This is a genomic window from Providencia sp. PROV269 (assembly GCF_028477785.1).
In the GTDB taxonomy this organism is placed as follows: domain Bacteria; phylum Pseudomonadota; class Gammaproteobacteria; order Enterobacterales; family Enterobacteriaceae; genus Providencia; species Providencia rettgeri.
In genome coordinates this window covers 1-115,343 of the sequence record NZ_JAMPLV010000005.1, presented here as the reverse complement: position 1 = coordinate 115,343, position 115,343 = coordinate 1, and the positions used below count along the sequence as shown (strand labels likewise).

Annotated in this window: 109 protein-coding genes, 1 tRNA gene and 2 pseudogenes; 63 read left to right on the top strand and 49 right to left on the bottom strand. The window is 39.4% G+C overall.

Annotated features, from left to right (window positions below):
• Positions 1–447: 447 nt before the first annotated feature.
• Complete coding sequence (gene araD / locus PR683_RS08530) at positions 448–1,146, top strand: L-ribulose-5-phosphate 4-epimerase (protein ID WP_004907879.1); 699 nt, start codon at positions 448–450, stop codon at positions 1,144–1,146.
• Positions 1,147–1,340: 194 nt separating this feature from the next.
• Here the strand turns inward: araD and PR683_RS08525 are convergent, their stop codons facing one another.
• The 7 genes from PR683_RS08525 to PR683_RS08495 form a co-directional block, all read right to left on the bottom strand.
• Entirely contained in the window at positions 1,341–2,384 is a 1,044-nt protein-coding gene (locus PR683_RS08525) for a tyrosine-protein phosphatase (RefSeq protein ID WP_196719641.1), read from the bottom strand.
• A gap of 13 nt (positions 2,385–2,397) precedes the next feature.
• Positions 2,398–3,228 carry a PTS system mannose/fructose/sorbose family transporter subunit IID gene (locus PR683_RS08520; RefSeq protein WP_004907883.1) on the bottom strand — a complete coding sequence of 277 codons (831 nt, stop codon included), beginning with the start codon at positions 3,226–3,228 and terminating at the stop codon, positions 2,398–2,400.
• The gene (locus tag PR683_RS08515; protein WP_004907885.1) at positions 3,225–4,016 is read right to left on the bottom strand and encodes a PTS mannose/fructose/sorbose/N-acetylgalactosamine transporter subunit IIC; all 792 of its coding nucleotides are present in this window, start codon (positions 4,014–4,016) and stop codon (positions 3,225–3,227) included. Before PR683_RS08515 ends, PR683_RS08520 begins: the two co-directional genes overlap by 4 nt.
• Before the next feature lie 46 nt (positions 4,017–4,062).
• On the bottom strand, positions 4,063–4,536 hold the full coding sequence (locus PR683_RS08510) for a PTS system mannose/fructose/N-acetylgalactosamine-transporter subunit IIB (protein ID WP_109912664.1): 474 nt from the start codon (positions 4,534–4,536) through the stop codon (positions 4,063–4,065).
• Positions 4,537–4,545: 9 nt separating this feature from the next.
• Positions 4,546–4,977, bottom strand: a complete 432-nt coding sequence (locus PR683_RS08505) for a PTS sugar transporter subunit IIA (RefSeq protein WP_004907889.1) — start codon at positions 4,975–4,977, stop codon at positions 4,546–4,548.
• A 187-nt stretch (positions 4,978–5,164) separates the two neighbouring features.
• A complete protein-coding gene (locus PR683_RS08500; RefSeq protein ID WP_109912662.1) occupies positions 5,165–6,016 on the bottom strand; it encodes a MurR/RpiR family transcriptional regulator in 852 nt (283 codons plus the stop codon).
• Positions 6,017–6,239: 223 nt separating this feature from the next.
• Entirely contained in the window at positions 6,240–7,733 is a 1,494-nt protein-coding gene (locus PR683_RS08495) for a UxaA family hydrolase (protein ID WP_004907892.1), read from the bottom strand.
• A gap of 237 nt (positions 7,734–7,970) precedes the next feature.
• Between PR683_RS08495 and exuR the strand changes: the two genes are divergently transcribed.
• On the top strand, positions 7,971–8,732 hold the full coding sequence (gene exuR, locus PR683_RS08490; protein ID WP_004907894.1) for a transcriptional regulator ExuR: 762 nt from the start codon (positions 7,971–7,973) through the stop codon (positions 8,730–8,732).
• Here the strand turns inward: exuR and PR683_RS08485 are convergent, their stop codons facing one another.
• The 3 genes from PR683_RS08485 to PR683_RS08475 all read right to left on the bottom strand — a co-directional run bounded on the left by PR683_RS08485 (position 8,733) and on the right by PR683_RS08475 (position 12,305).
• The gene (locus PR683_RS08485) at positions 8,733–9,467 is read right to left on the bottom strand and encodes a Crp/Fnr family transcriptional regulator (RefSeq protein WP_004907896.1); all 735 of its coding nucleotides are present in this window, start codon (positions 9,465–9,467) and stop codon (positions 8,733–8,735) included. It lies immediately after the preceding gene.
• 165 nt (positions 9,468–9,632) lie between these two features.
• Entirely contained in the window at positions 9,633–10,943 is a 1,311-nt protein-coding gene (locus PR683_RS08480) for an MFS transporter (RefSeq protein WP_042851501.1), read from the bottom strand.
• 249 nt (positions 10,944–11,192) lie between these two features.
• Positions 11,193–12,305 carry a mandelate racemase/muconate lactonizing enzyme family protein gene (locus PR683_RS08475; protein WP_004907900.1) on the bottom strand — a complete coding sequence of 371 codons (1,113 nt, stop codon included), beginning with the start codon at positions 12,303–12,305 and terminating at the stop codon, positions 11,193–11,195.
• Between the two features lie 328 nt (positions 12,306–12,633).
• Here PR683_RS08475 and PR683_RS08470 point away from each other — a divergent pair, with 328 nt between their 5' ends.
• Complete coding sequence (locus tag PR683_RS08470; protein ID WP_196719642.1) at positions 12,634–13,953, top strand: polysaccharide deacetylase family protein; 1,320 nt, start codon at positions 12,634–12,636, stop codon at positions 13,951–13,953.
• Positions 13,954–13,987: 34 nt separating this feature from the next.
• Here PR683_RS08470 and PR683_RS08465 read toward each other — a convergent pair whose 3' ends face one another.
• From PR683_RS08465 to PR683_RS08425, 9 genes are all read right to left on the bottom strand, one after another.
• Positions 13,988–15,091: a fatty acid desaturase family protein gene (locus PR683_RS08465; RefSeq protein WP_004907904.1), complete on the bottom strand. Its 1,104-nt coding sequence runs from the start codon at positions 15,089–15,091 to the stop codon at positions 13,988–13,990.
• Entirely contained in the window at positions 15,081–16,205 is a 1,125-nt protein-coding gene (locus PR683_RS08460; protein ID WP_109912659.1) for a sterol desaturase family protein, read from the bottom strand. The genes PR683_RS08465 and PR683_RS08460 overlap by 11 nt, the downstream gene beginning before the upstream one ends.
• Positions 16,198–16,812, bottom strand: coding sequence for a phosphatase PAP2 family protein (locus tag PR683_RS08455; RefSeq protein WP_110731645.1), 615 nt, complete (start codon positions 16,810–16,812; stop codon positions 16,198–16,200). The genes PR683_RS08460 and PR683_RS08455 overlap by 8 nt, the downstream gene beginning before the upstream one ends.
• The gene (locus PR683_RS08450) at positions 16,809–18,089 is read right to left on the bottom strand and encodes a F390 synthetase-related protein (RefSeq protein ID WP_196719682.1); all 1,281 of its coding nucleotides are present in this window, start codon (positions 18,087–18,089) and stop codon (positions 16,809–16,811) included. The genes PR683_RS08455 and PR683_RS08450 overlap by 4 nt, the downstream gene beginning before the upstream one ends.
• Positions 18,083–18,886 carry an MBL fold metallo-hydrolase gene (locus PR683_RS08445; RefSeq protein ID WP_004907913.1) on the bottom strand — a complete coding sequence of 268 codons (804 nt, stop codon included), beginning with the start codon at positions 18,884–18,886 and terminating at the stop codon, positions 18,083–18,085. The genes PR683_RS08450 and PR683_RS08445 overlap by 7 nt, the downstream gene beginning before the upstream one ends.
• Positions 18,880–19,887 (bottom strand): NAD-dependent epimerase/dehydratase family protein, encoded by a 1,008-nt coding sequence (locus tag PR683_RS08440; protein ID WP_115168003.1) that lies wholly within the window; start codon positions 19,885–19,887, stop codon positions 18,880–18,882. The genes PR683_RS08445 and PR683_RS08440 overlap by 7 nt, the downstream gene beginning before the upstream one ends.
• The gene (locus PR683_RS08435) at positions 19,884–20,882 is read right to left on the bottom strand and encodes a 3-oxoacyl-[acyl-carrier-protein] synthase III C-terminal domain-containing protein (protein ID WP_004907922.1); all 999 of its coding nucleotides are present in this window, start codon (positions 20,880–20,882) and stop codon (positions 19,884–19,886) included. The genes PR683_RS08440 and PR683_RS08435 overlap by 4 nt, the downstream gene beginning before the upstream one ends.
• 78 nt (positions 20,883–20,960) lie before the next feature.
• Positions 20,961–21,866 (bottom strand): LysR family transcriptional regulator, encoded by a 906-nt coding sequence (locus tag PR683_RS08430; protein WP_109912654.1) that lies wholly within the window; start codon positions 21,864–21,866, stop codon positions 20,961–20,963.
• Positions 21,867–21,947: 81 nt separating this feature from the next.
• Positions 21,948–22,943 carry a nitrilase family protein gene (locus PR683_RS08425; protein WP_042851748.1) on the bottom strand — a complete coding sequence of 332 codons (996 nt, stop codon included), beginning with the start codon at positions 22,941–22,943 and terminating at the stop codon, positions 21,948–21,950.
• 1,289 nt (positions 22,944–24,232) lie between these two features.
• Between PR683_RS08425 and PR683_RS08420 the strand changes: the two genes are divergently transcribed.
• The 6 genes from PR683_RS08420 to PR683_RS08395 all read left to right on the top strand — a co-directional run bounded on the left by PR683_RS08420 (position 24,233) and on the right by PR683_RS08395 (position 30,119).
• Complete coding sequence (locus tag PR683_RS08420) at positions 24,233–24,469, top strand: helix-turn-helix domain-containing protein (RefSeq protein WP_004907928.1); 237 nt, start codon at positions 24,233–24,235, stop codon at positions 24,467–24,469.
• A gap of 239 nt (positions 24,470–24,708) precedes the next feature.
• Positions 24,709–25,266, top strand: coding sequence for a fimbrial protein (locus PR683_RS08415; protein WP_004907930.1), 558 nt, complete (start codon positions 24,709–24,711; stop codon positions 25,264–25,266).
• 77 nt (positions 25,267–25,343) lie between these two features.
• Positions 25,344–27,839 (top strand): fimbria/pilus outer membrane usher protein, encoded by a 2,496-nt coding sequence (locus PR683_RS08410; protein WP_004907932.1) that lies wholly within the window; start codon positions 25,344–25,346, stop codon positions 27,837–27,839.
• Between the two features lie 11 nt (positions 27,840–27,850).
• Positions 27,851–28,579 carry a fimbrial biogenesis chaperone gene (locus PR683_RS08405; RefSeq protein WP_004907935.1) on the top strand — a complete coding sequence of 243 codons (729 nt, stop codon included), beginning with the start codon at positions 27,851–27,853 and terminating at the stop codon, positions 28,577–28,579.
• Between the two features lie 85 nt (positions 28,580–28,664).
• Positions 28,665–29,141 (top strand): fimbrial protein, encoded by a 477-nt coding sequence (locus PR683_RS08400; protein ID WP_004907936.1) that lies wholly within the window; start codon positions 28,665–28,667, stop codon positions 29,139–29,141.
• 12 nt (positions 29,142–29,153) lie between these two features.
• Positions 29,154–30,119: a fimbrial protein gene (locus PR683_RS08395; RefSeq protein ID WP_109912652.1), complete on the top strand. Its 966-nt coding sequence runs from the start codon at positions 29,154–29,156 to the stop codon at positions 30,117–30,119.
• A gap of 141 nt (positions 30,120–30,260) precedes the next feature.
• Here PR683_RS08395 and PR683_RS08390 read toward each other — a convergent pair whose 3' ends face one another.
• Positions 30,261–31,907, bottom strand: a complete 1,647-nt coding sequence (locus tag PR683_RS08390) for a fumarate hydratase (protein ID WP_109912651.1) — start codon at positions 31,905–31,907, stop codon at positions 30,261–30,263.
• Between the two features lie 859 nt (positions 31,908–32,766).
• Between PR683_RS08390 and potA the strand changes: the two genes are divergently transcribed.
• From potA to potD, 4 genes are all read left to right on the top strand, one after another.
• On the top strand, positions 32,767–33,876 hold the full coding sequence (gene potA / locus PR683_RS08385) for a spermidine/putrescine ABC transporter ATP-binding protein PotA (RefSeq protein ID WP_004907942.1): 1,110 nt from the start codon (positions 32,767–32,769) through the stop codon (positions 33,874–33,876).
• On the top strand, positions 33,863–34,726 hold the full coding sequence (gene potB, locus PR683_RS08380; protein WP_115167999.1) for a spermidine/putrescine ABC transporter permease PotB: 864 nt from the start codon (positions 33,863–33,865) through the stop codon (positions 34,724–34,726). Before potA ends, potB begins: the two co-directional genes overlap by 14 nt.
• Entirely contained in the window at positions 34,723–35,511 is a 789-nt protein-coding gene (gene potC, locus PR683_RS08375; RefSeq protein WP_004907946.1) for a spermidine/putrescine ABC transporter permease PotC, read from the top strand. Before potB ends, potC begins: the two co-directional genes overlap by 4 nt.
• 159 nt (positions 35,512–35,670) lie before the next feature.
• Positions 35,671–36,720 carry a spermidine/putrescine ABC transporter substrate-binding protein PotD gene (gene potD, locus PR683_RS08370; protein ID WP_109912650.1) on the top strand — a complete coding sequence of 350 codons (1,050 nt, stop codon included), beginning with the start codon at positions 35,671–35,673 and terminating at the stop codon, positions 36,718–36,720.
• 241 nt (positions 36,721–36,961) lie between these two features.
• Here potD and PR683_RS08365 read toward each other — a convergent pair whose 3' ends face one another.
• Positions 36,962–37,519 (bottom strand): NADPH-dependent FMN reductase, encoded by a 558-nt coding sequence (locus tag PR683_RS08365; protein WP_109912649.1) that lies wholly within the window; start codon positions 37,517–37,519, stop codon positions 36,962–36,964.
• A gap of 302 nt (positions 37,520–37,821) precedes the next feature.
• On the opposite strand from PR683_RS08365, the gene PR683_RS08360 reads away from it, so the two are divergent.
• The 20 genes from PR683_RS08360 (at position 37,822) to PR683_RS08265 (ending at position 53,649) form a co-directional block, all read left to right on the top strand.
• Positions 37,822–38,394, top strand: a complete 573-nt coding sequence (locus PR683_RS08360; protein WP_115168321.1) for a TetR/AcrR family transcriptional regulator — start codon at positions 37,822–37,824, stop codon at positions 38,392–38,394.
• 79 nt (positions 38,395–38,473) lie between these two features.
• Positions 38,474–39,316, top strand: a complete 843-nt coding sequence (locus tag PR683_RS08355; RefSeq protein WP_115167996.1) for a transcriptional regulator — start codon at positions 38,474–38,476, stop codon at positions 39,314–39,316.
• Complete coding sequence (locus PR683_RS08350; protein ID WP_004907954.1) at positions 39,313–39,831, top strand: FidL-like protein; 519 nt, start codon at positions 39,313–39,315, stop codon at positions 39,829–39,831. Before PR683_RS08355 ends, PR683_RS08350 begins: the two co-directional genes overlap by 4 nt.
• 714 nt (positions 39,832–40,545) lie before the next feature.
• A complete protein-coding gene (locus tag PR683_RS08345) occupies positions 40,546–40,824 on the top strand; it encodes a BMC domain-containing protein (protein ID WP_004249182.1) in 279 nt (92 codons plus the stop codon).
• Positions 40,825–40,844: 20 nt separating this feature from the next.
• Positions 40,845–41,129, top strand: coding sequence for a BMC domain-containing protein (locus tag PR683_RS08340; protein ID WP_004907958.1), 285 nt, complete (start codon positions 40,845–40,847; stop codon positions 41,127–41,129).
• Positions 41,130–41,144: 15 nt separating this feature from the next.
• Positions 41,145–41,423: a BMC domain-containing protein gene (locus PR683_RS08335; protein WP_004259063.1), complete on the top strand. Its 279-nt coding sequence runs from the start codon at positions 41,145–41,147 to the stop codon at positions 41,421–41,423.
• 70 nt (positions 41,424–41,493) lie between these two features.
• Positions 41,494–43,128, top strand: a complete 1,635-nt coding sequence (locus PR683_RS08330; RefSeq protein WP_123382243.1) for an acetaldehyde dehydrogenase (acetylating) — start codon at positions 41,494–41,496, stop codon at positions 43,126–43,128.
• 26 nt (positions 43,129–43,154) lie between these two features.
• The gene (locus PR683_RS08325) at positions 43,155–43,412 is read left to right on the top strand and encodes a EutN/CcmL family microcompartment protein (protein WP_004259057.1); all 258 of its coding nucleotides are present in this window, start codon (positions 43,155–43,157) and stop codon (positions 43,410–43,412) included.
• Positions 43,413–43,419: 7 nt separating this feature from the next.
• Positions 43,420–44,550 carry a 1-propanol dehydrogenase PduQ gene (locus PR683_RS08320; RefSeq protein ID WP_110731649.1) on the top strand — a complete coding sequence of 377 codons (1,131 nt, stop codon included), beginning with the start codon at positions 43,420–43,422 and terminating at the stop codon, positions 44,548–44,550.
• Between the two features lie 58 nt (positions 44,551–44,608).
• Complete coding sequence (cutC, locus tag PR683_RS08315) at positions 44,609–48,040, top strand: choline trimethylamine-lyase (protein ID WP_109912645.1); 3,432 nt, start codon at positions 44,609–44,611, stop codon at positions 48,038–48,040.
• 93 nt (positions 48,041–48,133) lie between these two features.
• Complete coding sequence (gene cutD / locus PR683_RS08310; RefSeq protein WP_042851506.1) at positions 48,134–49,084, top strand: choline TMA-lyase-activating enzyme; 951 nt, start codon at positions 48,134–48,136, stop codon at positions 49,082–49,084.
• 13 nt (positions 49,085–49,097) lie between these two features.
• Complete coding sequence (locus PR683_RS08305) at positions 49,098–49,535, top strand: BMC domain-containing protein (protein WP_004907968.1); 438 nt, start codon at positions 49,098–49,100, stop codon at positions 49,533–49,535.
• Entirely contained in the window at positions 49,532–50,176 is a 645-nt protein-coding gene (locus tag PR683_RS08300) for a phosphate propanoyltransferase (RefSeq protein WP_004907971.1), read from the top strand. Before PR683_RS08305 ends, PR683_RS08300 begins: the two co-directional genes overlap by 4 nt.
• Before the next feature lie 41 nt (positions 50,177–50,217).
• The gene (locus tag PR683_RS08295; RefSeq protein ID WP_272513238.1) at positions 50,218–50,883 is read left to right on the top strand and encodes a hypothetical protein; all 666 of its coding nucleotides are present in this window, start codon (positions 50,218–50,220) and stop codon (positions 50,881–50,883) included.
• Between the two features lie 61 nt (positions 50,884–50,944).
• On the top strand, positions 50,945–51,373 hold the full coding sequence (locus tag PR683_RS08290; RefSeq protein ID WP_004907975.1) for a DMT family transporter: 429 nt from the start codon (positions 50,945–50,947) through the stop codon (positions 51,371–51,373).
• A 21-nt stretch (positions 51,374–51,394) separates the two neighbouring features.
• Positions 51,395–51,721, top strand: a complete 327-nt coding sequence (locus PR683_RS08285; RefSeq protein WP_004907976.1) for a DMT family transporter — start codon at positions 51,395–51,397, stop codon at positions 51,719–51,721.
• A 195-nt stretch (positions 51,722–51,916) separates the two neighbouring features.
• Positions 51,917–52,252 (top strand): tRNA-binding protein, encoded by a 336-nt coding sequence (locus tag PR683_RS08280; protein WP_196718252.1) that lies wholly within the window; start codon positions 51,917–51,919, stop codon positions 52,250–52,252.
• A 74-nt stretch (positions 52,253–52,326) separates the two neighbouring features.
• Complete coding sequence (locus PR683_RS08275; protein ID WP_004907981.1) at positions 52,327–52,569, top strand: type II toxin-antitoxin system ParD family antitoxin; 243 nt, start codon at positions 52,327–52,329, stop codon at positions 52,567–52,569.
• A complete protein-coding gene (locus PR683_RS08270) occupies positions 52,562–52,867 on the top strand; it encodes a type II toxin-antitoxin system RelE/ParE family toxin (protein ID WP_272571189.1) in 306 nt (101 codons plus the stop codon). The genes PR683_RS08275 and PR683_RS08270 overlap by 8 nt, the downstream gene beginning before the upstream one ends.
• An 80-nt stretch (positions 52,868–52,947) precedes the next feature.
• Entirely contained in the window at positions 52,948–53,649 is a 702-nt protein-coding gene (locus tag PR683_RS08265) for a helix-turn-helix domain-containing protein (protein ID WP_123382246.1), read from the top strand.
• Positions 53,650–53,723: 74 nt separating this feature from the next.
• Here the strand turns inward: PR683_RS08265 and PR683_RS08260 are convergent, their stop codons facing one another.
• Both PR683_RS08260 and PR683_RS08255 read right to left on the bottom strand, forming a co-directional pair.
• Positions 53,724–54,131, bottom strand: a complete 408-nt coding sequence (locus PR683_RS08260) for a DUF2628 domain-containing protein (protein WP_115167987.1) — start codon at positions 54,129–54,131, stop codon at positions 53,724–53,726.
• Positions 54,132–54,329: 198 nt separating this feature from the next.
• A complete protein-coding gene (locus tag PR683_RS08255; protein ID WP_004907989.1) occupies positions 54,330–54,710 on the bottom strand; it encodes a DUF1992 domain-containing protein in 381 nt (126 codons plus the stop codon).
• A gap of 457 nt (positions 54,711–55,167) precedes the next feature.
• Here PR683_RS08255 and PR683_RS08250 point away from each other — a divergent pair, with 457 nt between their 5' ends.
• The 12 genes and pseudogenes from PR683_RS08250 to PR683_RS08195 all read left to right on the top strand — a co-directional run bounded on the left by PR683_RS08250 (position 55,168) and on the right by PR683_RS08195 (position 68,858).
• Positions 55,168–56,739: an AbgT family transporter gene (locus PR683_RS08250; protein ID WP_004907990.1), complete on the top strand. Its 1,572-nt coding sequence runs from the start codon at positions 55,168–55,170 to the stop codon at positions 56,737–56,739.
• Between the two features lie 674 nt (positions 56,740–57,413).
• Positions 57,414–57,944, top strand: a complete 531-nt coding sequence (locus tag PR683_RS08245; protein WP_109912640.1) for a fimbrial protein — start codon at positions 57,414–57,416, stop codon at positions 57,942–57,944.
• Between the two features lie 86 nt (positions 57,945–58,030).
• Positions 58,031–60,505 (top strand): fimbria/pilus outer membrane usher protein, encoded by a 2,475-nt coding sequence (locus PR683_RS08240; RefSeq protein ID WP_210850704.1) that lies wholly within the window; start codon positions 58,031–58,033, stop codon positions 60,503–60,505.
• Between the two features lie 23 nt (positions 60,506–60,528).
• Positions 60,529–61,263 (top strand): fimbrial biogenesis chaperone, encoded by a 735-nt coding sequence (locus PR683_RS08235; protein ID WP_109912638.1) that lies wholly within the window; start codon positions 60,529–60,531, stop codon positions 61,261–61,263.
• Positions 61,264–62,250: a fimbrial protein gene (locus tag PR683_RS08230; RefSeq protein ID WP_109912637.1), complete on the top strand. Its 987-nt coding sequence runs from the start codon at positions 61,264–61,266 to the stop codon at positions 62,248–62,250.
• 508 nt (positions 62,251–62,758) lie between these two features.
• Positions 62,759–63,061 carry a helix-turn-helix domain-containing protein gene (locus PR683_RS08225; RefSeq protein ID WP_109912636.1) on the top strand — a complete coding sequence of 101 codons (303 nt, stop codon included), beginning with the start codon at positions 62,759–62,761 and terminating at the stop codon, positions 63,059–63,061.
• Positions 63,062–63,270: 209 nt separating this feature from the next.
• On the top strand, positions 63,271–63,804 hold the full coding sequence (locus tag PR683_RS08220) for a fimbrial protein (protein ID WP_004907996.1): 534 nt from the start codon (positions 63,271–63,273) through the stop codon (positions 63,802–63,804).
• Positions 63,805–63,935: 131 nt separating this feature from the next.
• Positions 63,936–66,143 (top strand): annotated as a pseudogene (locus tag PR683_RS08215) (fimbria/pilus outer membrane usher protein); the annotation flags it as partial.
• Between the two features lie 24 nt (positions 66,144–66,167).
• Entirely contained in the window at positions 66,168–66,416 is a 249-nt protein-coding gene (locus PR683_RS08210; RefSeq protein WP_267747875.1) for a FimD/PapC C-terminal domain-containing protein, read from the top strand.
• 6 nt (positions 66,417–66,422) lie between these two features.
• On the top strand, positions 66,423–67,148 hold the full coding sequence (locus tag PR683_RS08205; protein ID WP_109912634.1) for a fimbrial biogenesis chaperone: 726 nt from the start codon (positions 66,423–66,425) through the stop codon (positions 67,146–67,148).
• Between the two features lie 3 nt (positions 67,149–67,151).
• Positions 67,152–68,135, top strand: a complete 984-nt coding sequence (locus tag PR683_RS08200) for a fimbrial protein (protein WP_109912633.1) — start codon at positions 67,152–67,154, stop codon at positions 68,133–68,135.
• Positions 68,136–68,204: 69 nt separating this feature from the next.
• Positions 68,205–68,858, top strand: coding sequence for a response regulator transcription factor (locus PR683_RS08195; RefSeq protein WP_110731653.1), 654 nt, complete (start codon positions 68,205–68,207; stop codon positions 68,856–68,858).
• On the opposite strand, the gene PR683_RS08190 is transcribed toward PR683_RS08195, so the two are convergent.
• The 7 genes from PR683_RS08190 to aspA all read right to left on the bottom strand — a co-directional run bounded on the left by PR683_RS08190 (position 68,836) and on the right by aspA (position 78,067).
• Positions 68,836–72,039: an ATP-binding protein gene (locus tag PR683_RS08190; protein WP_226538027.1), complete on the bottom strand. Its 3,204-nt coding sequence runs from the start codon at positions 72,037–72,039 to the stop codon at positions 68,836–68,838. The two genes, PR683_RS08195 and PR683_RS08190, sit on opposite strands and share 23 nt — an antisense overlap.
• 90 nt (positions 72,040–72,129) lie before the next feature.
• Entirely contained in the window at positions 72,130–72,471 is a 342-nt protein-coding gene (locus PR683_RS08185) for a helix-turn-helix domain-containing protein (protein WP_109912631.1), read from the bottom strand.
• 781 nt (positions 72,472–73,252) lie between these two features.
• A tRNA-Phe gene (locus PR683_RS08180) sits at positions 73,253–73,328 on the bottom strand.
• A gap of 126 nt (positions 73,329–73,454) precedes the next feature.
• Positions 73,455–74,027, bottom strand: coding sequence for a division control transcriptional repressor DicD (gene dicD / locus PR683_RS08175; protein ID WP_411268619.1), 573 nt, complete (start codon positions 74,025–74,027; stop codon positions 73,455–73,457).
• Between the two features lie 220 nt (positions 74,028–74,247).
• A complete protein-coding gene (locus PR683_RS08170; RefSeq protein ID WP_004908080.1) occupies positions 74,248–74,541 on the bottom strand; it encodes a helix-turn-helix domain-containing protein in 294 nt (97 codons plus the stop codon).
• A 634-nt stretch (positions 74,542–75,175) separates the two neighbouring features.
• Positions 75,176–76,498 (bottom strand): anaerobic C4-dicarboxylate transporter, encoded by a 1,323-nt coding sequence (locus PR683_RS08165; RefSeq protein WP_004258703.1) that lies wholly within the window; start codon positions 76,496–76,498, stop codon positions 75,176–75,178.
• 144 nt (positions 76,499–76,642) lie between these two features.
• Entirely contained in the window at positions 76,643–78,067 is a 1,425-nt protein-coding gene (aspA, locus tag PR683_RS08160) for an aspartate ammonia-lyase (RefSeq protein WP_004908081.1), read from the bottom strand.
• Positions 78,068–78,503: 436 nt separating this feature from the next.
• Between aspA and PR683_RS08155 the strand changes: the two genes are divergently transcribed.
• From PR683_RS08155 to PR683_RS08140, 4 genes are all read left to right on the top strand, one after another.
• The gene (locus tag PR683_RS08155; protein WP_004908083.1) at positions 78,504–79,019 is read left to right on the top strand and encodes an FxsA family protein; all 516 of its coding nucleotides are present in this window, start codon (positions 78,504–78,506) and stop codon (positions 79,017–79,019) included.
• A 163-nt stretch (positions 79,020–79,182) separates the two neighbouring features.
• Complete coding sequence (locus tag PR683_RS08150; RefSeq protein WP_004908085.1) at positions 79,183–79,476, top strand: co-chaperone GroES; 294 nt, start codon at positions 79,183–79,185, stop codon at positions 79,474–79,476.
• A gap of 51 nt (positions 79,477–79,527) precedes the next feature.
• Positions 79,528–81,171 carry a chaperonin GroEL gene (gene groL, locus PR683_RS08145; RefSeq protein ID WP_109911639.1) on the top strand — a complete coding sequence of 548 codons (1,644 nt, stop codon included), beginning with the start codon at positions 79,528–79,530 and terminating at the stop codon, positions 81,169–81,171.
• A gap of 418 nt (positions 81,172–81,589) precedes the next feature.
• Positions 81,590–81,934 (top strand): DUF4156 domain-containing protein, encoded by a 345-nt coding sequence (locus PR683_RS08140; protein WP_004908089.1) that lies wholly within the window; start codon positions 81,590–81,592, stop codon positions 81,932–81,934.
• 44 nt (positions 81,935–81,978) lie between these two features.
• Here PR683_RS08140 and epmB read toward each other — a convergent pair whose 3' ends face one another.
• A complete protein-coding gene (epmB, locus tag PR683_RS08135) occupies positions 81,979–83,007 on the bottom strand; it encodes an EF-P beta-lysylation protein EpmB (RefSeq protein WP_004908091.1) in 1,029 nt (342 codons plus the stop codon).
• Between the two features lie 43 nt (positions 83,008–83,050).
• Here epmB and efp point away from each other — a divergent pair, with 43 nt between their 5' ends.
• The gene (gene efp, locus PR683_RS08130; RefSeq protein ID WP_004258667.1) at positions 83,051–83,617 is read left to right on the top strand and encodes an elongation factor P; all 567 of its coding nucleotides are present in this window, start codon (positions 83,051–83,053) and stop codon (positions 83,615–83,617) included.
• A 78-nt stretch (positions 83,618–83,695) separates the two neighbouring features.
• On the opposite strand, the gene PR683_RS08125 is transcribed toward efp, so the two are convergent.
• The 3 genes from PR683_RS08125 to PR683_RS08115 all read right to left on the bottom strand — a co-directional run bounded on the left by PR683_RS08125 (position 83,696) and on the right by PR683_RS08115 (position 87,483).
• Entirely contained in the window at positions 83,696–83,893 is a 198-nt protein-coding gene (locus PR683_RS08125; protein ID WP_004908094.1) for a YbdD/YjiX family protein, read from the bottom strand.
• 248 nt (positions 83,894–84,141) lie between these two features.
• A complete protein-coding gene (gene cstA / locus PR683_RS08120; RefSeq protein WP_004908095.1) occupies positions 84,142–86,235 on the bottom strand; it encodes a pyruvate/proton symporter CstA in 2,094 nt (697 codons plus the stop codon).
• 339 nt (positions 86,236–86,574) lie between these two features.
• A complete protein-coding gene (locus tag PR683_RS08115; protein WP_123382249.1) occupies positions 86,575–87,483 on the bottom strand; it encodes an EamA family transporter in 909 nt (302 codons plus the stop codon).
• Between the two features lie 269 nt (positions 87,484–87,752).
• On the opposite strand from PR683_RS08115, the gene sugE reads away from it, so the two are divergent.
• The gene (sugE, locus tag PR683_RS08110; RefSeq protein ID WP_123382250.1) at positions 87,753–88,067 is read left to right on the top strand and encodes a quaternary ammonium compound efflux SMR transporter SugE; all 315 of its coding nucleotides are present in this window, start codon (positions 87,753–87,755) and stop codon (positions 88,065–88,067) included.
• Positions 88,068–88,178: 111 nt separating this feature from the next.
• Here the strand turns inward: sugE and PR683_RS08105 are convergent, their stop codons facing one another.
• On the bottom strand, positions 88,179–88,388 hold the full coding sequence (locus PR683_RS08105) for a helix-turn-helix domain-containing protein (RefSeq protein WP_004908101.1): 210 nt from the start codon (positions 88,386–88,388) through the stop codon (positions 88,179–88,181).
• A gap of 206 nt (positions 88,389–88,594) precedes the next feature.
• Between PR683_RS08105 and PR683_RS08100 the strand changes: the two genes are divergently transcribed.
• From PR683_RS08100 to PR683_RS08085, 4 genes are read left to right on the top strand one after another with little or no spacing between them, the layout of a single operon-like run.
• Positions 88,595–89,356, top strand: coding sequence for a hypothetical protein (locus tag PR683_RS08100; protein WP_109911642.1), 762 nt, complete (start codon positions 88,595–88,597; stop codon positions 89,354–89,356).
• A gap of 43 nt (positions 89,357–89,399) precedes the next feature.
• Positions 89,400–90,593, top strand: a complete 1,194-nt coding sequence (locus tag PR683_RS08095; RefSeq protein ID WP_164529181.1) for an MFS transporter — start codon at positions 89,400–89,402, stop codon at positions 90,591–90,593.
• A 15-nt stretch (positions 90,594–90,608) separates the two neighbouring features.
• Positions 90,609–91,373, top strand: a complete 765-nt coding sequence (locus PR683_RS08090) for a helix-turn-helix transcriptional regulator (RefSeq protein ID WP_272571196.1) — start codon at positions 90,609–90,611, stop codon at positions 91,371–91,373.
• A 51-nt stretch (positions 91,374–91,424) separates the two neighbouring features.
• Complete coding sequence (locus PR683_RS08085; protein WP_117162574.1) at positions 91,425–92,609, top strand: MFS transporter; 1,185 nt, start codon at positions 91,425–91,427, stop codon at positions 92,607–92,609.
• 139 nt (positions 92,610–92,748) lie between these two features.
• Here PR683_RS08085 and PR683_RS08080 read toward each other — a convergent pair whose 3' ends face one another.
• Together PR683_RS08080 and tet are read right to left on the bottom strand one after the other, a co-directional pair.
• A complete protein-coding gene (locus PR683_RS08080; protein WP_110731657.1) occupies positions 92,749–93,330 on the bottom strand; it encodes a TetR/AcrR family transcriptional regulator in 582 nt (193 codons plus the stop codon).
• 77 nt (positions 93,331–93,407) lie between these two features.
• Complete coding sequence (gene tet / locus PR683_RS08075) at positions 93,408–94,604, bottom strand: Tet(A)/Tet(B)/Tet(C) family tetracycline efflux MFS transporter (RefSeq protein WP_272523986.1); 1,197 nt, start codon at positions 94,602–94,604, stop codon at positions 93,408–93,410.
• Between the two features lie 81 nt (positions 94,605–94,685).
• Here tet and tetR point away from each other — a divergent pair, with 81 nt between their 5' ends.
• Complete coding sequence (gene tetR / locus PR683_RS08070) at positions 94,686–95,285, top strand: tetracycline resistance transcriptional repressor TetR (RefSeq protein WP_117162571.1); 600 nt, start codon at positions 94,686–94,688, stop codon at positions 95,283–95,285.
• 63 nt (positions 95,286–95,348) lie between these two features.
• On the opposite strand, the gene frdD is transcribed toward tetR, so the two are convergent.
• From frdD to frdA, 4 genes are read right to left on the bottom strand one after another with little or no spacing between them, the layout of a single operon-like run.
• Positions 95,349–95,702, bottom strand: a complete 354-nt coding sequence (gene frdD, locus PR683_RS08065) for a fumarate reductase subunit FrdD (RefSeq protein WP_004258620.1) — start codon at positions 95,700–95,702, stop codon at positions 95,349–95,351.
• Positions 95,703–95,717: 15 nt separating this feature from the next.
• On the bottom strand, positions 95,718–96,113 hold the full coding sequence (frdC, locus tag PR683_RS08060; RefSeq protein ID WP_109911650.1) for a fumarate reductase subunit FrdC: 396 nt from the start codon (positions 96,111–96,113) through the stop codon (positions 95,718–95,720).
• Positions 96,114–96,127: 14 nt separating this feature from the next.
• Positions 96,128–96,862 (bottom strand): succinate dehydrogenase/fumarate reductase iron-sulfur subunit, encoded by a 735-nt coding sequence (locus PR683_RS08055; RefSeq protein ID WP_004258616.1) that lies wholly within the window; start codon positions 96,860–96,862, stop codon positions 96,128–96,130.
• Positions 96,855–98,651, bottom strand: a complete 1,797-nt coding sequence (frdA, locus tag PR683_RS08050) for a fumarate reductase (quinol) flavoprotein subunit (RefSeq protein ID WP_004258614.1) — start codon at positions 98,649–98,651, stop codon at positions 96,855–96,857. Before frdA ends, PR683_RS08055 begins: the two co-directional genes overlap by 8 nt.
• An 803-nt stretch (positions 98,652–99,454) precedes the next feature.
• On the opposite strand from frdA, the gene epmA reads away from it, so the two are divergent.
• Complete coding sequence (epmA, locus tag PR683_RS08045; protein WP_004908119.1) at positions 99,455–100,432, top strand: elongation factor P--(R)-beta-lysine ligase; 978 nt, start codon at positions 99,455–99,457, stop codon at positions 100,430–100,432.
• A 70-nt stretch (positions 100,433–100,502) separates the two neighbouring features.
• On the opposite strand, the gene glpQ is transcribed toward epmA, so the two are convergent.
• Both glpQ and glpT read right to left on the bottom strand, forming a co-directional pair.
• Positions 100,503–101,576 carry a glycerophosphodiester phosphodiesterase gene (gene glpQ / locus PR683_RS08040; RefSeq protein WP_004908121.1) on the bottom strand — a complete coding sequence of 358 codons (1,074 nt, stop codon included), beginning with the start codon at positions 101,574–101,576 and terminating at the stop codon, positions 100,503–100,505.
• A gap of 103 nt (positions 101,577–101,679) precedes the next feature.
• Positions 101,680–103,029, bottom strand: coding sequence for a glycerol-3-phosphate transporter (gene glpT, locus PR683_RS08035; protein WP_109911651.1), 1,350 nt, complete (start codon positions 103,027–103,029; stop codon positions 101,680–101,682).
• Positions 103,030–103,468: 439 nt separating this feature from the next.
• Between glpT and glpA the strand changes: the two genes are divergently transcribed.
• Genes glpA through glpC form a run of 3 tightly spaced genes read left to right on the top strand, consistent with a single transcriptional unit; the run spans position 103,469 to position 107,599 of the window.
• Positions 103,469–105,124 (top strand): anaerobic glycerol-3-phosphate dehydrogenase subunit A, encoded by a 1,656-nt coding sequence (gene glpA / locus PR683_RS08030; RefSeq protein ID WP_004908124.1) that lies wholly within the window; start codon positions 103,469–103,471, stop codon positions 105,122–105,124.
• On the top strand, positions 105,114–106,409 hold the full coding sequence (gene glpB / locus PR683_RS08025) for a glycerol-3-phosphate dehydrogenase subunit GlpB (protein ID WP_109911653.1): 1,296 nt from the start codon (positions 105,114–105,116) through the stop codon (positions 106,407–106,409). The genes glpA and glpB overlap by 11 nt, the downstream gene beginning before the upstream one ends.
• Positions 106,406–107,599, top strand: coding sequence for an anaerobic glycerol-3-phosphate dehydrogenase subunit GlpC (gene glpC / locus PR683_RS08020; RefSeq protein WP_109911654.1), 1,194 nt, complete (start codon positions 106,406–106,408; stop codon positions 107,597–107,599). The genes glpB and glpC overlap by 4 nt, the downstream gene beginning before the upstream one ends.
• A gap of 91 nt (positions 107,600–107,690) precedes the next feature.
• Here the strand turns inward: glpC and PR683_RS08015 are convergent, their stop codons facing one another.
• Positions 107,691–108,359: a 7-cyano-7-deazaguanine/7-aminomethyl-7-deazaguanine transporter gene (locus PR683_RS08015; RefSeq protein ID WP_004908130.1), complete on the bottom strand. Its 669-nt coding sequence runs from the start codon at positions 108,357–108,359 to the stop codon at positions 107,691–107,693.
• Positions 108,360–108,527: 168 nt separating this feature from the next.
• Here PR683_RS08015 and tusA point away from each other — a divergent pair, with 168 nt between their 5' ends.
• On the top strand, positions 108,528–108,776 hold the full coding sequence (gene tusA / locus PR683_RS08010; RefSeq protein ID WP_004908132.1) for a sulfurtransferase TusA: 249 nt from the start codon (positions 108,528–108,530) through the stop codon (positions 108,774–108,776).
• A 50-nt stretch (positions 108,777–108,826) separates the two neighbouring features.
• Here the strand turns inward: tusA and PR683_RS08005 are convergent, their stop codons facing one another.
• The 3 genes from PR683_RS08005 to PR683_RS07995 form a co-directional block, all read right to left on the bottom strand.
• On the bottom strand, positions 108,827–109,753 hold the full coding sequence (locus PR683_RS08005; RefSeq protein ID WP_210845092.1) for an Rpn family recombination-promoting nuclease/putative transposase: 927 nt from the start codon (positions 109,751–109,753) through the stop codon (positions 108,827–108,829).
• A 198-nt stretch (positions 109,754–109,951) separates the two neighbouring features.
• Positions 109,952–112,351 carry a zinc/cadmium/mercury/lead-transporting ATPase gene (locus PR683_RS08000; protein WP_196718239.1) on the bottom strand — a complete coding sequence of 800 codons (2,400 nt, stop codon included), beginning with the start codon at positions 112,349–112,351 and terminating at the stop codon, positions 109,952–109,954.
• A gap of 158 nt (positions 112,352–112,509) precedes the next feature.
• A complete protein-coding gene (locus PR683_RS07995) occupies positions 112,510–113,139 on the bottom strand; it encodes a lysoplasmalogenase (protein ID WP_004908138.1) in 630 nt (209 codons plus the stop codon).
• Between the two features lie 121 nt (positions 113,140–113,260).
• Between PR683_RS07995 and PR683_RS07990 the strand changes: the two genes are divergently transcribed.
• Positions 113,261–113,614: a DUF2500 domain-containing protein gene (locus PR683_RS07990; protein WP_109911656.1), complete on the top strand. Its 354-nt coding sequence runs from the start codon at positions 113,261–113,263 to the stop codon at positions 113,612–113,614.
• Positions 113,615–113,619: 5 nt separating this feature from the next.
• Here PR683_RS07990 and PR683_RS07985 read toward each other — a convergent pair whose 3' ends face one another.
• Together PR683_RS07985 and rsmD are read right to left on the bottom strand one after the other, a co-directional pair.
• Positions 113,620–113,916 carry a DUF1145 family protein gene (locus PR683_RS07985; RefSeq protein ID WP_004908141.1) on the bottom strand — a complete coding sequence of 99 codons (297 nt, stop codon included), beginning with the start codon at positions 113,914–113,916 and terminating at the stop codon, positions 113,620–113,622.
• Between the two features lie 10 nt (positions 113,917–113,926).
• Positions 113,927–114,508 (bottom strand): 16S rRNA (guanine(966)-N(2))-methyltransferase, encoded by a 582-nt coding sequence (gene rsmD / locus PR683_RS07980; protein WP_164529175.1) that lies wholly within the window; start codon positions 114,506–114,508, stop codon positions 113,927–113,929.
• 276 nt (positions 114,509–114,784) lie between these two features.
• Here rsmD and PR683_RS07975 point away from each other — a divergent pair.
• Positions 114,785–115,343 (top strand): annotated as a pseudogene (locus tag PR683_RS07975) (signal recognition particle-docking protein FtsY); the annotation flags it as partial.

Here is a 115,343-nt window from a genome sequence, read left to right as displayed (position 1 = left end):
CCTATTATTTCCATGGTATTCATTCTGCCCGTGTTGCTTTTTTTTTGTCGTGATTGGATTCAAGTAATCTCTTTTTGAAAAAAACAAAGCCGATTAAAGTGACTTTGATCTTCATTTTATGAATTTAATATAATTTTATTACATAATAATTAGACTCATATCACTATATTGGCGGTGTCTTTTTGTTTTTCTCACAATAAACAAAAAATATTGGGCTAACTCGGTCAATTAACCACATCTTGGTGGTGACTTTATTTGACTGATCGTGACCGATTATGCCCGTATTGGGCTGTTTTGTTGCGAATTTGTAAAGTGAGGTGCTTTTTAAATGGCCTAAATCTGTTTACCTTAATAGGTAGATATAGGTTATCAACACACAAAAAACATCACCATAATAAATTTTTGTTGTTGATATTAAAGCATATTTTAGCAAGCTAGGGAGTTGTTATGTTAGAACAATTGAAACAACAGGTTTTTGAAGCGAATCTCGCCTTACCCAAACATAACCTAGTAACTTTTACTTGGGGTAATGTGAGTGGTATTGACCGTGAAGCTGGGTTAATGGTGATAAAACCTTCTGGCGTTGACTATGAAACCATGAAAGCAGAGGACATGGTGGTGGTCTCGTTGGAAAGTGGAGAGGTGGTAGAAGGGAAATATCGCCCTTCTTCAGATACTGACACGCATTTGGCGCTGTACCAAGCATTCCCTGAAATTGGCGGTATTGTTCATACTCACTCCCGTCATGCCACTATTTGGGCTCAAGCAGGGCAGCCATTGAGTGCCTTAGGGACAACCCACGCTGATTATTTCTATGGTGAAATTCCTTGTACCCGTAAAATGACAGAAAGTGAAATTGAAGGGGAATATGAAAGAGAAACAGGCCATGTGATCATCGAAACCTTCAAGGAAAAAGGGCTGTCAGCAAAAGATATTCCAGCGGTATTAGTGAATAGCCATGGCCCATTTGCTTGGGGAACAAGCCCCGATAATGCAGTGCATAATGCCGTGGTATTAGAAGAAATTGCCTATATGAATTTATTTACCCGTCAATTAAGTTCACAAATAGGTTCAATGCAACAAGTATTATTAGATAAACATTATTTACGTAAACACGGTAAAAATGCGTATTACGGGCAAAAATAAAGCAGTTAAAAATTTATTGAATAAAACTGGCGAATAAAAGTAATTATTGATTTTATAACCAATAACGGATTTTTTCGTCAATAAAATAGCCACAATAAATAGGCTATGTGGCTATTTTACTATTTATTAAATACAGCCATCACTCAGGTTTATTTTATTAAGCCTGTGGTTGTTTATATAACAAGTGAATTTATTTAAACTAAGTATATTTCTCTAAGTTGCTTAATATCATTATTTGTGAATTTAAGTTCATTTTTAATATAGTTTTCTACAGAGCCGGATATTTCTTCCATCGTATTAAATACCTCTATAATAAATGATTCTTGAGTATCAATCAGTGAAAGTAAATAATCCAGTACATTTTTGTCTTGAGTTATTTTCCGATATCCTGCCATTTTAATTTCGTTACGTTCAAGCCGGTTAAAATGGGTGAGCATATAGTCCTGCACAATGGTTTCTTTCGGAACACCTAACATGGAAAGTACCAGTAATGCGCCATAACCGGTTCGATCTTTTCCGCCGCGGCAATGCTGAATATTTGGGGCATTATGACTATCTAATAAGACTTCTATCATTTGCTTAAAGGCGGATTTTGACTTATCACTCACTACAAATTGGCGATATTGTTCTAATATTTGTAACCCATCGCCGTTAATCATCTCTTTCGGAATATGCTGGATAACACTTTCGATTAACGCTTTATCTTCATTATCTGGTGATGCGGCAAATTGTGCTGCTAATTCAGCAGTTTGAGCCGTTGCATCAAGATGGTAGGTTTTCTTTTCACCAACATGGCAATTGGGCGATTTATTAATTTCATTTTGAGTACGATAATCGATAATGCTGTTAATCCCTAGAAGGGAAATATAATTTACCGCTTGTTCATTCAAATTAAATAGATGGTTGGAACGGTATAACATTCCCCATTTCACCTGTTTTCCGTCTGTTGTGGTATAACCCCCAAAATCACGGAAGTTATTTAATCCCTCAATAGGTAATGTTCTTTCAGCGAATAATTTACGTCCATTGGCATTTTGTAAAATAAAATAGATGCGTTGTTTAGCATTTAATGGGTCTTGAACTGTAATGGTATTCTCTAATTTATCTGTAATGAAATTCTCAGGATAAACCTGAGTATCAGGTTTATCCGTCCAATATAATGCCAGAGGAGAGGATGGAATTTCACTAAACTTTATTTCGAGTGTTGATTCATTCACTCTGTTGACTTCGATTTCCATATATTTCCCTTTATCATCCTAAAATTCCGAACACGGAACAAACAACACCTAAAACCATAATGGCAACAATGAGTGCAACGGTATGTTTTCCTTGAAATTTACGAACAAGGAAGAAAATACCGAGTGCAAAGAGAAGGGTGAGTAAGTTAGGTATTACCTTGTCAAACATCTCTTGTACTTTGATAGATTGTTCACCGACGGCGATGGTTAGCGGAGTGGAAAGCTTGACGGTCGTCGCTATCAAGGAACCTAGGACCATGACCCCGACAACGTTCGCTATATTAGTAATTCGCTGAATAATATTTGATTTTTTCGATTGCTCGATTAAATCAACGCCTTTGTTATAGCCATAATGAATAAAGAAATATTTGGTACCGATATTGACGATATTAAACAGAATAAACATTAATATAGGGCCGATAATATTACCTTGCAGCGCAAATGCGGCTCCGATGCTGCCGCAAATGGGCAGCCATGTAAATTTTAATAAGCTATCACCAAGACCTGCAAATGGCCCCATCAAACCAGCTTTTACAGAAATGACTGCCTCTTTTTCTTCTTCTGTTGTTTTTTCTTCTAATGCTGCGGTGACACCGAGAATTAATGCACCTGCGTTAATTTGTGTATTAAAAAACTCGAAGTGGCGTTGCATGGCTTTAATACGTGTTTCTTGATCTGCTTTTTCATAAAGTTTATCGAGAACGGGTACCATACAATGAGCAAAACCAATTGTTTGCAGTTTTTCGTAGTTGTATGAGAATGACATGGTTTGAATTCGCCAAAACATACCATTAAGCTCTTTTTTCGTGAGTTTTTTATTTTCAGAGGTGGTTATTTCACTCATAGGTCATACTCCTCTTCTTCATTTTTATGGGAAGTTGGTGCTGTTTTTTCTTCTGGTGTTTGGCGCAAGCTGTTGGCAAATGCCATGTCATAAAGCACAGCAAATGCCAGAGCGATAAAAGTAATTGGGATAATTGGTAGTTTTAAATAGGTTGTGAGCATAAAACCGAGCAGAAAGAAAAACCACATTCTGCCTTTAAGTAACATGAGTAACAGAATACAGATACCGACAGCAGGGATTAGTTTAGATGCGACACCCATACCGGTAAGAATACTTTCAGGTACGGCATTTAATATGCTATTGACTAAGTCACTACCAAAATAAACCGCAATAAAGCAGGGAATGGCACGAATAAAAAACCACAGTGGCGTCGAGAAATAATGCACTTTTGTTAGGCCACTGTAGTTGCCATCAAGAATGGATTTACTGGCCCAGACATTTAAAAAACTAGCAAAAGAACGCCAGATAATCAGTAATTGCTGACATAGAATAGAGACTGGTACGGCAAGGGCGATACCCGCTGCAATTCCGCCATTGGAAGCAATACCGAGCGCAACTCCAATAATTGAACCGGCGATAATATCGGGTGCAGAATAAGCACCAACATTACCAATTCCCATCCACATTAATTCTAATGTGGCACTAATGGCTAACCCTTGCACCATATCGCCCATGATAATACCGGCCACAGTACCGGTGAGTAATGGGCGTCTTAGCATTTGCGGACCGACATCATCCAATGAGCAAATACCTGCCCAAATCGCAATTAAAATGGCCTCTACCAACATAATAGGCTCCTCACTTATTGAGTGAAAATAAGTATGATTAGATGAATTAATTGAGTAATGTTTTTAATTCAACAATGGGATCTTTAGGAACCATTTGAATTTCAACAGTAACGTTATTGTTGATGAGCGACCTAAAGGCTTGTTCTTCATCCGGTGTCACAGCAACCGCACGAGATAAATTACGACGGCCTTCTTGCATGCGCATTCCGCCGACATTCAGTTTTTCCAATTTTAAGCCACTTTCGACGAGCCTATTCACATCAATACTGTTAGTAAACAGCAACATAGTGCGGCGTTTAATTTCTGCTTTTTTTAAGACTTCAATGAATTTATCGACACCAAAAACGACGACTTTTAGATCTGGTGGCGCCGCCATAGTAAGAACGGATTGTTGAACAGTATCATTGGCAACTTTGTCGTTGACGATAATCACCTGCTCAATATCAAAATTTTTAACCCAAGTAGTAATAACTTGGCCGTGGATAAGTCTGTCATCAATTCGAGCAACGTTAATTGGCATGGGATTCTCCTAAAGTTCGCTATCGTTTTGTGCTAATGGCTTAAGTTGTTCACCGACATTAATGCAACTGTCAGGGAATACATCATTAATGACTTGATGAAGTTCATGTAAAGGTAGGTCTCGGTTGCTGAGTATTTCGAGAAAAGTCGGAACGTTGATTCCGCAGTACAGCACGACATCATTTTGAGTAATAACGAGCTCACTGGCTAAATTGCAAGGAGAACCGCCTAATAAATCGACCAAAATTAAAACGCCATTGCCTTTATTAACATGCTGATATGTTTCAAATAAATGTTTTTTTACCTCATTAATATTGCTTTCTCTTTGAATCGAAATCACGCTGATATTTTCTTGCGAGCCGATCAGCATTTCAGCACATTCCAGTAATCCTTGTGCAAAAGGCCCATGGCTAGCCAGTATGATAGGTATTTGAGAGCTCATTTTTTCCCCTTGTATTTATCTTTTTTATTTTAGTAATAAAATTACTTTTATATATTTATTTTAAAGTAACAATATCACAAAAAATAGGAATGAAAAGAGGGAGCTCCCTAGAAAGGGTCATTTTTGTGAGCAAGATCGAAGTGGCTACTCAGAGCCACATAGGCGATATTAAGAAGGAGAAAGCTGATCAGTTATTGCTATTTAGACGAGTAAAGCGTTCCGCACGAGTGTTAATTTGTTTTTGAATTCTTTCATCATACTGTTTGATAAATAAGTTAGTAATCAACATATTAATTACAGTGAGTTGGGATATTTTTGAGCGAATGGGGATGATCCTTGAAATATTTTCAGTCGATATTGTATGCAAGATAGTCTCAGCTAAGGTTGATACTGAACTTTGTCCCATTTTTGTGATAGCAATGGTCGGAACTTTCAATTCTCTGGCAAGAGTGAGTAGCTTGATACATTCGTGGTTTTCACCGGAATGAGATATGACAATGACAAGATCGTTCTGATCTAACGTATTCACGATACTAAATTGAATGCTGTAATCAAGGTGACAATTAACATCTTTTTTTATTTTAATTAATTGATATTCAAATTCTTTTGCAACTAATCCACTACTACCAGCACCATAAATTACAATTTTTTTACTCTTGCTAATTAACTCATTTGCTTGCTTAAAGGCATTTAAATTAACCAAAGCACAAGTTTCTTCTATGGATGATTTTTCAATCAGTCCTACTTTGTGATTAACGGTTTCCATCGAGTCATTAATATCAATATCTTCTTGTAATAGGGTGCCGTAAGATTTGTGATTAATCGATGAAATTAAATCAATTTTTAGGTCACTAAAACCTTGGTAGCCTAACTTATGACACAGGCGCAAAATAGTGGTGGTACTGACCTTATTTTCTTGGGCAAGGGATTGAATGCTAATACTTTGCATGTTTTTCTTATTAGCAATAATGTACTCAGCGACTTGTTTTTCTTTGGTGGAAAGGCTGTCTCTGGCCTCTCTAAGTTTTAGGTCTATCATTATTTATCCTGCTAATAAATTAAAATTTGCCATCAAGAAACGGATCCTACCATATCCTAAAAATAGGGAAATGGTGACTTTTCTTTATTGGGTTCATGTCACGATAAATGAATTTATGGCTCAGGATAGAAAGTCAGGTCTGTAGGGAAAATTAATAAATATAAGTAGTTAGTTATATCCCTATTGCTTAACGATGGCCTAAGCAATAGGGAATAGTTTGTTTTTAAAGTGTGACGCCCATTTTGAAAATTGCTAATTCACGAAAGTCATTGATTTCATTTTTGGTGTGCTCACCATTAACGGTTTTCACAACAAGCTGAATGAAGTCATCTAATAACTGATCCATAGATTTTCCTGTTAATAGGGCGCCCGCATTGAAGTCAATCCAATGGGGTTTTTTGGCGGCTAACTCATTATTAGTCGCAATTTTCATGGTGGGAACAAAGCCACCGTATGGTGTACCGCGACCGGTTGTAAATAACACCATATGACAGCCTGCTGCACCTAAGGCACTGGTCGCAATGGCATCATTACCCGGTGCACTTAACAAGTTGAACCCTGGGGTTGTCAGGCGCTCTCCGTATTTTAAAACATCCATTACTTGGCTAGTGCCTGCTTTTTGTGTGCAGCCGAGGGATTTTTCTTCGAGTGTCGAAATACCGCCTGCTTTATTCCCTGGAGATGGGTTTTCATAAATTGGCTGGTCATGGGCAATAAAATATTGTTTGAAGTCATTGATCATATTGACCGTTTTCTCAAACGTCGGTTCATCATGGCAGTGGTTCATTAGAATTTGTTCCGCGCCAAACATTTCAGGGACTTCCGTTAACACCGTGGTTCCGTTATGGCTGACTAAAAAATCAGAAAAACAGCCCAACAGTGGGTTAGCGGTGATGCCTGAAAGCCCATCAGATCCACCACATTCAAGGCCAAATTTCACTTCACTCAGTTTGCCTGCTTCACGTTTGTCCTGCTGTACGAATTGATAAAGCGTATTAAGGTGCTCGACACCGGCTTCAATTTCATCATCTAATTGTTGGCATACCATGAATTTTACACGTTCATCATCATAGTCACCTAATGTTTCTTTAAAGGCGGCTACTTGATTGTTTTCACAGCCTAAACCAATGACTAGAACACCACCTGCGTTAGGGTGCTTAACCATATCTTGTAAAATAGTACGCGTTGTTAAATGGTCATCACCGAGCTGGGAACATCCTAAAGTATGGTTATACAGATAAACGCCATCAATATCAGAAGCACCATGATGTTGTTTATTAAAGCGCTCGATCATTTTTCTAGCGAGTGCATTCACGCAGCCAACGGTTGGGATCACCCAAATTTCATTGCGGATCGCGACATCACCGTTTGCTCGACGATAGATTTGCACATCTGGATCCGGCCGTGTAGCGGTAATTATGTTGTGTTCAGGGTGGTATTCATATTCATTTAAGGCACTTAAATTAGTCGCTGTATTATGTGTATGAATATGCTCGCCAACGGTTATTTTCGTTGTTGCGTGGCCGATAGGCGCACCATACTTCATGACATTTTCACCCGCTTCAATCGTATCTAGGGCAATTTTATGGCCGCGACCGATGTCCTGCTTTAATGTCACGGATTGGCCATCAACGCTGACAGTATCACCCGAGAGTCTATCGATTAAGGTAATGGCGACATTGTCATTCGGATGTATTTTTATTATATCTTTTATCATATTGCATTCTCTGGGTTGAAAATCGGATTCAGTGCGATCGGCCACTTAGTGTCGATTTTTGGGTTGTCTAAATTTCAAACATTATACGATCCGGTTTATAACTTTTAAAGGTGTTATACCAATTTATTGTGATTTATTTATGGGAGCACTTCTATTTCACCCATCACCATAAAATTTCGTTATACTGTGAGGCATTAGTGGCCAATGAGTCGGGTTGTTATATGAAAGGAGAAAATAATGAGCTCACAAGAGAGTGAACCGCGCCTATACCAACAAGTTGCGGCTTTGGTCAAAGAACGCATCGAAAATGATGAATACCCAATTGGCACTAAATTGCCTGCAGAACGGTTACTTGCTGATGAAATGAAGGTGAGCCGTACGGTGATCCGCGAAGCTATCATTATGTTAGAAGTGGAAGGATATGTGGATGTACGCAAAGGATCTGGCATACACGTCATCAGTAATCGGTCTAATAACTCAGTCAATACAGAAACCGGATTAGAATTTAGTCGTTGTGGGCCATTTGAGCTATTACAAGCAAGGCAACTGATTGAAAGCCACATCGCCGAATTTGCCGCAAGCCAAGCCACGAAAGAAGATATTTTAAAATTGGTTGATATTCAAAAGCATGCTCGTAAAGAGGATCGTTTTCGCGACTCAACATGGGATCTTGCCTTTCACATGCAAATTGCCGCGTCGACCCATAACAGTGCGATGGTGGTAATTGTTGAGCAAATGTGGAGCCAACGCTTACGTAATCCTTACTGGCTCAAGCTTCATGAGCATATTGATAACCGTTCGATTGAGAGCTGGTGTGATGAGCACGACCAAATTTTACAGGCGTTAGCGCGTCGAGACCCGAAAGGGGCGCGGCAAGCCATGTGGCAACATTTGGAAAATACCAAAAAAATGTTGTTCAATGCGACCAGTGATGACTTTGAATTCACTATGGATCGCTACTTCTTCGCAGATAGCCCAACGATGGATGATAACAGCTAGTTATTCTTCATCATCCTCAGAGATCTGCTTCAGCGCGGGGAGATTAACTAAAATAATTTTCCCGTATTTTGCATCAATCCAACCGAGTTTTTCCCATGCAACTAAACGCTTATTGATAGTTTGCCGTGTGGTATTAATGATGGTCGCCAAATCATCTTGTGTCAGATATAGGCTCAATTGAATCCCCTTTTCATGAGGTTCACCATAACCTTCCGCTAAGCTCAATAAGCGCTTGGCCAGCCGGGCGGAAACAGACAATAAGGCGCTGTCATTGATAATAGTAAAGGCGTTACGAATCACTTTGCAGAGCAAAATATTCAGAAATTGGTAAAAAACGGGGTGCTTTTCCAAGATCATGGCTAAATCTTTCGGTGATATCGTCAGTAAAATGGTTGGGCTGATTGCTTTAGCATCATGGGTGCGCGCTGACTTATCTAGCATGGCAATTTCGCCAAACCAATTGCCAGGTGAAAGATAGCGAAATACACATTCACGGCCATCTGAGGATATCGAACTCACTTTTACTGAGCCTTGAATCACCGCATATAAACCACGTGCAGGGTCACCTTGATAGTGAACCATTTCACCATCAGGATAGAAGCGTAATGTGGCGCATGTCATTAAGATGGAAATTAAATAATCGGGTAAGTTACTAAACCAACTATTTGTTTTTAATATTTCAAGAATACTTTCATGCGTTAGAACTAATTGACTGTTTTGTACCGCAATGTTCATCTGAATGCTCCCTGCATGATTAGCTGATTTTATCATGACATTTGGTAGGGTTATGTTCAATCATGAACCGCCGTAATATTCGAATAAACCTCACAAATAAGAAATAGAGTAATAGAAAACCCGAGCCATTTATTGCGGCTCGGGATGGATTCAAAAGATCATTAATTAATCTTCAAATCGTTTTTCAATACCTAATCTTCTTAATGTCAGAATCAACAGACCACCGATAAAGGCGACTAAAGCGATAAAATAGAGCCCTGCACGGGCAGACTCAAAGGTGGTTTCTGCCCACACTCTTAAGTTTGGTGCCACAAAGCCACCTAAGTTACCCACAGAGTTAATCAGGGCGATTCCTGATGCCGCAGCGGTACCGCCTAAGTATGCAGATGGGAAGCTCCAATACAGAGGTTGCATGGCTAAGTGGCCTGCTGCTGCGACACATAACGCAATAATGGCAATAACTGGAATGCTATCGAATAAACCAGAAACAGCGATCCCAGCAGCCCCTAACATAAAGGTAATGGCAGCAACTTTACGGCGTTCTTTTAGACGTTCTGAAATACGAGGAACGTAGTAAACTGCAATGGCTGCACACAGTGGTGGTATGGCGGTGACAAAGCCTACTAGTATGCCGACTTTACTGCCTAATAATGTACCAATTTGGGTTGGTAAGAAGAAATAAATACCGTAACCACAGACTTGAACGGTAAACCAAATCAGACACAGGTAGAGAACACGCATATCTAATAATGCTCTCAGGGCACCTTTCGGGCTATGACCTGCTTTGGCGTCTTCTTCCAAAGCTAATTTAGCGGAAAGTGCATTTTTTTCCTCAGCCGTCAGCCATTTGGCTTTTTCTGGGCGGTCATCAAGGTAAAAGAATACCCAAATCCCGACAATAGATGCCAATAAGCCTTCTACGACAAACATTAACTGCCAGCCGTATAAACCGAAGGCAAATGAAGTTCCTTCTAGTGACAGGAGTGAGCCTGATAATGGGCCCCCAATGATAAATGCCAGTGGTGCACCAAATAAGAAGTAGCCTGTCACCCGTGCCCGGATATTTTGTGGGAACCAGAAGGTTAAATACAAAATAACCCCCGGAAAGAAGCCAGCTTCACTGACACCAAGCAAGAAGCGCAGCACAATAAAGGTGGTTTCATCATGGGCAAACATCATGGCGGCAGAGACTAGCCCCCATGTGACCATAATGCGCGATAGCCATACTCGAGCACCAATGCGGTACAGTAGAATATTACTTGGCACTTCAAACAGTGCGTAGCCGATAAAAAAGATCCCTGCGCCAAATGCGTATGCAGCGTCACTTAACCCAGTCGTTAACTGAAACTCTTGTTTTGCGAAACCAATATTAGAACGGTCTAAATAAGCCAATATGAACATTAATACCACCATTGGTATTATTTTTCGTATTGCTTTGCTGGTAGCCGATGATAAATGATCCGTATTGGTGGACATGGTTCACCCCAGTTTTTTGTAAGATAGTAATGTTATCTATTCATTTTTATTATGTGTTTAGCCCGCCGCTGAATAACCAGCAGAGTAGAGTATAGAGCTAAAATACTCGCCATACTTCAAGTTGCAGTGTTGTTGACCGCATCATGAATTATTTAGAGTGTAAATAAGTAATTTAAAATGAATAATTCTTGTTATTAATTTCCCTTTTTCATGTTGTTAGAAATGAAATATTGAAAAAGGGAATGATCATTATTTCACGTTAAATTTAGCTAATGCTTCAGGTTTTAACGTTGTACCTGCCCCAGGCGCGGTTGGTGTGGTATAAACACCATCAATAACTTCGACCGGGTCAACAAAGCAGTCCAGTGTCCAAGGAATGAATTCTAGTAAAGAGCAGGCTGGATGCGCCATGACCAGATGCAATTGTGCCTGCATCATATCGCCATGGTGTGGTGTCACCGGTAAATTAAAGGCCATACCTAAATCAGCAATTTCCCATACTGCTGTTAAACCACCACAGCGTGTGGCGTCAGGTTGTAAGTAATCAACGGCACCTGCCAAGACAAATTCCTTAAACGAATCATTGTGATAAAGTAATTCACCTAATGCGATAGGTGTGTCCATATAAGCGGCAAGTTGTTTATGGCTGGCGACATCATCATGCCACAACGGCTCTTCAAACCACTTAATATTAAAATCATTTAAACGGTGGCCATATTGCTTGGCTATACTGATATCCCACTTACCATTCGCATCTACCATTAAGTCGATATCATCGCCAATTGCGTGGCGAACCGCTTCAATACGTTGTAGATCTTCGCGTGGGTCTGGTTTGCCAATCTTCATTTTTATTGCTTTGAAGCCTTCTTCGAAGATCATTTTTTTACAATCATCGACTAAGTCTTCTTGGCTACGCACTAACCAACCGCAGTCGGTGTTATAGGCGTTAACTTTATTGTGTTTTGAACCGCCAAACAGTTGCCATAACGGCTGATCTGCGGCTTTAGCTTTGAGATCCCAAAGGGCGATGTCGATGGCAGAAATTGCCATTTGCATTAAACCACCGCGACCAACCCAAATATTGGTTGAGCTGCGAGTGAGTTTTCGATGCAAATAACGTACTTCTGTTGGGTCTTCACCGAGTAACATTGGACCGAAAACATCTTCAATAATGGTGGTGATTAACCGGTCGGTAGTGATATCGGCGTGTGTTCCGGTGTGGCCATAGCCGACTAACCCACATTCTGTTTTGATCATGACACCCGGCATTCCCCAATGGGTAATACTGTGAGTTGAGTCACCAATTAGGTCATTAGTGACAGGTACGTGCATGATAAAAGTACTAATTTCTTTTATTTTCATTGTTGTTCCCAGGTGTTGTAAGGTGGTTGAATGCCAATCTAGCAGTGGGAAATGGATTAAACTGTCAAATGATTTACAGATTGTGCCTTGATGGCGCCTTTTACTGATAAATATGAGCTAGATCTCTTTATTTTGTATGATAGATCACGATGGAATATCTAAATTGGTATAACAACTTAAGGGGTTAAGATAACAACCATACATTTTAAGTATTATTTTTCGTGATAATAATGAGAGTGGGACAATAAAAATTTTTATTGGGGTATGGGGTTCAATCTAGAGTAGGTTTAGAATAATTGCGGAAACCCAGCGTTATAGCGGATGAAAAATGTCTAAACGATTACTTTTATTACTGTGTATTTTATTTACGAATTATTTCTCTCAATCTATGGCTTCTGAAATCGTCAATGATACAGATGATTGGCAGTTGGCAGACATCCCCCCCAAGCTAATTCAAACAAAACAGCCTGAAATTATTTTTGCGATGATTGCTGGAGAAATGCGCGCTGTCGCAGAACTGAACGCAGAACACGGGTTTTACGCTTATTCTCCCTCAGGGGATTATTGTGCGATGCAGTTTGGCAATGACTACGCATTTGTGAAAACGATATCATTTTCTAATAAAAAGCCACGCTATGTACCTGAAGTAGATAGGCTAAATGACTTACAAAATCCCATTTATGATTATTTAGTCACACACCAAAAAACAGCGGTATACAACTCAACTCAAAGTAATCGTAAGCAAATAGCCTCTTTATGGGAAAACCTGCGTTATCCTGTGTTAGCGCGAATGATTAAAACGGATAAAACAGGTGAAAAAACGGCATGGTTAACCATTCGTATTGGGGATAGGCTAGGCTATGTGCGTTTAGATGATGTTTCGTTGGATAAAGGCATTCCGATTTTAACTTATCACCATATTCTCAAAGACAATGAAAATAAGCATTTTCGTGAAACATCCACCACGACATCGGTGGAAGCATTTCGCGAACAAATGAATTATTTAAAACAAGCGGGCTACCAAGCCCTTTCGCTTGCTGATGTGGAAGATTATTTAAATAAATCTGCAAATCTACCGGGTAAGGCTGTTGTGTTGACATTTGACGACGGTTTAAAGTCAGTTTATCGCTATGCATTACCGATTTTAAGGCATAACCGCCAGCAAGCAACGCTGTTTATTATTTCTTCCCGGATTAAAACGCAGCCACAAAAATGGTCAGCGGATGGCTTACAATTTATGAGTAAGCAAGAAATTAAAGATAGCCGAGACGTTTTTAACATCCAATCTCATACTCACTTTTTGCATCGTTTAGATAACCATAACTCACCAATTTTATTTAGCCGGAAAGAACATACCATTATGTTGGACTTTAAACGGTCGATGAAAATTTTGAGTCGCTTCGAACCGGAACAACGCTATTTAGCCTATCCTTTTGGTGGATATAACTCCGCAGCGATGGACGCGGGGGGGAAAGCTGGCTTACATTTAGCACTGACAACCATTCAAGGAAAAGTCAAATTAGGGGATAACCCATTTGCCCTCAAACGTTTGTATGCTTTTCGGACTGACCCATTAGAGAAATTTGCTCAGATGGTTGGAAATAGTGAAAAAAGCGTCATAAATCAAAATATTATTATCGATAGATAATCAATATAGCGAAGTAAGCACTGGGGTGTTTGGCTCAGTGCTCATCCGCTTGCTTACCCTTTCCCATTTCTTTTAAAAACTTCTGTTGGTAAATAAACAATTCTTTCGCGCTAATACAATGATAATCCATCGAAAACTGCTTGGCAGTTTGCTCAATGATTTTAGCAAGGGCAGGGTAATGGCGGTGGTTCCAATTGGGAAATAAATGGTGTGTAAGATGTAAGTTTAATCCACCTAACCAATAAGTTAACCAACGAGGTGTAGTTTGCCAATCATAAGTGGTTGAAAAAGTGTGAGTATAAAAACCATGCGGCATATTGCCTTCTTTGGGGGGCGTATAAAAAGTCGCTTTCGCCCAATGGGTGCCAAGTATCAATACAACAAATATAAGAGAGGCTAACATTTGGCTAAATAAGTAAGTGAGTAGCAAGGTCGCTAAACTGATATCAGTGATAACAAAAGCGGGTATGACTATCGCCACAATCAAATGCAGTAACTTAGCCAATAAAAATGCTCCAATACCACGACGGCCTTGATGGCGCATATGAGGGGCGACGCGCGTCAAATGAAATCTATCCATCCAATCAAAGAACCAAATGAGTGCAGGGAAAGTCATTGCGGCAATTAATGGCCAATACAGATGCTGAGCTCGCATAAACGGGTACCAGCGCTGATAAGGCGTTTGCCGTAAGACAAAATTTTCTTCGATATCTAAATCATAATGGCGAATATTGGTGTGAGCGTGGTGAAAAATAATATGCCTGACGCGCCAGCATTCAGGATCTAAGCCCAACGGAATAGTGACCCAAAAATTGAGCCAATAGTTGGCTTTGGCCTGCTTGAAAATTGCATTATGGGAAGCATCGTGAACGAGATTAATGGCTAATAATAATGCGAAACAGATAAACAGAGGGTAAAAAATAAAAAATGCCCAAGACGTGTTAGCGCATAATGCTATGCCGTAACTGCCTAGGCAGCACAAAATTAAAACTAGACTTTTTAAATAAAAACGTAAGTCAGCGAACCGATGATCAGCACGCTGTTGTAAATAGTGTTTAGCGGCCATGTTCAATGCTTTTTGGAACGCTTGGTCATGGCGGTGTTGGTAGCCTAGTGGCCTTAGCGGCTCAGGGAACATCTCGCACCTGTATGGGTTTTCGGCCTATACCAAGTAACATTAACAAACTATGCAGCCATAGTGCACTGGTAAAAATAACCCAAAACGGGGTTGTCCATTGCCAAATAAATAAAATACAAATTAGTAGCAAGCAAGCGATGAAAAACCAGCTCATCAGGCCAATTTTACGTCCATCTGAAATACCCGATAGAGCTACGGTACCTAAGGCTAATAAGATAAATAAAACCACTTGCTGTTGGGTTGTACCTTGATAACCATAACCATAAATATAGACGTAACCAATAACCAAGCTAAATAGGAGAAGTGTTCCCATTACTAATGCGATTTGGTTTACGCGAAATAATGGTGCGGGTTTTGCTTTGGGTTGGCTACGGCGTTTAATGATACGCCAAAAAGGTAAGTTGCTGTCAATAAACGGGTTTTCAGAAGCGGGAGCGCCTTTGATACCAAAATGATGTTCAGTTTCAGGTAACTTGGAAAATGTGCCAAACAGTTTGTCCCAAAAAATAAAACTGCCCCCGAAATTACGATTGGAATAATGCCCTTCTTTCACATGGTGAACTCTATGGTGCTGTGGCGTTACCATAAATTTCTCCAACCAACCCAAACGCGGGATCAGCGCACTGTGGTTAAAGAATTGAATAGTATAGTGCAATATTGAAACGGTGATAAACACCTCTAAGGGAATCCCCATTAGTGCCAGTAGCATAAAGAATGGGATTGATGTCAGTGATGAATACCACGAATTACGCACTCCTAATGATAGGTTATAGTGCTCCCCTTGGTGATGAACCACATGAACGGCCCATAGAACACGGTAGGTATGGTGCAAGCGGTGTAGCCAGTAAAAACCAAAGTCCCAAGCAAAAATCGCAAACACCCACACCAGTGCGGTTGGCCAGTTTTCAACGAGGTTGAATGAGTAGTGGGTCACGACAAAGCCGTAACAAAAAATTTCTAACCCTCTAAATAACCACAACATAATATGGCCAGAGTTCAGGTTGAACACCAATTCTTGCCAGCTAACGGTTCCTTTTTGCGTTTTGGCGATCACTAAACCTTCTGCGACCACGACCGCTAACATGAAAACAATCGGAAAGGTTAATTCATTCATCAGTGTTTCTCTTTAAGACAAATTTCGCTGTGTGAACAATCAGTAATGCACCACAAGCGGTGAGTGCACCAGTAACCACATCAATAACTAAATGGCGCTTTAGCACCAATACCGAGGTACAAATAGCAATCGCCCAAATAACGGCTAAAACCGTGCGAAATTTTTGTTGTGTTGACCATAATGCATTGAGCACGATGAGAGTCAATGAGACATGTAGAGAAGGTAATAAATTTTGTGGGCTATCAATATTAATCAAAGCAGACAAAGCCTGCCCAGATAAGGCCAATAAATCGTAGTCGTGGTACAGCATAGTCGTGGGGTACCACAAATAGACCGCCCCAGAAACCAGCGCACAGAGCTGCATGGCATACATGAGTGAGTAAGCTTTTTTTAGAGGGCTGAGAAAATACCCAAGTGGGATAAACAGAAAAAAGGAGAGATAAAGCCAGATGGCATCGGGTGAAAATGGGACGGCATTATCCAGCTCACTGGGTGATAAAACATGAGCTTGCCCAGTCACTTGCCCGGTATATTGATAAACAATGCCAACGGTTCCCCAACCGAGTAGGCAATAGATAAAGCGAGTGAATAATTCTCTGCTATTCATTTCGCTTCCTTACGGGTTATACGTCGCTTTTTAACGGAGAGTGTTTGTGTAATAGTGGCAGTGGATAATTGCCAATCTAATTGAGAAATATCAACATGTTGGTTTGTAAAATAGCGTGTTAGCTGTTGCTGGCAGAGAGATAGCTCTGTAGGAGAACATTCAGCCTGTAAATATAATGCGTTGCCTTGCTGGGTTAAGCGAAAGTCAGCAGTAACAGGCAAGTGATTCACAATCACCCGCGCACAGGGATCTGCAAAAATAGTCACCATTTTGCCGTTATAGCCCGGAAGTTGAAGCAAATCATCACAGCGACCCTCAATACGTTCAATCGCCATTTCAGGAGAGCCACAAGGGCAAGGTGTATTTTTCACCACTAAAACATCATCGAATTGATAACGTATGATAGGCTGTGTTTTGCGCGTAAAGTCCGTGATAATGGGTGAAAAACGGTCATTATCAAGCCAATTAGGCTCAATATGCACAAAAGCTTCATTTAAATGCATAGTACCATGAGAACAAGTGCAGCCTAAAAACCCTTCCGTTGCTTGGTAGACTTCCCCTACATGGGAAAAACAACCCTGTAATTTTTGTTTGTCATGAGGTTCTAGTACTTCAGCGACGGAAATTACTTTTTGTACATTTAATTGAATTTTCTGCTGGTTGATGGCGTCAGCAATCGTACATAACACTTGGGCTGGCGCAACGATAATCGAAGGCTGATATTGTTCAAGAGCGCTAAGTTGCAGATCAAAATCCGCGAAAAGGTCATAAAACCGCAGTGAAATCCAACGGTTATTGACACTTTCATACAGGTTATTATTGGCGCGTAAAAACAGAGCAACACGCTCACCATTAAACAGGCCTTGGGGTAACATTTTAGCTAACATACTGCCAGACCAGACATTTTGTTCTTCTGGGCTGACAACGAAAAGGCCTCGACGGCCCGAAGTTCCAGAGGATAGCCCGACACTGTAGCGCCCCACTTTAGGGGCAAAATCCCGAGATTGTTCACTTTTTTGCGCACATTCTAGAAGTGTTTGGCTTAACAGCCCGGCGGTATTCATCTCATCAAAATTATCCATCATGATTTGTTTATTCATTATGGGGAAATTAGATAATGGCTGATTGATATACCGCTGAAAATAGGGGCTTTTCGCTAATACTTTGCGTTTAAAATGCGCTAAACGTTTTTGTTGATAAGCTTCCAGTTCACCACGGTTACGAAACGTCAAATGACGAGCTCGCCAGTAATGCCAAAGCATCGAGAGGATCACAATAAATCCCCTTCGTGGCACAGTTGGATAACCACATTGCGCTTATCAATTTCATGTAATTTATTCAGTGTTTCATAATAAGCCTGCTTATCATCCATAATAATATTGGCAATTGCCATGGGGCCACGCAATTCGCGGTAATTAGTGGGTGACCAAGCTGCATCACCTGCGAGCAATATCCAGCCTGAGTCAGTTAGTACACACAAACCAATATGCCCTGCGGCATGCCCAGGGAGCGGCACAATCAATAACGTCTTCTGCTGATTAACTGCATAGCCTTCGCCTAAAATTTGCAATTCATTTGGTAGCGCCACCTTGGGGAAACCTTCATAAAATACAGTGCGTTGTTCGAAGTCATCTGGTAATAGTCCACTGACAAAGGCATTTTTCAATGCAGCAAACCCAGTCAAAGGGCGTGTTTTAGCCCAGCCATCTCCTGAACAAATAATGGGGATATTAGGGAAGTCACGTAGCCCCGCGATATGGTCACCATGGAAATGAGATAAAATCACACCATTGATATCATTAGGTTTTAGGCCATCATTAGCCAATTGATTGACAAGGGCATCTTTGCTTTCGAAATACACTGGAGTGACTGCTCGATATAGCCGCATAATGCCATGGCGCGTATGATCATAAAAATGAGTGGCATACCCGGTATCAAACAGCCAACGCTGGTGTTCATCCTCTATCAGCCATGCCCTTGCTGGAAATTTACAAGATTTAAAACTGGCGCCTTTTAACGCGACACAGCCCGGATGTGTGCAATAACCCACTTCATATTGATGAATAGTTAGCATGGGTTCTCCTGTTTTTTCAGCCATTTTGCGGTCAAATGAACACCTTGTTGCATACTATATAAAGGATAGTAGCCCAGCTCTTGCTGTGCCTTTTGGTTATCTAATGTCATGGTGAAATAGGCTGCACCGAGGCTATAGCGTGTGAGTAATGGCTCTTTTCCCGTTAAACGGCCAATGACTTCTAATAGACTGGCAATAGCATACAGCAAAGGGTAAGGGGCTGAACGAATTTCGCACTCTAAATTAAGTTCATTAAACAATTGATTTAATGTCTTTTTTAGTGCTTGTGGCTGTTGGTTGGTAATATTGTAAATGGCTCCGTTAGGGAGTGTTTCTTTGAACGTCGCCAGCTGCATGCTGTGAACCACATTTCCCACATAGGTGAGGTCAAAATGGTTATTTCCCCCATTAGGTAACACCAGTTTTCCCTTGCGTGATTTTATTTGGGTGAGCAAACGCGGTAGCAAAACACGATCATGAGGACCAAATAAGCCACGAGGGCGCAAAATAGTATAACGAGTTGCCGGAAATTGACTAACGCATTGCTCGATCATGGTTTCGGCTAAATACTTTGTTCTGGCATATTGGTTAGCGAAATGTTTATTAACCGTGGACTCATGAATATTTTGCTGGTGGGTGAAATTAAAATAAATGGCAGGGGTGGAAATATGGATAAAGCGTGAGATTTTTGCTTCCCCTGCTGCGATAGCCAATATTTGAGTGGCGTGAACATTTGTTTTTTCAAAATCTTGGCGTTTTCCCCAAGGCGAAGAAAGGGCGGCGCAATGCCAAATAGCATCACAACCCGCCATGAGCATTTTCGCTTCTTCAACGGTGAGTTCAGCTAATTCAACAGCAATAAATGTTGCACCTAATTGACTTAGTTGTTCTCCTGCTTGTTGGTTTCGCCCACAAGCGACCACATCAATGCCTCTTTCAAGTAAGTACTCACTAGCATTGCGTCCCAGGCCACTTGTTGCGCCTGTTACCAATATTTTCATGGCACTAATACCATGGCGCACAGCGCTAACCCAGCAGCAGTACCGATTAACATGGCACTGGGTTTTTCATAGAAACGTTCTGTAATAATGGCTTCATGTAATGCAGAAGGGATGGAGGCCGCAACCTGATTCCCTCGATGTTTATAGATATCGACTAATTGCTCCGTTGTTACCCCGACACGTTGGCGCATATGCTCTAAAGAAAGGTGACTCGCTTGGTGTGGGATCACGGTACCAATTTGCTTAAGCTGTAAACCCGATTCACTGAAAACCTGTTGCATAAAATCTTCAATCAAAGAAGACGCGAGGCGAAACAATTTTTTCCCTTGCATGTGGAACAGGAAGTCATCATCGGTCATACCCGAGCGCGGATTGCATCTTGTACCACCTGCGCGAATTTCACAAAAATCAATGCCTGCAGTATGTGTGGTGTGGGTATAAGAAATAATTCCGCTATTTCCATCTCCTTTTTCCACGACAACACAAGCAGCACCGTCCCCAAAAATCAGTGATGACTCTTTATCCCGCCAGTCAATACCGCGCGAGGCGATATCCGCAGAAACAATCACAATGCGTTGATAAGCGCTGGTGGCTAATAGCCCCGCTGCAATCTGTAACGCAGTGATAAAGCTGATACAACTTGAATTGACATCAAAGCAGGCAATTCCTTGGTTTAAATTCGATTGCTCAAGGATATGCGCTGCTGAACACGGTAGCGCTTGCACTGGGATAGCAGAGGCATTAATCAACATATCAATACTGTTTGGTGGGATATGGTTCGCCTGCAATGCATTTTGAATCGCCTGGGCGGCTAAAAGGGCTTGTGAATCGGTATGACTTGCATGGAAGCGATATTCGATACCTGAATGCTTTTCGACAAACCCTTTTGATTTATTTAACTTTTCATCCAACATGGACGAGAGAATTTTATGCTCAGGAAGTGCCACACCAGAAGCGATAATTTTAAGGGGAGTTATTGACTGGTTACCAGACATATCAATATGTGCCTATCTTACGATGATAATGATAATAAATATCAGAGTTCAAATGTTTAATATATAGGAATTACGGAGTTATTCTGATTCACTCTCTCTTGAGAATGCTCCATAAACTTCATCAATTAATTCATGGATGGTGTTTTGCCATAATTTAGGTAATGAAGCCTGCCATACCACATCAATCCGCCATTGGGCATGTTCACAATGTTGAATCGGAATAAAACGTATGTCTTTTGAGCTGATATTTTTTGCACTATAGGGTAAGAGGCTCACACCAACCTCAGCGGCGACGAGTGCAATTAATGTTTGAATATCATTTGCTTCCTGAGAAGGCGTAATTAATAAGCTTTCATATTTTAGGTAGCGCTGAATTTGTTGATGAAGCTTTGAGCCACGTTCTGCGCGTAACAATAATAAAGGAAAATGAGTTAGATATTCCTTAACTGATAATCGAGACGCCGATTTTTGTGCGACGGCTAAAGCAAGTACTTCAAATTTTAATGCTTTGCTCACTAAGCTATCTGTGTTTTTAAATGCAAATTGGCGAGTAAAAGCAATATGCAATTCATGAGTTTGTAGCTGTTTCTCCATTTCGTGAGAAGGCATGTCATCCAGCTGAATTGGAATATCAGGGAGTTTTTCACGCAGCCGTGCAACAAATAAGGACGCTTCGTGAAATGTTGATATGCCAAATCCGACAGTTAGTTTTACAGGAGGTTGTTCTCGAAGTATTGCGGATTGACGTAAAAGCTCAGTAGTGTGAGCAAGCACTTGCTGTGCATAGGGAAATAGTATTTTACCGTGTGGAGTCAATACAGCGCCATGACGTCCACGCTCAAACAGAGTCATCTCTAATTGTTTTTCAAGTAATTGAATTTGTTTCGTTAAGGCTGGCTGGCTAATATATAAACGTGATGAAGCTTCGCGATAATTTTTTGTTTCTGCAAGAACGATAAATGCGCGGAGTAGTCGAGTATCCATGATGGTTAGCCAGTTCCTAATAGTAGAAGACGCCATAGTATTTGTATTATGAATGCTATGGCGTGTCATTGACTTTAGCTATTATGGCTTTTCTTTATGATAAGGGGAATTCTGCTCCGCAAAGCGAACACTACGAATATCGGTTTCATAGCCCAGAGTTTCAGTCATAATGCGGTATAATTCAGGTCTTCTACCTGTAAGCCAACGCCGCCCATTCGAGGTTGGAAGCAAACTAAGGTCAAGATCTGCAATGACCACATCATCCTCAACCAATAAACTCTCTTTGACAATTCGGCCATAGGGGTCTATCACCATTGCATTACCTGTGCGAATTTCATCATCATCTAGGCCAACGCCATTACTAAACAGATAAAAAACGCCATTATCGTGAGCTCTTGAAGGTAACCAGCGCATTAGCCATCCTCGCCCATTTTCACCTTGGCATGCCTCCAATAGTGCTTGGGGGTTCTGTTTTCTATTTTCCCAGAGACTAAGGTTGAGTGGTTTCATTCCATAAGGGCTACTCGAATGAGTTCCACCGGTTTGGTGGGGAGCAAGAATAATATCTGCGCCAAGTAGTGCGTTTATGCGTGGGTTTTCAATTAAGTTATTATCCCAACAAATTAAAATACCAACTTTTACCCCCCATGGTGTATCGAATACCGTGTAACTATCTCCACTATGAATGGTTGGGTGCTCAAACGCATGCAATTTACGGTGAGCATGGTATTGTCCATTTGGCATGCAAGCGACCCAAGTATTGTAGCATTTGCCATCTAACCCTTTTTCAATCAATCCAACACCAATAATCATGTCTAATTCAATCGCACGCTGGCGGATCAATGCTAATGATGGGCTATCGTGCAAGGTTTCACTCAATGCATAAACGGCGTCATCTGGTAGCTTCGGCACGTGCCAATAACCAGTGATACACATTTCAGGTAACACCAGTATTTTCACTTTTTGTTGTGCAGCTTGAGTAATAAAGTCATGGATACGTTCTAAATTATAGGGTTTGTCGCTAGGGCGGTGTTGGAACTGTACAGTTGCAACACGAAGCTGTGATTGTGTTGGCATCATTTTGATCTCCTTGGTTTAAGGAGATCAAACCATGTTGTTCAAACAAAAAATAATGAGTTATTTTCTTATTCAATAACGGTTAGTTATTGAATAAAGCTTTAAGAACACTTAAAAATAGTTTTTTTATACGTAAATTAACGTAAAAAGATAGATTTGCATTATATTATACGAAATAAAACCTCACATTAAGCGTGATATTCTTATATTATCTACTTTATTTAAAGAGTGATTGGTTAATTATTCCTCAATAAATACTCTTATTTAGTGAATTAGGTATGCAAGTAGTCCTTATTCTCCGAATTAAAAGCATAAATTTAACCTAAGCTATATGAGCAAAATACAATATTCATATGCCTCCTTCTTGTCGTTTTGACTATTTTCTTGGGAAAAGGCGAGGTAAAACACTTGTTTTACTCGTTTTATTATGCCTGAAGCTATAATTATTATGTTTTATTTTTGTTATATTTCATTTTTATCCTATAAGTTTGCAATATACTTTTGTGATTTGTTACAATTGGAAATAAATGTAACGCATTGTTATTTAAGAGTTATTTTTGTTGTAGACTGTTGGTTTTTACTCAATATGTGGGTTATTGAAGGTTATCAATATTGATATTACTCTTATTACGGATAATTTGTTTTACTTATGAGTAGATCGTGGCCATTAAAAAAAAATCACCATTTTTTATATTCTAAACTCTTATTGCGAGTAAGCAAAAACCTCTGTTAATTTAATTAAAATAAATAATAAAAATAAAAAAACCATTGGCAGTTGTTTTTTTGAAGCAAACATTAAAAATGTAAAAAATAAATTAATATATAAAAAATAAGTATATAAAAATACTTAGTAATCAATGAATACCATAATAAATTTATGATAAATGTCTTAGTTATATTATAAATTAAATCCTCGCCATATTTTTGTTTATTACCACTATTAATGGTAATAAATTATTTTTCTTTAAAATCAATTTGTTATGTTATATTTAATCATTTTCATTAAAATAGTAACTAATAAGAATAATGTGTTTTTTATCCTATAAGATAATTAAAACTAAAATAATGAAATATTGATAGGTTTCAATGGCTTTAATTTATTCGATTGATCGTTATAAACAGTTTTACTTTTATATATTGAAAACTATAATTAACTCAAATTTCGTGTTTTAATTGGTTTGTTCTACTTTGATTTGGTTATATAAGCAGTGCTGTTCATTATGTTAAAGGTTTTGATCTGTAATATAATTTAGCCATTTAATATTTTAGGTTATTTTGGGCTATTGTTGATGATAAATGTAAATCGGATAGTAGGTAGAGAGATTAGAAAAAGAAGAAAGCACTTAGGGCTTTCTGGTATTGAATTAGCGAATCTTGTTGGTGTAAGTCAGCAACAAATATCACGCTATGAAAGAGGTGAGTGCAATATCAATATTGAAAATTTGCACGTGCTTGCTAATGCGTTAGAAACTGAAATGATTTGTTTTTTTATCGATGATGTTTTTATCAATAAAGAAAATAATTAATTTAAAATATTAAGAATAATCTAATTATAAATCGAAATTAATAAGATAATTATAAATAATATGTTTTAAAATTAATAAAACATCTAATCTAATAAAGATATAGCGTTTTTATTTTTCTTAATAAAAACCTAATCTTTATGTTTTTTATCATTAAATTCTCAGCAAATAGATATCAACTTAATAATTTATTGATTATTAGGTGATTGGTACGTATGTCGTCTTTTTATAGGAAAATATAAATGAAATTAACTAAAATTGCATTAGCTACAATTATCGCTTCTTCATTCGGTATTGCAAACGCAGCACCTGTAGATCAAGGAAGTGGTATCATCAATTTTACTGGTAAAGTTATTAATGCACCTTGCTCAATCCCAGGTGACGGTACAATTAACGTTGACCTTGGCCAAGTTGCAAATAAAGTATTAGAAACTGGTAACAAATATAGCCAAAGCGTTCAATACAATATCCAGTTAGAAAACTGTGATTTAGGTGAAGTTAAAGATTCTAGCGATGTAGTTGTCTTCCCTGCAGTTAGCAAAGTTAAAGTAACTTTCACGGGTACTCCAGATACTACAGCTAAAGAATTACTGGCAAACACTGGTACTTCTAAAGGTGTTGGTGTTCGTTTAATCAACGCTGATGGTGCAACAATGAAAGTTGGTGACACCAGTGTTGAGCTGCCATTAGCGGATGGTCCAAATAAATTAGCATTCAGTGCACGTGTTGAAGCAAATGGTAGTAAAGTTGAAACTGGTAGCATCATTTCTCAAGCAACTTATGCTTTAAACTACCTGTAATTTTTTATTTAAAATAACAGGCATATATTTGCCTGTTATTTTCCTTTCTTAGCTTTTATTTTTTGACAGGGAACATCATGTCTCTATTGCCTCAGTTTAAAATAAATAAAATATTATTTTCGATTGCGTTGGCATTTTCCGTTTCGGGAATATCAAATGCAGTGGAATTTAATATGAATATTATTGATGCTAAGGACAGAGATAATATTGATTTGAGTCAATTTTCAAACCCTGACTTTATTCCTGCCGGCGAATATCTAACGGATATTACATTAAATGGTAGAAAACTATCAGGGCAGTATTTAATTAAGTTCATTGAAGAGAGTAAAGATACTTCAACACTCTGTGTTACACCAGAGATGGTAAATATTTTTGCATTAAAAAAGAAGATAAAGGAAGAGCTTCTGCAAAATAATAATGGCCAGTGTGTTGAACTATCTAAAAATTTAGATATTAGTTATCGCTTTGATAAAGCGAATCAAAATATCTTATTTTCTATTCCTCAAGCTTGGCTTGAATACGATGATCCGTATTGGGTTCCACCTTCCCAATGGGAAAATGGGATTATGGGAGCATTTCTCGACTATAACCTGTTTGCTAATTATTCTGCGCCTAAAAATAACAGTGAAACATTCAGTGGTAGTAGTAACGGTACCGCTGGCGTTAACTTAGGTGCCTGGCGTTTCCGTGCGGACTATCAATATCAATATAATCGTTCTCAAGGTAAAACGAATGAACGGTTTGATTGGACTCAGTTATATGCCTTTCGTGCCTTACCTCAAATGGGGGCAAAGGTTTTACTTGGTGAGTCTTATTTGAAGACTGATTTATTTGATAGTTTTCGCTTTATAGGGGCGTCTATTTTTAGTGATAATCGGATGCTTCCGCCTTCACTACGTGGTTATGCGCCTCAGGTTACGGGTATCGCTAAAACAAATGCGATGGTGATTATTTCACAGAATGGGCGTGTGATTAAGCAAGTTAAAGTCGCTCCCGGGCCATTTAATGTTCAAGATATTACTGAAGCAGTACAAGGTACTTTAGATGTAACTATTGAGGAAGAAGACGGTTCAAAAACCACTTATCAAGTAACAGCAGCATCGTTGCCGTTTTTAACCCGTCAGGGGCAGCTGCTTTATAAATTTACCATGGGGCAATCTGACCCATTTGGCCGCTCACAGAAAATTGACCCTAAATTTATTGTCGGGGAAGTCTCCTATGGTTTATTTGGTAACACATCAATTTTCGGCGGGTTAATTGCCACGGTCGATAATAACAATTATCAAGCGATGAACTTGGGAATAGGGCAAAACATGAATATGTTTGGTGCTATTTCCCTTGATATTACTCGTACCCATGCAAATTTAGATAATTTTGGCTCTTATTCAGGTAACAGCTACCGTTTAAATTATTCTAAACGTTTTGAATCTACCAATTCGCAGGTGACATTTGCAGGCTATAAGTTTTCTGAAAAAGAATTCTTAACAATGCCTCAATACATTGATGCAGCTAATGGTGTGCTTGATTTTAGGCGTGACAAAAACGTCTATACCGCGTCTTTTAATCAATACATTAGCCCATTGGATTTAACGGTTTATTTTAATGCCTCTCATCGTCAATTTTGGAATAGCGAATCGACAACAAACTTTGGGATGAGCTTTAGTAAGTTATTCAGTATTGGGCAAATTAAAAATATTTCCGGCACATTATCTCTTAATAAAATTAAATATGAAGAGACGGATGATAACCAAATTTATCTGTCTTTCTCCGTGCCACTCGAAAACGGGGCTTCAGTGAGTTATGACGCCCAATATGCAGATAGTGACCATAGCTTTGGCCAGTCAGTGGGTTATTACAGTGCAAATGAGAATAACAACTACTGGAGTATGCGTGTGGGCGGTGACCAGCACAAACTTGGGCGTGCAGAGCCAAATATCAGTGGTAGTTATCAATATTCATCGCCTTATGGCGTGTTAAATGTTAATGCGACAGAAAATGTGAATTCATATCGCGCTGTCGGCGGTAGTTGGTATGGCTCCATGACTGCAACAAAATACGGTGCGGCCATGCACCGTAACGGGACTAACAACGAACCTCGGGTAATGATTGATAGTGATAATGTCGCAGGAATTTCTATTGATAATGGAGAATCTGTCACGAACCGATTTGGTATTGGTGTTGCGACAAGTTTAAATAGTTTTTCTAATTCAGATGTTTACATTGATATGAATACATTACCTGATGATGTGGATGTCAATGACAACATTATTGGTAAAACATTGACTGAGGGCTCAATTGGTTATCAGAGAATAAAAGCGAACCAAGGAAAACGTATTCTAGCAATTATCCGTTTGAATAATGGAAATTATCCACCGCTTGGTACCAGTGTGATTGAAGTAGGCACAGGAAGAGAAGTCGGAATTATTGCAGATAGTGGCGTTGCTTATTTAACGGGTGTGGTTCCAGAAGAAAGCTACATAGTGAAATGGGCCGCTGGCGCAAACCAATGTAGTTTGAATTTACCTAATATTGCCGAAAAAAATCAGGGTAAAGTCCTGATCCCTTGCCAATAAAGGAATGATGTATGAGTAAAAAGTATGTAGTAGCTTTAGGATTTTCATTAGTTTTTGTCGGCATGCAAGTTGCGTCTGCTGCGATTAATATCGACCGTACACGGATTATTTTTCCAGGCAAAGATAAATCAATGAGTTTGGTTATTAACAACCAAAGTAAAACAATGCCCTACTTAGCTCAATCTTGGATGGAAGACGAAAAAGGGAATAAGATTTCTGAACCTTTTACCGTTTTACCTCCAATGCAACGTGTCGAACCGAATGCTAAAAACCAGATAAAAATTATTAAAACGGAGGGAATTGACGCTCTTCCACAAGATAGAGAATCGCTGTTCTATTTAAATGTGCGCGAAATTCCCCCTGTTGCAGATAAGGAAAATGTTGTCCAGATTGCGATTCAAAGTCGTCTAAAAATGTTTTATCGTCCACCTCAAATCGAAAATAATAGCGACAAAGTATGGGCTAAAGAGCTGAAATATACACATACAGGTGGGCAATTATTAATTGAAAATCCAACTAAATATTACGTGACTCTTGGTTACCTGAGTAATACCAACCAGAAAAACTTTCCTGGTTTTGAAAGTGTCATGATAGCCCCGTTTTCTAAAGAAAGTGTCCCCGTGCCATCAAGCAGTTTTAATCAGTTATATACCGGGTATATGGATGATTACGGTGGTATGAAAATGTTGACTTACCAATGCGCTGCATCAACCTGCCAGTTGTCAAAAGAGAGCCAATAGGATTTTAGATATGAGAAATTGCTACTTTTCAATATGTCTTTTTATGCTATCGCTATGCACCAGCCAAGCTTATGCAGATAGTAGCATGATGAGAGGTGATCTTAATTTTACGGGAAATGTGGTGGCATTGCCTTGTAAGATTTCATTTTACTCGATAGATCAAAATATTGAATTAGGGCCAATATCTCTGAATTACTTTAATGAAATTGGGGACAGAAGCCCTAAGCATGAAATCAAATTGAAATTTGATGACTGCATTTTTCCAAAACGTGATCGCGATGATAGAGATCCGGTTGTCCGGATCATGTTTATTTCAGAGCCAACTGAAAGTACAGACCGCAATTTATTTGGTGGTAAAACCATTCTAAATGGCTATGGCATTCGTTTGATGGATAAAGATGGCAATATTGTTCCTAATGGAGAATACCGCAGTTATCCCATCTATTTTGATGATAACCAGCAAATTACGATTTATTCCATGCTAGAGAGTTATCTGCCAAGAAATGAATTAACAGTGGGTAATATTAAAACGCAAATTACCTTAAATATTACTTACATATAAGGTGTATAAATCATGATACACACGTTTATTCAAAAATATGGTTTTTATATTTTATTTCTGTTCGTTTTTATTAGCCCAAAAACATTTGCTTTAGATTGTGTTGAAGCTGGGACTGGAGTCGTCATTAAACCTGCGGTACCGGTTGGGCAATTAGCGATTCCTTCAGATACACCTGCGGGAACGGTTATTTGGCAATCTGACCCATTAACAGTCACTGTTTATTGCGATAACGTACTCGGTAATATGGTTGACGTTGTTCATATGTATTTTAACCCGACATCACAAAAATTAGGGACAGGATTACTACTTGGAGCTAACTACCAAGGTGAACAACTTGAGCGTGATAAACAAAAAGTCAGCTTGGGAACACCGCCAATTAGTGGCAAGCAAAGCGTTACTGTGACTGTCACATTTAATTTATATATTAAGGTAACAGGTACGGTCCCGCCGTCTGGGAATTATGAAGGTGATAACCAATTTACGGTTTTCCAATTTGATGGGAGCGGGGGGATCAATACGACACCGGGAGCGAAAAACTTACGCTATTCGATATCTGGGTTACGAGGGATTCGTTTCTTAAAATGTGGTGCGGATATTAAAGTTTTCCCAGAATCACAGCAAATTGATTTTGGCCAGTTAATGATCACAGAATTGAATCAAGGGAAAGAATTTAAAAAAGATTTTCAAGTTCAAGCAGTGAAAAGAGGTTGTCTTGATAACTTCTCGATGAATATCAATTTTGAAACAACCGATCCATTAAATGGCGAATATGCGATTGATTTGAAAAATGGAACCAATTTGACAATTATGGATGATAAAAGTAATCAGATAAAATTCAATTACTTCCAATTTTTCGGCAGTTTACCGCAAGGAAGCACATCAGTAACGCGTGATTATAGTGCAACCATTAAAAAGGCGGGAACGGTGAAAACGGGAGGATTTAACGCCTCAACCATTGTTCGAATTAACTATTATTGATGTTAGTTATGCATTGATGTGAGTGATAATAAAAGAGCGGGTTTTTGGCCTGCTCTTTTACTATGTAACTGTATGACTATGTAACATAATCATACAGGCTAACGAAAGTTAGCGCATTCCATTGCGCTAGAGTGGCAAATATTACTTAACGCATTTACTGCAAGTCTCATTTTGGACTTGTTCAAAGAAGTTATTGCCCTTGTCATCAACGAGAATGAATGCTGGCAGCCCTTCAACTTCCATTTTCCAAATTGCTTCCATGCCTAATTCTGGGTACTCAAGGCAATTTAAGCTTTTCACATATTCTTGCGCCAGTATTGCTGCTGAACCACCAATACTACCTAAGTAGAAACCGCCGTGTTTCTTACATGCATCGGTTACCGCTTGAGTTCGGTTGCCTTTCGCCAACATTATCATGCTACCACCGTGGGATTGGAACAGGTCAACGTAGGGGTCCATTCGGTTACCCGTTGTTGGGCCTAAAGAACCAGAAACCATATCTTCCGGTTTTTTGGCTGGCCCTGCGTAATAGACCATGTGGTCTTTAAAGTATTGTGGTAATTCTTCGCCGTTATCTAAACGTTCTTTAAGCTTGGTATGCGCAATATCTCGAGCGATGATCAGTGGGCCACTGAGGGAAACACGGGTCGATACAGGGTGTTTACTTAGCTCAGCCAAAATATCTTTCATTGGACGGTTGAGGTCGATATGCACCACTTTTCCTTCAGCTTGGTGACGCATAGATTCAGGAATGTATTGGGCTGGGTTATGCTCCATTTTTTCAAGCCATAAACCGCTTTTGGTGATTTTAGCTTTAATATTTCGGTCAGCCGAGCAAGAAATGGCTAAACCGATTGGGCAAGAGGCGCCATGACGAGGTAAACGAATAACACGCACATCGTGAGCAAAATATTTACCACCAAATTGGGCGCCAAAGCCAAGATGACGTGACGCTTCTAATAACTCATTTTCTAGCTCAATATCACGGAAAGCTCGGCCATATTCATTACCCGTGGTTGGCAGATTGTCGTAGTATTTCGCTGAGGCGAGTTTGGCTGTTTTCAGTGTTGTTTCCGCAGAGGTGCCACCGATAACGAAAGCAATATGATAAGGTGGACAAGCTGTTGTTCCTAAATTTCTCATTTTTTCAATTAAGAAATTTTTTAACTTAGCTGGTGTTAAGGTTGCTTTTGTTTCTTGATAAAGTGCTGATTTATTTGCAGAACCGCCGCCTTTATTGACAAACAGGAAGTGATACTCATCACCTGTGGTCGCAAAAATGTCAAACTGTGCTGGCAGGTTTGTACCTGTATTGACTTCATTAAACATATCTAGCGGTGCATTTTGCGAAAAACGCAGGTTTTCGTGTTGGAAGACGTTGTAAATCCCTCGTGACAGGTACTCTTCGTCATCACAGTCTGTCCAAACTTGTTGGCCTTTTTTCCCAACAACCGCAACGGTGCCGGTATCTTGGCAGTTTGGCAAAATACCTTTTGCAGAAATTTCAGCATTGCGAAGTAATTGCAATGCCACATATTTGTCGTTTTCGCTGGCTTCTGGGTCTTGTAAGATAGCAGCGACTTGTTTTTGGTGCGCAGCCCTTAAAAAAAACTGGGATTCATAAATTGCATGTTCCGCAAGGAGGGTTAATGCTTCAGGTTCAATCTTTAAAATTTGCTTGCCTGCAAATTGTTCTACAGAAACATATTTATCAGAGACTTGGAAATACTCGGTTTTATCCTCAGATAATGGATAAGGTTCTTGGTAAAAAAACGCTTTATTGGCCATTTTGCTCACTCACATATTAATTTCAGTGGAATTTCCAAAAATAATCACCCGTAGGTTTATGCTTATTCTTTAATTGGTTTAACTCGAAAGATACAAAGTAAAATTTATAGGTGTAATAATGAAACAAAAATTACAAAATAAGTCACTAAAAGTTACAGTTTAGCTTGAAATTATATAAATTTGATTATTATATTCAAAGAGATGCAAAGGATAATATGATGTTGGTTAAATTTATTGAGATAAAAAACAAGGATTAATAAAAATTAGATTTAAATCACATAATAATATTATTAACTGCGACTTTAATTATTTGTTATAGATGTTGCCAGTTATTAGCTTTTTTCATGTGTAATCACGATATATATCTAGCAGATATAATCATCATAAAAACTTGAATTAAAGCTTATATCATTCAATATATGAATTAAAAATTTAAAATTAATAAAAACTATTAATTCCATAATTATTATTATTTTTATTATGAATCACTTTAACTCTATGAATTTCATTGAATTTGACTTAAGTTTTGCCTTCCGATTTTTCATGTAAATCTATAGATATAGACAGACTGATTCTATAGATCGCTATGTCGCTTATTTTTCTAAAAAATCTGTTTTATTTATTGATAATTCATAATGAAAGGCAAACGAAGTTGTGAAAATGGCTTTCAATTTGCAAAAACAGTGTTTATCATGCATGCCTTATGAAGTTTAAATGGCGCTACTGGTTTTGGGCTTTGCTGGGGAAAATTAGTTACTCATGTTACTTAAGTCGACAGAGTAAACCTCCGACAAGCTTATACAGTCTTTAACGGTGGCGGTTCTATCTGCATTATTCCTAGGGATAGAGTGTATAATAAATGACTGAGACAACCTCTCTGACACCACTCATTGAATTAAAATCTTTAAGTAAAGGTTTTGATGGCAAACAAATTATTTCTGAGCTTGACTTAACCATTCAGAACGGTGAGTTTTTGACCATTCTGGGGCCTTCTGGTTGCGGTAAAACGACGGTTTTACGTCTTATTGCTGGGCTGGAAGATGTCGATGATGGTCAAATTATTCTTGATGGTCAAGATATTACGGATATTCCAGCGGAAAACCGCTTTGTAAATACCGTATTCCAAAGCTACGCTTTATTTCCTCATATGACAGTCTTCGACAACGTGGCATTTGGCCTACGCATGCAAAAAACGCCTGCGGCTGAAATCCAAAAACGTGTCGATCAAGCCTTACGTATGGTGCAGCTAGAAGATTTTGCTGAGCGTAGACCCAACCAACTGTCTGGTGGTCAACAACAGCGTGTGGCGATAGCCCGTGCGGTAGTGAATCGCCCGAAAGTCCTATTACTGGATGAATCATTGTCTGCGCTTGATTACAAACTGCGCAAACAAATGCAAAATGAGCTAAAAGCGCTTCAACGAAAACTGGGGATCACGTTTATTTTTGTGACTCACGATCAAGAAGAAGCCTTAGCTATGTCTGATCGAATCATTGTGATGCGTGAAGGGAAAATTGAGCAAGACGGAACACCTCGTGAAATCTATGAGGAACCAAAAAACCTGTTTGTTGCTCAATTTATTGGTGAAATTAATATTTTTGATGCGAAAGTATTGTATCGCATTGATGATAAACGTATTCGTGCCAATGTTGAAGGCCACGAATGCGATATTTTTACCGAGCTCTCTGTCAAAGAAGGGCAGCACGTTAGTGTGTTATTACGTCCTGAAGACTTACGTGTTGAAGAGGTGAATGATGCAGATAACTATCCGGGGCTGATTGGCTACGTTCGTGAGCGTAACTATAAAGGCATGACGTTAGATTCAGTGGTTGAAATGGAAGATGGCAAAATTGTCATGGTAAGCGAATTCTTCAATGAAGATGACCCCGATGTCGACCACTCCCTTAACCAAAAAGTTGCTGTAACTTGGGTTGAAAGTTGGGAGGTAGTTCTGGATGATCATTCGTAAGCATAAAATTTTGCAGAACGTTATTATCACCGGGGTGGTCGCCTGGCTGCTGCTGTTCGTCTTTTTGCCTAATATTATGATTATTGGCACTAGCTTTTTGACGCGCAGTGACACCAACTTAGTTGACTTAGTTTTTACATGGGATAACTACATTCGCTTGTCTGACCCGATGTATGCAGAGGTCATGTTGCACTCGCTCAATATGGCGGTGATAGCAACCTTTTTCTGTTTGGTTATCGGCTATCCATTTGCCTTTATATTGGCAAGGTTACCGAAACGGATACAACCGTTGATGCTATTTTTGTTAATTGTGCCATTTTGGACCAATTCATTGATTCGTATTTACGGGTTAAAAGTTTTTCTTAGTACCAAAGGGTACTTAAATGACTTTTTACTGTGGGTTGGTATTATCGATAAACCATTGAAAATTATGTATACACCTGAGGCCGTAATATTAGGCCTTATCTATATATTGTTGCCGTTTATGGTGATGCCACTGTATTCAAGTATTGAAAAGTTGGATAAGTCATATATAGAAGCTGCAAAGGATCTCGGAGCGAATAAATTTCAACGGTTTGTAAAAATCATCATTCCTTTAACGATGCCAGGAATTATTGCAGGTTGCTTGCTGGTTTTATTACCTGCAATGGGGCTGTTCTATGTGGCGGATTTAATGGGTGGTGCGAAAAATCTACTGATTGGTAACGTGATTAAGAGCCAGTTCTTAAATATTCGAGATTGGCCATTCGGGGCAGCAACAAGCATTTTCCTCACGGCGATGATGGGATTATTGCTGTATGTGTATTACCGAGCAGCTAAGCTTCTGAATAAAAAGGCATATGAAGAATGATCGGACGTACTCTGCGTGGTGGCTTTATGGCCATCATCTACGCTTATCTTTATATTCCAATCATCATTTTGATTGTTAATTCCTTTAATGAATCGCGTTTTGGTATTCAGTGGCAAGGGTTTTCGACCAAATGGTATGAGCTACTAAGTAATAACGATAGCTTATTAGAAGCCGCAGGGCATTCATTAACCATGGCAGTTTTATCGGCGACCTTCGCAACAGCCATTGGTACACTAACGGCTGTCGCATTATTTCGTTATCGTTTTAGAGGGAAACCATTCGTCGGTGGTATGTTATTTGTGGTAATGATGTCCCCTGATATCGTTATGGCGATTTCGTTATTGGTTCTATTTATGATCCTTGGGGTCTCGTTAGGCTTTTGGTCATTACTTTTTTCCCATATTACATTTTGTTTACCCTTTGTGGTGGTGACAGTGTATGCAAGGTTAAAGGATTTTGATGTAAAAATGCTAGAAGCAGCACGTGACCTTGGTGCGGGTGAGTTTACTATTTTAAGAAAAATCATTTTGCCATTAGCGCTACCCGCGGTTGTGGCAGGATGGTTACTGAGCTTTACATTGTCGATGGACGATGTGGTGGTTTCGTCATTTGTCACGGGGCCAAGCTATGAAATTTTGCCACTGAAAATATATTCAATGGTAAAAGTTGGGGTTTCCCCAGAAGTAAATGCTTTGGCGACAGTGTTGTTGATTATGTCCTTGCTACTTGTTTGTTTAAGTCAATGGGTGATGCGGGATAAATACTCGAAAAAAGCGAGATCATAAACGATTGGTAGCGCTGGTTTTTCTATAACAGCGCCTTTTTGATGCCATGCGGCGAGAGGGTGGGCTTCATTTAGCCTATAAGATATATGCCCTAAATAACTCAAGTGGTTACTTGATGTATATAGGGATAAAAAACACTTTGTTGAGGGAAACTCAGTAATGAAAAAATGGTCCTACCTACTGGCAGCAGGGTTAATGGCTGCAAGTATTGGCACGGCAACTGCCGCTGACGATAACAAAGACGTACTGTATTTCTATAACTGGACAGAATATGTTCCCCCCGGTTTATTAGAGCAATTCACCAAAGAAACTGGCATCAAGGTGATTTACTCCACCTATGAATCAAACGAAAGTATGTATACCAAGTTAAAGACCTATAAAGAAGGGGCTTATGACTTGGTGGTACCTTCGACTTATTTTATTGCCAAAATGAGTAAAGAAGGGATGCTACAAAAAATTGATCAAAGCAAACTGACCAATTTTAAAAATCTTGATCCAAACTTAATTCATAAAGAATTCGACCCGAATAATGATTATTCTGTACCTTATATTTGGGGAGCTACGGGGATTGGTATTAACGGTGAAGCGGTTGACCCACAATCTGTCACCTCATGGGCGGATTTTTGGAAACCTGAATATAAAAATAGCCTGCTGATGATGGATGATGCACGGGAAGTTTTCCAAGTTGCGCTCACCAAGTTAGGTTATTCAGGTAATACCACTGACCCGAAACAAATTGAAGAGGCGTATAAAGAGCTACAAAAATTACGTCCAAATATTCTAGCCTTTAACTCTGACAACCCAGCGACGCCATTTATTGAAGGTGAAGTGGATGTCGGTATGTTATGGAATGGCTCTGCATTCGTTGCACGGCAAGCAGGCTTACCAATTGAAGTGGTATGGCCAAAAGAAGGCGGAATTTTTTGGATGGATAGCTTAGCGATTCCCGCCAATGCAAAAAATGTGGAAGGGGCTCATAAGCTAATTAATTTCTTATTGCGTCCAGAAATTGCGGCTCAAGTGGCTGAATCTATTGGTTACCCAACACCAAATTTAGCCGCTAAAAAATTATTACCTGCTGAGATTGCCAATGACCCATCACTTTATCCAAGTGAAGAAGTTCTGCAAAAAGGCGAATGGCAAAGCGACGTGGGGAATACCAATATCCTGTATGAAGAGTATTTCCAAAAGCTCAAAGCAGGGCGTTAATTGCTGTTTTAGTAGTAAGCCAAATAGTGTTTGAAGATAAAACAAAGGCATCACAATCGTGATGCCTTGAGGTTGTTGACAAAGCGCGATAAAAGCGTGGTTTTTCCCGCTTTGTGTTATCAGCTGAAAATCAATAAATTGATTTTCCTAATTTATTTTCAAAACCTATTAGACTTACTGCCAAACATAATAGGTTTGGCAGCAGTCTGAAAGCATCACAATCGTGATGCTTTTTTAAAGGCTAATGTTTGGCATTATGGCCAACAAATTTCACAAAGGTATCTACCCACGGTTGTAGGAAATCTTTACTTTTTGGTGAGATGTTACCTTGTTCATCGACCATACCGTCATACCATTTTAGGAAACACTCAGGCTGGTTCATGGTCGGCATATTTAAAAATGCCAGGCTGTTGCGTAAGTGCTGTTGGGCAATTGCTGTGCTGATATTACCAATAGAAACACCTAAAACGCCTGCTGGAATACCATCCCACGAGTTATCTCCCCATGGACGAGAACCTTGGTCTATTGCATTTTTCAATACGCCAGGCATTGAACGGTTATATTCAGGGGTGGCAAAAATAATGCCATCACAAGCTTTAATTTGAGATTTAAAATTGGCCACAACTGAGGGCACATTTTGGTCTGCATCTTGGTTGTAGAGAGGTAGTTCACCAATATTGATAAAGTTAAACGTGAAATTCGCGGGGAATAATTTAGTTATGGCTTTAGCGACAACTAAATTGTAAGAATCAGCACGTAAGCTACCAACAATAACGCCAATATTGTATTGATTTGACATGATAAAACCTCTTTCACGGATAGTTAATTAGGAATATTGCAAACCGATATTATTTCTTCAGAATTTTATTTCGTTGTTATCATTAAACATCATAATCTGAATGTGTGCAAAACTAAGTTAAATTAATTAAGTCAATGGGCATCAAAAAAAATTGATATTTTAAAATTAACTATGGGGATACAACAGCTCATAATTCGATATTGTGAGTCCTCTTCCACTATTTAGATTTACCCATGAACAAATCAGGGTTACTTGATTTTAGTCAAAATGAAACATACCGACTGGTCGGTATCATTCATCGCATGAACAAATCCGCGCAGCATAGAAAAAAAGACCCAATCAAGCTTCAAGTGGAGCTACTGAAAGCTGCTCGTATTATTGCGGGTAGAGAAGGGATTTCTTCGTTATCTCTCAATGCAGTAGCAAGAGAAGCGGGTGTCAGTAAAGGTGGATTGATGCACCATTTTCCCTCGAAGCAAGAGCTTATTCATGCCCTTTTCCTTCAATTGCTGGAAATTATGGATGAGCGGATAAATATCATTATGGAGAATGACCAAAACACTTATGGACGCTTTTCTCGTGCGTATTTGCATTACATCGGTGAGTTAAAAGAGTCAGATGAAAGTTTTCAACTTGCCTTACTGTCCTTAGCGATGCCAACTGAGCCTGTATTACGCCAGTGTTGGCGAGATTGGGTAGCCAACCATTTAGCGAAGGGCGATGAGTTTGATAACAGTTATTTAGGGGCGTTAGTACGTTATGCGGCTGATGGGTTATGGCTTTCGTCATTGACTGAGGGAGAAACATTATCACAGCAAGAACGTGATGCGATTGTTAGTCGGCTAACGGCAATATCATTTGAAAAAATTCCATAAGTAAAAACAGTACATAAGTAAAAATAGTAATAATAACGGTAGTGCAATTTTATTCATAAAATAAGCACATGAGGCGACAGTGAAATATAAAATCAATGCTTTCATTCTATATGATGCAGTTGATGGCACTTTATCTTTAAAAGAAGATGAGGTGGATACACAGCTGTCGATAACTGCCAATGCATTATTATTTTATTTTATTCAACACAAAGGCGTTGTTTCTCGAGATGAGGTATTAAAAGCGGTATGGGATGATAATGGATTAGTTTCATCGAACAGTAATTTAAACCAATACCTAAGTATATTAAGAAAAGCATTTCGCCCATATGGTATTGAAAATATTATTGTGACAGTTGCTCGTGGGCGATTAGAATTTAATTCCGATGTTTCCCTTGAATTAATTGATGATATTAAAATTCCTCAGACTGAATTAATAACTAGCTTAAGTGAAATAGAAGCAGCAGCGGTTGTTTTATCTCCAATTCCCAAACCCATTTCTGTCCCTAAAGATCCCCAAAGAATAGAATCAACATTGACGCCAGAAAAAAAAGAAATTTGTTGGTATCTCGCTAGTGGTGCTTTTTTATTGTGTTCTGTTTTACTCGCGACGATGGCTTATTTATCAAACCAACCGTCAGTGCCGATTAACATGACGGTACTTGAGCATACTAATTGTGATGTGTTATCGAATGAAAAAATGATCAATAACACCGTAGCACTAAACTATGTACAAAACTTTGATAAAGTAAGAGATAACTTAAATCTAGAATGTGTTGAGAAAGAACGATTTGTTTTTTTCTATGGCGATAAACTGCAAACAAATGGACTGGGGCGAGTGTTCCTAGCGCATTGCGCAGTCAATGAAGACAATCCCTTTAGCTATTGCGATAATTACTTTTACTATTCTTGGAAACCATCATGAAGATATCAGGAAAAGTATTATGCTTACTGAGCTTTTTACTATTTATTATTGTAGTGATTTACACTCAATCGGTTTTATTTTCAAATAAACAAGATGGTTTAATGGTGTGTTCCACGAAAGGCATCATGCGTTTTGAAAACATGAAAGATGAAAACGTTAATGGCAATATTCACTTCAATTTTGGCGCGAATGGAAAAGGATCAATTGTAGTAGAAGGTTATACCGATTCCAAAGCGGGATGGTTGTATTTACAACGCTATGTGAAATTTAACTATACGACAAAGCGCATTTCGCCTACTGAACGACACTATAATATTAGCCAATGGGAAGCGAGTGCTTCTTCTATTGATGAATCTCCCGATGTAATATTTGATTACTTTATGCGAGAAATGTCAGATAGCCATGACGGTTTGTTTCTGAATGCGCAAAAGCTCAATGACAAAGCCTTATTACTAAGCTCAATCAATTCCCCTCTTTATATTTGTACACTCAAGCCGGGCAGTAAGTTTGATTAATCGCAGGATGATTAAAAGGCGAGACGAGGTATTTTATTGATCCCTTCCTGAGTTATCTAGGCTATTTACCTTCCTCCATGAACTTAAATTATTGTGACACGATACAGCTTTAGCCGCCTTGTATATTTGCACGATACATCAAATTGTACTACGACTGACGGCGCTAATTTACTCTTGTCACCTAGATGTGTGTTACATTTTTTACCGTCATTAGCCCAACCGCATTTATGTGCTTTATTCTGATATCCTGCAACAGAGAATCAACTATTCTATCAACAACGGCTTAGCAAAGCTTATAAGCAGGTGAGCCGCCCCACAGTTATTACTCTCTAAATTACCCCCACTTATCAGCTCGATAATATCTTGTTAACAATTCCATTGATTAACATCAATTCTGTTTTTTATCCATTTTCACTCTCCAGATAGATACGTGAATTTTTATTTTTTTTAGCATGGTTATATGAATCGACTACTAAATTACTCTAATTTTCAGAGTAAAAAACTAATTATAATGAATGCGTGGATTTATATTTTGTTTTTATTTTTCAGCTCTATAGTGAGTTTGAAGCCAAAGGCTGCGTTCAATAAATCACCGCGCAGACACCATTGGCGTAAATGATTACCCAGATTCTTCAAGGGACATGTACTCGGACACATCAACTTGAAGCATCAGCGGTAAAGAAAAACAAAGAAGGCTTTTCGGAGGAAACAACAATGGGTGATGCATTAGGTCTTATTGAAACTAAAGGTCTGGTGGCTTGTATTGAAGCGGCGGATGCCATGTGCAAAGCGGCGAATGTTGAGCTAATTGGCTATGAAAATGTCGGTTCAGGCCTCGTGACTGCGATGGTCAAAGGCGATGTGGGTGCAGTCAAAGCGGCTGTCGATTCAGGCGTTGAGTCAGCTCAACGTGTTGGCGAAGTCGTGACTTCACTGGTCATTGCGCGTCCACACAACGATATCAACAAAATCGTTATTAAACATAAGGCATAACTTTTTCCGGAGGAAAAAACATGGGTGACGCATTAGGTCTTATTGAAACTCAAGGGTTAGTGGCTTGTATTGAAGCTGCGGACTCGATGTGCAAAGCCGCAAACGTTGTGCTGATTGGTTATGAAAATGTTGGGTCAGGTTTAGTTACCGCCATGGTCAAGGGCGATGTGGGCGCAGTGAAAGCTGCCGTAGATTCAGGTGTTGAATCTGCCTCTCGCGTTGGCACCGTCGTGACATCTTTGGTTATCGCACGTCCTCATAACGATATCCAAAAAATCGTCTCCCAGTATAAAGTCACGGAATAAAACAGGAAATTACTTATGAAAGAAGCACTTGGTCTAATTGAAACCAAAGGTTTAGTGGCGTGTATTGAAGCTGCTGATGCCATGTGTAAAGCCGCGAATGTTGAGCTAATTGGTTATGAAAATGTGGGTTCAGGGCTAGTAACAGCAATGGTTAAAGGTGATGTCGGTGCCGTTAACGCTGCTGTTGAGTCTGGTGTTGAGGCGGCAAAACGTATCGGAACTGTGGTGACTTCACGTGTTATTGCAAGACCACACAACGATATTGGCAAAATTGCACAGCAACACAAAGCCTAAGTTGTTGGCTGATTAGTAAATAAAACCACAAGTTAATGAGTTAATTTTTGACTCCGATACGGGGGAAGACATGGTTGCATTAGATAAAGATCTGCAATCCAGACAACTAGCAAGAGAGCTGGTTAGAAACGCGAAACAAGCACAGAAAGAATTTGCGACATTTTCGCAGGAAAAAATCGACAGTATTGTTAAGCACATCGCGATTGAGTCGGCACTTCATGCAGAAGAGCTGGCAAAAATGGCCAATGAAGAAACAGGGTTCGGTAAGTGGCAAGATAAAGTCCTGAAGAACACTTTTGCTTCAATACGTGTTTATGAACACATTAAAGATCTCAAAACCGTTGGCATCATTAATGATGACAAAATCAACAAAGTTATGGATGTGGGTGTCCCTCTTGGTGTGATTACGGCGTTAGTACCTTCTACTAACCCAACATCTACCATCATCTACAAAACGTTGATTGCCTTGAAGGCAGGTAATGCCATTGTCTTTTCCCCTCACCCAAATGCGAAAGCCTGTAGTTTTCGTACATTAGAAATTGTCAAAAAAGCCGCATTAGAAGCAGGGGCACCAGCGGGTATTGTGGATGGCGTCACGATGTTGACTCTTGAAGCAACGAAAGAACTGATGCACAGCAAAGACGTTTCTTTAATTTTGGCAACGGGAGGTGAAGGCATGGTACGCGCAGCTTACGCATCCGGTACACCAACCATTAGTGGCGGTCCAGGTAATGGCCCTGCATTTATTGAACGTAGCGCCAATATCAAACAAGCGGTGAGTGACATCATCACCAGTAAAACTTTTGATAACGGTGTCATTTGCGCTTCAGAACAATCCATCATTGTAGAACGTTGCATTTACAACGAAGTTCATCGTGAACTGCTCGCTCAAGGCGCTTACTTCATGAATGAAGACGAAGCGAAACGCATGGCATCCATGCTGCTAAGAGCGAATGGCACTATCAACCCAGAAGTGGTGGGTAAAGATGCCATCACATTAAGCCAGCGTGCAGGTTTCACTGTTCCAGCTAATACGCGTGTATTGATTGCTCTGCAAGACACGGTATCACCGAAAAACCCATACTCCCGGGAAAAATTATGCCCAATTTTAGGGATGTATATCGAGGAAGACTGGCAGTCAGCTTGTCACCGTGTAGTTGACTTACTGACCAATGAAGGTCTCGGCCATACTTTGGTTATTCACACACAAAACGAAGATGTTATTCGTCAATTTTCTCTGGAAAAACCCGTTAATCGCATTTTGATTAATACACCGGCTGCATTGGGTGGGATCGGCGCAACGACCAATATCACGCCAGCGTTAACACTGGGTTGTGGCGCAGTAGGTGGTGGCTCTAGCTCCGATAACGTCGGCCCGATGAACTTGCTGAACATCCGTAAAGTCGGTTATGGCGTACGTTCCATTGATGATTTAAGACAGCCCGCCCAGTCTTGTACTTCTACCCAGCCAGCGGTATCAGCAGCTGGCAATCAACCGCAAGTCAGCATTTTTGATGATAACCGCTTCCGTAACCCTGTTGCAGCGACAACGTCAGCGGTGACTGCTAACCCAACAGGCGACGACCGATTTGGCAGTACGGCAACGACGGCTGCGATTGCTGAGGCAGTGGTTTCTCAAGGTGATATTACTGAAGAAAATGTTGAGCAAATCATCAAGGCCGTTCTCGGACGCCTAAATAAGTAACTTATTGGAATAAGGCGGTATAAACCATGATCCTCGCAAAGGTAGTTGGACATGTTGTTGCAACGCAGAAATGCCAAGAACTTAGCGGCAGTAACTTATTGATGGTAACCAAGCTAGGGGATGACCTTGAACCGTTGAAAAACAAAACGTATGTGGCAGTCGACAGTGTTGGCGCAGGTATTAACGACATTGTTTTAGCTGAAGCTTACTTCGCTTTGAATAAAGACAATTACAAAGCCATGTCAGTGGTTGCCATTGTTGAGAAGGTTTATACCAAGGAGTAAAAACAGCATGAACCAGTTTTTGATTAAACCTAAAGTTCAATTCGGTGCGAATGCATTGGACTTTATCTCACACATGAGTGCTCACCATGCCTTTATCGTCACTGACAAAGCGATGGTGAAGTTTGGCTTAGCCGATGAAGTCACTCGCAGGTTAACCCAAAGTGGCATCACATTTTCAATTTACGATGATGTTAAGCCAGATCCTGATATTTCAGCCATTGTTAACGGTATGAAAATCATGGATATGCAATATCCAGATGTGGTGATTGCACTCGGTGGTGGGTCGGTTATTGATGCTGCGAAAGCTGTTATTTACTCCCTCTGGCACACAAAAAAAGACGTCAGCCGCGTTAAACCACAGTTTATTGCCATCCCAACTACCAGTGGGACGGGCTCAGAAGTGACGTCGTTTTCAGTGATCAAATCCCAGTCTGAAAAACTGGTTTTGGTTGATGAGTTCATGCTGCCAGATGTGGCTATCTTAGACCCTGCACTGGTGAAGTCAGTACCCGCTTCTATTACGGCAGACACAGGTATGGACGTGCTATGCCACGCGCTAGAAGCCTATGTTTCTCGCACTGCATCTGACTTTTCTGATGCCTTAGCTGAAAAAGCGGTGCAATTAGTGTTCGGCCATTTAATTGACTGCTATCGCGATGGTAGCAACTTAGTGGCTCGCGAAAAAATGCATAACGCGTCATGTATTGCGGGAATGGCTTTTACCAATGCCTCATTGGGAATAACGCATAGCTTAGCCCATGCATTAGGCGGCGTATTCCATATTCCTCATGGCCGTGCCAATGCGTTGTTGATGGCGCAAGTCGTGGCTTTCAATGCGGATTTAGAAGGGCGATGCGATAACGAAGCTGCAAAACGTTATGCCCATCTCGCAAAAAATTTAAGTTTACCTGCCTCAACAATACGTGAAGGTGTTGAAAGCCTAATTGTGGCAATCAACGTATTGAAAGATGAAATGAATATGCCAAAAGGCATTCAAGCAACCGGCACTAATGAATTCGATTTTAACGCCCGTTTAGGGGAAATGGTTGGGCAAGCACTGCGCGATAGTTGCACTCCGACCAATCCACGGGATGTGAGCAAGGTGCAACTGGAAGTGCTGTATAGACAGTCTTTTTAACAGTTAACGCTTTTATGTGATGAACAACAAACTAGAAAGAACATCAGGATAGGCTAACATGAATAAATATGCTTTGACCCCACGCGTAAAAATGCTGGCTGAACGCTTAAGTGCCCGCAACAGCTCAATTATTACTGAACGTGCCAATATTTTAGAAGCGCTTGGCAACCAACTGTCTGGCGCACCGCAGGCGATTAAACCTGCCCAACGTTTTTATGAATTTATCCGTCATTTTCCGGCATTTATTGCTCAAGATGAGCTGATTATTGGTAGCCAATCATCGACCCCTCGCGGAGCGATTTTTCATACTGAAAATGAAATCAATAGCCACAGTATTTATACCTTTTTAGCTGGCGATAGCACCATCGATGCGCCAGATTACTTAGCGGTATTAAACATCGGCTTTTTAGCTATCAAAGCACAGTTAGAGAACAAAGTTAGAAACATTGGTAGTGCGGTCAGTCGCAATAGTATTGATGAGGCAAATAACTGCCGTTCGGCAATTTACGCATGTGATGCGGCCATTCATTTTGCACAAGCTTTAGCTTCTAAAGCAGAGAGCATGGCAGCGGCAGAATCTAATCAATACCGTCGTGCAGAATTACAAGAAAGTGCAGCGATTTTACGCAATGTACCGGCAAAACCGGCGCAAACTTTTAAAGAAGCGTGCCAAGCTTTCTACTTACTTCAATTAATCCTGCATTTAGAAAATGGTAGCTATGCCGTTAACCCAATGGGATTCGATAAAGCGGTCTATCCATTCTACCAACGTGATATTGAACAAGGCCGTTTGACCCAAGCACAAGCTTATGAAATTGTAGAAAGCTTATGGTTGAAACTGGCTGAACTCTCTGAAGTTCGCTCAACCAAGCAAGTTGATGGCTACCCAATGTTTGATGCATTGAAAGACGGCATTTATCTGAATGACCCACGCGTATGCCTTAACGAATTATCAGCCATGATGTTATCCGCACATGAAAACATCAGCGCTATCAATAATGGATTGAAAGTCCGTTTATATTGTGGAAAAAATAGCGTTCAGCCGCAATATGCAGCACCAAATGCCAGCTATGTTGCGCCGGCAGCTCAAGCTGAAACTGAATTCAAAGTCATGGAAGGTTTAACGCCTCGCTTACAGCGCTTGCGTAACCGTTACTTAGAAGCGCGTCCAAGCGTGTCTATCTACCGCGCACTCGCTTTTACTGAAGTTGTCAAAAATAACCCAGGTTTACCGCCAATTTTATTGCGTGCGAAAGCATTCCGCCGTGCTTGTGAAACTGCACCAATCTTAATTCAACCTGAAGAGCTGATTGTGGGGCATCCATGTGGTAAAGCCCGCGCAGGTGCATTCTCACCGGATATCGCATGGCGCTGGGTAGTCGAAGAACTCGATACAATGAGCACACGTCCACAAGATCCGTTTGTTATCTCTGAAGAAGATAAAAAAGTGATCCGCGAGGAAATCGCTCCATTCTGGGAAGGCCGTTCACTGGATGAAATTTGTGAAGCTCAATACCGTGAAGCGGGAGTCTGGGAATTCAGTGGTGAAACTTTCGTCAGTGACTTGTCTTATCACCAAATCAATGGCGGTGGGGATACTTGCCCCGGTTATGACGTGTTGTTATTCACCAAAGGAATGAATGGCATCAAAGCAGATGCTCAGGCGAAACTGGCTGAATTAAGCATGGAAAACCCTGATGATATTGATCGCATTTATTTCTATAAAGCGTCAATTGAAACCTGTGAAGGGGTGATTGCGTATTCACACCGCATTGCTGCCCATGCTCGCGAATTAGCGGTGCTGGAGTCAGACCAAAAACGCCGTGAAGAATTGCTGACTATCGCACAAGTCAACGAAAACGTGCCAGCGAATCCGCCGGTGACGTTACAAGAAGCATTACAAAGCATTTGGACAGTTGAGTCACTGTTTGAAATCGAAGAAAACCAAACTGGCCTTTCTTTGGGACGTCTTGACCAATATTGCTTACCAATGTACGAAAACGACATCAAAACAGGCCGCTTAACCCAAGACCAAGCATTAGAAATGATGCAGGCATTTATTATCAAATGTGCGGAATTAATGTGGATGTCGAGTGAATTAGGCGCGAAATATTTCGCAGGTTATCAGCCATTTATCAACTTAACAGTGGGTGGACAAAAACGTTCAGGTGGCGATGCATGTAACGACTTAACCTACTTAATTATGGATGCGGTTCGCTTTGTTAAAGTGTATCAGCCATCTCTGGCTTGCCGTATTCATAACCAATCACCACAGAAATACATGGAAAAAATCGTTGATGTGGTGAAAGCCGGTATGGGCTTCCCTGCCTGTCACTTCGATGATTCCCACATCAAAATGATGCTGCGTAAAGGTTTTGACTTTGAAGATGCGCGTGATTACTGCTTGATGGGCTGTGTAGAGCCACAGAAATCTGGCCGTATTTATCAATGGACTTCAACGGGTTACACCCAATGGCCAATTGCGATTGAATTCGTATTAAACCGTGGCCGCATGGTGTTATTCGATAGCTATCAAGGTTTAGATACCGGTGACTTACGTGAGCTAAAAACATTCGAAGACTTTGATAATGCTGTGAAAGCGCAGATAGCTCATATTGTTCGCTTATCCGCTATCGGTACCGTCATCAGCCAACGTGTTCACCGTGATGTGGCACCAAAACCATTAATGTCCTTGCTGGTGGAAGGCTGTATGGAAAAAGGCAAGGACGTTGCGGCAGGTGGGGCGATGATCAACCACGGCCCAGGGCTGATTTTCTCTGGTCTGGCGACCTATGTTGACTCGATTGTCGCTATTCGCAAATTGGTTTACGAAGATGGCCGCTACACACTTGAGCAAATTCGTGATGGCTTATTAGCAAACTTTGAAGGCTACGACGAACTACGCCGTGACTGCTTAAATGCACCTAAATTTGGTAACGATGATGACTACGTTGACCAATATGCGCTGGATATTACGGAGTGGACAGAGCGTGAGTGCCGGAAGTACGACATGTTGTATTCAACACTGAGCCACGGAACCTTATCCATCTCTAACAACACGCCGATTGGTGAGTTAACCGCCGCGAGTGCCAACGGTCGCTTGGCTTGGATGCCGTTATCAGATGGTATCAGCCCAACACAAGGTGCGGATAAACAAGGCCCAACTGCCATCATTAAATCAATCAGTAAAATGAATGTTGAAACGATGAACATTGGCATGGTGCATAACTTTAAGTTCTTAAAAGGCTTATTGGACACACCAGAAGGTCGTCACGGTTTAATCACCTTGTTGAGAACCGCGTCTATCTTAGGCAATGGCCAAATGCAGTTCAGCTATGTCGATAACGAAATGCTGAAAAAAGCCCAGCAAGAGCCTGAAAAATATCGTGATTTAATCGTTCGTGTTGCAGGTTACAGTGCCTACTTCGTCGAACTTTGTAAAGAGGTTCAAGATGAAATTATTAGCCGTACTGTGATTGAGAAGTTCTAAATCAACGCTGGCAGGTATGGCTTCATACCTGCCATGTCATACCGGCTATTTAATAACAACAATAATAAATTTTGAACTGATTTTAGAGGTGCAATGATGAGCGCGGCAGAAATTAAAGGTCGGATATTTAATATCCAAAAATACTCGATTTATGATGGCGACGGTATTCGGACGCTGATTTTCTTAAAAGGGTGCAATATTCGTTGCCCTTGGTGTGCTAACCCTGAAGGGTTAAGCAGCCAGTTCCAAGTGATGTTTTCCCACGATAAATGCGTCAATTGTGGGAAATGTGTTGATGTCTGCCCTACAGGGATCCACTACAAAACCATTAATGACCAAGGTGAACAAATTCACCGTGTGAATCGCAGCATTGACTGCATTGGTTGTCGTAAATGCGAAGAGGTGTGTATTGGTGGCGCGTTAGACATCATGGGGAAAGATGTCACGGTAGCTGAAATGATGGACATCATTATGCAAGATTATGATTTTTATATTTCTTCTGGTGGTGGCGTAACAATCGGTGGTGGCGAAATGAGCCTACAAACCGATTTTGCCGTCGCGCTGCTGCGGGAGTGTAAAAAAATGATGATCAATACGGCGATAGAAACCCAAGGGACGACATCATTAGAAAATTATGAAAAGTTATCTGAAGTTGTCGACCTGTTCCTCTATGACATTAAGCACATTGATACTGTTCAGCATAAAAACCTATTCGGCATTGGTAATGAAAATGTTCGCCGCAACCTCGAAAGACTGGTTGATCTCGGTGCGAACGTCGTCGTCAGAATGCCACTCGTTCGTGGTTATAACGACTCCTTTGATGCCATCACGGGGGCGATTCACTATGCGATGGAATTGTCCAAACGCGGCAATGTAAAACGCATCGATATTCTGCCTTATCACCAGTTGGGGCGTGGTAAATACGACAAGCTGGATATGATTTATCCCGTTAAGCAAGACCCAACCTATAGTGCAGAAGAATTAGACCAACTTGAAGCATTCTTCAAACAATTTGATTTCGATATTCGACTGGTTCGTCACTAAGTAGGAGAGACAGATGAAAAGTTTAGGCGTAATTGAAACTCGGGGACTGACATCCGCTATACAGGCTGCAGATGCGGCATGCAAAGCAGCCAGCGTAGAAATTGTAGGTTATCGAAAAATAGGTTCTGGACTGGTATCCGTTTGTTTTCAAGGGGAAATCAGTGCGGTTCGTACTGCGGTTGACCACGGCATTGAGGTCATCGCGAATAGCCAACTATTAGTCGGCTCATTAGTCATTGCTCGCCCAGAAGAAAGTGTTATCAGCAAACTGCTTACCGTGAAAAGCAAAAAAGGCGAATTAGAGAAAAGTATTCAGCCGGAAGTGAAAGCCGAAAAACTAGTGGAAAAAGTGGTCGTTGAAACTAAAACGGAAGCACCAGTGGCTGAAGTCAAAACCGACATCAATGCGAAAGACGTCAAAAATGACCCGCGTAAAGGGAAAAAATCATGATGAATGAGCAATTGATGGGGAAAATACTGGCTCGGCTTTCAGCTTACACACCAGCACAAGCAGGTGTCGCTAACATTGCTATCCCTGTCGGAATATCTAACCGCCATGTTCATCTTTCACAGCAGGACGTTGAAGCCTTGTTTGGCCAAGGTTATCAGCTAACGCCATTCAAAGATTTAAAACAGCCGGGGCAATTTGCTGCGAAAGAATGCGTCATGGTGGTGGGGCCAAAAGGGTCGATTAGCAAAGTCAGAGTATTGGGACCCGTTCGCCCAAAAACGCAGCTCGAAGTGTCTAAGGCCGACTGCTTTGCCCTTGGTATAAAAGCGCCGGTAAGAGAGTCTGGTGACATGGCAGGTTCAGGCAATGCTTTACTGATTGGCCCCGCAGGGCATGTCAATCTTGAATCACAAGTCATTTGTGCTCAGCGCCATATTCATATGAGTGTGATGGATGCGAGAGCCTTAAATGTGGTGAATGGGCAAAAAGTGAATATCCGTACAGAAGGTGAGCGTCGCTTGGTGTTCGATGAGGTTGTCGTGAGGGTTGATGAGCGATTTTCCCTTGAGTTTCATATCGATACTGATGAGGCAAATGCTGCGGGATTACGTAATAACGATAGCGTATTCATCGCGGGTTAAGGGATGGTGGCAAAATGAACGAAAAACTGATTGAACAAATTGTGCAGCAAGTTTTACGTCAGTTAAAGCGACAAGTTTTGGTTGTGCTATCGCCAGTTGAGGGGTACCAGCAAGCCATTTACCAAAGGCTGGCACAGCTAGAGTCTGTGGCTTTTTCCTTTTATGCCACCGCATCCATGCTTCAGTCTTCCCAAGTTGAAAAATGGGCTGAACTGGGAAGTGTTATAAATAAAAACACCTTATCAATAAATGGGTTAAGTCATTATGACAGCCTGTTTTTACCTTTTATTGATGCAAAAGTAGTTGGTGAGATAGCCAATGGTTTGTTTGCCAGTGAAGAAAGTGAATTAGTCTTGTGTGCCTTATCACAAAACATGCCTATATTGGCATTGAAATACCATTGCTGCCCTGAAAGTGAATTAAGTCAGGTTTTAGGTTTAAATAAAAATGAAAATTATAATCGTCTGATTAAAGAAAATATTAGTAAGGCTATCAAGTTAGGTATTCATTTCGATTCATTAAATGAAATAGAAAAGAAAATATCAACGAATGAACTTTCTGAATGTTTAAAACCTGAAATAAATAATGAACACCCAAGTCGCTATATTACTTTAAAAGAAGTAATGAATAACCCTAGGGGGTACTGTGCGAATGAAAATAAATTAACAGATTCAGCAATCGATTATTTAAAGTCTCTTAAAAAATAAAGCTATTTAATCAAATTAAAAATTAATTTTAATCTTTCTATTTATCGTAGGAGTATTATCTATGTCCCCTAAAGCAAAATCATGGCTTTGGATGCTGGCGGTTATTATTTCTGAAACCTCAGCCACATCGACCTTAAAAATGTTTGATAACAGTGAAGGTATGACCAAATCATTATTATTAGCATTAATCGTTGTACTGTATGTTATTTGTTATTACTCACTCTCTCGCGCAGTAAAATATATCCCTGTTGGTTTAGCTTATGCTACATGGTCAGGTACAGGAATTTTAATGGTTTCTACGCTGGGCATGTTGTTTTATGGTCAACATCCAGATACTGCGGCCATAATTGGAATGGTGGTGATTGCAAGTGGTATTGTGATCATGAATCTATTCTCCAAGATGGGCTCAGATGACCCAGAAGAAACAGAATCATCGAAAGATGAAACTGAGTCTTCATTAATATCCGCAAAAAATAACACTGCTCATTAAATCAACGCTAAGGGGAATATTATGTTTACTGGATTTTTATGGTTAGCGCTTTCTATTGGCTCTGAAATAACGGGCACCTCAATGATTAAAAAGACTAATAGCTTTAGCAAATTAGGTCCATCGGTATTAGTTATTATTGCTTATTGTTTATGCTATTTTGCCTTAACTCGTGCAATGGGTTATATCCCAGTCGGTGTTGCGTATTCACTGTGGTGTGGGTTTGGTATTGTCGGTGTAACTTTAGTTTCTATGATTTTATATAAACAAAAACCGGATTTTCCAGCGGTATTTGCGATGGGATTAATTATCTCTGGTGGGATCATTATGAATACATTTTCAACAATGTAATTAACAAGAAATTTTTATTTCAACCTATTTCCTGTCTTGTATCTTTTGCCCTCAATTTCTAATGAGGGCTATTTTTTGCTTATCTTCTTAACTCATGATGGTCTGGCTACATAAAATGACGTTTTGGCGATAAAAAGCCAAATCTGTTATATGTTAATTTATTACACATAAGCAATTTAATTCAGGAATAAATTTATGCAAATTATTGAATGGGATGATTTTACTCGTGTTGAAATGCGTGTGGGTACCATTGTTAGTGCACAAATTAACAGTAAAGCCAAAAAACCAGCTTATGTGATGGAAGTCGACCTAGGTGAATTGGGTATCAAGTGCTCAAGCGCACAGATCACCGTCAATTATACGCCAGAAGATTTGATTGGTAAGCAGGTGTTATGCGTGTGCAATTTTGAGGTTAAGCGAATCGCGGGGATCAAATCTGAAGTATTAATTACCGGGGCTCCCGATGAAACAGGGGCAATTGTCCTTGCAGAGTTTAACTTACCTTTGCCGAATGGTGCGCTTCTAGCCTAATGACTACATGGATTGATTTTATAGCGATAACCCACTAAAATATTTGTGTTAATAATTAACACAAAGGTGATCCTATGGCTCGTACCACAAGTGTGACAATCGGAGCGCAATTAGATGAATTTGTAAATCAACTGATTTCGTCTGGAAGGTATGGCTCTACAAGTGAAGTCGTTCGCTCCGCACTGCGTTTACTTGAAGCTCAAGAAAAACAAACGGCAGCATTAAAGATGCTAATTGATGCCGGTGAAAAAAGCGGTGAATCATCATTAACACTCCACGATATCGCCAAGAAAGTGAAGAATGCACATAATGTATAAACTTTCTAACTTAGCCGCTAAAGATTTTGAAGGAATATTTGAATATACTTTAATCAATTTTGGTGTCAGGAAAGCGGATGAGTATACAAAAAGTTTACATTGCGTATTAGAAATGCTTAGCTCCAATCCTTTGATAGGACTGGAGTGTGCGGAAATTTCAGTGGGAATTAGACGTTATAATCATTCTAAGCATGTCATTTTTTATCGACATAGAACCAACGATATCTTTGTTATACGTGTTCTTCACCAGCAAATGGAACCGCTGAAACACTTCTATTTTGATGAATTTGCTAAATAGGCTGGTCACTTCTTCTATAGCTATATTGCTGCCAATAGCCCTATACTCTTACTATTCATTGACTGTGGGAGTATAACCCTTTGCGATTGCCTGAGCTTCATTTTCGCCAATATTCGAACGAAGTCATTTCTCATCAACATGATGGGCAGTGGCAAGTTATTCTGTCGTTATCTGGGCAAATGGAAATCAATATGTATCGCCAGCATTTTTTACTCAATGCAGGCAAGGGGATGGTGATCCCGCCAAGTGTTAATCACGCTTTTAGTGGACAGGTAGGCAATCAAAATTATGTATTAGAAATGCCAGCCACAGCACAATGGGCATTAAGTGAAAAAATGACGGAATTTACTCTGACACCTGCCGCAGTCGGTTTTTTGAATTGGCTGCAAAGTTTTCCACAAGCTCCCGAACATAATTTTACTGTTGCCCGTTTGTTATTGGCCCAGTTAAAACCTGAAAAAAAATGGATTGATGAAGTTTCTCAATGGGTGGAGCTGCGTTTACATCATCCTATTAGTTGTGAAGATATGGCGACCGCTTTTTGTATGTCAGTGAGTACGCTTCAACGAAAAATAAAGGCAGAAGCACAATTAACAGCGATGCAATTTTTATTACAAAAACGTATGGAAGCGGCAGGGAGCTTGTTATTAACCAACACATCAATAGAACAAATTGCATTAGCAGTGGGTTATGACTCACATTCCTCATTTAGTCACGCATTTCGCCAATTTTATGGCAAAACGCCGAATGAATATCGTTTGCAGAGTGTTAATTTAGAGTAGCTATTTATTCTAAATTTTATTTTACGGTAAAAATTAGCTGCCTTGCCAGCAGCCAACTTTGATTTGATCGTCACTTAAAGCATTCGGATCCCTTCAAACGGATTCCAATTATCCAATCCTTTGGTTTCTTTAATATAATAAGCATAGTTAGCAATCATTGCCCACATTGCGGACATACCGACAGATACCCCGGTATAAACTGCATTTGGGATAGTTCCACCAATCATAAAATCAATAATATTCAAAACCAGACCAACCCCAATAGTGATACCAAGCATCACTAACCCTTTTTTCCAAAGTCCTAAAATCAGGAAATAAATAATACCGAAGAAGAAAGCAAAAATGTTCATGTTAATGAGAATACGCTCACCGAAAGAGGCGGCTTTTAACGCTGCTTTGAATTCAGGTGTATTAGGTGCACCATACTTATCAAAGAAATCAAAACGTTTTTGCCATTTACTAGAATATTGTTTCTGTTCCATCTTTATCCCTTGTCTATTAATAATAAAGTCGAGGTTGATAATACTGAGATGTTCACATAAATATAGGGGGAAATAGTCTTAATATGATTATTGCGGAGCTTTCTTAAAAAAGTGTTAAGAAACTATAGAAAATGGCAAATTACTCGTATATTTACTCGGTTACTATTTGACATAAGTTTATTTGCTATTTGCTATTTGCTATTTGCTATTTGGTTTATTATTTATTTGTTCAGAAATTGAATCTGCATAATTACCATGTAAAAAATCGGTATTGACATTGGCTTGCTTGAGCTTTAATTCAAGCAAAGCCAGCTGTTTACTCATTGATGTATAATTTGGGTCATCCACTGATAGGCTTTGTAACATGTGGCTAAGTGTCAGTGCATCTTTTCTTTGCTGTAATTCTGCGGGTAAATAACCTGAATTTTTCAATATCCGATATCCAGCCCTGAGTTCAGGCGGAACCAGGCTATCATCTTCAAGCTGCAAAGCTTTACCTTCCCCTGCTAAATTTGTAAGTTCTCCTCTGCTTAGTGCTTCTTGTATGTGGCGTTCAGCCCAAAGGTCGATAACTGACATTATAGAGGCTCCATGAGTTAATTTTCTGACATTATAACCTTCCATGACAGTGTAAATAAAGTTGGCATATTATGCTTTATTAGGTTTGTTATTCCGAGTTATAAGTAAGGTTTTATCGAGTATTGATAAATAAGGGTTTTCAGATTTATATAAAATAAAACCGCTAGAAAATGATATTTAATTAGTGATAAATGACGAAAAAAAGCCATAGATAATATAAAAATTGTTATGTTGACCACACTTATCGAAATTAATTTACTAAAACTATTTTGGTTGTAATTATCTTCTTTAGCTAAATTAATAATATTAATAGCTGATAAAATGGAGTTAGTCCTAATTATGTTGAATTTTATGTCTGATTTGTGTGTATTTTGTTAATTTAGAATTATCTATTTGTAAATAGCAAAAAGCAAAAACATTGTGTAATGTCCGTTTTTCTTGTTTATAAGGAGAAAATATGGAACAAAAAAAGCAAGAGGGAAGCCGTTTTTTAAGAACGGTTGAGTGGCTAGGCAATGCTCTACCACATCCTGTTATTTTATTTATTATTTTAATTGCGATTTTATTAGTTTCCTCGGCAATTGGTCAGTACTTCGGTGTCAGCGTGCCAGACCCTCGTCCCGAAGGTGCAAAAGGGCGCGCAGAAGATGGTATTATTCATATTGTGAGTTTATTGGATGCCGAAGGGATCCGAAAAATTATTGCGAATGTCGTCACTAATTTTACAGGCTTTGCACCGTTAGGAACGGTACTCGTCGCATTATTAGGGGTGGGGATTGCTGAACGAGCAGGTTTACTTTCCGCTGCCATGCGTTTGGTTGTCACCAAAGCCCCTCGAAAATTAACCACAATGGCGATCGTGTTTGCTGGGATCATGTCAAATACCGCGGCAGAGTTAGGTTATGTGGTACTTATTCCGCTCGCAGCTATCATTTTTCATTCATTAGGTCGTCACCCTTTAGCCGGCCTTGCTGCGGCATTTGCTGGTGTTTCCGGAGGTTATTCAGCAAACTTATTATTAGGCACGGTTGACCCGTTATTGTCGGGTATCACTCAACAAGCCGCACAAATCATTGATCCAACTTATATCGTGGGTGCAGAAGCAAACTGGTACTTTATGTTTGCCAGTACGTTTTTAATCACTATTTTAGGTTATTTGATCACTGAAAAAATTGTTGAGCCACAACTTGGCCCATACACCGGCGGTGCAGTAGATGATGATGAAAATAGCCTCTATGCCTCGGCAAATGTCACTCCGTTAGAGAAAAAAGCCTTATTTTGGGCATCTGTGACTTTTTGGGGATTGGCAGCACTTTTGGCGTTAATGGTAGTACCAGAAAATGGAATATTACGTAACCAAGACACTGGGTTAGTGAGTAACTCGCCGTTCTTAAAAGGGATAGTGGTCTTTATTTTTGTCTTCTTTGCTGTCCCCGGTATTGTGTATGGCTATATTGCTAAAACCATGCGCTCTGATAAGGATATCGTGGATGCAATGGCTGGCGCAATGAGCACGCTTGGCTTATATTTGGTTATTATTTTCTTTGCTGCGCAATTTGTGGCTTTCTTTGGTTGGACAAACATCGGGCAAGTTATTGCGGTTAAAGGTGCCAACTTCTTAAATAGTATTGACCTTCATGGTGGTGTACTGTTTATTGGCTTTATTCTTATCTGCGCATTTATTAACTTAATGATTGGCTCTGCATCCGCACAATGGGCTGTCACAGCACCTATCTTCGTACCTATGTTGATGTTGGCGGGCTACGCGCCAGAAACTATTCAAGCCGCGTATCGTATCGGTGACTCGGTCACGAACATTATTACGCCGATGATGAGTTACTTTGGCTTAATTATGGCGATTGTTGTGAAATATAAGAAGGATGCAGGAATAGGAACATTAGTTTCAATGATGTTGCCATATTCAATTATTTTCCTGATCGGCTGGTCATTATTCTTTATTGTCTGGGTATTTGTGTTGGGCATCCCTGTCGGCCCTGGCTCACCAATTTATTTCACGCCGGGAAGTTAAGTACAGTTTATTTTCTTTATATAAAACTAAAAAAGCTGCTTATTAAGGCAGCTTTTTTTATGATTAAGATAAAATGTCAGTATCTCATTCTATTAATTGATTTTTTACTTTTATTTTCACATAAAAAAGAGGATGAACGAGTTTTTTTGCGAAAATAGCTTAAAGTAAATTATAAAAGAGGGTGTATTGAAATATTTAATAATAATTTAGCTTATTGTTTTATAAATGATTTATTTATATGTGGATGGATTGATACTTTATTTTTTATTGAATTGGTAACAGAACCTTGAATGGATGTAAATAAATGTCTCTATAAGTGCATTTTAAGAGTATTTATGATGTTTTAGTTTGTGTTTTTTCTTTTTTTTATTTAAATTCTTTTGTTTTTATTTATATCAACATTTAATTCCTTTTATTTTTAATCTTTCAGCTTTTAATTCTGGGTTATTCGTGTTTTTTTATGTGACCATCAGGATTTTAACTTTAAATTGGAAGGGGGTAAATTCATTATTTATTAAATTTCAATTAGTTATGGTGGTTATGTTTGGTTACACTCTACAAGTTAAATACACATTTCAGTTGTATCGTTTAACTCGAATGCTGAGTATTATTCATCTCGTTCAGAAATTAAATAAATCCCTAGAAATTAATTATTAACTAATAAGGTACGCAAGATGAATAAAACATTAATCGCAGTTTTCTTGGCACTAACAACAACTTCTATTTCTACAATGGCTGCGGATGCTGGTTCAGGTAAAATTACATTTAAAGGTACAGTTAATAGTGGTGCATGTACTATCGCACCTTCAGATATAAATAAAGAAGTTCAATTAGGTAGTATTTCAGCTGCAAACTTAGGAGCTGCAGGTAAAACAGGTCCACTAAATGCTTTTGAATTAAAATTACAAGATTGCCAGTTAGATTCAGGTACACCAGGAACGCCTTATTCTAAAGTTAAAATTGCATTTAATGGACAACCAGATGCAACTAAATCAACTTTATGGGCAAATACAGGTAGTGCAGATAATATTGCCGTAGCATTCTTTAATAATGATGGAAAAGCAATCAAACCTGGTGATGTTTTAGAGCAAAAATTAAAAGAAGCAGAAACAACAATTATTTTATCTGCCCAAGTAGAATCAACAGGTGCAGCGACAGCCGGTAGTATTAATTCTGTTGCGAACTATGTATTAAGCTACGAGTAACATCATCTTTATTTACTTGCTAATTGCTTTACGCCGTTTTGGCGTAAAGCATTTTCTCTGCATTTTTTAATTAAAAGAGTGAAATCATGTATTTTAAGAAAAAAAATATTTGTTATATCATTTCACTTCTTGTATGTGGTGGATACTCTAATGCAGAAACATTTAATATAAATGCACTGAATTTATCTGTTGATGATAATATTGACTTAAGCTATTTTGAAAAAAATAACTTTAGTGAAGGCTTGTATGAAACAGATATTGTTTTAAATGGAAAGAGAATTTTACGTGGCGAAAAAATTAAATTTATTAGCCATGATGGAATAATTGAACCTTGTATTACAGCGAGTGTTATTAAACGCTTTCCATTAACTGAAGATGCAAAAGAAATATTACTATCTTCGGAAGAAGACCATTGTATCAATATTAGTGCGTTGGATAAAAATGTCACTGTCGATTTTAATGACAGCGATCAAGTTCTGACAATCTCTATTCCACAAAAATACCTTGTAGCGGTGTATTCATCTTGGATTAGTCCTGAGCTACGTGACTACGGTATTGCTGGTTTAATTTTAGATTATACGGTTAGTGATAATAATTTTTACCGAAAAGATTCTGGTAATCGTAATAACCTCAGCGCATTTGGTAATGTGGGTGCTAACCTTGCTGAGTGGCGTTTACGTGCGAATTATCAATATGAAAATAAGCTAGTTGACAGCAGTAATGATAAAAAAAGCCGCTTTGAATGGGAGCAAATTTATGCATTCAGAGATATGGCGAGTTTATCGGCAAAATTATTTGTCGGCGAGATTTATATTAAATCTGATTTGTTTGATAGTGTACGCTTTAAAGGGATAAGTGTCTTTACTGACGAAAGTATGATGCCACCTAACCTCCGAGGGTATGCACCGCAAATAACTGGTGTTGCAGCATCGAATGCGACCGTGACTTTATCTCAAAATGGGCGAATTATTAGCCAAATTAAAGTACCCGCAGGGCCTTTTGTTATTAAAGATTTGAGCCAGTCTGTGATGGGTACAATTGATGTTACTGTGATTGAAGATAATGGTAAAGAAACCAGGTTCCAATACACTACCACGAATATTCCATTTTTGACCCGTAAAGGCCAAGTGCGCTATACCATGAATTTAGGGCAACTTTCGCCAGAAAATAATGAAAATATCGATAAGAATTTTATAACAGTTGAAAGTTCTATCGGGGTTCTCAACAACACTTCAGTGTTTGGTGGCTTGGTTGCTACATCAAACAATCAATATCGAGCAATCAACCTTGGTGTTGGTCAAAACTTAGGTTTCTTAGGTGCTCTTTCTATTGATGTAACTCAATCATATGCCGATGTGGGTACAAGAGAAACAGGAAAGAGCTATCGTATTAATTACGCTAAAAATTTACCGAGTATTGATGGGCAATTAACTTTAACTGGTTACCGCTTTGCTGACCGTACATTTAATTCATTATCTAATTTTGTTGAAAAGAACTTTAGTGATAACTCGCAAGGTGAATTGGATAAAGATAAACATGTATTTTCACTGTCATATGCACAGCAATTACATTTTATGAATGCGAGTGCGAATATTACAGCATCACGCAAAACCTATTGGAACGGCAAACAAAATAACTATTTTAGCATTGGATTAAATAAATTCTTTGATGAAGGAATTATGAAAGGAGGGAGCGTTTCTTTATCTTTAAATCAATCGCGTAACTCCCGTGATAAAACAGATAATCAAATTTATTTATCGGTAAGTCGGCCATTACAGACTGAAAGCCAAAATGCCTCAATCTCTTACTTTGCTTCTTATAGTGATCAAGATAAGCGCTATACTAATAATGTCAACTACAGTAATTATGTGAATAAAGATACAAACTATAACCTGACAGCATCAACTCAAGACGGTTTATCTCAAGGAAGTGTGAATGCGTTTATTTCACACAGTGGTGATACAGGGCAGTTGCAAATGAGTGGGGCATTATCCGACTCAATGAATTCAGCGAGTATTATGGTGAGTGGTTCAATCACAGCGACTCAACATGGTATTTCCGCGCATCGATTAACATATCGTGACCAATCTCGCTTAGTGGTTGATGTCCCTAAAGCGAAAGGTGTCATCATTGAAAATAGCCATGCCATCACCAATGACCTTGGGTTAGCGACCATCAGTAATGTACCGACTTATTACAATATGGAATATAAAGTGGATGTTAACAACTTGCCGGATACTGTTAACGTTGAAGATAACGTTTTAGAAACGGCACTGACGGATGGCGCTATTGGTTATATCAAAATGGATGCTGACATCGGCAAATCATTAATTTCACGGATTAAATTGGCGAATGGCCAATACCCACCACTAGGCGCAGTGGTGACAAATACCTCGAATAATAAAGTTTCTGGGATCATTGCAGAATCCGGTATTGTTTACTTAACAGGGTTAAATATGGGCGACCAGTTAAGTATCAACTGGGGAGAAGGAAAGTCATGCAGCTTCTCTGCCGACAGTATTCTGGTAAAAAGCAGTGATGCCATCATGTGCAATCAGTAAAATAACGAAAAAATGGGTGAAAAATGACATTCTTTAAAAAGGTAATTTCGGTTGTTTTATTATCTGGCGTAATGACGCAAGCCCACGCAGTATTAGGGCTTGACCGGACTCGTATTATTTTGAATCAAGCGGATGGCGGTACGAGTGTAGTTGTTGATAACCAAGATAAAACATCATCATTTTTAGCACAGACATGGATAGAAACCGCCAAAGGCGATAAATTAACAAACTCTTTAGTGGCACTACCCTTTTTACAGAAAATAGGGCCGCTACAGAAAAAACAAATTAAAATTACGCATATGGAAGGGCTGAACACCTTACCGCAAGATAGAGAAAGTTTATTATATTTCAATGTTCTTGGAATCCCACCACAAGGCAAAGAAGCGAATGTGGTGCAGTTTACCATCCAATCACGGTTGAAACTGTTCTATCGCCCAAAAGGAATTAATTACCCATTATCTGCCGATAAAGATTTTCAACAGGATCTTAAAGTCGCTAAGCAAGGGGGAAGCTTAAAATTAACTAATCCAACACCATTTAATATTATTGTTACGAATATTAATGTGGATAGAAGCAAGGATAACCAATTTCCAGAAACTGTTGTTGCGCCTTTCAGTGATGCAGTTGTCACATTAAAAAACGCATCTTTAAACAGTTTTGAGGTTGCTTATATTGATGACTTTGGCGGATTAAAATTTAATAAATACCAATGTGATTCATCACAATCTTGCCAGTTATTACCACAGGCGAAAAAATAAATGAAAAGCTTTAATCATACAAAAAAAGATCACAAGAAAAGACTGATTAAAGGCATATTAGGGTCTTTATTATTACTCTCAGGAGCGTCGTCTTATGCGGGGGTAAATTGTAAACCTGGCAGCGGGAATGCCTGGTTTCCTCTACCTTTGATATCGATTGATATGAATACAACTCCTGGTCCTATTCCTACAGGCACTGAGTTAGGCAGTGGACGCTCGATGATGGCATGGGAATGTAATTTTTCGGGGTCTGTAGCTGATAGAACGATTTGGTTTTATAACCAAACGCCAGCCCAGACTAAGGCATATCTCTTATCTAGTGGTATTCAGGTTTATCAACATTCTTATAGCCTTAGCAAGGTTGTTGAGATCACGGCACCGAACACACCGCGTTTAGAAGTAGGTTATTGGGGGGTAGGTACGCAAAATATTGGGTTATGGCATGTGTTTACGCTAAAAAGAGGATATGGTGAGCTAAAATCTTTTGATACAGGAAATTTTGTTATTGGTTATCATACAGATGGAGTAGGGAAACGTATAGGAGACTTATATACTATCCGTCTAGTTGGGAAGTTGGTTAATTATTGTCCCACTCCGATAGTAACAATGAGCGATAAAGTCGTTGATTTTAAAGAGCTTACTCCTGAGCAATTCAATAATGGTAAAACGGTTAAAGAGAATTTTAATATCACGTTAACGCCTATTTCTACTTGTGAAGCGGCACTTGAAGTTAGCGTGGCTTTTCAAAGTAACAGTGGTGTTGTGAATAAAAAATATTTGATGTTTGACAATGGGTTACAAATTGCAATTACGGATAAAAATTTAGGACAGGAAATCAACTTTGACCAGTATTACTATAAAGGTCAAATTTCTCAGCAACGACCTGGAAACTACCAATATACTGCTGAATTATCGAATAAAAGTAATGATCCAATTAAATCAGGACAATTTAGTAATACTGTAAATGTATTATTTTCATACCGTTAACGTTACCTCATTTTATTTCATGAAAGCTCATCATATTGAATATGATGGGCTTTTTTGTTTTCATGCTTTCAATCAATTTAGTCATTTATAGCTTTAAGTCTTATTATTTTATAGATGTATGTTTCACTCTATCTTGGGGATATAAAATTCCATTAAAAAGAAAATGTTAACGTCAGGTTAATTAATAACATTTTACATTGAAGATTTTTTAGATAAAAAAACTGTATTTTTAAAATATATGAGATAAGTAACTATATTTAGTGATGGTGTTTACCCGAAAAATGACGAGTTCGCTAGATAATGTTTCATAAACCTTACTTATATTAAGGGTAAATCATATATTAATAGTCAAAAATCAGAGATTTTAATAAATAAAATTAATGTTTGGTTTTATTTATTACTCGTATGTGAGTTTGTTATTTTTATTTTATTTAATTAGTATTGCTCGCAGTTAGTTATTCTTATGTTATTCAGTATCTACTTTGTATTTTTCAGAAAGGAAATAAAAATGGCAGCTAGATATCCTATTGCCAAAATAGTAGGGAGCAGAATAAAGAAGCTTAGAAGGGAGTATGGGCTAACGGGAACTGAAGTGGCAATGGCTTTGAATGTTAGTCAACAACAGTTTTCTCGCTATGAACGAGGTATTAACAGAATAGATATCGATTCATTAGTTATGATTGCAGACTTCCTTAAAGTCAGTGTTCATTATTTCCTTGAAGATATAGAACAATCAAATAGCTGGACCTCTGAATATAATTCATTATTGAGTCATGGTTTTTATTCAAAAAATAAAAAAAACGAAGGTTAGTGCTTGTTTTAAGGATCTCCTTATATTTACGGTTCATGTTAGTAGTTATATTACTTCACATGTTATCGGACATCTCAAGTCATTAAAATAATGATATGAATAAAGTTAACTGAATTCTAGTTATATCAATAATACTATTGGTATGGCTGTGTACCAACTAAGGTATTTCCTTAGTATATATTAATAATATCATGAAATAAGGGTTTAAAATGAAAAAGACGCTATTAGCATCTTCAATTATCGCATTAACATTCACTGCTGCATCAACTTCATTCGCTGCGGATGTAGGAAGTGGTACTATTGAATTTAATGGTACAGTGAATACTGGTGCTTGTACTATTGCACCTTCTTCTGTTAATAAAGAAGTTCAATTAGGTTCTGTTCCAGCGGCATCATTACAAACAGCTGGTTCACAAGGTCCAAATGTTGATTTTACATTAGAATTAACAGATTGTATTTTGGACCCTACTGCAAGTGGTACTGATTATTCTAAGGTAACAGTTAAATTCACGGGCCAAATGGATGCTGCAGGCACCTTATGGGCAAATACTGGTACTGCTACCAATGTTGGTGTGTTATTCCAAAATGCAAGTGGAACAAATTTAAAAACAAATGATACTGTTGAGCAAAGCTTAAATGCAGGGACAAATGTTATTAATTTATCTGCTCGTATGCAGGCATTAGGTGCAGCTACAGCCGGTTCTGTTAAATCTACAGTCGCTTACGTTTTAGATTACCAATAAGTATTAATATAAAAATATTAAAAAAACAATAAATCTTATATTTGCTGATTATGCTGTGTATAGCAATTGCTTCACAGCATTTTCAGTTATATGAGTTCATTCAATAAATCCATTATAGAATATTGCGGCTAATGAAAAAGAACAATTTTAATAAAAACATAGTGACTAGTTTAGTATCTAGTTTATTGTTTTACACTTACTATGTTAATGCGGATTCTGTTCAATTTAATGAAGACGCATTATCTATTTTGGGTAATACTAATATAGATCTAAGTGCATTTGAGAAAAATAAAATTAGTGAAGGTTCTTATTTTTCTAATGTATCGGTAAATGGTCGAAGAATTAATTATTTTGATCAAATAAATTTTTTAAAAAAAGATGAAAAGATACAACCTTGTATTTCTAGAAGCTTAGTAGAAGTTATTGGGTTAAAAGAAGATTTTATTAAAGAAGTGCCTACATGGGGAAATGGTCAGTGTTATGATCTTACATCACAGGATCAAAACATTCAGGCTAGATTCGATGATGAAAAGCAAGAGTTAATGCTTTCAATACCTCAAGCTTACTTTCAGTATTCTGATGACAATTGGGTTCCGCCTATGCAGCGGGAAGTTGGGGTTAATGCGCTCGTCTTGGATTACAACCTTGTTGAAAACTATATTAAATATAAGAATACTCGAGATATTAATAATTTTAGCTCATTCGGTTCTGTTGGTGCGAATGTAGGGCGTTGGCGTGTCCGCAGTAATTATCAATACCAAAAAGATTTTAATGATAATAAAAATGATAATTTTAAATGGGTACAAACTTATTTATTTACAGATTTACCTAGCTTATCTGCAAAATTTTTTGCGGGTAAATATTATACAGTAAGCAATGTATTTGATTCTGTACGTTTTAACGGTGTTAGTGTCTTTACTGATGAGAACATGTTACCGGCTTCTCTAAGAGGGTATGCACCGAGTGTCACAGGAACCGCGACAAGTAATGCGACGGTTACTATCTCGCAAAATGGACGTATCTTGAATCAAATGAAAGTGGCACCAGGGCCTTTTTCAATTGATAATTTAAGTTCCTCTTTATCGGGGGCTCTTGATGTTAAAATTACAGAGGAAGACGGCTCTATACGTGAGTACCAAGTTTCCTCGACTAATATTCCATTTTTAACACGCCCAGGCATGGTGCAATATAAACTAAATGCAGGTCGGTTAGACCCAATGGGATATAAAAACATTAATGATGATTTTATATCAACTGAAGCCTCTTGGGGGATCCTCAACAATTTGTCTATTTTTGGTGGTGTTTTCGCAACCTCTAATGATGAATACCATGCCTATAATGCGGGTGTTGGGGTAAATATGGAACGCTTTGGTGCAATATCTTTTGATATTACACAGTCGAGAAACCAACTACAGGATATCTTTTTACATACTGGTGAAAGTTACCGTATTAATTATGCAAAACGTTTTTCAAATTCGAGTCGACTGGATTTAACAGGGTATCAGTTTTCTAACGAAGGCTTTATGTCAGTGAATGACTATATTAGTTTAAAAGAAACTCCGTTAACACCACATTATCGGCAGAAAAATGTATTTACGACTTCTTTTACACAACAACTCCCTGATATACAGGCTGATATAAGTTTAAGTTACTCGCGGGAAAGTTATTGGAAAGAATCAAAAAATAACAATACTCTTAATTTATCGTTTAATAAAACAATTAACACAAGTTTTATAAATAATGCGATTTTATCATTATCGGTCGGTGAAAGTAGTTACGTAAAAGGTAAGCGCTCTAAGCAAGCATACCTTTCGTTAAGCGTCCCATTTGGTGGTGAAAGAAATTCACGGATTCAATACTTTAGTTCTTATAATGATATTGATAAGAAATATAATAGTAATATTAATTACAACTCTAAAATTAATGATAATAACGTTAGTTTAGGTTTATCAAGTAAAGACTTTTTTGAAAATGCAACAATGAATGCATCCGTTTATCGTGACACGCAATATGGTACTGCACAACTAACGGGTTCCTATGGCGAAGACTACCATACATTAAGTGGTTCTCTAGACGGCTCTTTGACCATTACCAGTCAAGGCCCAGTCTTACACTGACGAGTTTATGATAACCAAGCTCGTATGGTTATTGATACAGATAAGGCTAAAGGGGTATCAATTAATAAAAATGAATCAGTCACGAATGGGTTTGGTTTAGCCGCAATTAGTAATGTTCCAACCTATTATAGGTCGACCCAGTATGTGGATCTTAATAATGTACCAGACAATGTCAGCATTGATGACAGCGTGATTGAATCAAATTTAACTGATGGTGCGGTTGGTTATTCAAAACTCAATACATTAGTGGGTGAAAAAGCGTTAGTCACAATTAAATTCCCTGACGGCAATACGCCTCCATTTGGTGCTTTAGTTTATGGCTCTGATAATAAAAATGTATTGGGAATGATTGCAGAGGAAGGGCAAGTTTATTTAACGGGCTTCCAGCCAGACCAACAATTAATAGTTAAATGGAGTGGTGACCAGTCATGTCGAATTATGCTAGGTAAACAAACTCATTTAACCAGTAAAAACATAACCTGTAATAAAGAATAGAAAATTATGAAAAAACTTAAATTAATAATGAGTGCTTTAATTTTAATTAGCACATACACACATGCATCAATTTCTGTTGACCGTACTCGCGTTATTTATGATGAAGCAAGTAAAGGTGTTAGCGTTGTGATTGAAAATATTGATAAAAAAGATCCTTATTTAGTCCAGTCATGGATCGAAAATGAAAATGGCGAAAAAATTTCAGAACCACTGATTGCTTTGCCTTTATTACAACGTGTTGAAGCAAATCAAAAGAAGCAGGTTAGAATTAGTTTATCAAAAAATGATGTGAAAATACCGAACAACCAAGAGTCATTATTTTATTTTAATGTCTTGGGTATTCCACCGAAAACTAAGCTAGAAAATGCAGTTGAAATTGTTATTCAATCACGTTTTAAATTATTTTATCGCCCGAGTGAATTGAAAAAATACCCTAATAATGATTGGCAAAAAGAGTTGAAAGTGGAGAAAGTGGGAAAATCATTAAAATTAACTAACCCGACTCCCTATCACATTGTTGTGATTAATGTTAATGATAATGAATCTAAAGTTCCTGATTTTAAAGAAATTGTTGTGAAGCCAAATAGCAATGCAACATATTTACTATCAGATAAACAAGTGAAATCACCAAAAATGATTGTGACTTATATTGATGATTATGGAACACCAAACTTATTGAAATATACATGTAATACAACTTGTTCCTTGTCAAATGAAAAGGATAAGAGGTAAGTTATGTTAATTTTGAAAAAAATAAATGCATTCGCTATATTATCTTTATTTTTGCTAAGTTTTCAATCAGTAGCTGCAGTTAATAATTGTGTACCGAGTTCAGGAGCTACATCTATAGAACAAGAATTAACCTTTGATATTGCAAATAGTAGTGCTTCAATTCCAAATGGTACCTTATTGACATCAGCAATGAGCTCATATATATCAATGAGATGTGAGTTTACTGGTTCATCAAGTACAACTAATGCTGTTTACTTTAAAAATACAATGCCGAATGCAATTAAAACATTGTTGATTAATAGTGGTGTCAGTGTGACACAACAAAATGCAATTTCATCGCCTAATCCAGTAACGATAACTAATCCAACTGTTCCAAATATTTATTTAGGGTATTGGAGTCAACCAGAGACAGGAATTACACGTAATATTGCTTTCATGTATAACTTCTATGTTTATAAGGGGGCTAATGCTCTTAAACCTTTTGATACTGGGTTATTTTTATTAGGAACTCATGTGGATTATTTAGGCAAGGATTTAGGCGGACCAACTTATGTGCGAATTAAAGGTAACTTAACCTTACTCTGCCCTGCGCCGGCGGTGAATATTACGGCTTCTAATGGGGGGAGTGTAAACTTTGACACGATTTCACCTAAACAAATGAATGCGGGAGATGTGGTTAGCCGAACTTTTAATTTAGGTATGTCAGTGCCACAGGACTGCGAAACAGGGCTGAATATATCAGTTCGTTTTGAACCAAATAATAATACGGTGCTAGGCGGAAAATATCTCGATATGGGTAATGGATTACAAACACTATTAACCCGTAATTCAACTGATATTAACTATAATGAAAGTTACAGTATTGGCGAAATCATGCCACAATCACCGATTAGTGTCCCTTTTACTGCGACATTAAGCAAGATAGCAGGTAGCACCATCGCTTCAGGTCCGTTTTCTAAAACAGTTCGAGTTGTTGTTTCATATTAAGAGTGTTAATTGACATTTTTTCTATGGTGTTATATTGAATATACATATTCTGATGCTGAGTATTATTAAATGAAAAAACTCAAATTAGTATTAGTTGATGATCATCCCATTGTGCTTTCAGGTTTGAAAGATACACTTTCTCAATCAATGAATTTAGAAATTTTAGGTGCCTACACTCAGGATGCTGAACTATTTTCTTTTTTGAAAAAAAATGAGGTTGATGTGATCGTAACTGATTATATGATGCCTAATAATACCCAATCTAGCGATGGCCAGAATTATATTCAATTTTTACGTCGTCAATACCCAAATATTGCTGTGATTGTATTAACGATGGTTTCTAACCCAATGATTATACAAATGTTATATGATTCAGGGGTGAGCGCGGTGGTGTCAAAAGAGGCACCATTAAGCGACCTGATGAAGGCTATCACATTAGCGGGGCAAGGCCGCCAATATCGTATTCCTGTTGCAGATATGACAACGACATTAAAAAGCCGTAATGCGATAACATTAAATGATAGGGTAAAGACATTATCACCTCGTGAACTTGAGGTATTGCGACTTTTTGTTCAAGGTAAGCCTATTGTTGATATTGCTAAGCAATTAAACCGCAGTGATAAAACTATCAGCTTACAGAAAAATGCCGCAATGCGTAAATTGGGTGTTGATAATAATCAAGCGTTAATCAGTTATTGCCTTACACACCATTTATTTGACTGATTTTTTTTATCCAATTAGCTAATTGATTGCAAATATTCTGGTTAACCTGAGTATCAATGTGTGTTGATGCCTGTGAATCTAATGTTGCCTCAAACTCACGAAGCTCATTAGCTAATTCACGTTGTTCAACACTAATTAATGCGCCACGGATACGGTGGGATAACTGCTTTATTTCATCAGTATTATTATCTTCGACAGCTCGGCAAAATTGAGCAATATCGGTAATAAAATGATGAATAATTTTTTCTCTATCCTCTCCATTTAGTGGGTTAATCATTTTTAGGGTTGCCGTTTCTAAAGTTGAGGAGGAGTAAATCGGGAATAAACGGTTGAATAATTGAATTAAGGTTTCTAGCTCTATAGGTTTTACAAGCCATGAATCCATTCCAGATTCTAGACATCGCTCTTCTTCTTCTTTTAATCCATTCGCAGTAACACCAATAATTGGACATGTTTCGCCTTCACTGCGTAGCTGTTGTGCAAGCTCATAACCATTACGATAAGGCATATTAACGTCTGTAAGGATGATATCGACAATTTCGTTATCCCAAATTACCAATGCTTCTTCACCATCATTGGCAATAAATACCTTACAACCGAGTAATTCAAGCTGCTCTTGTAGAACAACTTGGTTAATGGGGTTATCTTCAGCAATTAAAACGCGAAGCGGATATTTATGCATATGAGTTTGTATACGAGATGTTGGACAAATAAGGGGTAACTGTTCTTTATTATTTTGTAGTAAGAATAACTGCTGATTTAATTCGGATAGTCGAAAATTCATCTCAGGGCTTACCCATTGTTGTCCATCCCAATGAGTCGGCAGAGGAAACGATGGAATTAATATGCCGACAGCAATAACGGATGAGGTATCTATGGGGAGGCTATTTTCTGTGAAATAAACATTAGCCCCCCACCGTTTTAGCCATTGCGTTATATTTTCAGTCAATAATGGGTTTGGGGTTTGTAACCATATATTGGTGTTTTTTAGCGGCAGCCAATGTGGTTGCTGTATATCGAGAGCTAAAGGTAGTGTTACGAGAAACGAGCTACCAACCCCAGTTTCACTTTGTAAGCTTATTTGCCCATCCATCAATTTGATAAGTTTAGAGCAAATAAATAGGCCTAAGCCAGTACCGCCATAGGCATGAATTTCTGAATGAGCTTGATAAAATGGCTCAAATAATTTTATTTGTTGTTCAGGGCTAATTCCAACACCGGTATCACTGACACGTATTAATATATTATTATTACTTCTTTTAAGTTCAATAGTAACCGTACCCTTGTGGGTAAATTTAATTGCATTACTGAGTAAATTACCTAAGATTTGTTGCAGTCTAGCAGAGTCACCAATTCTATTTGCTTGTACACTTGGGTCAATAGTAGCAAATAGGAGTAACCCTTTTTGCTGAGCAATACCTTGATATAGTTGAACAGTTTGTTGTACTAACTCTAATAAATCAAATGGCTGATTATGGATTTGAATTTGATTAGCTTCTATTTTACTAATATCTAAAATATCGCCAATTAATTGCATAAGTAATTGGGACGTTGTTGATATTCTCTCAATAAAATGAGCTTGTTGAGATGAAAGAGAAGTATTTGCGAGTAATTCTAACGTGCCGATTAGGCCATAAAGTGGGGTTCGTATTTCATGGCTCATTGTTGCTAAAAATGTTGATTTAGCTCGGTTGGCTTCTTCTGCAAGCCGCTTAGCATCATCAAGTTGTTTTTCAGTTTCTGCTTGGATGGTAATATCAGTAAATGCACATAAAATAACAGGACGCTGTTGGTAATAAGTTGCTGTACTCACAACATAGAGGACATGCTCCCCTGATTTTAAAGTTGTTTTAACGTGTTCTGTGTCAGAAAGAACCTTGATGAGTAATTCATTATATTCATTTGAGTCGTGGGGGGGTGCTGTATTGGTTATTTTTAGCCAGTAACGAGCTAACTCATTCGCGAAGCGTAACTGCTGGGTTTCTTTATCTATTACACATAAGCCGATAGGTGTTGTTGCGATAAGCGCTTGGTTGAATGCTTCATTTTCTAAAATGGCTTGTTGGGAGTCTATTGCAGGTTGTAAGATTTTTCGCTGGTACCAGCGGTGGTATCCCCATCCACAAAATAAACTAAAGAAAAGTGCAATAACTAAGCTGATAGGAAACCACAGGTTGTCTTCAAAAAAAGCAGCATAACTAATTCTATAATATCCAGTCCATTCGTCAGTTTTAGATGAAAGCTTAAGAACTAGGCCATCTTTGGTATAAAAAATACCTTCTAATGCTTCTTCCTCAGGCGCTTGGGTTGTGCCAAGTAACTGACCATATTTTGTATGAATTAGCCAAAATTGATGTGTGAGTGTGGGGTTTAACATTCGTTCCAGCACACTTAACCTAGCTTGGCTTAACATACTGACCGCATAAATATTTTTAGGGGAAATATGAGCATTTTGCCATAAATGTTCATCAAAACCGGCTGGAATAATCCCGATGAGAATATTATCAAAAGGCACTGGGCGTAGCCAAATAATTTGTTTTAAGTCAGTCGGTTGCGATTCTGAAAACTGGGCATGGATAGCAGGTAAATTTTTCCTGACGTTATCAATAACGGAATAATATAAATTTGGAGATATCGATTCATTTCCTAACACAGTGCCAACAGAAGGCACACTAATACTAATTTGGTCGTGCTCATTGACAAAAAATACAGCGGCTGCTGGGAAATAGGATCCCCCCCAAAACGTGGAATAATAATCAGCTAAATAAGCCCCCAGAGAAAATAATATGCTGGGCACTTTGGTGCATTCTAAACTTTTATCACAAGCTAGCGTGAATGGCATTGCGACTAAAGATTCTTTACCTTCGAGTAGGTGTAATGATAGTTTGGTTGGTAGTGATTGCTCTTGTATTGCATAAGTTCGGCTTTCAACTAGCTCTGATAGGTCTTGGTTTTGCTTATTTAACGATCTTAAAAATTTCTCTTGCTCATTGATATAGCCTATTAGTGACCTAAAATCGACTTCTAACCGCTTAGTTTCTTGTTGGACAATGCGTTCTGCGCTCCAAAATAATGTTGCTATTAGGATAAACAACAGAGGGAAGGCGACAGTGAGTATGCTGTTTGTGCGTCCTGATGTGCGAGTTATCCTTGAAAATGCAGTCGGAGAAGGGGTAGGCATAGTGCTGTTCTCATCGATTATAGGCAAACTCCATAATTTTCATAATAATATAAAATAAACAAATTAAACAATATTTCTTTATGTCAAAGGTTAGACAATTGCTGAATTATAATAGTCTTTCAAATCATCTAATTCCCAACCAAAACCATTTAAATTAGTGATATGGTGTGAAAGTTTCGGATGATGGCTAACGATATAGAATAGCCTATGGTAAAAATCTGGGAAGTTAATACCGAGTATAAGAATAAATTTAAACAATACATCTACGGTTAATGCATTCTCACCTCGTTCATAACGGGATAATTGCTGTTGGCTAATACCTAGCTCTTTTGCAATGCTCTCACCGCTAACACCTAACTCTTGTCGGTATTCTTGTAGGCATTTACCAACTAGCTGGCTGATATAATAAGTTGTATTTTTTTTCTTTTTCATGTGGAAACTTGACCCTAGTATCATTGATTCATAAAACTATGTTTATCTTTAAGAGTAAATTATGGCAAAAATAAAATTTTAGAATATAAGGTATTCCTTAATTAAAAATAATATTAAGTCACTTATTTCAGATTCATATGCAGAGTCTTATTTTAAACATATAGTTTTTTCTTTTTATTTTTGAGAGCTATTTTTATTATTTAACAGTATGTTAAGCATTGGCTGTGAATTGCTCGGTAAGGTTTAGTTGACTTTATTGCATTAAGGCTTGGTTACATTCTCATTACAAATTATTATTATTTATTGTTTAATATTGTATTTGATTATTTTTTTAGCTCAATAGATGGGAATAAAAAATGATATTATGGTTTTTTAATGGTTTATTTGAATAACTATTAATATAAAAACTTATTTTTAGGTTCCTAAATGAGACAATAGGCCAGCAAATACACGTAATAAGAGTGATTAATGGCCGTTTAATGGATGAAATGAGAAAAGGGTGAGAATAATAATCTAGTTATAAGCCCTAGCGTTTGGTTTTTTCCTGTTCCTCCCTAATTATTTGGCATAAGTTAAGTTAATTAACTTTGGCTTGTGGTTATTTTTATATCTATATTCTGTTTATAGGCTTATTACTCATAGCTTGCAAACAGAGAGCATAGAGAAATAGGTGTTTAGAGGAGAGTAAAGGCCATTCCGTGTCTTTAGCCTAGTTAGCTAAGTATGAGTGTTTGAAAATACAAAAGCAAAAACCCGCCTTTTGGGCGGGTTCTTTAAATAGTGGTGCCCGGACTCGGAATCGAACCAAGGACACGGGGATTTTCAATCCCCTGCTCTACCGACTGAGCTATCCGGGCAACGGGGCGCATTAAACCGTATTCAGCCGTTTGCGTCAATGCATTTTTAATAAAAAAACACTTTTTTTTACTGAGTGTTTTCTTTTTCAACAAAAGGTGTGTGTTTAGTATGCGTTAATTGGTTTTTTAGCTTAACGCTCCTTTTTTACGGCACAGTGCGATTGTCAGGATATCCTCAGAAAGGTGTTGTGCAATCTCGACATCTTGAATGTCCCTTTGTACTAATAAGCGGTTTAAACAGCCTTCGAGCACTAATTCCATTTGGTTAGCAACTAATTCCGAGTCTTCAATATCTAGCTCATCTAATAGGCTTTTTGTGAAATGAAACGAATTATCTTTTTGTAGGCGGCTTAATTGGTGGATAGGGTGTTCTGCATCTGGATAATAATTACATGCAGAAATGAATAAACAGCCCGGAAAACGCCCTTCACTGACTTTTTCAGACAATTGTTGGTAACGAGCCATTAATTTTTGTTGCGGGTTTAGGGATTCATCTAGCAAGGTTTGGCGCTGCCATACTTCAATTTGCTGGCTATGATAGCGCAAGCAATCATAAACAAGAGCTTCATCGTCTGGCCAAAACTGCCGAATAGTAGAGAAATCAGATTCAATTTCGCTGAGTAAATTTTCTGTAGATGCGGATAACCCTTGGATTTCCAATTGATTTAACGCATGACTTAAAATAATTTCACGTTGGATAGGCATTGTTAACTCCATCACAATAATGTCTGATTTTTCTCCATCATAACAATGTTCAATTGTGAATTATAGCGGTTTGCAGTGCTATCATGAGGCGCCGTTTCTGAGGTGAAATAAAATCAAATAAGAAATTGAATGGGTATTTTAAAGTGGGGAGTTTTAAGCACACAGGAGGGGGAAGAACCCCCCTGGAACGAACTTCATGGGTTTATATCGGGCTTTAATTGATCAATTTAGCTTCTAACGCTGCATCGATATAGTAATACTGAAAGACTTTTTTCATAAAGTCATCGATGTCATGTTTTCGCAATTCGAGAGCTTGTAAAATGTCCAAAAGACCTTGGATAGTAATGGCATTTTTACCTCTTTCATAACGGGAAACTTGCTGCTGGCTGATTCTTAGGCGAGAAGCTAATTGTGCACCAGTTAAACCAACCACTTTTCTGCGGTGCTTTAAAAAGGTTCCAATATAAACGGTTACATTTGTGTTTTTATTTCGTTGAGTATTTAGCATACCTCCTCCAAATATATAAATCTTGTTAAAATAAATTATTTTTGCTATTGAAAAGTTCTTGATATTTAATTCGTATTACTCCGAGTAATTAAATTATCATTATCAGATTTTTCGGGTGTTATTAAACAAGGATGAGTTAATGATTACCAATATTTATGGCGGATTGATTTTAAATTTTTGATAGATTATTTCTATCTTTGGTGCCTTCAATTCATGTGTCAAGAAAGATGGCTTAGCATTACCACCTGCTCAGGAATAAATATCAGAGCTTTATTCTAATTTTTATTTATTTTTATTTTATTCTTGAATTTATATTCCACCTGGTAATTGTAAGGAAAAAACGAGATAACTTATTATTGCGTAATTGTAGTCATTATTTGTTACAATTATATTTATAGCCTTAATATATATTATTAGAAAAATTCTTATTTTGATTTGTTTATAATCTAAAGTAATATATTTAAATGCATATTATTAAAAAATAGTTTGAGTTTTTTATCTAAATGGTTATTGTATTTTTATAATTGCCTACGTGACTTTATATGGGATAACAAAAATAATATGTTATAGGTAGGTATAAAGAACCCGTGCTATTTGCACGGGCCTGTATAAGATTAATTTTAATTAATATAAACTATAGGATCATACCGCCAAATAAGAAGCCGAATGAAACAGCTAATGCGACAGCGATAGTGCCTGGAATAAAGAATGGGTGGTTAAAGACGAATCGGCCAATACGCGTTGTCCCTGTGTCATCCATCTGTACTGCTGCAACCAGTGTTGGGTAGGTAGGCAGAATAAATAGGCCAGAAACCGCAGAGAATGATGCGATAGCAGTTAATGGGCTAACATTCAGCGCTAATGCCATTGGCATCAGAGCTTTCGCTGTTGCGGCTTGTGAGTATAGTAAAGCGGAGCAGAAGAAGAATATAACTGCTAACATCCAAGAATGTTCATGAATTAAATCACCCGCAGTTTCTTTGATCCAGTCAATGTTGTGCTGTACGAAAGTATCACCTAACCAAGCCACACCTAAAATACAAATACATGCGCTCATACCTGCTTTAAAGGTACTTGAGTTCAAGATAGCATCAGTATTTACACGGCAGAAAATAGTGATTAATGTCGCCACAGTCAGCATGATAATCAAAATTGCATTTGTGGTGTTCATTAATGGTGTTTCAACAATCCCTAAGCTTGGGCTGTTAATGATGGCATAGCAGACAACGCCAACAACCCCAAGCAAGAACAGCAGTACAGAAGACTTAGCGCCCGCTTTGATTTCTTTAACTTGGCTACCACGCAGTTCAACTAAACCTTCAGCTAAACGTTTTTGGTAGATAGGGTCATCAGATAATTTAGAGTTAAACGTCCAAGAGATGATGAATGACATCAAAATGATAGCAAGGAATGTCGCAGGTAATAGAACACTTAGAAGCGAAATATAGCTGACTGTGTTACCTGCACCCACCATTGCTGGATTTTCCATGACGGATGCCATGTAAACCACTGCCGCAGAAATTGGTGATGCTGTAATACCTATCTGTGCTGCAACGACCGCAGTCGATAATGGACGACAAGGTTTCACTCCCTGTTCTTTAGCGACTTCTGCAATAACAGGCAGTGTTGCTAACGAGATATTACCTGTCCCTGCGAAAAGTGTCAGAAAGTAGGTAACAATAGGTGCAAGGATGGTGATGTACTTAGGATTACGACGCAGTAATTTTTCGGTTTGGGCAACTAAATAGTCCAGACCTCCAGCAATTTGCATTGCAGAGATAGCGGCAATAACAGCCATGATAATTGAGATAACGTCAAATGGAATGGTTCCTGGTTTTACGCCAATAGCTGCGAGTACCAGTACACCAAGGCCACCGGCAAAGCCGATACCTATCCCACCTAAACGGGCCCCCAAAAAGATGGCCAGCAGAACAATAATAAATTCTACGGCTAACATAGTGTTTACTCCTCGACAAAATGAAAATTAAAATTATGAAACTGTTATGTTAATTATTTGTGTGTGTATTAATCAAAAAAGGCACGCTTTCTGTTGAGAGGCGTGCCTTTATTTTTAAGTATTATTTATGATAAACATAAATTTTTAGTCATCAAAGCGTTTTGCTTTATAAGCTGGGTGTTTTAAGTTCTCAACAGAGAAAATATCATCCAGTTCTGCTTCAGTCAGTAAACCGCGTTCTAAAACAACTTCGCGTACGCTCTTACCAGTTTCAGCACAGATTTTACCCACGATATCACCATTATGGTGACCAATGAATGGGTTCAGATAAGTGACGATACCGATGGAGTTAAATACAAATGCTTCACAGATTTCTTTGTTCACAGTAATGCCGCTAATGCATTTTTCTTGCAGGTTACGACATGCGTTGCTCATCAGAGAGATAGACTCGAACATCGCTTGGCCAATCGCTGGTTCCATTACGTTTAATTGTAATTGACCTGCTTCAGCAGCCATCGTTACACAGATATCATTACCAATAACTTTGAAACATGCTTGGTTGACGACTTCAGGAATAACAGGGTTAACTTTTGCTGGCATGATAGACGAACCAGCTTGTAACTCAGGTAAGTTGATTTCTTTAAGGCCAGCACGAGGACCTGAAGATAGCAAACGTAAGTCGTTACAAATTTTAGACAGTTTCATCGCTAGACGTTTTAAGCCTGCATGAACAGTGATGTAAGCACCACAGTCAGAGGTTGCTTCGATTAAGTCTTCTGCTGGAACGCATGGTAAACCAGTTACTTCTGCTAATTTTTTAACTGCAAGTTCTGAGTAACCAGGAGCAGTATTCAGGCCTGTACCAATAGCAGTTGCGCCCAAGTTAACTTCGAGCAGTAATTCAATGCTGCGTTTTAAGTTTTTCTCTTCTTCTTTTAAGAGAGTAGCGAAAGCATGGAATTCTTGGCCGACAGTCATTGGAACGGCATCCTGCAGCTGGGTACGACCCATTTTCAGAATGTCTTTGTATTCTTCAGCTTTAGCTTCAAAGCCTTTTTTCAGGTATTCAACAGACTCAATTAACTTCAATATAGAATTATACACTGCGATACGGAACCCTGTAGGGTATGCATCGTTAGTGGATTGACTTTTGTTCAGGTGGTCATTTGGATTTAAGAATTCATACTCACCTTTTTTATGACCCATCAGTTCAAGACCGATGTTTGCTAGAACCTCGTTGGTATTCATGTTCAGTGATGTGCCCGCACCACCTTGGAATACGTCAACCGGGAATTGGTCCATGCATTTGCCTTCATTTAGAACAACGTCACACGCTTTGATGATGGTATCCGCGATATTACGTGGAATAGTGTGCTGTTCTTTGTTGGCTAAAGCCGCCGCTTTTTTAACCATAACCATGCCACGAATAAATTCTGGGACATCGTTAATGGTGCGGTCGCTGATATAAAAGTTTTCAATCGCACGCAGAGTATGAACACCATAATAGGCATCAGCTGGAACTTCTTTTTTACCTAACAGGTCTTCTTCGATACGAGTATTGTTTGACATGAGAACCTTCTTAATTAGATTACAGTTACTGTCCGTTTATGCGCTTTAAAAATCGATACTTCGTAAAACAAAATTCACAGGTGATTAATATTGCAAAGTAAAACTTTACAAGCAATTAACACCGTCTACTACGTTGTCAGCATTATGATCTACTGATTTATGGGTAGATGATATGCTTTTAATCATCTATTGCCTTGAACCTAGATCACTATATAGTTTGATTTATGCAACAGATTTCACGTTGTGTGATATTCATCACAGATAAGTACCATTAATGAAAAAAATCCGTGAGTTGAAAAGCGTTATATCTGCCCCAATTATTATGGCTATACTAAAGAAAAAAGCGAATATTGATAGTTGTCTCTTAGATGCAGTTCACAAAGGTTTCCCTAGGGGCGTAAAATAATCGATAGCTTATTGAAATAAAGGAGAACTTGTGCGCTGGTTACCACTCATTCTGATATGTATTCTCGTTTACATTGAATCCGTCATTTTTGTGCGGGTTGCATCTGAAGTTGGTGTTTTAATGACGTTAATTTTAGTCGTTTTGACATCCTGCTTAGGTGTGTCACTTGTGAAAAATCAAGGCATGAAAAATGTACTGCAAATCCAACAAAAGTTAGCATCAGGTGAAAGCCCTGCAGCTGAAATGATCAAGAGCGTTGCATTGGTCTTAGCGGGTTTCTTGTTGATTGTGCCTGGGTTCTTTACGGATTTTATTGGTTTACTGTTATTACTACCGCCAATTCAAAAGCTTATTGTAATGCGCTTAATTCCTCATATTCGTTTCTACCAACCAGGTGCTGGTTTTAACCAAACGGGAAATGGCGGCTTTCAACGTGGCGATACTTTTGAGGGGGAATTCCAACGTAAGCAAGACGATCCTTCTTTTACAATCGATAATTCAGATAAAACAGATTCGTCAGATAAAGACGATCGCCCTAAACCATAAAACCATCCTATTTATGGGGAGATAAAAATGAAAAATTTTTTATCTCCCCCCTTGAAGTCCCTCTTCTTCGCCCCAATCTGCTCAAACATGGTACTAGTTTATTTAAGACATGCTGGTATCGTCCTTTTACCTAGTATGGACTTTATTTATAGGAGAACTATTAATGAAAATTCGTCCATTGCATGACCGTGTTATCGTTAAACGTAAAGAAGTTGAATCAAAATCTGCAGGCGGGATCGTTCTGACGGGTACTGCTGCAAGCAAATCAACTCGTGGTGAAGTTCTTGCAGTTGGCAACGGCCGCATCCTCGAAAATGGTGAAATCAAAGCACTGGATGTGAAAGTTGGCGATATCGTAATCTTTAACGATGGTTATGGCGTGAAAGCTGAAAAAATCGACAATGAAGAAGTCCTGATTATGTCCGAAAGTGACATTCTGGCAATTGTTGAAGCGTAATTTTCACTTAAAACTTCTCAACGAACGAAAAGAATTTGAAGGAAAGAGATAATGGCAGCTAAAGACGTTAAATTTGGTAGTGATGCACGTACGAAAATGCTTCGTGGTGTGAATGTTCTGGCAGACGCAGTAAAAGTGACTTTAGGTCCTAAAGGCCGTAACGTAGTTTTAGATAAATCTTTTGGCTCACCAGTTATCACCAAAGATGGTGTTTCAGTTGCTCGTGAAATCGAATTAGAAGACAAATTCGAAAACATGGGCGCACAAATGGTGAAAGAAGTTGCTTCTAAAGCTAACGACGCTGCAGGTGACGGTACTACAACGGCAACTGTACTAGCTCAAGCTATCATTACTGAAGGCTTAAAAGCGGTTGCTGCGGGTATGAATCCAATGGACCTGAAACGCGGTATCGACAAAGCAGTTGTTGCTGCTGTTGAAGAACTGAAAGCACTGTCAGTTCCTTGTTCAGACACTAAATCAATCGCACAGGTTGGTACGATTTCTGCAAACTCCGACGAAACCGTGGGTAAATTAATTGCGGAAGCGATGGATAAAGTCGGTAAAGAAGGCGTTATCACGGTTGAAGAAGGTACTGGTCTGGAAGACGAGCTGGATGTGGTTGAAGGTATGCAATTTGACCGCGGTTACCTGTCTCCTTACTTTATCAACAAACCAGAAACTGGTGCTGTTGAGTTAGAAAACCCATTCATCCTGTTAGTTGACAAAAAAGTTTCTAACATCCGTGAATTACTGCCAGTATTAGAAGGCGTTGCTAAGGCAAGCAAACCACTGTTAATCATCGCTGAAGATGTTGAAGGTGAAGCACTGGCAACTCTGGTTGTTAACACCATGCGTGGTATTGTTAAAGTTGCAGCGGTTAAAGCACCCGGCTTCGGTGACCGTCGTAAAGCAATGCTACAAGATATCGCAATTCTGACCAATGGTACTGTTATCTCTGAAGAGATCGGTATGGAGTTAGAAAAAGCGACATTAGAAGATTTAGGTCAAGCAAAGCGTATCGTTATCAACAAAGACACAACCACTATCATTGATGGTGTGGGTGAAGAGTCTGCGATTGCAAACCGTGTTACTCAAATTCGTCAACAAATCGAAGAATCTTCTTCAGATTACGACCGTGAAAAACTGCAAGAGCGCGTTGCTAAATTAGCAGGCGGTGTCGCAGTAATTAAAGTGGGCGCAGCAACTGAAGTTGAAATGAAAGAAAAACGTGCTCGTGTTGACGATGCTCTGCATGCAACTCGTGCCGCTGTCGAAGAAGGTGTTGTTGCTGGTGGTGGTACTGCACTGGTTCGCGTTGCAGCGAAACTGGAAGCACTGACTGGTGAAAACGAAGAACAAAACGTAGGTATTCGTGTTGCTCTGCGTGCGATGGAAGCGCCAATGCGTCAAATCGTTACTAACGCAGGTGAAGAAGCCTCTGTTGTTGTTAACAACGTGAAAGCAGCAAAAGGTAACGAAGGTTACAACGCGGCGACTGACACTTATGGCGATATGATCGACATGGGTATCTTAGACCCAACTAAAGTAACGCGTTCTGCTCTGCAATTCGCAGCGTCTATCGCAGGTCTGATGATCACAACTGAAGCGATGATCACTGATCTGCCAAAATCAGATGCACCTGACTTAGGTGCTGCTGGTATGGGCGGCATGGGTGGAATGGGCGGTATGATGTAAGCCAGTTGGCGACATCAAGCTCAAGTAGTTACTAACTAGGTTAGGGCTACCCACCATAAGACCGGCATCGTTATATTTCTAGCGGTGCCGGTTTTTTTATTGATTTTTAATTAATAAATAACCATTAATTATTGATGAAGGTAATATATCAAAACAAGATACAATTAATGCGTTATATGATTTATTTTTGCGTCAATGTTGCTTCGCAGGTTATATTTAACGTAAGGTAAGTGGTTTGAATTAGCAAAGAATAGAGCAGGTTCTTGATTAATTTGTGGTAGACTCTATTCGGCTGGTGATGTGCGGCAATTATGACGCTGTATGTTAATCACCTCCTAGATATTTCAATTAGTAGGCTATTGGAACTAAAGAGATTTTCAAACCAGCTGCAAAAACACAATGAAAAATGAGGGAAAACATGCGAATTAAAGTCTTGCTTGGTGCTGCTGCATTATTGCTTTTAGCAGGTTGTTCAACAACAACTAATTTGACTGCGGCAGGCTCACAAGTTCGTTTTGTTGAGAATCAACCTGGAAGTGATTGCCAACTTCTCGGTCAGGTTGCAGGGACTCAAAGCAACTGGTTGAGTGGTGTCAACAATGAATCTAGCTCAATGCGCAGCGCAGCAAATGATTTACGTAATAAAGCAGCGGCGATGGGCGGTAACGTGATTTTTGGTGCATCAAGTCCAAGTGAAACCGTGTTATCTAGCTTCATTCCATTAGATAGCAAAATGGTTGGCCAAGTTTATAAGTGCCCCTAAAATGAATTCATAGCGCCCAAATAATTGTTTGGGCGTTTTGCTTTCTAGTTCTGTCTTAAGTTAAGGTCAAGCAGTGTTTTACTTGGCTCTCCCCCTATTTCCCGAGCGAGCTTAGGTACAAGGTACCCAGAGACCTTACTCAGTAATTGCTGTATCAATTGTCTAGCTTCGGTATCACTCACTAAAAAGTGCGCAGCGCCTTGAACTTTATCTAATACATGTAAGTAATAAGGTAAAATACCTGCATCAAATAAGGCATTACTTAAATTCATCAGAGCCGTCACGTTGTCATTAACTTGGCGCAGTAATACGCTTTGGTTTAATAATGTCACACCTGATAGTTTTAGTTTTTGTATTGCCTTGGTGAATGGCTCGTCAATTTCGTTAGCATGATTAACGTGTGTAACCATAATGACCTGTAACCTAGAGCTAGCAAGACGTTTACAGAGCGTATCTGTAATGCGTTCTGGTATCACCACAGGCAAACGAGTATGAATTCTAAGGCGTTTTATATGAGGAATCGCCTCTAATTGGCTGATGAGCCAATCAAGTTCATGGTCTTTTGCCATCAACGGATCACCACCTGAGAAGATGATTTCATTGAGTTCGGTGTGGTTTTTTATATAATCCACAGCCATCAACCAGTTATTTTTATTTCCTTTGTTGTCTTCGTAAGGAAAATGCCGGCGAAAACAGTAGCGACAGTTGACTGCGCAGCCACCTTTTACCAGCAGTAATGCGCGGTTGTGGTATTTATGCAGTAAACTTGGAATTTCATTATCCTGCTCTTCTAGTGGGTCAGTAGAAAAACCTGGATGTATATCAAACTCTGCTTTTGCAGTTAATACCTGCAATAGCAGAGGGTCTAGTGGATCACCTTTTTTCATGCGGGAAATAAAGGGCACTGGAACGCGTAAAGGAAATAATTTACGTGCCTCACTGCCTTCTTTCGATAAAAGATGATTTTCTAGGTTAAGTATTTGCAGCAATTCATCTGGATTAGTGATTGCTTCAGCAAGTTGTTGTATCCAGACTTCTCTGGATGAGGTATTTTGAGTTACAATATCGACCATTTTTTGGCTATGCCATTTTTAGTTTATAAATTAGAGGATCACCATGGCTACTTATAGTACCAATGAATTCCGCTCAGGTCTTAAAATCATGTTAGATGGCGAGCCTTGTGTCGTTTTAGAAAGTGAATTCGTCAAACCGGGTAAAGGTCAAGCATTCGCACGTGTGCGTATCCGTAAACTGATTTCTAACAAACTGTTGGAAAAAACATTTAAGTCTACTGACTCTGTTGAAGGTGCAGATGTCATGGATATGAACTTAACTTACCTATACAACGACGGTGAGTTCTGGCATTTCATGAACAACGAAACTTTTGAACAGTTAGCAGCGGACGAAAAAACCGTTGGCGATAACGCGAAATGGTTAGTTGACCAAGCAGAATGTATTTTAACACTGTGGGACGGCCGTCCTATCGCGGTAACTCCACCTAACTTTGTTGAGTTAGAAATTACTGATACTGACCCAGGCCTGAAAGGGGATACCGCAGGTACAGGTGGTAAACCTGCAACACTGAGCACTGGCGCAGTGGTTAAGGTTCCTCTGTTTGTTCAGATCGGTGAAGTTATCCGTGTTGATACTCGTTCAGGTGAGTATGTTTCACGCGTAAAATAACGGTTGATCCTATACTGAATCGTTAAAAATAAAAAGCCGTGGTACTCGACCACGGCTTTTTTTGTCTATTTTAAGTGATTAACAGCACTTAAACCCACCTTTGCCACCGTAACGTGCGTCTTGACGCTCTTTGAAAAATTCTTCATAGGTCATAGGCGTTTGGTCAGGGTGTGTTCTTTGCATATGAGCGACATAGTTGTCGTAATCGGGAACGCCAACCATCATTTTTGCCGCTTGGCCTAGGTAGCGGGCCGCTTTTCCCAGTTCTCCAAACATAAATCCTCGTCATATTTTGTGTTGTAGCGGTGTTGGCTTCACTTGTTAACCCTAGTCACATACTGTTATGTATGCTCCTATTTTCTCCTTCATACTTCACGCTGTTGCTGCGTTGGCTTCATTCGCTAACCCTAGTCACATACTGGAGTATGCTCCTAGGGATTATCTTCTTTGCCGCCTTGCTCCAACGTGAATTATTTTGGAGAAAGAGTATATGTCCTAAACAGTGACAAGCTTTTCCGCGAAAATCAATGATGGCGGGTATTTGCCACGATTTCTTCATAGTTGGCTGGCATGGGTTCATATGGTACTTCATTCGCAGTTGGTTGGTCAGATTTTAATGCCTTCAACGCGGTGCGGATGGAGAATAGAGCCAGTAATACCACGACAATCATAAAGAAAATAGTTAACCCTGCATCTAAGCGGTTATTGAAAATTAACTGAGTTAATTGAGACTCTGTATATTGAACAGGAATATTGCCGCTATCAATCATCGCTTGGAATTTATTTGCTACAGCTAAGAAACCGACGCGGGCATCTTCACTGAAGGTTTTTTCCCAGCCTGCAGTCATCGTGCAGATTAACAGCCATGCTGTTGGTACTAAAGCGACCCATGCATATCTTTGGCGCTTCATTTTGAACAGTACCACAGCACACAGCATTAATGCCATACCTGCTAACATTTGGTTCGCGATACCAAACAATGGCCACAAGGTGTTAATACCACCAAGTGGGTCGACAACGCCTTGGTGGAGGAAATAACCCCAAGCTAGCACACACAGTGCAGTTGCTATCAAGTTGGCGGGTAGCGAATCCGTACGTTTCAAAGATGGAGACACCACTCCCAGTAAATCTTGTAGCATAAAACGTGCTGCTCGGGTTCCTGCATCCACCGCGGTTAAAATAAATAATGCTTCAAATAATATGGCAAAGTGGTACCAGAATGCCACATTCATCAAGCCGCCAAGCGCACCGTGAAGAATATACGCCATCCCAACTGCCAGTGTTGGCGCACCGCCTGCCCGTGAAATAATACTGGTTTCACCCACGTCATTCGCAATGCTGTTGAGCTGCTCAGGAGTGATTTGGAAGCCCCAACTACTGACAACTTGGGCCGCAGAGGCGACCACATCTTGCGTACCTGCGGGAGCTAACATCGCCATGGGACTATTCATGGCAAAATAAACACCCGGGTCAATCACACAAGCGGCAACCAATGCCATAATTGCTACGAAAGATTCCATTAACATGCCACCATAACCAATAAAGCAAGCTTGGTTTTCATTAGCCAACATTTTTGGTGTGGTGCCTGATGAAATCAGTGCATGGAAGCCAGAAACGGCGCCACAAGCAATCGTAATAAATAAGAATGGAAACAAATCACCTGCCCAAACTGGGCCTGTACCATCAATATATTTCGTTAACGATGGCATCTGTAAGTTTGGATTGAGAATTAAAATACCAATTGCCAATCCAATGATAGTCCCGATTTTTAAGAAGGTTGATAGGTAGTCGCGGGGAGCGAGTAATAGCCAAACTGGCAAAACGGCAGCAACAAAGCCATAACCGACTAACATCCAAGTGAGTTGAACACCTGTATAGTCAAAGTAAGGTGCCCAAGTTTCGCTTTCAGCAACCCAACCCCCTGAGATAATTGCAAATACAAGAAAAACTAGCCCAATAATAGAAACTTCACCAATGCGTCCTGGGCGGATATAACGGGTATAAATACCCATAAAAATCGCTAAAGGAATAGTAAAGGCAACCGTATAAGTTCCCCATGGGCTATGAGTGAGGGCTTTTACGACAATCATGGCAAGTACGGCTAAGATGATTACCATAATCATAAAACAAGCGATTAAAGCCAGCACCCCTGCGGTATTGCCCATTTCTTCTTTGACTAATTCACCCAGTGAGCGGCCATCTCGACGTGTTGAGACAAACAGCACCATAAAATCTTGTACGGCACCAGCTAGCACAACCCCAGCGAGTAGCCACAGCATACCGGGTAAATAGCCCATTTGCGCGGCAAGAACAGGGCCAACCAGTGGGCCGGCGCCTGCGATAGCGGCAAAATGGTGACCAAATAATACTTTTTTATCTGTTGGTACGTAATCTAAGCCATCATTATGACGAATTGCAGGCGTCATTCGAGTTGCATCGACTTGGAGTACTTTTTTAGCAATAAAAAGCCCGTAATAGCGGTATGCAATCAGATAAATACATACGGCAGCGACAACGATCCACAAGGCATTGATTTGTTCGCCACGATATAAAGCGATGTAGCCAAGTGAAAAAGCACCGAGCAGAGCGAGCACAATCCAAATAAATTGTTTACCCATAGCCATCCCCATCTGTTCAATGAATGATATTTGTTATTTATTTAAGTGAAACTGAGGAAGATATAGCCATAGTTAAGTTAAAGAAAAAGTAGCTAAAACGAGACACCTAATTGAAATTTGAGATAAATTTAATAATTGTTGTCAGTATCACTAATTTAGGATTATTTATTGGATTTTATCTGGTTTTGAGCTAGCGATTATTTGATGAATTGGTTTTTTATCTGGGTTTTTGATGTTTTTTAGTGATAATGTCTGTTATGATGTTTTTGTTGATACGAGAATGGTTAAAGAAAAGAAAATAATCGGAAGCTAAAAAACTCCCGACTATTAATTAGTTAACTAGGCTCGTCTTAATTGTTGGATTATTTTTTTACCAAAAAGCGTGGTAATTAGGCCAAACATGATCAAAACGAGGCCAGCAACTTGTACGCCATTTATATGCTCTCCAAGGAATAAAGCACTGCTGCTTAAACCAAAGACTGGAACCAACAATGAAAAAGGAGCAACACGCCAAGCTTCATAACGGCCGAGCAGGACTCCCCAAAGCCCATAGCCGACAAATGTTGATAAATAAGCTAAATAGATAATGACACCAAAGACTGACCAATTAAAGCCTGATAGCCCTTCAACAATGGCTTCTTCACCTTCTAAAACCCATGAACTAATCAAAAAGGGAATGATTGGGATCAGCGCGCTCCAACTGACCAATGATAGGGCACTGCATTTCTCAGCACCTTCCTGTTTCATTATGATTCTATTGGTAATGTTGCCGCAAGCCCATGATAAACCAGCAATTAAAGTAAATACTAACCCGAGTAATGGAATATCATCTAGCCCACCGACGGTGGCGCCATTGGCTAAAACCGTTAGCCCTGCAATCGCGATAAACATGCCAATAAAATGGGTTGGTTGTAATGATTCTTTTAAAATCATTGCGCCGAGCAATAAGGTAAAAAAGGCCTGAGATTGCAAGATAACAGAGGTAATCCCCGCTGGCATCCCCACTCTAATCGCGCAAAATAAGAAGGCAAATTGACCAAAGCTGATGGTGAGCCCATAGAGAAGCAATAATTTGAACGGAATTTTGGGGCGCTTGAAAATAAAAATAGCAGGAAAGGCTACAAACATGAAACGTAATGCGCCTAATAATAACGGCGGAAGTGCGGTAACGCCGAGTTTAATGATAACGAAGTTAACCCCCCAAATTACGACTACACAAAGGGCGAGTAAGATGTCTCTGAGACTCATGCTATTTTCTCGATGAACTTGCCAGATTAGACATCTACTTTACATGTGTATAATTTTGAGTGCGATGGTTATGATGCTTAATAATAAAAAACGGTATAAAAAGGTTAAGTTTTATGGTTGATTTGCGCTTATTTGTTATTTTTCGTTGCTTGAGTCTGGGTCTGTGAATATTTATAATGTATTCATACATCATACGTATTCAGGACGGCCTGAATCAACGTCATTTAAATATGGGGACGACCCCGAGTAATTAACGGGAGCAAGCAATCATGGCTTGGATCGTCCTTTTATTTGCAGGTTTATTAGAAGTGGTATGGGCTGTAGGGCTAAAATATAGCCATGGCTTAACCCGTTTAACGCCGAGTATTATTACCATTATCGCCATTATTGCGAGTATGGGGCTATTAGCCTACGCCATGCGTGATTTACCGGTCGGCACGGCTTATGCCATTTGGACGGGGATTGGGGCTGTGGGCACAGCAATTGTTGGGATTATTTTCCTTGGTGAGTCAGCAAATATGTTCCGCTTGTTAAGCCTTGCTTTGATTATTACCGGGTTAATTGGTTTAAAAGTATCAAGTTAATTTTCAAATTAATTATTATTTAATTAAAAATGAATAATAAGCGGGCGACAGAGAAATTTACCCGCTTTATCTTCTTGATATTTTATTGGCATAAAGAAAACTATTCTTATGTTATTTTTCGTTATAACGCGATGGCCAAATTTCAGATGGTGCAACACCCAAAAACTCGGCAATAATACGCTCTCCTTTAGGCCAACGTCTTGACAAGGCGTTATTTAATGTTGATGAGTTTAACCCTGCTGAACGTGATATTTGTGAAAGAGAAGAACCTTTTTTCTTTATCGCTGCAATAATATCAGCCGAGTGCCAATCTTGTTTCATACGATCTCCAATAGTGAATATATAAATATAATTGAAATTATTTAAGTTAGCTGGAACTAAATTTAGATATCAAGATAAAAAAATAATTCTTAATTTTAAATCCCTTTAAATTTCGGTCTTTGAATATTTATTTTTATGTGCTAAAGATATGGGTTAAACGCTTTTATTATCTTTATTTTTATTTAAATAACTATAAGGTGATTTTTATGGATATAGAAAACAATAAGATGGAAAAAATAAGCACTAGAGTAAAGTTAGATCTTTGCAATTATTTTAATTGGAATGATATTGATATCCATTATACGATTATTAATGTTGATGAGGAAAAGATATACACATTATCTAGTAATTATGAGTGGCAGTTAATTTATTGGCATCATGATATGGATTTATCATTAAAAGAACGGTTATTCTCTGGGGTACAATATTGGAGTAATTATTCAGATGCATACCAGAAAATATTAACCAAACTCGATAAAGGAAATAAAAAAATTGATATTTGTAATAGGTACAATAATTTATTTGAGATATTTTCACTCAATGGAAACCATAAAGTCTCATATGAGTACTTACTTTCATTATATCAATGGCGTTCAATAGTTTCTGATTATGCATATGAAAAATGGTCTGAAAATAAAACGGTGGCATTACCGTTACGCCAAAAAATTGAATTAGATGAACCTGTACCTATTATTTGTAGAAGTAAGGAAACCCCTAATTTTATACGTTTTGGTCAGTTATCATTTTCAAACAAAGAAGCATTAACCATCCGCTTGTTGCTTTCCCACCGAAATATCAAGGAAATTAGCCGTATTCAAGGCTGTTCGGAAGAGGTGGAATATATAAGAGTTAAAAACATCAAGAAAAAATTAAACTGTGAAATGGTCTCTCAAAAGGAATGCTTTTCGGTAATGGAAGGTCACGGCATTACATTAACAAGTTTAGAAAAATTAATGCCTATTAATTAATTAATTTAACTATTGGTTTTCTATAGGGACATGGGATCATTTTATGAAATGGAAATTACGTTTTGGTGCTGTCGCAGGGCATACCTTAGAATTTTATGATGTTGCAATTTTTGCTGCAATTTCATCATATTTAAGTGCAGAATTAACCCGCCTAGGTTATCAGCAAGCAACGGAGCTGGTGTGGGGGATTTTTGCTTTACGTTTTCTTATTCGGCCATTAGGGGGGTATGTAATTGGCCGTTATGCGGATAAAGTCGGTAAAAAACCGGCAATGATTTTGGTCAGCATTCTTACCGGTAGTGCCACATTGTGTATGGCATTTCTGCCTATTGAATTATTAGGGATATATACACCTTTAGCCATCCTATTTCTTCAAATGTTGCTATCTTTTAGTTTTGCGGGTGAAAGCCCATCACTGTCTACCTATTTATATAAAGATTCTAAACCCCAAGAACGAGGTCGAGTTTCAGCGTTGTTAACTGGAAGTGCGGTTGTTGGCGTTATTGGCTCGTTAGGAATTGTGTTAATTCTTGAAAATATATTACCCCCTGAAACCATGCAAAGAGTGGGATGGAGAATACCACTGCTATTAGGTTTAGGTAATATACTGATCTGTTTCTGGTTTCGCTATCGCTTACCAGACCAACCCATTGAATATGATGGGCGCCAGAAAATAGATTGGCTTAAGGCATTTAATATCTTACTGGTTGTTATTCCTGGTTCGGTTATTTTTTATACCTTAAATTTTTCATCTTCGTTTTTACTTAAGGAGCTAGAACTAGAAGAATTTAAAAGCATATATTCAATGATATCATCAACGTTATTATTGGTTTTAATGGCAATAGTTGGTTGGCTAACAGATAAATACAGCTACTCTGAGCGGGTGTTTAACTTAGGGGTAAAGCTCGCTGCGATATTATCAATTCCTATTTATTACCTAATGTCTACTAAGGTTTTATCATTAGTACTTATCTCCCAATCGTCAATTATTATTATTTCAGCGATGGTGTTATGCAATTGGAATTATGCGATGGCAAAACCAGCCAATGGGCAAGTTACGACGTTAAGTATGGGGTATAACCTTGCATCGACGATTATAGGTGGGTTAACGCCATTAATTATCAATTACTTAGTCCTCATTGATGTTTCCTTGGTGGGTGTTTTTGTTTCATTGAGCTCGTTAACGCTATTTGCGTCATTTTTATTGAATAAAAAACAAAGGTTATTAACTGCTTAAATTTAAGGGGGATGTATGAATATTGAAAATAAACACTTAGAACTGTCTTGTTCTGGTTTTGGTGATAAGTTTTTAAAATATTTCGATTGGAATGATATGGATGTGACTTACAGTAGAGTGGATGTAACAAATAACGTGGTAAAAGTTATTTCAAATCACTATGAGTGGGTTTTAATGTTTTGGGATGATGACCTAGATAAAAAAGTAAAGGAACGATTAACCCCCGGTATTCAATATTGGAATAATTACTCTGCCGCATTCCAAAAAACATTATCTAAAACAGATAAGAAAGAAATGAAGGTGGATTTTTGTACCCAATATGGTGGTATATATGAAATTACCTCAATAAATTCAAGGAAAAAATTTACAAGTAATGAATTATTAGAACTCTATAAATTAAGAGCAGTTATTTCTGATTACTCCCAACATGCCTGGAAAGATAATGAAAATATTATTTTACCACTTAGGGCTGACATAAGCTTATCTCAAAAAATTGAAGATAATAACCGAGATATTTTAGATGCTCACCACTACATGCGTTTTGGTAATATTCGTTTTACCCGTAAAGAAATGATGACTATCCGATTACTATTATCACATTGCCGGGTAAAGGAAATTAGTTATATCCAAGGTTGTTCGGAAGCGACTGAAAATAAACGTATTCAACGTATTAAGGAAAAATTAGGTTGCTCTTATACTTCACCTAGCGGTTTATTTCAGGCATTAAAAGAAAATGGCATTACCCTTGCTTGTTTGGAGTCTTTGGCTAGTTATCCCTGAAGGCCAGAATATTTTGCTACAAGGAAAGTCATTAATAGAAAAGGGACAAAAATGAAATGGAAATTTAGATTTGGTGCAGTTGCTGGTAATGCTTTGGAATACTATGATATTGCAGTTTTTGCAGCTATATCTACTTATTTAAGTATTGAATTAACTAAATTAGGTTATTTTCAAGCGACAGAAATAGTATGGGGTATCTTTGCATTACGTTTTTTAATCCGCCCTTTAGGCGGATATGTTATCGGTCGCTATGCTGATACGGTAGGAAAAAAGTCAGCCCTAGTATTAACAAGCTTGATAACCGGTACGGCAACATTAATGATGGCACTGTTACCCATTGAATTATTAGGGAACTATACGCCATTAGTGATATTAATTTTACAATTGGCTCTTTCTTTTAGCTTCGCAGGTGAATTTCCTTCTCTAATTACATATTTATTTAAGGATTTAGATGGAAATATTCGATCTAGAGTTTCGTCAATTATTGTTGGTAGTTCTTTGTGTGGAGTCATTGCATCATTAGCTATCGTTTTCATACTAAAGAATACGTTATCTGAAGATACTATGCAGTCAATTGGATGGAGAATTCCATTGTTAATTGGTTTGGTTAATATTTTTATTAGCTTTTGGTTTAGAGCTAAATTACCTAATTATAAAAATGAGTTAGATAAAAAAGCGATATTTAGTTGGTATCATGTATTTTGGGTGTTCTTATTTACCATTCCAGGTACTGTCACTTTTTACTCTCAAAGTTTGTCAACCTCACTAATTATTCAACAATTAAAGATAGATGAGATAAAAAATTATTATGAAATATTTTCATCCGGTTTATTGCTAGTTTTTATGATGATATGCGGTTGGCTAACAGACAAGTATAGTTCGGCTAAATCTGTTTTTGATATGGGCGTTAAAGGGATGGTGTTGTTTTCAGCGCCACTTTATTTTTTATTACAAATAGATAGTTTGCTTCTAGTCTTTTTTACTCAAGTTGTTATGTCCGCATACTCAGCGATGATATTGTGTAATTTATCAGCGGTACTGATGGGCAAATCTAATGGGCAGGCAACAATATTAGGTGTTGGTTATAATAGCGCAGCTGCCTCTATCGGTGGGATCACCCCTCTGATTGTCAGTTATTTAGGTCACTTTAACCTAGGTTATGTTGGGCTATTTATTGCGGTTTGTGGGCTTTTTTACTTTGTATCTGCTTGTTTGCCAAAACCAAACCCTGCTTAGTGTTAACCATGATTTAATCCCCCCGTTAGGGGGGAAATCATCATAAATTATAGAGCTGTAGTAATAGAAAATAAGATTGCCACCCTATTGGGTATACAAAAATTTTGCGGATGAAAAATAAAACCCAGTATTAAATGTGTTATTTGATGAGTTGGCTGAAACGTTGGTATAGGATCTCGCCCAGAGTATGTTGATCATACTCAGTACTATTGGCTAAATTATCAACAGCAGCATGCATGGAGTGATAAATCATTGTCGCCATCAATTCATGTGGCAATTCTGGCCATGCTTTGTTTTGCTCACCAAAAGCTAAAATAGCTTTAATCTGTTCAACTGCACGGGTTTCATGATCATTACTGCGGCCGTGGTATTCGTCATGAAATAGCATGTCGTGAATATTTTGTTTTTCAACATAGTATTTGACGCTATTTTCACACCACGATTTCAGCTTGGCAGTGGCACTTTTTTGTGAATCTAAAGCAGATTGAATGTAGCCTAAATACCAGTCCATGTAGCGTGTGCGTAAGGCTTCCATAATGTCATTTTTGGATTGGAAGTAGTGATAAAAAGTACCTTTTGCGACATCGGCAGCGATGACAATTTCACTGACAGTTGTATTGACAAACCCTTTAGAAAGAAAGAGTTTTTCCGCTGCATTCATCAGGTCATCTAACCTTTCTTCCGCAGGTTTCGTTCTTGGCTTTTTAGGTGGTGTTGTCATTGAGTTTTTCTCTTAATGTTCTTTTCACAACAAAGGTTATTCAGGCATCATAGCATTTAAATGAGTTACCCTAACATTTAGCCTGCCGATAGTTTTATTTCTTTTGTTTCTAAAGCTTTTTTAGCACAAAAAAGTAAATAAATGACGATAAGTAACGCATAAAGCATAGCCCCAATCATCCACACCCAACCGTCCCATATCAGCAATGTTTGGCCAAAAATAACGCTAAATAGTAATGGGCCAATTACCCCTGTGGCATTGGTTAAACTCACTAATACTCCTTGTAATTTACCTTGATTAGCGTGATTGACGTGAGCTGACATCAACCCTTGTAGTGCTGGTAATGCAATACTACCACCGGCGAGTAAGATTAATGTAGGGTAAATCATCCAACCTTCGGTGAGTAATGACAAAATAATAAATGCGCTTCCGTCTGCGACAAAGCCGACAATGATTGTTACCTTTTCATTGAATTTTTTGGCAATGGCTCCAGCAATAAAAGCTTGGAATAGGGCATGCATAACGCCTAAGCCCGCCAAAGATAACCCAACTTGCACACTATTCCATTGGAAGCGATTTTCGGTAAATAGCACCCAGGTTGTTGCAGGGATCTGACCAATTAACTGTGCCATAAAAAAGACAAAAAGTAGCAAAATAATGGGTTTTATCAGCTGTATGAAGGGAACTGACAGCTCTACAGTTTCATTTTGATCATTCTGTATGACATTTTTATTTTTAAAAATAAGCCAGATCACGACAAAAGAGCACGCATTCAAAATAGCCGCAATAACAAAAGGTAAATGTGGGGAAAATTGCCCTGCAAAGCCCCCAATCGCAGGGCCGGCGATTAACCCCACGCCAAATGCTGCGCCTAATCGCCCAAACCACTTAGTGCGTTCTTGTGGGGCAGTGTTGTCGGCAATAACAGAAGCCGCTACGGCGCCTGTTGCGCCAGTGATCCCTGAAATTAAACGGCCTAAATACAGCATCCAAAGTGAGCTCGATAAAGCCAATAAACTGTAGTCCAGTACGGCTCCTGCAAGGGAGATCAACAAAATAGGCTTGCGACCGAATTTATCAGACCATCTGCCCAATATTGGGGCAAAAAATACCTGCATGATGGCGTACAAAGCCAGCAAGATACCGTAATGATTTGCCAAGTTTTCTAGCGTCACATACTCGCGGAGTAAGGCAGGTAAAACAGGCATGATCAAACCGATCCCCATAGCATCAAGGGCGGTGATCGTTAATGCAGTGATCGCAAATTTATTCATTATTCATTTCTCTATCATTGATAGATTTGGAATGTATCCCTATCAGTGATAGAGTGTCAATAGAAAATTAAGGGGAAAGCGATGGCAAGATTGGATAAAGAAACCATTATTACGGCTGCACTAGATTTGCTGAATGAAGTGGGAATGGAAGGACTGACAACGCGAAAATTGGCTCAAAAGCTCGGGGTTGAGCAACCCACACTGTATTGGCATGTAAAGAACAAGCGCACATTGTTGGATGCATTATCGGTTGAAATGTTAAAACGACATCATGACCATCCATTACCTGTTGAAGGTGAAACGTGGCAGGAGTTCTTGCGCCATAATGCACTAAGTTTTCGTCGAGCCTTACTTAGTTACCGTGATGGGGCAAAGGTACATTTAGGCACGCGGCCTAGTGCAGAGCAATACGCCACGGTGGAAAAACAATTGCAGTTTATGATTGATAGCGGTTTTTCATTAAAAAGTGGCCTTTACGCAGTGAGTGCAGTGGGGCACTTTACATTAGGTTCAGTACTTGAGCAGCAAGAACATTTGGCAGCAATGGGTGAGAGAGATGTTGAACAAGACGGAGCGATGCCATTGTTATTAAAAGAAGCTATTCAAATCATGGATAATGATGATGGAACAGAAGCATTTTTGTTTGGTTTAGAATCACTTATTCGAGGCTTTAAGCCCTAAAAAAGAAAAGGTATGACAATGTGCTGTCATACCTTTTATTAAAATAATGTGTGATTGCATTATTTACAGAGTAAATACACCAATAATTGCAATTACACTAATGATTGCTGAGCCACCGTAGAAAACCCATTTTGTCGCAGGGACATGGATTTTAAAGTCGTGCAGCGTATGGTGGATACGGTGCATACCACACCAAACTGGCAAAATAATCATCAGTAATAAGAAAACGCGGCCGATAAAGCTTTGGCTAAATGCCATAATGCGCTCATAGCTCAGCATTTCTGGTGCCACACCGAGAGGAATTAAAATTCCTAACAGAATGATGATTGCAGGGCCAATCACGGCACTCCACATACCACCTGCACCAAATAATCCCCAGAAAATCGGTTCATCGGAACGTTTAGGCGTTAGATTCATCAGATTCTCCTTAGATTAAAATAATAATGCGATAGCTAAGATTGCTGCCGTAACAACAATCGTAAGAGCCCAGAAGCCTTTAACGATAGGCTCCTCAGACATTTTCTTATCTTTTACAATAATACTGACGGCTTTTGGTGCAAGTTTGAACCACGTTGTGGTGTGCAATAATGTTGCCGCCAAAGTAATAATGTTAATGATAAGAATGATTGGGTTGCTTAAGAACCCAACAAAGCCAGCCCATGATTCTGGACCGCTTTTCAGCGCAAATACCCCATACAGGACTAAAATACTGAACCAGACCTGAAGGACGGAGGTACTTTCACGCATGATGTAAAAGCGGTAAAAACCCAGCTTTTGCCACCAATCACCCTTCATTTCTCTGACATAGGGTTTACGTTTCGTAGTCATGACTTCAATTCTCCTTATCGTGGCTTCAGCATGGCGATAACAAAGTCTTGCGCGCTGGCAACTTTCCCTTGTTGGATCGCACCCGCAGGGTCAACATGCTTAGGACAGACTTCAGAACAGTAGCCTACAAACGTACAGCTCCAGACACCATTGTCACCGTTTAATAAGGTCATGCGTTCTTTCGCACCATGGTCTCGGTTATCTAAATTGTAGCGCTCTGCCAATGTGATCGCGGCTGGGCCGATGAACTCTGGGTTCAGTCCAAATTGTGGGCAAGCTGCATAGCACAGACCACAGTTGATACAGCCTGAAAATTGATGGTATTTGGCCATCTGTGCAGGCGTTTGCTTATTTGGGCCTTCAGAAGGTTTACGGTCATTACCGATAATATACGGTTTGATCGCTTCTAAACGCTCAATAAAGTGAGTCATATCAACAACAAGGTCGCGCTCGATTGGGAAGTTACCTAATGGCTCAACTTTCATACCTTGCGGGTATTCACGCAGGAATGTTTTACACGCCAGTTTAGGTACTTTATCCACCATCATGCCGCAAGAACCACAAATCGCCATACGACAAGACCAACGGTAAGACAGGTCTGGAGCGAGGTTATCTTTGATATAGCCTAACGCATCTAACAAAGAAGTTTGCTCGTCGTAAGGGACATCATACGTCACCAAATGGGGCTCACTATCCGTTTCCGGATTGTAACGCATGATCTCCATTTTTAGGTGTTTCATATCATCCATTAGCTTGCTCCTTCTTCGCCTTATCTTGAGCTTCAGCTTCGGCACCGTAAACACGTTTAGCTGGCTGAGATTTCGTGATTTTCACGTCACTGTACTCTAAACGAGGGGAGCCCTCTGGGTTATAGAATGCCAAAGTATGTTTAAGGAAATTAACATCATCACGCTCAGTACAGCCTTCATCGAGACGTTGGTGTGCACCACGTGATTCTTTACGGTTGATTGCAGAGTGAGCCATACATTCCGCCACATCAAGGCCAAAGCCTAATTCAATGGTGTACAGTAGGTCAGTATTAAATACGCTGCTATGGTCGGTAATTTCGACGTGTTTGAAGCGTTCTTTCAGCTCAGCAATTTTATCAACGGTTTTTTGCATTAATTCGGGGGTACGGTAGATACCGCAGCCTTCTTCCATTGAAATACCCATTTCGTCGCGGATCTTCGACCAGCTCTCTTTCCCTTTTTGGTTCATGAGTTTGCTGAGGTCAGCTTCGATATCACGAGTACGGGCTTCGATAGCATTTGCATTGGCTGGTGTTGCTTCAGCAGCATGGCGAGCGGCTTCTTCACCTGCCAGACGACCAAATACAACTAATTCAGCTAATGAGTTAGAACCTAAACGGTTTGCACCGTGCAAGCCAACAGAAGAACACTCACCGACAGCAAATAGGCCTTTGATGCGTGTTTCTGTGCGTTGATCCGTTTCGATACCACCCATGGTGTAGTGAGCGGTTGGGCGAACAGGAATTGGGTCTGTTACTGGGTCAACACCTACGTAGGCTTTCGCCAATTCACAAATAAATGGTAAACGCTCATGCAGTTTTTCTGCGCCAAGGTGACGTAGATCCAGATAGACGACATCACCACGGTGAGTGCTGATCGTACGGCCTGCACGCCATTCGTGCCAGAACGCTTGGGAAACTTTGTCACGTGGACCCAGTTCCATATATTTATTTTCAGGTTTACCCAGTGGAGTTTCAGGCCCCATTCCGTAGTCTTGCAGGTAGCGATAGCCGTCTTTATTGACAAGGATCCCGCCCTCACCACGACAACCTTCGGTCATTAAGATACCTGAACCCGGTAACCCAGTTGGGTGATATTGAACAAATTCCATATCACGCAGCGGCACGCCATGGCGGAATGCGATACCCATACCATCACCGGTTACAATACCGCCATTGGTATTGTAGCGATAAACGCGTCCAGCACCGCCAGTTGCCATCACGATGGCATTAGCACGGATCTGGACTTTTGTTCCTTCCATCATATTTAACGCGACAAGACCACGGACTTGGCCTTCATCAACAATGATATCGAGAACAAAATGTTCGTCAAAACGTTGAATTTGTGGATATTTTAATGAAGTTTGGAACAGGGTATGGAGCATGTGGAAGCCAGTTTTATCAGCAGCAAACCACGTACGCTCAATTTTCATTCCACCAAAACGGCGAACGTTAACTGAACCATCTGGTTTACGGCTCCACGGGCAGCCCCATAGCTCTAGTTGGGTCATTTCTGTTGGGCAGTGTTCGACAAAATAGTCGACAACATCTTGCTCACACAGCCAGTCCCCACCAGCTACAGTATCATTAAAATGATAGTCATAGGAGTCATGAGCCTGAGTAACTGCTGCTGATCCCCCCTCTGCGGCCACAGTGTGACTACGCATTGGGTATACTTTTGAGACCAGAGCAATCTTGATATTGGGATTTGCTTCAGCGGCAGCAATTGCTGCACGTAAGCCTGCGCCCCCGGCCCCGATAATCGCTAAATCGGCATTGAAGGTTTGCACTGCGCTTCTCCATTGTTCAAGTGTAAAATTGATAAATTCTTTTAAATACTTTTGATAATTAGCTACGTCATTTTCAGTTCAACTTAAAGCTAAACTACGAAATATCTGTTTTTTAATAGTAAATAATATAATAGCTAATAATGACTTATCATGCTGTGAATTATAGCGAATAGTCCTCAAGATAAATTTGATATAGAGGGGTGTTTTGGCCAAATTTAGCGATAAAGTGTGAGATAGATCTTCTTTTTATAAATTGTTTTTACATTACTGGATTTTCTAGGCTGTTAACACCGAATAAAAAGGAATTTCAAATGATTATCATTAAATTTACATAGACTTTTAGTGTATAAAACCAAGTGAATTACTCAGGTTTTATCAATAATAAGTGATTAATACTATTATTATAGCTGAAGAGTTTAATTTATATTGAATGCTAATTTGCGAGGAGTCTCACTATTTATTATTTAGAATAAATTTAATTTTGAACAGAAAATTTTAAAATAGATTGAGAAAGCGAATCGTTTCGCTTTTTTAGTAACAGATATGTCACATAATATAAGAATTAATCATGTTTCTGGCTACTTTCATTACTCTTCCCACCTCTGTAGGATAAAGCTAAAAGTAAAGGCTTTGCCTAATCGTATAAAGCAAGAGATAATCAGGCTATCTCTACTTACTCATCATCATGCCGACAGTTGCAAGTATTTACGTTCAGATAAATATGCATTATCAGTGTAAATGCATTGTGTGTTGCCTGTGAGGTGGGTACACTGCACGACTAAGTTTATTTTGGAGTCATCTTAATGAGTGATATAGCGAATTGGCAGCCAACCGCCCCCATCGCTAACCTGTTACAGCGCGCAAAAATAATTGCGGAAATCAGACGTTTTTTTACTGATCGTTGTGTACTTGAAGTCGAAACCCCCGCAATGAGTCAGGCAACAGTCACTGACATTCATCTTGTTCCATTTGAAACGCGTTTTGTGGGCCCTGGTGCAGCGCAAGGTATTAATTTATATTTAATGACCAGCCCTGAATACCACATGAAACGTTTATTAGCGGCCGGTAGTGGTCCTATCTATCAGTTAGGTCGTAGCTTTAGAAATGAAGAAGCAGGGCGACATCATAACCCTGAATTTACCATGTTAGAGTGGTACCGCCCGCATTTTGATATGTATCGCTTGATCAATGAAGTGGATGACCTACTGCAACAAGTTTTAGAATGTGAGAGTGCAGAGCTACTTTCATACCAACAAGCGTTTTTACGCTATTTGGATATTGACCCGTTATCTGCTGAAAAAAGTGAATTACGTGAGGTTGCAGCCCGTTTAGATTTGAGCAATATCGCGGATCAGGAAGAAGATAAAGATACCTTACTTCAACTGCTATTTACCATGGGCGTTGAGCCTCATATTGGTAAAGAAAAGCCTGCAGTCGTGTATCATTTCCCTGCAACCCAAGCGTCTCTTGCCGTAATTAGCACGGAAGATCATCGTGTTGCTGAGCGTTTTGAGGTGTATTATAAGGGAATGGAACTAGCAAATGGTTTCCATGAACTCACTGATGCAAGCGAACAACGCCAGCGATTTGAACAAGACAACCGTAAGCGAGCGGCAATGGGGCTACCTACTGCACCTATTGATGAGCACTTGCTCGCGGCTTTAGAGCATGGTTTACCTGATTGTTCTGGTGTCGCTGTTGGGGTTGATAGGCTGATTATGATTGCTTTAAATGCAGATAAAATCAGTGATGTGATCGCATTTCCTGTCACTATCGCTTAAATTTAAATTAAGATGGTCAACTTGAAGAGAATGCAGCCAAATGGCTGCATTCTTGTTTTGTCCCAGAAAACTATTTTTGTTTCTGTTGCTCTAAGAACTTAACCCCTAAATCAGGGAAGTCGGTGAAGGCACCATCGACATCAGCTTGGTTATAAATGATGTCATAAAGCTGTTGCCCATCTTTGGCGTATTTTGGCAGCTTATCAACCCGGATAGTGAACGGATGCACTGCCATTTTGTTATCATGAGCTTCTTTAACCATGCCATTCACTTTGATATTAGTTGGCGTGGATTCTTCACTAATTAGCATATGATAATCAGGGCCAATGCCATCTGCATAGGTTGCAATTTCTTTCATTGCACCCGGTTTCATCATCCAATCATAATTATAATTAACCCAAGTTCCGTCAGGTTTTTGCTCTTGAGTTTCGTTCCAATCGGTGTAAGCAATCAATTGAATTAATTTAAGATCTATCCCCATTTCTGGCATCAAGGTATTTTTGATACGTTTTAGGTCATTAGGGTCAAATGACTGTAGATAAACGTTGGAATCCTTGGTGGTATAGCCATACTCTTTAAGGACTTCGAGTGTTTTTTTGGTGATATCTTTGCCTTCTTGTAAGTGGAACCAAGGGGCTTTAATTTCTGGGTAGATACCAATATTTTTACCCGTTGATTTGTTTAGTCCTTGAACAAATTCAATCTCTTCTTGGAAGGTATGAACGCGGAAGTCTGATTTGCCCATTGGGAAGCGGTTCGGATAGCTTTGCACTTTTTTACCATCAACAATATCAAATCCTTCTGTAAAATTGAGTGATTTGATTTCATCAAGGGTAAAGTCAATCGCATAGTAACGGCCATCTTTACGGGCGCGATCAGGGAAACGTTCAGCAACATCTGTCACGCGATCGAGATAATGGTCATGTAAGACCACGAGCTCGTTATCTTTCGTCATAACTAAATCTTGCTCAAGAAAATCAGCACCTTGTGCGTAAGCCATTGCTTTTGCAGGTAGGGTATGTTCCGGTAAGTAACCACTTGCACCACGATGTGCAATGACAACTTTACTTGAAGCTTGAGCTACAGCAGACACTGACATCACTAAAACCATACTAGCCACCAATGTTTTTAATGGAAAGCTCATGATTATATCTCCTTGGCACTTTATTTGGGTAAAAAAATGGGCTACATCATTTTTTGATATAGCCCACGAGTCTAGCGATTAACAATGAACATTTGATGAATGTTTATTGTGAGTTTGCTAATTCACGTTTATGTTTGCTTTCGCTCAACATCACGATAAACAGTAGAACAACCGCTAATGCTGAACCACCGATCATGACAGCGAAGCCACCGTCCCAACCGAAGTAGTCTACGGTATAACCAACGATAGCACTTGCTGCTACAGAACCACCGAGGTAGCCGAACAAGCCTGTGAATCCTGCGGCTGTACCTGCTGCTTTTTTCGGTGCAAGTTCAAGGGCGTGCAAACCAATCAACATAACAGGACCATAGATTAGGAAACCGATGATCAACATACATGCCATATCAACATTTGGGTTACCAGCTGGGTTCATCCAGAACACGATAGTTGCAATGGTTACCAGAACCATGAAGAACACACCAGTGGCTCCACGGTTACCACGGAAGACTTTATCCGACATCCAACCACACAGTAACGTACCTGGGATACCTGCGTATTCATATAAGAAGTAAGCCCATGAAGATTTGTCCATTGCGAAGTGTTTAACTTCACGCAGGTAAGTTGGAGACCAGTCCAAAACACCATAACGCAGTAAGTAAACGAACACGTTAGCAATCGCAATCATCCATAACAGTTTGTTTGGGAAAACATACTTCATGAAGATTTCTTTTGCAGTTAACTCTTGCTCATCTGATGCTTTATAGTCAGTTGGATAGTCGTTTTTGTACTCTTCAATTGGAGGAAGACCACAAGACTGCGGGGTGTCGCGCATTAACGCAAATGCAATGATTGCAACAAGGATAGCAGCCAATGCAGGCATATACAGCGCAGCTTTCCAGTCGTTAAACCATGCCATACCTAACATGAACAGTAATGGAGGGATACCACCACCGACGTTGTGCGCACAGTTCCAAACCGAAACGATACCGCCACGTTCTTTTTGTGACCACCAGTGAACCATGGTACGTCCACAAGGAGGCCAACCCATACCTTGGAACCAACCACAAAGGAACAGTAATACGAACATTACCATGATGCTCGATGTTGCCCATGGCACGAAGCCCATGACTAACATCACCGCGGAGGCGAGAATCAAACCTGCTGGTAAGAAATAACGCGGGTTTGCACGGTCGGAAAACGACCCCATAATAAATTTAGAAAATCCGTAAGCAATTGAGATCCCTGATAATGCAAAACCAAGGTCACCTTTAGAGAAACCTTGTTCAACAAGATATGGCATCGCTAACGCAAAGTTCTTTCGGACTAGATAATACGCTGCGTAACCAAAGAAAATACCCATGAAGATCTGCCAGCGAAGCTTACGATAGACAGGATCTACCTTATCAGCTGGCAGCCTCTGTATATGAGGTGCTGGTTTAAAAATGCTTAACATATACGTACGCCTCCGATGGCATGCTAATTTTTATTTACACTTCCATTCTCTACTTCAGAGAAATATTGAGTGTTTATTATTGGTGAAGTAACAAAAACGAAAATAATCGAGTAATTTAAGAGTCTTTATTTTCTTAATTGCTCTAAATTGTAGTCGTTAAAAAACAATTTATCTGTAATCTAACGCACAATTATTGATTTTGTTTATGAGGTTGCATAGTAAATGACATTTGTGAATGGAATGGAACTAGAAATGTTAATTATTTTGTGATTTTCATCACGATTTTGCTCTTTAAAACACGTAAAATGGATCTATTGCTTTCGTTTTTGTTCCTTATCAAACATTGATCGCGTTTCTGGACTATATTTAATAATAGATTATAAAAATAGAACCTATACTTATCTATTATAGAAACGTTTATTAATGTGAGGAATGCGACATGAATGGCTCATCTGTGACTGAAACGGATGTCATCATTATTGGTGGTGGCGCAACAGGTGCAGGGGTCGCTCGTGACTGCGCTCGCCGAGGTCTAAGAACCGTTTTGCTCGAAAGGCATGATATTGCGACTGGTGCGACCGGGCGTAACCATGGATTACTTCATAGTGGCGCGCGCTATGCAGTCACTGATGGTGAGTCTGCCAGAGAATGTATAGAAGAGAACAAGATTTTAAAGCGTATCGCGCATCACTGTATTGAGCGAACAGATGGCTTGTTTATTACCCTCCCTGAAGACAGCTTAGAGTATCAGCAACAATTCATTACGGCTTGCCAAACTGCAGGCATTGATGCGACGGCGATTGACCCTAAAGAGGCGATTCGTCTTGAACCTTCCGTTAACCCACATCTAATCGGTGCGGTTCGTGTTCCTGATGGCACGGTTGACCCATTTCGTTTGACTGCAGCAAATATGTTAGATGCCAGAGAGCATGGCGCGAAAGTGTTAACTTATCACGAAGTCATTGGTTTGATTCGTGATGGTGATACTGTACGTGGCGTGACGGTTTATGATCACCATGCCAAAAAACAGTATGATATTTATGCAGAAATTGTCGTTAATGCAGGCGGGATTTGGGGACAAAAAATCGCAGAGTATGGCGAATTAAAAATTAAAATGTTCCCTGCAAAAGGGGCATTATTAATTTTAGGCCACCGCTTGAATAACATGGTGATAAACCGCTGCCGTAAACCTGCAGATGCCGATATTTTGGTTCCCGGCGATACGATTTCCCTGATTGGCACCACATCGACTCATATTGAATATGATCAAATTGATAATATGTATGTCACCCCTGAAGAGGTGGATATTCTTATTCGCGAAGGTTCAATGCTGTCTCCTGCACTTGCGACAACGCGCATTTTACGTGCGTATGCAGGCGTTCGACCATTAGTTGCCAGTGATGATGACCCATCAGGGCGTAATGTGAGCCGTGGTATTGTGTTGTTAGACCACGCTAAACGTGATGGCTTAGAAGGTTTCATCACCATTACGGGTGGCAAGTTGATGACTTATCGCCTGATGGCGGAATGGGCTACAGATAAAGTTTGCGAAAAACTGGGTCATAGCGCCAAATGTACAACCGCAGAAGCGCCGTTACCGGGCTCGCAGCACAGCGCAGAAGAAGCCTTACGTAACGTTGTTTCTATTCCTGCTCCTATTCGTGGCTCAGCGGTTTACCGTCATGGCGATAGAGCTTCTGCCATTCTCAGTACGGATAGGCTCGATAAAAGTTTAGTTTGTGAGTGTGAAGCCGTTACTGCTGGTGAAGTACGTTATGCTGTTAATTCATTGACGGTCAATAACTTGCTTGATTTAAGGCGTCGTACCCGAGTGGGGATGGGAACTTGCCAAGGTGAATTATGTGCTTGCCGGGCTGCAGGCTTACTTAATCGTTTTAATGTCACAACACCTCATGAAACAGAGCAACAACTGGGCCACTTCCTGAATGAGCGATGGAAAGGTGTACGTCCAATTGCTTGGGGGGATGCACTGCGTGAAAGTGAATTTACCAGTTGGGTATATCATGGATTATGTGGCATGAACGAAGCGACACTAGGTAAGGGTGCACAGAAGGAGGCTGATAATGAAATATGATGCTGTGGTAATGGGCGGCGGCCTAGCCGGGTTACTTTGTGGTATTCGTTTAACACAATCAGGCCTGTCTTGTGCAATTGTTAGCGCCGGGCAAAATGCGCTGCATTTTTCTTCAGGTTCATTAGATTTACTTACACACTTACCGGATGGGCAAGTTGTTGAAAAGCCATTAGAAATGTTAAATGCTTTACAAGCGCAGGCTCCGACTCACCCTTATAGTATTATTGGTCAGGATCAGGTTAGCGAATTGGCGAATCTGGCTCAATCCTTATTACAACAAAGTGGCGTTCGTTTAAAAGGCAGCAGTAAAGAAAATCATTATCGCATTACACCTTTAGGCCATAAACGCATGACGTGGCTTAGCCCTGAGTCTGTCCCAACGGTGGGTTTACACCAAAAAATGGCAATGGGGAAAATTGCAGTTGTTGGTATCGAAGGGTTTTTAGATTTCCAACCACAAATGGTGGCGGATGAACTACAGCGTGATGGGATAGAAGCCAGTTCTCATTATGTTCATTTACCTTTACTTGACCGTTTGAGAGAAAATCCGAGTGAATTTAGGGCAATTAATGTCGCTCGTTGGTTGGATAGGCCGGAGAATATGGCGCAAATGGTTGAAGAAATTCTCCCGTTAGTGGCTGATGCCGACACCATATTCATGCCTGCTTGTGTAGGACTTGATAGTGATGAGCCATTAATTGAGTTACAAAAACGGTTAGGTAAACCCTTATTCTTACTGCCGACTTTACCGCCATCATTATTAGGTATTCGTTTACATGAGTTGCTATTGCGTCAATTTCGTCGCCAAGGCGGTATTGTGATGCCTGGTGATAAAGTCACTTCAGTGAATTGTATCGATGGGGTAATTGATTCGGTACAAACTCGCAATCATGGTGATATCTCTTTAAAAGCTAAGCATTTCGTTCTAGCGACAGGGAGTTTTTTCAATAATGGATTGGTAGCCGAATTTGACCGTGTCTATGAGCCTTTGATGCAATTGGATCTGTGTGAAATTTCAGAACGTGCAAAATGGACCAATAAAGAGTTTTTCGCTTCCCAGCCTTATATGGCTTTTGGCGTGAAAACCGATGAAAAACTACGCGCACAAAAAGAGGGAAAAGCCATTTCTAATCTTTATGTAGCAGGTGCCGTATTAGGCGGTTTTGATCCTCTTACTCAAGGTTGTGGTGCGGGCGTATCAATGATTAGCGCATTATATGTAGCGAATCAAATAATCAATGAAATGAGTAAAAATAAAGCGATGCAGGCGGAGGTGGCGCAATGAGTATTCAAGATGCAAGCTTTGAAAGCTGTATTAAATGCACTGTGTGTACTACTTATTGCCCTGTTGCAAAGGTTAACCCTCTGTACCCTGGTCCTAAACAAGCGGGGCCTGACGGTGAGCGTTTACGTTTAAAAGACCCAATGTTATATGACGAGGCACTTAAATATTGTACTAACTGTAAGCGTTGTGAAGTGGCTTGCCCATCTGATGTAAAAATCGGTGATATTATCGCACGCGCACGTAATACTTATAGCCAGCAAAAACCTAAAATTCGTGATGCAATATTAAGCCACACGGATTTAATGGGCTCGTTATCGACACCATTTGCACCCGTGGTGAATACCATTACAGGGTTAAAACCGGTTCGTCAAATTCTTGATAAAGCATTGAAAATCGACCATCGCCGTGAATTACCTAAATATTCGTTTGGGACTTTCCGTCGTTGGTATGCAAAACAAGCTGCTGAACAAGCCAAATATGAAGAACAAGTTGCATTCTTCCATGGTTGCTATGTGAACTATAACCATCCTCAACTTGGGAAAGACCTGATCAAAGTCTTCAATGGGATGAATATTGGCGTTCAATTACTTAAACGCGAAAAATGTTGCGGTGTTGCGTTAATTGCCAATGGGTTCATGAAACAAGCGAAACGCCAAGCGAATGTTAATCTTGAATCATTACAAGAAACGATTCTTGAGAAACATGTACCTGTGGTGGCGACATCATCAACCTGTACCTTTACTATCCGTGATGAATATACCCATGTTTTAGACGTCGACACTTCAGCGATGCGTGACAACATTGAGCTGGCAACACGTTATATCTATCGCCTACTTGAAGAAGGGCGTGAATTGAAGCTCAAACACACACCGTTAAAAGTGGCCTATCACACACCATGCCACATGGAAAAAATGGGTTGGACTTCCTACACGTTAGAGTTAATTAAACGTGTACCAGGTGTTGAGCTGATTGTGCTGGATTCACAATGTTGTGGTATTGCTGGAACATATGGTTTCAAAAAAGAAAACTATGAAGTTTCTCAAGGGATTGGCGCAGGATTATTCCGCCAAATCGAAGAAAGTGGCGCTGATATGGTGATTACTGACTGTGAAACCTGTAAGTGGCAAATTGAGATGTCGACAAGTAAGAAGTGTGAGCACCCGATTTCACTCCTAGCAAGAGCGTTATAGCATGTAATTAATTGAATTGTAGGGTTGTTATTCTTTGTTTTAGCTCAGTTAAACTTATTTGGAGATAGCATTTAGCTATCTCCTTTTTTGTTTAGTGCTGATTGACTAACTGTTTTTTATCTGAGTTTGCAAAGAAATATTTCAAGATAAAATTCAAAAGCACACCATAAGCAGGTAAGAAAAATAGCATGCAAATAAGTAACTTGAAAACATAGTCAACTAACGCGATTTCGACCCAGTTTGCGGCCATAAAGGGGTCGCTACTGCGGAAAAATGCAATAAAGAAGAATGCGATAGTATCAATTAAGTTACCAAAGAACATAGCGCAGGCAGGTGCCACATACCAACGTGCATTTTGGCGCAACTTATTGAATACGCTGACATCTAATATTTGCCCAAGTACGTAAGCCATAAAGCTTGCCGCGGCGATACGAGCAACGAATAGGTTGAACTCAGATAAAGCGGTAAAACCTTGCCATTCACCTTGGAAAAACAACGCTGAAATAACGTAGGAAATCAGTAATGCAGGCAACATGACCGCAGTTATAATTCGGCGAGCCAGCGGTGCACCATAGATACGTACGGTTAAGTCAGTAGCAAGGAAAATAAATGGAAAAGTAAAAGCACCCCAAGTGGTATGGAAGCCAAAAATATTAATTGGCAACTGCACGAGGTAGTTACTAGAGGTAATGATTAAAATATGAAATAACGAAAGCCAAATTAACGCAGTGGCTTTTTGCTGCGCAGTAAAATTAAACATATTGTACCTTTTTAGTCACAATGGGGTGAGGGAACCCATGAAATACATCCCAACATTTGGGAACAGCGCATCATACGCTCGTTGCGCAACAAAAGCAAAACTGTTCATTTATCAATGAGCGTTTTATTATATAATCAGTCTATTGATTCCTTTTAGAAGTGTTTTTTAATGTCTGATTTATTTGCTAATCCAACGAAAACCCTTGATACGCTAGGGTTACGATGCCCAGAGCCTGTGATGTTAGTGCGCAAAACAGTTCGTAATATGGCTGATGGGGAAACGTTGTTAATTATTGCTGATGACCCAGCAACCACACGCGATATCCCAGGTTTCTGCCGCTTTATGGAGCATGATTTATTAGCGGTAGAGGCTGAGAATGCTCCGTATCGTTATTTGTTACGTAAAAAATCGAGTTAACCGCCATTAGCTAATTGCATTGTATCAATCCCTGCCAAAAGGCAGGGGGATTATTGTAGATTTAATACTTCCTGATGAGTTAACCCAGTGAGCTGACAGATAAGCTCAATACTTGTACCGAGTTGTAAACCTTTCAGAGCAACTTCATGTTGTTTTTTGTTTGCTCCAATATCTATGCCTTTATTTACACCAATATCAATGCCTTCTTGTATTCCTTGATTTTTTAATCGTTGCGCAATGTTCATAATCGCCTCTTGGTTATTTTCAATTTGATCAATAAGTTGGTTAACCACTATTTCAAAGTGAGGTGAATCCATAGTAATAAATAAGTAATTGAAAATAGTGATGATGTCATCGCTATGATGATAATTTTGATTCATCGCTTCAGCTAGCAACTGCGTGACTTTTTCTATGTTATCTCTTAAGTCCCTATGCTTCATCGCGAGTTCCATAACCGCAACTTTGCGATGGTTTACGAGTTCATTATCATCAATGACAGTAATATCGACGAGCGGAAATGGTTGACTATATAAGTTTGATGCAATTTCTGGCCACGGAAAACAGTGTGTCCACGGCTTAGCATATGGATAAGGCGTTACCTTTCCATGATAAAATAAAACTGGCACAACCAGTGGCAAATCATGATGGCCTTGTTGTAAATGTTGATTCATGGCAAGGAACGAATAATGCATCATCCGCCAACCCATTAGCTTATCGGGTGTTGATTGGTGTTCAACTAACATATAAATATAGCCTTCACCTTGCTGTGTCTCGACAGTGTAGAGCATATCCGAAAGACGAGTTCGTAGCTGGTTATCAATGAAAGAAGAATTTGTTATCGCTAATGTTTTGAAATCACATAATTGCTTAATATGGCTGGGTAAGTGAATATCAAAAAAGTCACGTGCATTATCAAGTTTAGACATAAACCCTTTAAATGCAGCGTCATGTGGCGTTGAACTGTGATTTTTTACCATACCCAATACCCGCTAATACCTTGCCAAAAGAGTGATTTTCAAAATGCATTTTAGCGGAATCTGGGGTTGATGGAGAAAAAGTTAGTCCTAATTCTTAAGTTAAAATTGTATTTAACGTATTGTAATAACAGTATTTATTGGAAAGGTTGTAAAAGAAAAAACGCCACTTATTGTGGCGTTTAAATCAGTTGATATAAATTACTTTTTCACTTGAGGTAATTTAACGCGTAATAGGCGCACTGCGTTTGCTGTTACGAGTGCTGTTGCACCGGAGTCAGCAAGAACGGCGACCCAAAGCCCGGTAATTCCCAACAAACTGGTGACGAGGAATACGGCTTTTAACCCTAAGGCAATCGCAATATTTTCACGAATGATTTTTCGTGTTGCGCGAGATAGCGCAATAATCTCTGCAAGCCCAGTTAAACGGTTATGAGTTAACGCGGCATCGGCAGTCTCTAATGCCACATCCGTACCACTGCCCATGGCAACACCGATACTAGACGCTTTCATTGCTGGAGCATCATTAATGCCATCACCGACCATCATCGTGCTGTGGTTTCGGTTAAGCTCCATAACCGCAGTGACTTTATCTTCCGGTAATAACCCTGCGCGGTATTCCATGCCTAATTGGCCTGCAATAGCACTTGCTGCTCGAGGGTTATCACCTGTCAGCATCACGGCATTCACGTTGAGCGCTTTTAGCATGCTCATCGTATCCGCAGCATCTTTGCGCAATGTATCTTGCAGTGCGGTTAAACCAATCACGCGGTTATTTTCGAGTGTGACAACAACGGTTTTCCCTTCTGCTTCTAAGGTTTCTACTTTACTTTGCCACTCACTGTTTAATGGCGTATCAAGGCGGTTTGGTGCGCTAACAAGGATATGTTTGTTATTAAGGTATCCTTCAATTCCTTTTCCTGCCAGTGCCTTACGCTCTTGCGCTTCAGTGACAGTCAAAGAAAGTTCTTCCGCTTTATTAACTACTGCTTTAGCAAGTGGGTGGTGAGAGCCAACTTCAACAGATGCGGTGATTTGTACTAATTCACTTTCTGACAAGCCTTCAACAGGGACTAAGTTAGTGACATGGGGTTTACCTTCTGTCAGTGTGCCCGTTTTGTCTAAAGCAATGGTCGTGATAGTTCCCAGTTGCTCCAATGCGGCTCCCCCTTTAATTAAAGCACCGCGCCGTGTAGCAGTTGCTAATGCGGAGGTAATTGCTGCAGGGGTTGAAATCACTAATGCACAAGGGCAACCAATCAATAACAGTGTTAACCCGCGATAAATCCATGTTTCCCATGGTGCGCTGAAGAAAATAGGTGGAATAACAATCACTAATGCGGAAATCAGCATGATGATTGGTGTGTATACACGGCTAAAGCGATCAATAAAACGTTCTATTGGTGCGCGACGTTCTTCTGCTTCTTCAATCAGCTGTAAAATGCGGTCAATCGCATTTTGACCCTGTTCTGATACCACCTGCATTTGAACGGCTCTATCAACAGATAAGCAACCTGCAGCCACTTTATCTCCAACATTACGTTCGACAGGTACAGATTCACCCGTTAACGCACTTTCATCAAAGCTGGCAAAACCAGATACTAACACGGCATCGGTAGGTAAACGCCCACCTGGTGCGATTTCGATAATGTCCCCGGGACGTAACTGCGCAACAGGAATAGTTGTTTTTTGCCCATTTTTGATTAAAACGGCATCTTCTGGAACCAGTGCCATTAAGGCGCTAACACCTCGTCTGGCCCTTCCGGCAGAATAAGATTCCAACATTTCGCCTAACATAAACAGTAAGATAACCATTGCGGCTTCTTCTGTTGCTTGAATAAAGATTGCGCCTATTGCGGCAACCGTCATCAATGTTTCGATGGCAAAAGGTGAACCCGTTCGCATTAAGCGTAATGATTTACGGGCAATTGGGTATAACCCAAACAGGGTGGTTAAAATAAAGGCAATATTACCCAACTGTGGATTGATAAATTCAATCCCCCAACTAATAGCCATTAAAATCGCTAAAATAATGACGGGCTTAGCTTCACTAATTAAGCTTGGTGGAGCTGCTGCCGCACTATTGCTACCGACTTCAAGTAATTCATAACCCGCAGTTTCAACGGTAGAGCGAACTGCCACACTAATATCTGTGTTGGCATCAACCACAAGTTTTTCTGTGGCAAATAATACTTTGGCTTGTTTTACTTCACTGATTTGCTTAACTGCAGTTTCAATTTTATTTGCGCAACTTGGGCAATCCATACCACGGATTATCCAGCTAAAGCGCTGGCTAGCCGCTTGGGTAGGCTCAACTTCATTCGCGACATCCGGAGTTAAACCACAGCTATTACCATGCTGGTGGTTATGTCCCTTATGATGATTGTCATTTACTGCATGCTCATGTGCAGAATGGTCCCCGATATGATGATGAGCTTCTTCATCGTCATCAGGGTTTTTCTTCACTGCACTGTGCTCGGAAGTATGTGAGTCGTTACTCACTTTTTTGTCATTTTCAGCGATAGCAGATGAGCAAGTACTGTTACTAGAGCAACAAGAACTGCTATGTACATGATTTTCTTTATGAGAGTGTGAGTGCATAAGCGCCCCCTTATCAAACAATGATTCGTTTTATCATTCATTGTTGATAAGTCTACACTCTGGAGTCTACTCCAGAGTCAAACCAAAAAGGGGGAGCCAATTGATAAAATTCTCAAATAGCACTTTTAGTCAATTGGCTTAGTCTTTGCGGGTAGTAATTACAAGTAAATTGCCCGCACAATAAAGAACTGCCCAAGGAAATAGAGCGCTGCAACAACAGCTTTTGAAGCTTTAAATGGAAGACGGAATCGAGCAATTAGCCAAACACAGTTAGAAAGAAATAGCAGAGATGCACCAACCATGATTGAAAAATTATATTCACGGCCGAGACCAAAATATTGGTCACCAGCAACCCATGCCATAATCATACACATTATTAGTGATGCAAAAACAATGGCTTGAAGATTTTCAAGTTTGCCCCAAATAAACACTAAAGTAATGGCAGCGACAATCAGAGGGGCGGCTAGCCAAGGTAGATAGAGCCCGAAATTTAGCTGCATTCCAAAGCTGATGGTGTAAATCAAATAACTTAAGAACATCAATGCGACAGAAGCTAGTAAGTGCTCACTTGAAAGCATACGAGAAAGATCTGCAACAAGAGAAACTAGCAATCCAGCAAGAATGAGGTAGTTTTGCAGGTTAAGATCATCGGAACTCCACCCCCAAAGTAATAAAAGCAGCAGTGTGATCGGGCGAAATAACCAACGTTGCCACCCAGGTCCTCGGTAGGCGGCATCGACATATAACCAACCAGAAAAGAGTACTGCGAGGAATGGCCAACTAATCATATACACATCCTTATATGTTCAATGAATGACACGGCAGTGGTCTGGCAACTTAGAAACGTGTCCTGTTTAGTTAAATAAGATAAACTATCATGACGGATTTTTTAAGTGAAAAGCATACATTATGAACAAGCCCATACTATTGATCATTGTTTTAGCGGTTATTGCGGTTCTTGCTACTAAGCGTTTTTTTGACCAACGCAAGCAAAATGAAATTAATGATAACTCTTTGCTGGTGAGCTATTTGGTCAAGGTGGATAACAAAAAGGATTACCCTTATCCTAATATGCGTTCTCGTGAACGAGATGTTGTTTCCCCTGAAACCTTCCGCTATGAAATTTATTTCAAAACGCGCTCAAGCGGCGAAATTATCAAAACGATTGTGACAGAAGAACAATACCAAAGCGTAGCGTTAGGCAGTGAAGGAAAACTCACGATGCAAGGAACTCGGTTTATTCGTTTCGAGCCTGCATCATAAAGTTTTTACTGGTCTGATTGCCTTTTCTTTGCTTCTTCTAAAGCGGCTTTGGTTTTTTTCTGCATGGCTAACATTTCGAATACGCCAAAAAAGAAAATGCGTAGTTGAACTAAACCAGAGATTTTTTCCCCTTTAGGAAGCGTTGCTTTTAGGAAAATAGTTTGCAGTGCATGCATAAATACCATGAACACCATTGCAATATCCATGAAATATTTCAATGGCTTAGGGAATGGATGGACGAGGTTAAAGACCATAAAACCCCAAACGCAAATCATGAGCAGGCGTCCAATATTGATAAACATGTTTTTGTCCCTAAAGTGAAGTTCGAATAAAAAGGCGATATGCGACTTGCCCAGCTATTTTTTCGCGATGAAGTTGCCAGTTAGCTGGAATGTCAGTAAGTGGTGACTCCGCTTCTGACTCAACGTATATCCAGCTTTCTTCAGCTAACCATTGATTTTTTTCTAACAATTGAATGGTTTCATTGAGCAGTCCTTTGCGAAATGGTGGGTCAATGAAAACGACATCAAAAGGTGTACCTGCTTGGCTTAAAAAATTTAGGCTGTTGTGATTCACTACGGTTGCGTTATCAGCTTGTAAGCGAGTTTTATTTTCAGTCAATAATTGGGCGTTGTGTTTATCGAGCTCAATAAAGGTGACTGTTTCTGCAAAACGAGAAAGTGCTTCAAAGCCCAGTGAGCCACTGCCTGCGAAGCAATCTAAGCAACGCGCATCTCGAATGATTGGCATCAACCAGTTAAATAACGTTTCTTTAATTCTGTCTGTAGTTGGGCGTAAGCCCTCACTATCACGAACTGGCAGCTTTCTTCCGCGCCATTTTCCACCGATAATACGAATTTGCCCTAAAGAGGGGGATTGTGGTTTTTTTGCCATAATGTTTATTGCTGCTTAACGGGTTTATGTACTTAAATTTGATTGTTACTATTGTATACCTGTCAGGCGATAAGTTGCAGTGTTGTTATCTCTGATTGGCCGTATTTCAATTATAGTGCTTCATTTTCACAGTTTTAACACGAAAATTCAGATTAAATTGGCAGGATTTTTCTTTCAGATATGTGTTGCTGAGCGATGAAATGGTAGACTGCATATAATTTTATTGCGATTTGATTATCGAGTGCCATATTTTTACCGCGAGGAGTGTAGTGGCAAATGGCTAAAGACAAGAAAAAAGGTTTTTTTTCATGGTTGGGGTTTGGGCGTAAAAATGAAGAAGAAACCCAGCAACAAGAGCAACAACAAACTCAACAAAATGATGTGGTTAATGACGTCGAAAACCAATCAACCCATGAAGCTGCGGTTGATGCCGCAACAGCCGAAGCGGAACGTCAACATCAAGCTGAGCAAGCTGCTATTAAAGCGGCAGAAGATGAAGCTCAGCGTCAGTATGAAGCACAACAAGCTGCGATTGATGCGGCAACCGAGCAAGCAGAACGTGAGCGGGAAGCTAAACTAGCAGAGCTTCAAGCTGCCGAAGAGCAAGCGGAACAAGCACGCCAAGAAGCCGAAGAGAAAAAACTGGCGGAAGAAAAAGCCGAGCGTGAACGCCAAGAAGCGGAAGCAATGCGTCTTGCTGAAGAAGAAATGGCACGTCAGCGTCAAGTTGAGTTAACTGCGATTCAAGCGGCAGAGGAAGCGGAAGAGCAGCGTCGCCAAGCAGAGTTAGCTGCAATTCAAGCTGCCGAAGAACAAGCCGAACGCGAACGTCAAA

What these genes read in the sequence shown, in the direction of transcription:
- PR683_RS08445 (WP_004907913.1), bottom strand. Translation starts at nt 18,886, where the DNA reads ATGCTAACTATTCATCAATATGAAGTGGGTTATTGCACACATCCGGGC.
- aspA (WP_004908081.1), bottom strand. Translation starts at nt 78,067, where the DNA reads ATGTCAAACAATACTCGTATCGAAGAAGACCTGTTAGGTAAAAAAGAA.
- glpB (WP_109911653.1), top strand. Translation starts at nt 105,114, where the DNA reads ATGAAATATGATGCTGTGGTAATGGGCGGCGGCCTAGCCGGGTTACTT.
- tetR (WP_117162571.1), top strand. Translation starts at nt 94,686, where the DNA reads ATGGCAAGATTGGATAAAGAAACCATTATTACGGCTGCACTAGATTTG.
- PR683_RS08270 (WP_272571189.1), top strand. Translation starts at nt 52,562, where the DNA reads ATGTATAAACTTTCTAACTTAGCCGCTAAAGATTTTGAAGGAATATTT.
- PR683_RS08415 (WP_004907930.1), top strand. Translation starts at nt 24,709, where the DNA reads ATGAAATTAACTAAAATTGCATTAGCTACAATTATCGCTTCTTCATTC.
- PR683_RS08195 (WP_110731653.1), top strand. Translation starts at nt 68,205, where the DNA reads ATGAAAAAACTCAAATTAGTATTAGTTGATGATCATCCCATTGTGCTT.
- PR683_RS08320 (WP_110731649.1), top strand. Translation starts at nt 43,420, where the DNA reads ATGAACCAGTTTTTGATTAAACCTAAAGTTCAATTCGGTGCGAATGCA.
- PR683_RS08440 (WP_115168003.1), bottom strand. Translation starts at nt 19,887, where the DNA reads ATGAAAATATTGGTAACAGGCGCAACAAGTGGCCTGGGACGCAATGCT.
- PR683_RS08330 (WP_123382243.1), top strand. Translation starts at nt 41,494, where the DNA reads ATGGTTGCATTAGATAAAGATCTGCAATCCAGACAACTAGCAAGAGAG.
- PR683_RS08455 (WP_110731645.1), bottom strand. Translation starts at nt 16,812, where the DNA reads ATGAATAGCAGAGAATTATTCACTCGCTTTATCTATTGCCTACTCGGT.
- epmB (WP_004908091.1), bottom strand. Translation starts at nt 83,007, where the DNA reads ATGGTCGATATTGTAACTCAAAATACCTCATCCAGAGAAGTCTGGATA.
- PR683_RS07985 (WP_004908141.1), bottom strand. Translation starts at nt 113,916, where the DNA reads ATGTTTATCAATATTGGACGCCTGCTCATGATTTGCGTTTGGGGTTTT.
- PR683_RS08505 (WP_004907889.1), bottom strand. Translation starts at nt 4,977, where the DNA reads ATGAGCTCTCAAATACCTATCATACTGGCTAGCCATGGGCCTTTTGCA.
- PR683_RS08285 (WP_004907976.1), top strand. Translation starts at nt 51,395, where the DNA reads ATGTTTACTGGATTTTTATGGTTAGCGCTTTCTATTGGCTCTGAAATA.
- PR683_RS08095 (WP_164529181.1), top strand. Translation starts at nt 89,400, where the DNA reads ATGAAATGGAAATTACGTTTTGGTGCTGTCGCAGGGCATACCTTAGAA.
- PR683_RS08395 (WP_109912652.1), top strand. Translation starts at nt 29,154, where the DNA reads ATGATACACACGTTTATTCAAAAATATGGTTTTTATATTTTATTTCTG.
- PR683_RS08200 (WP_109912633.1), top strand. Translation starts at nt 67,152, where the DNA reads ATGTTAATTTTGAAAAAAATAAATGCATTCGCTATATTATCTTTATTT.
- PR683_RS08275 (WP_004907981.1), top strand. Translation starts at nt 52,327, where the DNA reads ATGGCTCGTACCACAAGTGTGACAATCGGAGCGCAATTAGATGAATTT.
- PR683_RS08435 (WP_004907922.1), bottom strand. Translation starts at nt 20,882, where the DNA reads ATGTCTGGTAACCAGTCAATAACTCCCCTTAAAATTATCGCTTCTGGT.
- PR683_RS08500 (WP_109912662.1), bottom strand. Translation starts at nt 6,016, where the DNA reads ATGATAGACCTAAAACTTAGAGAGGCCAGAGACAGCCTTTCCACCAAA.
- PR683_RS08465 (WP_004907904.1), bottom strand. Translation starts at nt 15,091, where the DNA reads ATGTTCCCTGAGCCGCTAAGGCCACTAGGCTACCAACACCGCCATGAC.
- PR683_RS08400 (WP_004907936.1), top strand. Translation starts at nt 28,665, where the DNA reads ATGATGAGAGGTGATCTTAATTTTACGGGAAATGTGGTGGCATTGCCT.
- PR683_RS08360 (WP_115168321.1), top strand. Translation starts at nt 37,822, where the DNA reads ATGAACAAATCCGCGCAGCATAGAAAAAAAGACCCAATCAAGCTTCAA.
- araD (WP_004907879.1), top strand. Translation starts at nt 448, where the DNA reads ATGTTAGAACAATTGAAACAACAGGTTTTTGAAGCGAATCTCGCCTTA.
- PR683_RS08115 (WP_123382249.1), bottom strand. Translation starts at nt 87,483, where the DNA reads ATGAGTCTCAGAGACATCTTACTCGCCCTTTGTGTAGTCGTAATTTGG.
- PR683_RS08510 (WP_109912664.1), bottom strand. Translation starts at nt 4,536, where the DNA reads ATGCCAATTAACGTTGCTCGAATTGATGACAGACTTATCCACGGCCAA.
- PR683_RS08425 (WP_042851748.1), bottom strand. Translation starts at nt 22,943, where the DNA reads ATGCCAACACAATCACAGCTTCGTGTTGCAACTGTACAGTTCCAACAC.
- PR683_RS08125 (WP_004908094.1), bottom strand. Translation starts at nt 83,893, where the DNA reads ATGTTTGGAGAACTGGGAAAAGCGGCCCGCTACCTAGGCCAAGCGGCA.
- PR683_RS08405 (WP_004907935.1), top strand. Translation starts at nt 27,851, where the DNA reads ATGAGTAAAAAGTATGTAGTAGCTTTAGGATTTTCATTAGTTTTTGTC.
- cutD (WP_042851506.1), top strand. Translation starts at nt 48,134, where the DNA reads ATGATGAGCGCGGCAGAAATTAAAGGTCGGATATTTAATATCCAAAAA.
- glpT (WP_109911651.1), bottom strand. Translation starts at nt 103,029, where the DNA reads ATGTTAAGCATTTTTAAACCAGCACCTCATATACAGAGGCTGCCAGCT.
- PR683_RS08220 (WP_004907996.1), top strand. Translation starts at nt 63,271, where the DNA reads ATGAAAAAGACGCTATTAGCATCTTCAATTATCGCATTAACATTCACT.
- glpA (WP_004908124.1), top strand. Translation starts at nt 103,469, where the DNA reads ATGAATGGCTCATCTGTGACTGAAACGGATGTCATCATTATTGGTGGT.
- PR683_RS08480 (WP_042851501.1), bottom strand. Translation starts at nt 10,943, where the DNA reads ATGTCCACCAATACGGATCATTTATCATCGGCTACCAGCAAAGCAATA.
- PR683_RS08150 (WP_004908085.1), top strand. Translation starts at nt 79,183, where the DNA reads ATGAAAATTCGTCCATTGCATGACCGTGTTATCGTTAAACGTAAAGAA.
- PR683_RS08250 (WP_004907990.1), top strand. Translation starts at nt 55,168, where the DNA reads ATGGAACAAAAAAAGCAAGAGGGAAGCCGTTTTTTAAGAACGGTTGAG.
- PR683_RS08260 (WP_115167987.1), bottom strand. Translation starts at nt 54,131, where the DNA reads ATGGAACAGAAACAATATTCTAGTAAATGGCAAAAACGTTTTGATTTC.
- PR683_RS08290 (WP_004907975.1), top strand. Translation starts at nt 50,945, where the DNA reads ATGTCCCCTAAAGCAAAATCATGGCTTTGGATGCTGGCGGTTATTATT.
- PR683_RS08015 (WP_004908130.1), bottom strand. Translation starts at nt 108,359, where the DNA reads ATGTTTAATTTTACTGCGCAGCAAAAAGCCACTGCGTTAATTTGGCTT.
- PR683_RS08090 (WP_272571196.1), top strand. Translation starts at nt 90,609, where the DNA reads ATGAATATTGAAAATAAACACTTAGAACTGTCTTGTTCTGGTTTTGGT.
- cstA (WP_004908095.1), bottom strand. Translation starts at nt 86,235, where the DNA reads ATGGGTAAACAATTTATTTGGATTGTGCTCGCTCTGCTCGGTGCTTTT.
- PR683_RS08525 (WP_196719641.1), bottom strand. Translation starts at nt 2,384, where the DNA reads ATGGAAATCGAAGTCAACAGAGTGAATGAATCAACACTCGAAATAAAG.
- PR683_RS08460 (WP_109912659.1), bottom strand. Translation starts at nt 16,205, where the DNA reads ATGAATGAATTAACCTTTCCGATTGTTTTCATGTTAGCGGTCGTGGTC.
- frdC (WP_109911650.1), bottom strand. Translation starts at nt 96,113, where the DNA reads ATGACTACGAAACGTAAACCCTATGTCAGAGAAATGAAGGGTGATTGG.
- tusA (WP_004908132.1), top strand. Translation starts at nt 108,528, where the DNA reads ATGTCTGATTTATTTGCTAATCCAACGAAAACCCTTGATACGCTAGGG.
- PR683_RS08350 (WP_004907954.1), top strand. Translation starts at nt 39,313, where the DNA reads ATGAAGATATCAGGAAAAGTATTATGCTTACTGAGCTTTTTACTATTT.
- PR683_RS08485 (WP_004907896.1), bottom strand. Translation starts at nt 9,467, where the DNA reads ATGAACATTGCGGTACAAAACAGTCAATTAGTTCTAACGCATGAAAGT.
- PR683_RS08000 (WP_196718239.1), bottom strand. Translation starts at nt 112,351, where the DNA reads ATGCACTCACACTCTCATAAAGAAAATCATGTACATAGCAGTTCTTGT.
- PR683_RS08185 (WP_109912631.1), bottom strand. Translation starts at nt 72,471, where the DNA reads ATGAAAAAGAAAAAAAATACAACTTATTATATCAGCCAGCTAGTTGGT.
- PR683_RS08170 (WP_004908080.1), bottom strand. Translation starts at nt 74,541, where the DNA reads ATGCTAAATACTCAACGAAATAAAAACACAAATGTAACCGTTTATATT.
- PR683_RS08475 (WP_004907900.1), bottom strand. Translation starts at nt 12,305, where the DNA reads ATGAAAATAAAAGAAATTAGTACTTTTATCATGCACGTACCTGTCACT.
- PR683_RS08515 (WP_004907885.1), bottom strand. Translation starts at nt 4,016, where the DNA reads ATGTTGGTAGAGGCCATTTTAATTGCGATTTGGGCAGGTATTTGCTCA.
- potA (WP_004907942.1), top strand. Translation starts at nt 32,767, where the DNA reads ATGACTGAGACAACCTCTCTGACACCACTCATTGAATTAAAATCTTTA.
- PR683_RS07990 (WP_109911656.1), top strand. Translation starts at nt 113,261, where the DNA reads ATGAACAAGCCCATACTATTGATCATTGTTTTAGCGGTTATTGCGGTT.
- frdD (WP_004258620.1), bottom strand. Translation starts at nt 95,702, where the DNA reads ATGAATCTAACGCCTAAACGTTCCGATGAACCGATTTTCTGGGGATTA.
- PR683_RS08165 (WP_004258703.1), bottom strand. Translation starts at nt 76,498, where the DNA reads ATGTTAGCCGTAGAATTTATTATTGTTCTGCTGGCCATCTTTTTGGGG.
- PR683_RS08420 (WP_004907928.1), top strand. Translation starts at nt 24,233, where the DNA reads ATGATAAATGTAAATCGGATAGTAGGTAGAGAGATTAGAAAAAGAAGA.
- sugE (WP_123382250.1), top strand. Translation starts at nt 87,753, where the DNA reads ATGGCTTGGATCGTCCTTTTATTTGCAGGTTTATTAGAAGTGGTATGG.
- PR683_RS08305 (WP_004907968.1), top strand. Translation starts at nt 49,098, where the DNA reads ATGAAAAGTTTAGGCGTAATTGAAACTCGGGGACTGACATCCGCTATA.
- tet (WP_272523986.1), bottom strand. Translation starts at nt 94,604, where the DNA reads ATGAATAAATTTGCGATCACTGCATTAACGATCACCGCCCTTGATGCT.
- PR683_RS08080 (WP_110731657.1), bottom strand. Translation starts at nt 93,330, where the DNA reads ATGACAACACCACCTAAAAAGCCAAGAACGAAACCTGCGGAAGAAAGG.
- PR683_RS08335 (WP_004259063.1), top strand. Translation starts at nt 41,145, where the DNA reads ATGAAAGAAGCACTTGGTCTAATTGAAACCAAAGGTTTAGTGGCGTGT.
- PR683_RS08430 (WP_109912654.1), bottom strand. Translation starts at nt 21,866, where the DNA reads ATGGATACTCGACTACTCCGCGCATTTATCGTTCTTGCAGAAACAAAA.
- PR683_RS08390 (WP_109912651.1), bottom strand. Translation starts at nt 31,907, where the DNA reads ATGGCCAATAAAGCGTTTTTTTACCAAGAACCTTATCCATTATCTGAG.
- PR683_RS08240 (WP_210850704.1), top strand. Translation starts at nt 58,031, where the DNA reads ATGTATTTTAAGAAAAAAAATATTTGTTATATCATTTCACTTCTTGTA.
- cutC (WP_109912645.1), top strand. Translation starts at nt 44,609, where the DNA reads ATGAATAAATATGCTTTGACCCCACGCGTAAAAATGCTGGCTGAACGC.
- PR683_RS08100 (WP_109911642.1), top strand. Translation starts at nt 88,595, where the DNA reads ATGGATATAGAAAACAATAAGATGGAAAAAATAAGCACTAGAGTAAAG.
- PR683_RS08245 (WP_109912640.1), top strand. Translation starts at nt 57,414, where the DNA reads ATGAATAAAACATTAATCGCAGTTTTCTTGGCACTAACAACAACTTCT.
- potD (WP_109912650.1), top strand. Translation starts at nt 35,671, where the DNA reads ATGAAAAAATGGTCCTACCTACTGGCAGCAGGGTTAATGGCTGCAAGT.
- PR683_RS08190 (WP_226538027.1), bottom strand. Translation starts at nt 72,039, where the DNA reads ATGCCTACCCCTTCTCCGACTGCATTTTCAAGGATAACTCGCACATCA.
- PR683_RS08365 (WP_109912649.1), bottom strand. Translation starts at nt 37,519, where the DNA reads ATGTCAAATCAATACAATATTGGCGTTATTGTTGGTAGCTTACGTGCT.
- PR683_RS08230 (WP_109912637.1), top strand. Translation starts at nt 61,264, where the DNA reads ATGAAAAGCTTTAATCATACAAAAAAAGATCACAAGAAAAGACTGATT.
- PR683_RS08520 (WP_004907883.1), bottom strand. Translation starts at nt 3,228, where the DNA reads ATGAGTGAAATAACCACCTCTGAAAATAAAAAACTCACGAAAAAAGAG.
- PR683_RS08085 (WP_117162574.1), top strand. Translation starts at nt 91,425, where the DNA reads ATGAAATGGAAATTTAGATTTGGTGCAGTTGCTGGTAATGCTTTGGAA.
- groL (WP_109911639.1), top strand. Translation starts at nt 79,528, where the DNA reads ATGGCAGCTAAAGACGTTAAATTTGGTAGTGATGCACGTACGAAAATG.
- PR683_RS07995 (WP_004908138.1), bottom strand. Translation starts at nt 113,139, where the DNA reads ATGATTAGTTGGCCATTCCTCGCAGTACTCTTTTCTGGTTGGTTATAT.
- efp (WP_004258667.1), top strand. Translation starts at nt 83,051, where the DNA reads ATGGCTACTTATAGTACCAATGAATTCCGCTCAGGTCTTAAAATCATG.
- epmA (WP_004908119.1), top strand. Translation starts at nt 99,455, where the DNA reads ATGAGTGATATAGCGAATTGGCAGCCAACCGCCCCCATCGCTAACCTG.
- PR683_RS08255 (WP_004907989.1), bottom strand. Translation starts at nt 54,710, where the DNA reads ATGTCAGTTATCGACCTTTGGGCTGAACGCCACATACAAGAAGCACTA.
- glpC (WP_109911654.1), top strand. Translation starts at nt 106,406, where the DNA reads ATGAGTATTCAAGATGCAAGCTTTGAAAGCTGTATTAAATGCACTGTG.
- PR683_RS08105 (WP_004908101.1), bottom strand. Translation starts at nt 88,388, where the DNA reads ATGAAACAAGATTGGCACTCGGCTGATATTATTGCAGCGATAAAGAAA.
- PR683_RS08340 (WP_004907958.1), top strand. Translation starts at nt 40,845, where the DNA reads ATGGGTGACGCATTAGGTCTTATTGAAACTCAAGGGTTAGTGGCTTGT.
- PR683_RS08005 (WP_210845092.1), bottom strand. Translation starts at nt 109,753, where the DNA reads ATGGTAAAAAATCACAGTTCAACGCCACATGACGCTGCATTTAAAGGG.
- PR683_RS08495 (WP_004907892.1), bottom strand. Translation starts at nt 7,733, where the DNA reads ATGATAAAAGATATAATAAAAATACATCCGAATGACAATGTCGCCATT.
- PR683_RS08055 (WP_004258616.1), bottom strand. Translation starts at nt 96,862, where the DNA reads ATGGATGATATGAAACACCTAAAAATGGAGATCATGCGTTACAATCCG.
- glpQ (WP_004908121.1), bottom strand. Translation starts at nt 101,576, where the DNA reads ATGAGCTTTCCATTAAAAACATTGGTGGCTAGTATGGTTTTAGTGATG.
- potB (WP_115167999.1), top strand. Translation starts at nt 33,863, where the DNA reads ATGATCATTCGTAAGCATAAAATTTTGCAGAACGTTATTATCACCGGG.
- PR683_RS08300 (WP_004907971.1), top strand. Translation starts at nt 49,532, where the DNA reads ATGATGAATGAGCAATTGATGGGGAAAATACTGGCTCGGCTTTCAGCT.
- PR683_RS08325 (WP_004259057.1), top strand. Translation starts at nt 43,155, where the DNA reads ATGATCCTCGCAAAGGTAGTTGGACATGTTGTTGCAACGCAGAAATGC.
- potC (WP_004907946.1), top strand. Translation starts at nt 34,723, where the DNA reads ATGATCGGACGTACTCTGCGTGGTGGCTTTATGGCCATCATCTACGCT.
- PR683_RS08410 (WP_004907932.1), top strand. Translation starts at nt 25,344, where the DNA reads ATGTCTCTATTGCCTCAGTTTAAAATAAATAAAATATTATTTTCGATT.
- rsmD (WP_164529175.1), bottom strand. Translation starts at nt 114,508, where the DNA reads ATGGCAAAAAAACCACAATCCCCCTCTTTAGGGCAAATTCGTATTATC.
- PR683_RS08225 (WP_109912636.1), top strand. Translation starts at nt 62,759, where the DNA reads ATGGCAGCTAGATATCCTATTGCCAAAATAGTAGGGAGCAGAATAAAG.
- PR683_RS08345 (WP_004249182.1), top strand. Translation starts at nt 40,546, where the DNA reads ATGGGTGATGCATTAGGTCTTATTGAAACTAAAGGTCTGGTGGCTTGT.
- PR683_RS08470 (WP_196719642.1), top strand. Translation starts at nt 12,634, where the DNA reads ATGTCTAAACGATTACTTTTATTACTGTGTATTTTATTTACGAATTAT.
- PR683_RS08205 (WP_109912634.1), top strand. Translation starts at nt 66,423, where the DNA reads ATGAAAAAACTTAAATTAATAATGAGTGCTTTAATTTTAATTAGCACA.
- PR683_RS08280 (WP_196718252.1), top strand. Translation starts at nt 51,917, where the DNA reads ATGCAAATTATTGAATGGGATGATTTTACTCGTGTTGAAATGCGTGTG.
- PR683_RS08235 (WP_109912638.1), top strand. Translation starts at nt 60,529, where the DNA reads ATGACATTCTTTAAAAAGGTAATTTCGGTTGTTTTATTATCTGGCGTA.
- exuR (WP_004907894.1), top strand. Translation starts at nt 7,971, where the DNA reads ATGAGCTCACAAGAGAGTGAACCGCGCCTATACCAACAAGTTGCGGCT.
- PR683_RS08140 (WP_004908089.1), top strand. Translation starts at nt 81,590, where the DNA reads ATGCGAATTAAAGTCTTGCTTGGTGCTGCTGCATTATTGCTTTTAGCA.